This is a genomic window from Pseudomonas svalbardensis (assembly GCF_030053115.1).
GTDB lineage: Bacteria > Pseudomonadota > Gammaproteobacteria > Pseudomonadales > Pseudomonadaceae > Aquipseudomonas > Aquipseudomonas svalbardensis.
This window is the reverse complement of record NZ_CP125619.1, coordinates 4024428-4137985: the sequence shown is the minus strand read 5'-3', so window position 1 is coordinate 4137985 and position 113558 is coordinate 4024428. Positions and strand designations below refer to the sequence as shown.

The window sequence follows — 113558 nt, the reverse complement described above, 5'->3', positions numbered from 1 at the left end:
CCGACTTCTTCGTGATCGTTACAGACCAGCACGCAGGTTTCGTCGGTTTCGGTGGTCAGCAAGGCTTGAAGGCCGGCATAGCACGACAGCAGGTTGTCCAGGCGCGCCCCGGCAATGAAATCGCCATGCAGGCCGATGACCGCAGCGCTTTGGGTGTCGTAGAAGCTCAGCTCATAGTCGAGCACCACGTCGGCGTTCAAACCATGTTCGCGGGCGAGTTGATCGGTGAGCACGGCGCGGAAGTCCACGCGCTCGTCACCGGCAAATTGCGCAAGGATCGGCGGCAGTTCGGTCTGGGCGTTGATCGCCCAGCCCATGTTGGCTTCACGGTTCAGGTGAATGGCCAGGTTCGGGATGATGGCGATCGGCGCCTTGAAGTCGACCAGCTGGCTCTCGACCTTGCCGTCACGGCGGAAGGTCACGCGGCCGGCCAGGGACAGGTCGCGGTCGAACCATGGCGCCAGCAGTGCGCCGCCATAGACTTCGACACCCAGCTGCCAGAAGCCCTGACGTTGCAGTTCCGGCTGGGGTTTGACCCGCAGGCACGGGCTGTCGGTGTGCGCGCCAACCAGGCGAATGCCGCCGTGCAGGGGCGAATGACGGCCCATCTTGAGCGCGACGATCGAAGAGTCGTTACGGGTGACGTAGTAACGACCGTTGGCTTCGGTGGTCCATGGCTCGCGCTCGTCAAGGCGTTGATAGCCCGCCGCTTCCAGGCGCTGAACAAGGCTGGCGGTGGCATGGAATGGGGTAGGGGAGGCCTTGAGGAAATCGATCAGGCCTTGGTTCAACTCTTCGCGCATAAGTAGCTCCAGACAGCAATGGCGCAAGTTTAACGTATTGGTCGGGGGCTTTGGGCTTGACGTGATCCGCTCACGTCAGCTCGCAGCCTCGACCCGATTTTTCAGGTACTTCATGATGATCCGCTCATCCTCGGGCTTTTCGGGCCGGGGCAGTTGCACGGGCCAGCCCTGCTTCGTTTCCAGCAGCTTTTTCTGACGGCTGCGCTCCCAACGAAGAATCTCCCGCGAGGCACTTTCCCACCACTCGTGGCGGCAAGCTGTGTAGTACGGGTGATCGGGTGCCGCGCTGCCGTAAAGCAGATCGCGTCCGACCTTTCTCAGCGGGCCGCTCTGGTGACGCAGCTTCCATTTTATTTTCAGCCGCTGCCAGGCCGAAGGGAAGGGTTTCGTGCGCGGCACATCACGGCACAGTTCGACCAGGCTCTGACTGAACGCCTCGCCATGCCGAGAGAAGAAAAGCGCCTGCATCACGTGGAAAAAGCGTTTATCCGCAAAGTAGTGATAGATGTACTTTTTGGCTTCACCCACAGGCTTGCCGTGCAGGGCGAACGACAGGGCGATCTGCTCGATGGTGTGAATATCGAAGCCGTCGCGGGTCCATTCGTCGATGAATCGGATGGCCGCTTCGAACAGCGCCGTGTCGCGGTCAGTCACGCCGCACACGCCACTGTTGAACAGCTTGAAACCGTTATCCGCGGTGACGCCATGAGCGCGCAGGCAACCGCCGAGCTTCACATAGTCGGGGCGTTCGTGGACGTCTTTCCAGTCGTATTCGAACCGGTCCATCAGATAGTGCCCGGGTTCAATCCGATCAAAGATCTGCATCGGGTCGCGGGTGAACAAGGTGTCGGTGTCGACGAACAAGGTCTTTTGCGCCAGCGTCAGCCCATAGGCAATCGCGCAGGCCTTGCGACGATGGTGATAGCCGTTTTCGCCTTGCCACAGGGTCAGGGTTTGCTGGGGCAGGGTAACGGTTTCCACTGGCCAGCCGGCATAGTCCTGCGGGCGATCCGTAAGGATTCTGATGCTCGGCAGCTTGCCGTTCCTGGCGTGGGACAGCGCGGTCAAAATGCTGAACTTGGCTTCCCGCCGGTACACGTCATGGTCGCCGTAGATCAGGTAAAGCAGCTGGTGTCGGGTTTTTTCGACGGGTGTCGCCAGGAAATCAGTACAACTCATCCGGATTAATATCCTTTCTCTAAAGCGGCGTGCTTAAAACGGTGCCGGACACTCGAAGCGCAAGCGTTCGCCGCTTTGCGGGTGAGTGAAGCTGAGCATGCTCGCGTGCAGGCATAACCGTGGCCAGGCGGCCAGTGCTTGCTCGTGGGCATACAGCCCGTCACCCAGCAGTGGGTGGCCGATGGAAAGCATGTGCACGCGCAACTGATGGGAGCGGCCGGTGATCGGCGTCAATTCGACACGACACCAGTCGCCGCAACGCTCCAGTACGCGCCAGAAGGTCAGGGCGTGTTTGCCGAATTCATGGTCCACCACATGGCGTGGCTTGGTCGGCGGGTCGTAGCGCAAGGGCAGATCGATGCTGCCACTGTCCAGTTCCGGTTGTCCCCAGCACAGGGCGGTGTAGGCCTTTTCAGTTTCGCGGTCATGAAATTGCCGAGACAGCTCGCGATGAGTGTCCGGGTCACGGGCCAACAGAATAATGCCGGAGGTTTCCCAGTCCAGACGGTGGACGATTCGCGCTTCCGGGTAGCCGTTCTCTTGCAGGCGGGTAATCAGGCAGTCCTTGTTGTCATCGGCCCGCCCAGGGACGGAGAGCAGCAGGGTCGGTTTGTTCACCACCAGTACGGCGGCGTCCTGATGGATGATGCGGATGTTGGACAGCGGCATTGAAACAGCCTCGTAACAAACGCCAACGGCGGCTCAGGCCCCCACACTCTGTAGGAGCGAAGCTTGCTCGCGAACGCATCACCTCGATCTATCAGATACACCGAGTTGCCTGCTTCGCGAGCAAGCTTCGCTCCTACGAAGTGCCAGTAGGCCTGAGCCGCCGTGGCTCCTGTCTGATCGACTAGCGATCTGGCAGGGTGATATTGAGTTCCAGAATCGAGCAGCTGCCCTGGTTTTCCAGAGCGACGTGCACGTCATCGGACCCGATATTGACGTACTTGCGGATGACCTCGACCAATTCCTTCTGCAAGGCTGGCAGGTAGTCCGGTGTACTGCGTTGGCCGCGTTCGTGCGCCACGATGATCTGCAGACGCTCTTTCGCTACCGACGCGGTGCTGACCTTTTTGCTGGCACGAAAGAAGTCAAAAAGATTCATTATCTACCTCCAAACAGGCGCTCGAAGAATCCCTTCTTCGTTACATCGAGAAAACGATGCTCCACGTTTTTGCCCAGCAGACGATCGACCGCATCGCTGTATGCCTGACCGGCATCGCTCTGGTCGTCGAGAATCACCGGCACGCCCGAGTTGGAAGCTTTGAGTACCGCTTGGGATTCCGGAATGACACCCAGCAGGGCGACCGCCAGAATATCTTTGACGTCTTCGACGCCGAGCATCTCGCCGTCACTGACTCGTTGCGGGTTGTAGCGGGTCAGCAGCAGGTGTTCCTTGATCGGGTCTTCGCCCTTTTCCGCACGGCGCGATTTGCTGGCCAGCAGGCCGAGCATGCGGTCCGAGTCACGAACCGAGGACACTTCCGGGTTGGTCACGATAATCGCTTCGTCTGCGAAGTACATGGCCAGGTGGGCGCCTTTTTCGATGCCGGCCGGAGAGTCGCAGACCACGTACTCGAAGTCTTCTTTCAACGCCATCAACACTTTTTCCACGCCTTCCACAGTCAGCGCGTCTTTGTCGCGGGTCTGACTGGCGGCCAGTACGTAGAGGTTTTCCAGACGCTTGTCTTTGATCAGGGCTTGTTGCAGGTTGGCTTCGCCGTTCACTACGTTGACGAAGTCATACACCACGCGGCGCTCGCAACCCATGATCAGATCGAGGTTACGCAAACCGACGTCGAAGTCGACGATAACTGTTTTGTGACCGCGCAGTGCGAGGCCGGTACCGATAGCAGCACTGGTGGTGGTCTTACCCACACCACCCTTGCCGGATGTAACCACGAGAATCTTGGCCAAGGTGTTTCACCCCTAAGGAAAAAGGACATTTAGCCCCTGAAAAACATCTCTAGAAAAACTACTGCAGTCGGACAGCCTTGGCTGGAATTCGGTCCAGAACGGCGCTTACCTCGGGTAAACACTGCTTATGGCCTTTTTCCTACTTCGTTTGAGCCGTTTTCGCTACGTTTTAGAGATGTTTGGAAAATGCGGCAGTATCCGTTAAAGCCGAATGATGTTCAACACATCGCCCGACAGGCTGACCTGTACGCCCGCGCCCCACAAAGGGTCGCGACGCAGATCCTCCGAAACTTTGTAGTGGCCTGCGATGGAGACCAGTTCAGCGCTCATTTGCTGACAGAAAATCCTGGCTTTCGTGTCGCCTTTGACGCCGGCCAACACTCGACCACGCATCGGGCCGTATACATGGATGTTTCCGTCGGCGAGAAGTTCCGCCCCCGGGCTGACCGACGAGATCACCACCAGATCGCAGCCCTGGGCATAAATCTGCTGCCCACCACGTACTGGCGAGGTGATGATCTTCGTTGGCTTGATAGTCGGCTCCGGCGGTTTTTCCGGTTTTTTCTTGACCTGGCCTTCGAGCGGGTCCAACGGACGCTCACGGGCGCCGGACGGTGGCAACACCGGCAGGTCGACCGCAATGGCCGCGGCGATGTCTTCAATGCGGCTGGCACGGATCGCTAGGGTGCGCAGGCCATGCTGGCGGCAGACACGCATCAGGCCCGGCAGATCGACCGCGCCTTCGCTGGCCGGGAGTTTGTCCAGGGCCAGCACCAATGGCGCGTTACTGAAGAAGTTAGGCGCCTGGGCAACCTTGGCGGCCAGTTGACGATCGAGGTTATCGAGGTCGTTACGGGCCAGTTCCAGCACCGTAATGGCGAGCATGCTGCCTTTCAGCTGGAACACGGGATCTTGGTCTAGCGGTTCGGTTTGGCTCATGGTCGGCATACAACGACTTGTCACTAAAAGTGCCGAGACTTATAACGAGAACGCCCGCGAGCCGCAAGCCGGGTCGAACGATGTAGAATGCGCGGCCATTGTCTTTCCGGAACCTTTAATGGATCGCCCGCGTTTTCGAACAGCATTTCTTTCTCCGCGTTTCTGGCCGCTGTGGTGTGGCTTGGGGCTGTTGTGGCTGATTGTCCAGTTGCCGTATCCGGCGTTGCTGTCGATCGGTCGCGCCTTGGGTGCATTGATGTATCGAGTAGCGGGCGACAGACGGCGCATTGCCAAGCGCAATCTCGAACTGTGTTTCCCTGAAAAAACCGCTGCCGAACGCAAGCGCCTGCTCAAGGAAAACTTCGCCTCAACGGGCATCGCGTTTTTCGAAATGGCCATGAGCTGGTGGTGGTCGCGCGAGCGTCTGGCGAAGTTGGCCCATGTCGAAGGGTTGGAGCATCTGAAAAAAGCCCAGCGTGACGGCAAAGGCGTGATCCTGATGGCCGTTCATTTCACCACGCTGGAAATCGGCGCGGCGTTGCTCGGCCAGCAGCACACCATTGATGGCATGTACCGCGAACACAAGAACTCGCTGTTCGATTACATCCAGCGAAATGGTCGCGAGCGGCATAACCTCGACTCATTGGCCGTGGAGCGTGACGACGTGCGCGGCATGCTCAAATTGCTGCGCGCAGGCCGGGCAATCTGGTACGCACCGGATCAGGACTATGGCGCCAAGCAAAGTATCTTCGTGCCGCTGTTCGGGATTCAGGCCGCGACCGTCACCGCCACCAGCAAGTTTGCGCGGTTGGGCAAGGCGCTGGTGGTGCCGTTCACTCAGGAACGTCTGGCGGATGGCAGCGGTTATCGACTGGTGATTCATGCACCGCTCGAAGGTTTCCCCGGCGAAACCGAAGAAGCCGATTGCCTGCGGATCAACCAATGGATCGAAGGCGTCCTGCGCGAATGTCCGGAGCAATACCTTTGGGCTCATCGTCGCTTCAAGAGCCGTCCCCCGGGTGAGCCGAAGCTGTACGCAAAACGCGGTTGAACCACCGTCCTTATAAGCACCATGGAGTGTTGCGATGAGTCCTGCTGAACCGGTTACAGGGTTGATTCTTTCCGGCGGCGGGGCTCGGGCGGCTTATCAGGTCGGTGTACTGGCGGCGATTGCCGAGCTGTTGCCGGTCGGCGCGAGCAATCCGTTTCCGGTGATCGTCGGCACCTCGGCCGGCGCAATCAACGCGGTCAGCCTCGCCAGTGGGGCGACGGATTTCCGTGGTGCGATTCAACGTCTGACAGCCTTCTGGCAGGGCTTTCGCAGTCATCTGGTGCTGCGCAGCGACTGGCCGGGCGTGATCCACCAGGCCAGCCGTTTTGTCAGCCACAGTTTGCTCGGGATTGGCGCTCAGGTGCCGGTGGCTTTGCTCAACAGTTCGCCGCTGCGCGGTTTGCTCGACGACAAACTGCAGATGAGCGGGATTGCCGAGGCCATTGCACAGAAGCAGTTGCAGGCGGTTGCGGTGACCGCGTTCGGCTACGCGTCCGGTCAGGCGGTGACCTTTTATCAGGGTGGCGGCACGATCAATGCCTGGTTGCGCCATCGGCGAATCGGCGTTCCCACGCAATTGACCGTCGATCACTTGCTGGCCAGTTCAGCCATTCCGCTGTTGTTTGCGCCAGTGAAAATCGGTGAAGAGTATTTCGGCGACGGCGCGGTACGTCAGTCGGCACCGATCAGCCCGGCGCTGCACCTGGGCGCCAGCCGAGTGCTGGTGGTGGGCGTCAGCGGCAACCCTCGCGGCGTCGACCCGGAGCAACCGCTGCAACGCGCCTACACCGGCCAGCAGCCGAGCCTGGCACAGATCGGTGGGCACATGCTCAACAGCACGTTCATTGACAGCCTGGAAAGCGACATCGAGTTGCTGCAGCGGCTCAATCAGTTCAGTCATCTGCTGCCCGATGGCACGCCGACGCGCGCGCTGGGTGTGGCGCCGGTAGATGTGCTGGTGATTTCGCCGAGTCAGCCAATCGATGAGATTGCGGCGCGGCATCGGCAGGAGTTGCCGGCGGCGCTGCGTCTGTTTCTGCGCGGGCCGGGGGCGACCAAGACGAGCGGGGCGGGGGTGCTGAGTTATCTGCTGTTCGAGGCGGGGTATTGCAGCGAATTGATTGATTTGGGGCGGCGGGATGCGTTGGCCAAGCGCGGGGAGTTGTGCCGGTTTCTCGGGTTGGCGGAGCCTGTGGTTCCGGCTTGAGATCGACGGTGTGGCCATCGCGGGCAAGTCTTGCTCCTACAGGTTTCGTGTCGTTCACCTACTTTGTGAGCGATTCAAAATCTGCAGGAGCAAGGCTTGCCCGCGAAGGCGTCCTTACAGACGCCGCCGTATCAGAAGTGAACCTTGACCAGGAAGCTGGTTACGCTCTGATCGGTTTTGAAGCCCTGACTGTCTTCAATACCGTACTTGTTTTTCCAGTAGTCATACTCGACGCCGACGTACAACTGCTTTTCGCCAAGGTTCAGCGCCTTACCCAAGTCGTATTTGACCTGTGGGTTGAAGTGCAGGTTGGCGTGGTAGTCGCCTTTGGAGTTGGAGTCGTTGTCGACCACCCAATCCATGAAACCATCGATCAGGATGTTCGAATCGCCGACCGGGATGGTGTAGGACCAGGCCGGGGTGATTTGCCACACGTTGTCGCCCGCACGGCTGCCTTCGGTATGGCGCTGATAGAAGTTCAGCTGGAAGTAGTCGAAGCCCGGAATCGCCAGGTCGAAACCAGGACCGATCAGGTAGGACTCGGTATCGCCTTCACCGAACTCGTACGTCATGGCCAGCAACACGTCTTTGACCGGGCCGAATTCGATTTTCTGGTCGAGGACCTTGCCCAGGGAAATTCGTGGGCTGAACTCACCGTAATAGGTGTTCGGGCCGACGTTGAAATCCTTGTCGCCGTTGTAGAAGATTTTGTCGACGAAGAAGAAGTTATCCCCATATTTCCAGCCATCGGCGTGTTCGAAAGTCACGGTCTGCTGAATGCGCGGATTGACCTGGAAGTCCTTGCCATACAGGTAGGTCAGGCTGTTGTTCTGCCATTGCAGCAAGTCGCCGGCCATTGCCTGGCCCCCGGCCAGCAACGATCCCGCCAGCATCAGGCTAGTGCACGTACGTTTCATTCGGTTGCTCCCAAAAGTAGGTGGTTCCACGTTATTTTTTTATGGTCTGCGCTCTGGTGTGGCGCCTTTTCCTGCCGCTTTAAAAATCATCCAATCGGTCAGCTTCAGTGCTATTAGCAAGAGCTGCGCCAAGGCTTTCAAAAAGCCAAAAAACTCCCGTTCGGCGGCTCAAGAGCAGTCGATTGAGAGAGGTTTTGGAGTGCCTTGGTACCGTCCAGCGCCGGGATAAGTTGGCTTTCTGGTCAGGAATTAAATCCGGGCTTTTTTTTAGTCCAGATTCGGGCGGCCGCGGAGAATACTGACTCCTTGGCCAGGTCTCAAGTGCCCCGCAACAGCGCACCGACGACAGGTTTGGAGCACGGTTGCGGGCCATCTTAAAAGTGCACCTTCACCAGCAGGCTGGCGGTGTTTTGGTTAGTGTCCAGGTTCGAGCTGTTTTCGACCCCGTACTTGTTCTTCCAGTAGCTGTATTCGGTGCCGACGTAGACCTGTTTATGGCCCCAGCCCAGGGCTTTGCCGAGGTCATATTTGAGCTGCGGATTGATGTGCAGGTTGGCGTGGTAGGTACCGCGGGCGTTCTGATCGTTGTCGACCACCCAGTCCAGGTAGCCGTCGAGCAACAGGTCTGAATTGCCCAATGGAATGCTGTAGGACCAGGCCGGCGTTATCTGCCAGACACCATCGCCGGGGCGCGGGCCTTCGGTCTGGCGACGATAGAAGTTCAGGGTGAAATAGTTGAAGCCCGGGACCGCGAGGTCGAAACCCGGGCCGATCAGGTAGGCCTCGCTGTCGCCTTCGCCATACTCGTAAGTCATGGCCAGCAGCACATCCTTGACCGGGCCGTATTCGAAGCGGCGGTCGAGGATCTTGCCGAAGGAAAGGCGTGGACTGAACTCGCCGTAAAAGGCGTTGGGGCCTTTGTTGCGGTCTTCCTGGCCGTTGTAGAAAATCTTGTCGACGAACAGGAAGTTATCGCCGTACTTCCATTTGTCGGCGTGCTCGAACGTCACCGTCTGCTGGATCGACGGGTTGATCTCGAAATTCTTGCCGTACAAATAGCTCAGGCTGTTGGTCTGCCACAGCAGCAAATCGCCGGCCATGGCTTGGCTGGCGGCCAAAAGACCTCCGCCCAACAGCATGTTTGTCTGTGTCCGAATCATCTGTTGCTCCCTCTTGTTTTTATTGTTTGAGGCACAGGTGTGGCCACTGTGGGAGCAACTGCTCCCACAGGTTGCATGGCTTTTAGTGTGTCAACGCGGGTGCGCGTGGCAGTCGTTGATGGCCGTGCGTTCGGCGCCGCCGAGGATGTTGAACAACAGGTTCAGCGACAAAGCACTCAACGTCGCCATGGCAATACCGCTGTGAGTGATGGGACTCATCCACAGCGGAAGGTGGGCGAAGAACTCCGGACGTACCACCGGAATCAACCCCATGCCGATGCTCACCGCCACCAGCAACTGGTTGCGACGGTCACCGATGTCGGCTTCCTGAAGAATCTTGATGCCGGTGGCGGCGACCATGCCGAACATCGCAATGGCTGCGCCGCCCAGTACGGCGGGCGGAATCGAGGCCACCAGAAACGCTGCTTTCGGCAGCAAACTCAACACCACCAGCAAACCGCCGGCGACGATGGTCACCGAGCGGCAACGCACACCAGTCATCTGCACCAGACCGATGTTTTGCGCGAAAGAGGAGTGGGTGAAGGTATTGAAGAAACCGGCGAAGAACGAGGCGCCGGCATCACACAACAAGCCGCGACGCAGCATCCGTGGGCAGACTTCCTGGCCGGTGATCTTGCCCAGCGCCAGGAACATCCCGGTGGACTCGACGAAGATGATCACCACCACCAGGCACATGGAAAGGATCGGAGCGAGTTCGAACTTCGGCATGCCGAAATGCAGCGGGGTCACGAATTGCAGCCACGGCGCCTGGGCCATGCCGCTCAGGTCGACCATACCGATCAGGCCGCAGAGCACGTAACCCAGGCACATGCCGATCAGCACGGAAATGTTGACCCAGAAACCGCGCATGAAGCGGTGGACCAGCAGAATGGTGGCCAGCACCAGCGCGGCGATGGCCAGGTAAATCGGTGAGCCGAATTGCGCGGCACCTGCACCGCCGCCGGCCCAGTTCACGGCCACGGGGAACAGCGACAAACCGATCGAGGTGATGACCGTGCCGGTCACCAGGGGCGGGAAGAAGCGTACAACTTTGGACATGAATGGCGCGATGATCATGCCGAAGAATCCGGCGGCGATGGTCGCGCCGAAGATCCCTTGCAGACCGATTCCAGGCATACCAGCCATTGCCACCATGCTGCCGACTGCGGCAAAACTGGCGCCCATCATCACCGGCATACGGATGCCCATTGGGCCGATGCCCAGCGACTGCACGATGGTGGCGATCCCGGCCACCAGCAGGTCGGCGTTGATCAGGAAGGCGATTTCTTCACGACTCAGGCCAGCGGCCTGTCCGATGATCAGCGGCACCGCGATGGCTCCGCCGTACATCAGCAGAACGTGTTGCAGGCCTACCAGGATCAGTTGCAAAAGGGGTAAACGCTGAATGGCGGGTGCGTCGGGGATGCGCGCTTTGGATAGCTCGGACATGCAACACCTCGGATCTTTTTTATTCTTGTGGTTTTGTGCATCAGGGACCGCAGCGCGGCCAATCGCGGGCAAGCCTTGCTCCTACAGGAGCGAGGCTTGCCCGCGAAGCTTTTCAACGATTAGTTGGTTGGAGCTCCCTGAACAATCCAGGCGCCGATCAGGTCACGTTCCTGCTGGGTCATCTGGGTGATGTTGCCCAGTGGCATGATCTGGCTGGTGACGGCTTGCGCCTGGATGCGTGCCGCGTTCTGGCGGATCTGCTCGGGGGTGTCGAACATCACGCCGGCCGGTGCGGCACTGAACAGCGGGCTGGTCGGTTTGGCCGAATGGCAGACCGTGCAGCGTTCCTGGATCACGTCGTGAACCTTGTCGAAACCGGGGCCGGCGTTGGACGCCTGAGCCGGTGCAGCGGCAGGCGCAGCAGGTTTCGCAGCTTCAGGTTTGGCACCACCACCGAGGGCAGTTTCCGGCAGCGGCTGGTACTCGATGGTGCCAGGCGCCTTGGCCACTTCAGGAGCGCTCGGCATCTGCGCCGGGCCAGTCACGTAAGCCAGGCAGATCATGCCCACTGCCGCAGCGGGCAAGGTCCAGGCAAATTTGTGGCTGTCGTGACGGGTGTTGAAGTAGTGACGCACCAACACCGCCAGCACCGCGATCCCGGCCAGGATCAGCCAGTTGTATTGGCTGCCGTAGGTGCTCGGGAAGTGGTTGCTGATCATGATGAACAGCACCGGCAAGGTGAAGTAGTTGTTGTGACGCGAACGCAGCAGACCTTTGGCCGGCAGTGCCGGATCCGGCGTGCGGTTCTCGGCAATCGCGGCAACCAGTGCGCGCTGCGCCGGCATGATGATGCGGAACACGTTGCCGACCATGATGGTGCCGATGATCGCGCCGACGTGCAGGTATGCACCGCGACCGCTGAACACTTTGCTGAAGCCGTAAGCGGCGCCAATGATCAGCACGAACAGGATGAAGCCGAGCAGGGCAGGGCGTTTGCCCAGGGCCGAGTCGCAAAGGAAGGAGTAGACGAACCAGCCGACGAACAACGAGGCAATGCCCAGGGCAACCCCTTCAGGGCCGGTCAGGCTGCTGCCCGGTGCCAGCAGGTACAGCGTCGGGTTGGAGTAGAACACCACGCACAGCAGCGCGATCCCCGACAGCCAGGTGAAGTAGGCTTCCCATTTGAACCAGTGCAGGTTGTCCGGCATGGTCGGTGGAGCCAGTTTGTATTTTTCCAGGTGGTAGATACCGCCGCCGTGGATCGCCCACAAATCGCCCGCCAAGCCACTTTTCGGGTTGACCCGATTGAGGTTGTTTTCCAGCCAGACGAAATAGAACGACGCGCCGATCCAGGCCACGCCAGTAATCATGTGAACCCAGCGCACGCTCAGGTTCAGCCATTCCAACAGATGTGCTTCCACAGTCTTTACCTCTCGCCTGTCACTCTGTTGTCGAGTGATCAGACCTTCTCTTATTGGTGGGGGGCAAGGATCAAACGCTCATCCTCTTTGAAAAAATGCTCATCGCAGTTATTGCCTGTGCCACTGCGATCAACCACCAGGAAGTCATCCCGCTTTTCGATCGTCAGCACCGGATGGTGCCAAACGCCGCGATGGTAATTAATGCCCTGCCTGCCGTTGGTGACGAAGGCGCGGACCAAGCCTGATACAGGTTCATCGCCAAGTGGCGCGACCACGATCAGAAAAGGGTTGCCGAGCAGCGGAATGAAAGCCTGGCTGCCCAGCGGGTGACGCTCCAGCATGCTGACGGTCAGCGGCATGTCCTGCGCGTCGGCGCGGAAGATACTGATGATCGCGTTGTCCTCTGGCGTGGCGGTTTCAACCGTCGCCAGTTTGTGAAAGCGCATGGTCGAACCGTTGTTGATCATGAAGTGATCGCTACCGTCGGTTTCGATCACGTCACCGAAAGGGGCGAAGGCTTCTTTGGTCAGCGGTTCAATCGTCAATGTGCGCATGCTGGTCTTCTTACCTTGAATTCGTTGTTGTCTGTTCTATTGCCATCGCTAGCAGGCTAGCTCCCACATTTGGAGTGCATTCCCCTGTGGGAGCCAGCCTGCTGGCGATTGGAGACGACGCTTATTTTGCTACCTTGCCCAAAACTCGCAGGCGGCTAACACCACCATCCGGGAACACGTTCAGGCGGATGTGAGTGATCGGGCCCAGCGCCTTGATCTGCTCGGCGAAGGTGTGTTCGGCGTGCATTTCCAGTTTCTGCGCCGGCAGCAATTCGCGCCAGAACAGCGATTGGGTTTCGATCTGGCTGTCGGTGCCGCCCTTCACGAACGCGCCCTGGATCGAGCAGGTGTCCGGGTAGTTGCCCTTGAAATGCAGGGTGTCGACGATGACTTTCTCGATTTCGCCGGCATGACCCAGCGCGACAATGACCCAGTCATTGCCCGGCGTACGGCGACGTGCGGTTTCCCAGCCGTCGCCCATGTTGATGCCACGGCCCGGGTTGAGGATGTTGCTCATGCGACCGAAGTGTTCGTCGGAGCAGGCGAGGGCGCGGCCACCGTTCAGGGCTGCTGCCAGATCAACTTGCTCGTTGTCGCCCACAGCGGACCAGTCGCGGAACGGAACACCGTAAACACGCAGACGGGCCACGCCACCATCCGGGTAGATGTTGAAACGCAGGTGGCTGAACGCCTGGTCGTTGTTGATTTCGTGGTAGTGATGGCTGTTGCCTTGCAGCTCGACGGCCGACAGCACTTCAGTCCACAGGGTGTTTTCATCCGGCTCGCCCGAGGCCAGGAAGCAGGCTTCCAGAGAGGCCGATGGCGGGAAGTTGCCGGTGAAGAATGAAGTGTCGATGTCCACGCCTTTGATCGAACCCGGTACGCCCAGGCGGATCACGGCGCTGTCGTAGCCTTCGAAGCGCTTGCGGCGCGACTCCCAGCCGTCCATCCACTTGCCGTTGTCATCGAATACGCCCTCCTTCCACACAGCCGGGGTCGGCTGGAACAGGCGGTTGGCATCAGCGAACCAGTCATCGGTGACCGAGATGATTTTGGTGCCCAGGCGGGCGTCGGCCAGGTTGACGAACTTCTCGAAAGGTACGGCGTAAGCTTTCATTCTTCTTGTCTGCCTTTAATTAGTTGGCTTGGGATGCTTGCAGTGCCCTTGGGTCTTCGCGTTTTAAACGCCCGGGCTTTTCACAAGGGCTGCTCGCTATAGGGTCAGTAATCGGAACAACGCAATCTTGTTGATCTGCGCCAGCGCGCATTTGAACTCGGTGTCTTCCGGGTTGTGAATGCGCGTTTCGAACGCCGCGAGGATCTGATGCCGGTTGCTGCCTTTTACCGCCATGATGAAGGGAAACTTGAACTTGGCTTTGTAGGCGTCGTTCAGCTCGGTGAAGCGTTGAAACTCTTCGGCCGTGCATTGGTGAATACCCGCGCCAGACTGTTCTTCAGTGCTGGCTGCGGTAAGCTGGCCCTGGACGGCAGCTTTGCCGGCCAGGTCCGGGTGAGCGACGACCAGCTCAAGCTGGCTTGCGTGATCGGCGCTCAACAGGATGTCGCTCATGCGCTGGTGCAGGGTTTCGATCTCGTCGATCGAAGCGTCCTGGCCCAGGTCGAAGGCCTTTTCGGCCACCCATGGCGAATGTTCGTAGATGTCGGCGAAGGCAGCGACGAAGGCGTCGCGGCTCAGGGTCGAGGGCTTCAGGGTTTGGAAGTGGCTCATTTCGCGGTCCCTTGGTACGGGTGGGTTTCGTGCCAGTGGCGAGCGATGTCGACGCGACGGCTGAACCACACCTGTTCATGACTTTTAGCGTATTCGATAAAGCGTTTGAGCGAGGCCAGACGCGCCGGACGGCCAATCAGACGGCAGTGCAGGCCGATCGACAACATCTTCGGCGCTTCGGCGCCTTCGGCGTACAGCACGTCGAATGCGTCTTTGAGGTATTCAAAGAAATCGTCGCCCTTGTTGAAGCCCTGAACCTGGGTGAAGCGCATGTCGTTGGTGTCCAGCGTGTACGGAATCACCAGGTGCGGCTTGCCGGTCGGGTTGTTCGGCTCCCAGTAGGGCAGGTCGTCGTCGTAGGTGTCGCAGTCGTAGAGGAAACCGCCTTCTTCCATCACCAGTCGACGGGTGTTCGGGCCCGTGCGGCCGGTGTACCAGCCTAGTGGGCGCTCGCCGGTAATTTCGGTGAGGACGCGGATCGCTTCGAGCATGTGCTCACGTTCCTGAGCTTCATCCATGTACTGGTAGTCGATCCAGCGATAGCCGTGGCTGCAGATCTCGTGGCCGGCATCGACCATCGCGCGGATCACGTCCGGGTGACGCTGGGCGGCCATGGCCACGGCGAAGATGGTCAGCGGAATGTCGAATTCCTTGAACAGTTTCAGAATCCGCCAGACGCCGGCGCGGCTGCCATACTCGTAAAGGGATTCCATGCTCATGTTGCGAGCGCCTTGCAGCGGCTGCGCCGAGACCATTTCCGAAAGGAAGGCTTCGGATTCTTTATCGCCGTGCAGGATATTGCGCTCGCCGCCTTCTTCGTAATTGAGCACGAAGGACAAGGCGATGCGGGCATTGCCCGGCCAGTGTGGGTGAGGAGGGTTACTGCCGTAACCGATCAGGTCGCGTGGGTAGTCAGCGCTCACTGCAGTCTTCCTTCTTATTCGTTCGACTTGTTCAAGGTCAGGGTTGTGTGGCGGCCTGGCGGTTTGATGACAGGCTGGCGTCACAGCGATGGGCTGATTGTATACAACTTTATATCCACTTTGTAAGCCTGTTTTTTTGCATTTTTCACTGACTGTCATCTTCACATGTTATTGCAAAAAACCTGCCTGATTGGTCAGTTAATGGATGGAAGGTCCTCTGGCCCTGTGGCTCGGTGGCAGATTCGGCGGGAATCCCTGAATGACTGGGATAGCAGTAAATATGTTGTTTTTATTGTGTACAATTTTTGTTAAAAGTGTCTTAATCAGTCGCTCGCCGCAGCGTTTCGTGCTCCGAATCGGTGCGGTCTCCTTTTCAACTGACTTCGGGAGGCGCGAGGCCTGACTGCTCCATGCAGGCAGGCGCGCAGAATCAATGGGACGTTTGACTACTCACGTTTTAGACGCTGCACATGGTTGCCCGGGCAGCTCGATCAAGGTCGAGTTGTATCGCGTTGAAGGTTCGCAGCTGGAACTGGTGGCCACAGCAGTCACTAACAGTGACGGCCGGGTCGATGCACCGCTGCTGCAAGGCGATGACTACCGTTCCGGGGTCTATCAGGTTCAGTTTCATGCGGGCGATTACTACCGCGCCCGTGGCGTTCAGCTACCAGAACCCGCGTTCCTGGATGTGGTGGTGCTGCGTTTTGGCATCTCAGCAGAGCAGGATCACTACCACGTGCCGTTGCTGATTTCGCCGTACAGCTATTCGACCTACAGAGGAAGCTAGGACTTTCCCCCCAGAATCCTGCGCATATAGCTTCTTTGGTCTTTCGCCCGCTCACACTGCGGGCTTTTTTTTGTCCTGAGATATGTGGTGTTGCTGATGACGCCTTCGCGAGCAAGCCCGCTCCCACACTGGATCTTCTGCGAATACATTATTTGTGACCGGCAGAGATCCAATGTGTGTGCGGGCTTGCTCGCGAAGCTTTTGCTTTTAACGGCTCAACAACGAAGCCGCACCAGCCCCGCTAAACAACCCCGCACTCACCCGATTAAACCAGTTCTGACCCCTTCCACTGCGCAGATACCGCGCCGCCCCGTGTGCACCTAATCCATAAGCCAACTTGCACAGCAAATCCAGCACGGTCCAGGTCGCAATCATCACCAGCAACTGCGGCAGGAACGGCTTCTCGGCACTGAGGAACTGCGGCAGGAAAGCGGCAAAGAACAGAATGTCTTTCGGGTTGCTGGCGCCCAACATAAACGCGCGCCCGAACAGTGCGCGAAAGCGTGGAACCGGCGCAGCCTGGGGCACTTCAGCGCCATGGGAGGGCAGCCGCGATTGCTGCCAGCTCTGCCAAGCCAGATAGAACAGGTACAGCGCCCCGACGATCTTCAGGGTGCTGAACAACTGTTCCGATGCCAGCAGCAAGGCGCCCAAGCCCAGCGCCGACGCACTTAGCAAGCAGATCGACGCAATCACGCCACCCAGAAACGCCGGGTAAGAACGGCGCAAACCGTAATTCAGACTGTTGCTGATCATCAGCAAAGACAGTGGCCCCGGGATCAGGATTACCACCAGCGCAGCGCCGCTGAACAGTAGCCAGGTTTCCAGACTCATCACTTTCCTCCATTTGCACAAAAGCCTCACCCGACGGGGTGAGGCTGTTTTGAAACACTGTTTTTGAAACGTAGACGGCTTACAAGAAAATGAACTTGGCGATGAAGATCGCGCAGAGCACCCACAGACTGATGGAAATTTCCTTGTGCTTACCGGTACAGGCCTTCATTACCACGTAAGTGATAAAGCCCAGGGCAATGCCGTCGGCGACCGAGAAGGTCAGGGGCATCATGATCGCGGTAACGATCGCCGGAATGCTGTCGGTCGCTTCGTCCCATTCGATGTGCGCCATACCGCCCATCATCAGCATCGCCACATAAATCAGCGCACCGGCGGTTGCGTAAGCGGGGATCATGCCAGCCAGCGGTGCGAAAAACATTGCGGCAATAAATAGCACACCTACGGTCACAGCGGTAAGACCAGTCCGACCACCAGCGGCTACACCCGCAGCACTTTCTACGTAGCTGGTAACCGGCGGAACGCCGACCACCGCACCGAATACGCTGGACGCACTGTCGGCTTTCAGGGCGCGGGAGAGGTTTTCGATCTTGCCGTCAGCATTCACCAGACCGGCGCGCTGGGCGACGCCCATCAAGGTGCCGGCGGTGTCGAACATGTGCACGAAGAGGAAGGCCAGCACCACGCTGATCATGCTGATGTTGAACACGCCGGCGACATCCATGGCCATCCAGGTCGGAGCCAGGCTCGGCGGGGCCGACATGATCCCTTCGTAATGCACCAGGCCCAGGCCCCAACCGGCCAGGGTCACGGTGATGATGCTGATGAGGATCGCACCGAACACTTTGTGGTAACTGAGCACGGCGATCATCAGGAAGCAGATGGCGGCCAGCAGCGGGCCAGGTTCGCGCAGGGAGCCGAGCTTGATCAGGGTGGCCGGGCTGTCGACCACGATGCCCGCGGTTTTCAAGCCGATCAGCCCCAGGAACAAGCCCACGCCGGCGCCCATGGCAAAGCGCAAGCTCACCGGGATGCTATTGAGCAGCCATTCGCGGATTCGGGAAAAAGTCAGAAACATGAACAACACACCGGAAACAAACACCGCGCCAAGGGCGGTTTCCCAGTTGTAGCCCATGGTGCCGACCACGGTGTAGGTGAAGAAGGCGTTGAGGCCCATGCCCGGCGCCAGGCCGACCGGCCAGTTGGCATACAGACCCATCAACAGGCAACCCAGCGCAGCGGCGATGCAGGTGGCGACGAACGCGGCACCGTGATCGATCCCGGCGTCGGCCATGATGTTGGGGTTGACGAAGATGATGTAGGCCATGGTGATGAAGGTTGTCAGACCGGCAATCAACTCGGTCTTCACCGTGGTGCCATGCAAGCTGAGTTTGAAGATGCGCTCCAGCCAGCCATTGCGTAATGGCGGCGAGAGTTCCAGCGTCGGGGCTTCGGATTTGCGGCTTTCCACAGCGAATACTCCTCAAGAGTTTTATTGTTATTTCCAGGGCCGGACCCATGAGGGTGGCAGCGACCCTTTGAGGTGCTTGCGAATTTGTTGACTGCTTGGTCAGGAACTCGCACGAAGTGGATTATGCTTTTGTATACAAATAAAGCAAATAATGTTTTTGATTTTGTAGACGAAAAGTTTGTTGATCGGGATATATCGGCTATAGACGATGGTTCCCACGCAGAGCATTGGAACGATCAGTCTGCGAGGACTTGGTTTTTTCCTAAAGCCAGATTTACCGCCAGCCACCCATTCACCGCCGTCTCCCCAGCCTCGGCAAACACCCGCTCCAGCAATTTCACCTGTTCACGGCGTAATGACTGCTCGAAACGCGCGCCATCGTCGGTCAGCTCCAGCAACCGCTTACGCTTATCGGTCTGGGACGCGACACTGTTCACCAGATGCATTTCCACCAATTGACGCAGCGGAATGTTCAGCGCCTGCTTCGTCACCCCGAGCAATGCCAGCAGTTCCTTGACACTCAGGTTCGGGTAGCGGGCGATAAAAAACACAATGCGTTGATGCACCCGGCTCAAGCCACGACGCTCGAGCATTTCGTCGGCCTTCGCAGTGAAAGCCTGGTAACCGAAGAAAAACGCTTCCATCGCTTGTTGCTGAGTCGCGGGGTTTTTAAGGTCAAGCATATTGACGTATCCGTTCGGTCTGTCGTAATTTCGGTCAAGCAGTTTGACTCATTTTTCTCAGGCCTCGCTACCGGTGACTCCATGGCATTTTCCGAACGCATCTCGCGTCTTAAAAGTTCTTTGATCCGTGAAATCCTCGCCGCCGCCCAACGCCCGGAAGTGATGTCGTTCGCCGGCGGCTTGCCCGCTGAAGCCATGCTGCCGAAAGTAGAGTGGGCCGACATGCCGTTGTCCATGGGCCAATACGGCATGAGCGAAGGTGAGCCGGCGCTGCGTGAAGCGCTGGCAGCAGAGGCACGGGCGTTGGGCGTACCCTGCGAGGCGAGTCAGGTGTTGGTGGTCAGCGGTTCCCAGCAAACCCTCGATCTGGCGGCCAAGCTGTACATCGACAAAGGCACCGAAATTTTGATCGAAGCGCCGACTTATCTGGCGGCCTTGCAGATTTTTCAGCTGTTTGGCGCCGACTGCATCACTGTCCCGCTGGTGGCTGATGGCCCGAACCTGGCGCAGCTGCGTGCTCGTCTGGAAAAACACCGTCCGGCGTTCATCTATCTGATTCCGACTTTTCAGAATCCTTCAGCCGTGCGCTACAGCGAGGCCAAGCGCGATGCCGTGGCAGCCTTGCTGGATGAGTTCGGCGTGACCTTGATCGAAGACGAGCCTTACCGCGAGCTGACTTTCGACGGTGGCAGCGCCACGCCAATTGTCAGTCGCTTGAAAAAGGCCAGCTGGATCTACACCGGCACCGTGTCGAAAACCCTGTTGCCCGGACTGCGAGTCGGTTATCTGATCGCCAGTCCGGATCTCTTTCCGCACTTGCTGAAACTCAAGCAATCGGCCGACCTGCACACCAATCGCGTGGGCCAGTGGCAAGCGTTGCAGTGGATCGGCACTGAGAAATTCCAGCATCACTTGAGCGAGCTGCGGGACTTCTACCGGGTTCGTCGGGACGCGTTCCAGTCAGCTCTGGAAACGCATTTTGCTGATTTGGCGGACTGGAACGTGCCGCAGGGCGGGCTGTTTTTCTGGCTGACTCTCAAGCAGCCGCTGGACACGCGTACGTTGCTCAAGGCCGCACTGGCAGCGGATGTGGCGTTTATGCCGGGCGAGCCGTTCTTCCCCGAACCGGACAGCAATCCGGGGCATTTGCGCCTGAACTTCAGTCACATCGACCCGGCACGGCTGGACGAAGGGCTCAAAAGGCTGGCAGCGGTGCTGCGTCAGGCCCAGGCGGCAAAAGCGGCTTGAGGCTGCTGGTGCGAAGGGTGCAAAAACAAATAAACCGGCCAATGGGCCTAATGGCAATCAGTTAAGGAACAACACAATCCGTAGCAGCTGGCGAAGCCTGCGTTCGGCTGCGCAGCAGTCGTAAAACCTGAGTTTGCGGTCTTCCTGAAACACCGCATCGTCTGATTTCACGACTGCTGCGCAGCCGAACGCAGGCTTCGCCAGCTGCTACGGATCGCGTTTAGCTTAACTGATCGGCATTAGCCAATGGGCCGGTTTATTTTTTTCCGAGATATGTACGGCTTCAGGCTGCGGCAAACCGCTTGTCCAGATAATCGATGATCACCTTGGACTCATACATCCAGGTCGTCTGGCCATTCTCTTCGATGCGCAGGCACGGCACCTTGATCTTGCCGCCCTGTTCCAGCAGGGTCTGGCGATCCTGTTCATTGTTCTTCGCGTCGCGCAACGCCACCGGCACGTTCAAGCGGCGCAGGGTGCGGCGGGTTTTCACGCAGAACGGGCAGGCGTGGAACTGATACAGGGTAAGGTCTTTGGCGGCTGTTTCGACCTGAGCCTGAGCGGCGGCGGGGCGCTGCTTTTTGCCTGGGCGGGTAATGAAGTCGATGAAGATGATCAGTTGGCCAAGGCCGACACGAAGCGCTTTAACGAACACGGTATAAGCCTCACAGGGGCAAACAGAAGGCGCGCAGCTTACCTGATTTTTCACAGACGAAAAAAAACCGGCGATGAATGCCGGTTTTCTTCTGCCGCGAATTACTTGATCAGGCTGAGAAACTCGCTGCGGGTGGCCGCGTTTTCGCGGAACTCACCCAGCATCACCGAAGTGATCATCGACGAATTCTGTTTCTCCACACCGCGCATCATCATGCACATGTGCTTGGCCTCGATGACCACCGCAACGCCCAGGGCGCCGGTGACTTGCTGGACCGCATCGGCGATCTGGCGGCTGAGGTTTTCCTGGATCTGCAGGCGGCGGGCGTACATATCGACGATCCGCGCGACTTTCGACAGGCCCAATACCTTGCCGCTCGGGATGTAGGCGACGTGAGCCTTGCCGATAAACGGCAGCAGGTGGTGTTCGCACAACGAGTAGAGCTCGATGTCCTTCACCAGCACCATTTCGCTGTTGTCGGAGCTGAACAAGGCACCGTTGGTGACCTCTTCCAGTGTCTGTTCATAACCGCGGCAGAGGTACTGCATGGCTTTGGCGGCACGTTTTGGCGTGTCGAGCAGGCCCTCGCGGGAGACGTCCTCGCCCAATTGGCCGAGAATCGCGGTGTAATTCTGTTCCAGGGACATGAAACTACCTGTGGGATTTTACGCAAAGGGCAAGGGTACGGTGGCGGACACGACGCTGCAAGCGTGGCGCGTCGGCTTTACTCGTCGCGACCTTCCATCATGGTTCGTTTGAGCATCACATAAACCGCTCCGGCGCCGCCGTGTTTCGCTTGGCACGAGGTGAAGCCGAGTACCTGCGAATGTTGGCGCAGCCAAGTGTTGACGTGGCTTTTGATCATCGGCCGCTTGCCGTCCAGACGCACGGCCTTGCCGTGGGTGACGCGCACGCAACGGATTTCGAATTTGGTCGCTTCGGCCAGAAACGCCCAGAGGGTTTCCCGAGCCTTTTCCACGCTCATGCCATGGAGGTCGAGGCTGCCTTCGAACGGAATCTGTCCGATCTTGAGCTTGCGCATCTGGCTTTCCTGAACGCCGTCACGCGCCCACATCAGCTCGTCTTCCGGGCCAACATCGATGACGAACTGATCGGACAGCCCGTCAACGGTGGTGGCGTCGGTGCGCACGGTGGCGGCCTGACGCAACTTGGCGATTTGCGCGCGATCAGCTTTGGGTTTGCCGGTTTCGGCGCGATCGTGTTTGATCGGCTTGACGCCTTTGACGGCGCTTTTGAACAGGGAAAAATCGTCGTCTTGCATGTCAGCCTCCGCGAAGGGCGGCCAGTTTACCCAACTCGAGGCGAATGGGGCGCGAGAAAACGCGCAACGCTCGGCTCAGTCGTGCTTTTTCATCAAGTGCGGGGAGATGTTCAGCTCTTGCGACTGCCGCGAGCGGCGACGGCAGCGACGCCACAGCCACACGCCGAGGTACAGCACAAACAGGCCAATCGCCAGAATCACTGCCGAACCGACCCGGTTGGTATTCAACTCGCCTAAGGCGGGTGCGTGGCCAAGCAGGCTGGCTATGCCTGCCATCGCCAGCAACACACCGCACATCGACAGCAGGGCAGCAAATGCCGCGCCGATTCGAAAACGCCAGTTGCGTTGGCCTTTGGGCCGCAAGCGGCGAGCGTCAAAACCATCGGATAACTTCATTCCGACCTTCCTCAATGGGTATCGGCCCTTCGACCGGGAGTTGACCGGGATGTTCCTGAGGCTAAGGCAATTACAGCAAATGATAGGCTTTTGCGGATGAGCGGCGGCATGGACCGCTCATCGAGCGTCGATCAGATCAGTTCGTGAGTCAGCGCGAGGGTGGCAAAGTTGTCCGCCATGATCGCCATTTCGGTCTGCTGAACGTGGTCTGCGCTCAACACACCGCCCTTGTAAGGCAGGTCGCGAGTCGCGCAGGCGTCTTCTACCAGCGTGCAACGAAAGCCCAGGTTCTTCGCAGCGCGCACCGTGGTGCTGACGCTGGAGTGGCTCATGAAACCGCACACGATCAGGTCCAGCGAGCCGAGATTCTGCAGGCGTTCCAGCAGTTCGGTGCCGTGGAACGCACTCGGCAGCAATTTACCGATGATGGTTTCGTCGCCCTGTGGTTCCAGGCCCGGGATGAACTCACCGCGCTCACCTTGTGGATCGAACAGCCCACCGACGGTGCCGAGGTGGCGGACATGGACGATCGGCCGGCCGGCTGCACGGGCAGCGGCCACCAGTTGCTTGATGTTCGCGACGGCAGCATCCATGCCGCTCAGAGCCAACGGGCCGCTGAGGTATTCTTTCTGGGCATCGATGATGACAAGGGTCGCATGGCTCAGAACGGCAGCTGCATAACCGCGGCCGCTGAGTTGAAACATCGTTTTTGGAACGGACATTCTGGGGCTCCTTCGAGTGGGGCTTTTGCGACATTGTCCTCTGGCTGAGCGCTTCTGTGAATCGCTACCATCGTAGGCGCCGTCTTTGCTGGCTCGCAGCCTTGTCAATAGGCCCGTTTTGTTCAATAGCCGGCCGAAAAAATAGAATAGTCCTACATTCGTCCCGGTCGTTTTCCCGCGTCGTCGAGACGCGTTTTGGCTGTTAGAATCGCCAGTCGTTTTTTTTGGAGTTTGCCCCGTGATCACTTCCCGACTTCGTACCCTGCGTGACCATATCCGTTGGGCCGTCAGCCGCTTTCATGGGGAGGATCTGTTTTTCGGCCATGGGACCGACAACGCCTGGGACGAAGCGCGTCAGTTGGTGTTGGGTGCCTTGCACTTGCCGTGGGAAATCGCCGACAGCTACCTCGACTGCAATCTGGAAGAAGACGAGCTGGTCAACCTGCAACGCTTGCTCAAGCGCCGTATCGAAGAACGCATTCCTACCGCCTACCTGTTGGGTGAAGCGTGGTTTTGCGGCATGTCGTTCATTGTCGATGAGCGCGTATTGATCCCGCGTTCGCCGATTGGCGAGCTGATCGAAAAGCGTTTCGAGCCGTGGTTGGGTGCCGAACCTGCGCGGATTCTCGACCTGTGCACCGGTTCCGGCTGCATCGGTATCGCCTGTGCCTACGAGTTCCAGAACGCCGAAGTGGTGCTGGCCGACCTGTCGTTCGAAGCACTGGAAGTGGCGAACCAGAACATCGAGCGCCATGGCGTCGATGAGCGGGTGTACACGGTGCAGGGCGATGGATTTGATGGTTTACCGGGTCAGCGTTTCGACCTGATCGTGTCAAACCCGCCTTACGTCGATGCGGAAGATTTCGCCGACATGCCGGACGAATACCAGCACGAACCGGAGCTGGGCCTGGCCTGCGGTGATGATGGTTTGAACCTGGTGCGTCGCATGCTCGCCGAAGCGGCGGATCACCTGACCGAGAAGGGTTTGCTGATTGTCGAAGTGGGCAACAGCCAGGTTCACGTCTCGGCGCTGTACCCGGAAGTCGACTTCGCCTGGCTCGATTTCGAGCGCGGTGGGCATGGTGTATTCATGCTGACGGCGGAACAGTGCCGTGATCATCAGGCCTTGTTCGCTTCCCGCGTTTAACCCCGCAATGATCGTTCCCGCGCAGAGCGTGGGAACGATCAGTCAGCGGTGCGTAGCAATCCAGATCAACAACCCCGCCTGAAACACCGCAAGCGCCACCAGGCAGGTAATGGTAAAACGCAGCCCGGTGTCTTCGCGCTTGTACTTGCTGACCTTTTCTTCGTGTTTCTTGAGTTTGACTTCCTGCTCGGCCAGATTTTGCTCGGCTTGCTGGAGCATCTGCGCCGCCTCAAGAATTTCCACGACCTGCAATTTCCCCGTACTCCAGTCACCCAACAGGTCGCCGACCTGTACTTCTTTGACGCTGCCCTTCAAATGCTGGGCGTCGGCGTAGATCACGTCGAAACCATGCATCCGCAAAAAATGATCGCGGCGCAGGCGAGTGTCTTCGTTCAGCGCATCCTTGTTGTTCAGGTCTGTGCCGTCGACGGTGTAGCCGGGCCATCTCTTTTTCGCCCAGGTAATACCCTGAGCGGCCATGAAGCGACCGATGCCACGGTTCATCGGTTCGATCTGCAAACCGCTGTCAGGCCCGAAATGCACGCGCTTGGTGGCGTGATCGACCCACACGTCCAGATGATTCTGTTCCTTGCGCACACGCTGGCCGGGCAGCGAAATGCTCATGCGCATCAGGCTGTGTTCCTTGTTGTTGCGCTCGGCGTAACCGAATTCAACAAAGCGCAGCGGCCGTCCACCGGTGTTGCGGTCGGTTTGCAATGGCGCCAGACGGAGCATCTTGTGGTGCTCGGCGTGGACGTCCGCCCACGGCAGCTCGACCACTGGTGGTGCGTCTTTTTCAGCAGTGGTGTCGGGTGAAGTCTGGGTATCAGTCATAACGGCGAGATCCTGTGCAAGCTCTGCTTGCCGCCAGTCATAGCGCTGGCGACAAAGGCTTATCGGCCGTTTTTTTCAGGACTGGAGGGCAAACGCCGCTTAACTGGTGCGAAGTCCGTCAATAAACCCGAGGATTCGCGCCCCGAGTTCGGCCGCCAGTGGCAATTGCGGATCCTTGTAAGAGGCCAATTGCCGTTTTACATCGTTGGGCACGATGCGCATGACGTGGTTCATGCCTTCGATCAGCGCCAGCTCGGCGTCCGGTTTGGCGGCCTTCAACAGCCTGGCGTCACCGACGCCGACCTGGATGTCGTTGCTGCCCTGGATGATCAGCGCCGGCATCTTCAACTTGGCGAACGCCGCCGCCGGGTCCTGGCGGAACAATGAAATCAGATACGGCTGCACGCTCGGGCGGAAAATCACCTGCAACTGCGGCGGCACGTTGTCGTCGGTGTGGCCGGCCTTGAGGCTGTCGAGCAGTTCATTGCTGCGCAGCATCAGTGCTGGCGGCAGGCGATTGCTCAATTGTTGGCGCAGCACCTGATCGATCGGTCGGGCGCTGCCGGACATGGAGATGACCGCGGCGGCGTCCAGGCTCGGCGCCGCGAGGCTGGCGATCAAGGCGCCTTCGCTGTGGCCCAGCAGGATCAGTTGGCCAAAACGCGGGTCGGTTTTGAGCTTTTGGCCCCAGGCCTCGGCGTCGGCCACGTAGGCTTCCACCGACAGATTGCGTTCATCCGGGGTCGCTGCAAGGCTCGCCGCCACGCCGCGTTTGTCATAACGCACGCTGGCGATGTTGTGTTTGGCCAGTACCCAAGCGAGACGCTTGAGGCTGTCGTTGCGTCCGCCGTCGGGGTTGTTTCCGTCACGATCCGTAGGACCGGAGCCGGAAATGATCAGGACAACCGGTACCGGCGTGTCGGACTTGGGCAACAATAACGAGCCGAAAAGCTCTCCGGTGCCGGTGTCCAACGTGATCGGGCGTTGCAGGACAGTGGCCTGTACAAAGCCGGTAAAGAGGGTAAGGCTCAAGGCTATAACTCGCAGCATCATCACGCCATCATCAACAAGATGCCGGTTGGACTCGCAGGCACCCATAAGGTTCGAGGATGAACTAGTTGGGTAGCCTGCGTATACTGGCGCGCATTACGTATTTGGTTCGATTTCACGGAGCGTCCTGCATGTCCGGCAATACCTACGGCAAGCTGTTCACTGTCACCACCGCGGGCGAAAGCCATGGTCCGGCGTTGGTCGCCATTGTCGACGGCTGCCCGCCGGGCCTGGAGATCTCTCTGGAGGATCTGCAGCGTGACCTGGATCGCCGCAAACCCGGCACCAGCCGCCACACCACCCAGCGCCAGGAAGCCGACGAAGTCGAAATTCTCTCCGGCGTGTTCGAAGGACGCACCACCGGTTGCGCCATCGGCCTGTTGATCCGCAACACCGACCAGAAGTCCAAGGATTACTCGGCGATCAAGGACCTGTTCCGCCCGGCCCACGCCGACTACACCTATCACCACAAATACGGCGAGCGCGATTACCGTGGCGGCGGTCGCAGTTCTGCCCGCGAAACGGCCATGCGCGTGGCCGCCGGTGCGATTGCGAAAAAATACCTGGCCACTCAGGGCATCGTCATTCGTGGCTACATGAGCCAGCTCGGCCCGATCGAAATCCCGTTCAAGACCTGGGATTCGGTGGAAGAGAACGCCTTCTTCAGCCCTGATCCGGACAAGGTCCCGGAGCTGGAGGCCTACATGGACCAGTTGCGTCGCGACCAGGATTCGGTTGGCGCGAAGATCACCGTAGTCGCTGAAGGCGTAATGCCGGGCCTTGGCGAGCCGATCTTCGACCGTCTCGATGCCGAACTCGCTCACGCGCTAATGAGCATCAACGCGGTCAAAGGCGTGGAAATCGGCGCCGGTTTCGCCAGCGTTGCCCAGCGTGGCACCGAACACCGCGATGAAATGACCCCGCATGGTTTCCTCAGCAACAACGCGGGCGGCATTTTAGGTGGCATTTCGTCGGGTCAGCCAATCGTCGCGCACCTGGCGCTCAAGCCAACCTCGAGCATCACCACGCCGGGTCGTTCCATCGACATCCATGGCAACCCGGTGGAAGTCGTCACCAAGGGTCGCCACGACCCGTGCGTCGGCATCCGCGCCACACCGATCGCCGAAGCGATGATGGCCATCGTGCTGATGGATCACCTGTTGCGTCACCGTGGGCAGAACCTGGACGTGCGCGTGAGCACGCCGGTGCTGGGTCAGCTTTAATGGCTGACCTTGGGTCTGTACGAAAACTCGCCGAGCGGCGATCAGGCAAGGCAAAAACAGGCGAGCAAGCGGAGTGTAGGGACCTACATGAGCATTGCGAGCCTGTTTTTAACGCAGCATGATCGTCGCGCAGGCAGTTCTCGTACAGAGCCTCACAGCCGCTGCGGTCTGACGGCTTTGACGGCGCTCCCGTACTGGCGGCTCTCCAGTTTCTATCTGTTCTATTTCGCCTTGCTCGGTTCGACAGCGCCGTTTCTGGCGCTGTACTTCGATCACCTGGGCTTTTCCAGCGCGCGCATCGGCGAGCTGGTGGCGATCCCGATGCTGATGCGCTGCGTGGCGCCGAACATCTGGGGCTGGCTCGGTGATTACACCGGCCGACGCCTAGCCATCGTGCGCTTCGGTGCGGTCTGCACGCTGCTGACGTTTTCGCTGATCTTCGTCAGCAAGACCTACGCCTGGCTGGCGATGGTCATGGCCTTGCACGCGTTTTTCTGGCACGCGGTGTTGCCGCAGTTCGAAGTCATCACGTTGGCGCACTTGCAAGGCCAGACTAACCGTTACAGTCAGATCCGCTTGTGGGGTTCCATCGGTTTTATCATCACCGTGGTCGCGCTTGGCCGGTTGTTCGAAGGGTTGAGCCTGGATATCTATCCGCTGACGCTGGTGCTGATCATGGCCGGCATCGTGGTCAGCAGTTTGTGGGTGCCGAACGCCCAACCGGCTCAGGGCAATCGAATTGCGGGAGATGGGTTTCTCAAGCAATTGCGCAATCCCGGCGTATTGGCTTTTTACGGTTGCGTGGCACTGATGCAGATGAGCCACGGTCCTTATTACACCTTTCTGACCTTGCACCTGGAGCGACTCGGGTACAGCCGTGGGCTGATCGGCGTGCTATGGGCGGTCGGTGTGGTCGCCGAAGTCTTGATGTTTCTGGCCATGAGCAAGATCCTCGCGCGTTTCTCCGTGCGACGGGTGTTGCTGGCGAGTTTTCTGCTGGCTGCCTTGCGTTGGTTGTTGCTCGGTTCGTTCGCGGAGTTCCTTTGGGTGCTGTTGTTCGCCCAGGTGCTGCACGCGGCGACATTTGGCAGCTTTCACGCAGCTGCCATCCAGTTCGTGCAACGTAGCTTTGGCGCGCGCCAACAAGGGCAGGGCCAGGCGTTATACGCCGCACTGGCCGGCACCGGCGGCGCACTGGGCGCGTTGTATTCCGGTTACAGCTGGAATGCCCTCGGCCCTGCATTGACCTTTAGTATTGCCAGCCTCGCAGCCTTCGCGGCGGCCGTTATCATTGCCACACGTATGCAAGAGGACAGGCCATGAGCCTTACCCGTGAGCACCTCGCCCAGGAAATCATCGATGCCGGGCGTTTTCTCTATGGCCGCGGCTGGTCGCCGGCCACCAGCAGCAACTACTCGACGCGCCTGTCGCCGACTGAAGCGCTGCTGACGGTGTCCGGCAAGCACAAAGGCCAACTCGGCCTCGACGATGTGCTGGTCACCGATCTGTCCGGCAACAGCCTGGAACCGGGCAAAAAACCGTCCGCCGAAACCCTGCTGCACACCCAGCTCTACTGCTGGCGCCCGGAGATCGGCGCGGTGTTGCACACGCATTCGGTGAACGCCACGGTGTTGTCGCGCCTGACGCCGCAAGACTTCATCGAGTTCGAAGACTACGAGCTGCAAAAAGCCTTCAGTGGTGTGTCGACCCACGAATCCCGGGTACGTGTGCCGATTTTCGATAACGACCAGGACATTGCGCGCCTCGCCGCCAAGGTGCAGCCTTGGCTCCAGGCCCATCCCGATTGCGTCGGCTACCTGATCCGCGGCCACGGTCTCTACACCTGGGGCGCGCGAATGAGCGATGCACTGCGACAGATCGAAGCCTTTGAATTTTTGTTCGAGTGCGAGTTGAAGATGCGCTCACTCTTGAACCATAAAAAGCTGAACCGTCACGCATGAACCGCCAAGCATGAACCGTTAAGGAGTTGCCCTGATGAGCAGCCTGTCCGTTTACCACGTCTCAAGCCCTGACTTGCCAAACAAGGTGCTGACGCATTTCGAAGACATCGCCTCGACCCTGGCCGAGCAGGGCGTGCGTTTCGACCGCTGGCAAGCCGCGGCGAAAATCCAGCCCGGCGCCAGTCAGGAAGAAGTGATCGCCGCGTATCAGGAGCAAATCGACAAGCTGATGACTGAACGCGGTTACATCACCGTCGATGTGATCAGCCTGACCAGCGATCACCCGCAAAAAGCCGAATTGCGCGCCAGGTTTCTCGACGAACATCGCCATGGCGAAGACGAAGTACGATTTTTCGTCGCCGGCCGTGGCTTGTTCACCCTGCACATCGACGATTACGTCTACGCGGTGCTCTGCGAGAAAAACGACCTGATCTCGGTGCCGGCCGGCACCCCGCACTGGTTCGACATGGGCGAGCATCCGCATTTCGTCGCGATCCGTCTGTTCAACAACGCTGAAGGTTGGGTGGCCAATTTCACCGGTGACGACATCGCCAGTCGCTTCCCGAGTCTTGAGGACTGAGGCGATGCCGATCAAAGCGATTCTCACCGACATCGAAGGCACCACCAGCGCGGTGAGTTTTGTGTTCGACGTGCTGTTTCCCTACGCGGCCAAACACTTGCCGGATTTTGTTCGCCATAACGCCGCGCGTGCGGATGTTGCCGAGCAACTGGACGCCGTTCGCCGGGATACCAACGAGCCGAACGCCGACGTCGAGCGGGTGATCGACATTCTTCTGGACTGGATTGCCGAAGACCGCAAAGCCACGCCGCTCAAGGCGTTGCAAGGCATGGTCTGGAAACAGGGCTATCAGGCCGGAGAGTTGAAAGGCCACGTTTTCCCGGACGCCATTGAAGCGCTCAAACGCTGGCATCAGGGCGGCTACAAATTATTTGTTTATTCGTCCGGTTCGATCCAGGCCCAAAAGCTGATCTTCGGCTGCTCGGAAGCGGGGGATCTTTCACCACTGTTCAGTGGCTATTTCGACACCACCTCGGGGCCCAAGCGTGAAGCGCAGTCCTACGAGCGCATTACCCAGGCCATTGGCCTGGACGCTTCGCAGATCCTTTTTCTGTCCGACATCGTCGAGGAACTGGACGCGGCGCGCACGGCGGGAATGGCTACGTGCGGGCTGGCCCGTGAAGGCGGGGAGCTGGCGGGGCATGTGACCGTCGACAGTTTTGCGCGGATCGATCCTTCCACGTTCTAAGCGTCGAAGACCAACCCACATGGATCGGCGTACCGTCAGAAACAACTCAGGCCGTGAAGCGAAAGCTCTCACGGCCTGTTTGTTTACAGCTCTGGAACGGTTTAAACCGAGTGATACGTCGGCAGGGCAAACCGCTGCTGGCTTTGCAGCATGGAAATCTGCGGCAGTTCGCTGGCCTGTTCGGCGATGTCACGGCGAATGGCACTGATCACCCAGGACAACTGATCACCGGCATGCAATTGCTGGTAGGAAATCGAACGTTTGAAGACTTTGCCGTCGGTGCTGCTCAAGGTCAGCAGAATGCCGCCGTCCGGACGTGGCTGGGTGGTCACTTCGAAGTTGGAGAACAGGGACGAAAATTTTTCTTGGATCAGGTTCATGTCTATCAGCTCCGTTAGCTCTTGAATGGCAAGCATGCAGAGGTAGTTGCAGTGATTGTGCCAGCACGTGATTTTTTAAAAATCCTTATATATCAATTAGTTAGTTTTAAGGTGTTTTTGCACTTTCGTGCAATCTGCATGAAGGGCCATCGTGCATCCTGCATTTTGCGTGGTCGACATCGATTCGATGGAACCAATTGCCCGGCGCAAGCTCCCGATTTCGAATGCCGCAGACGTGGATACAAATCATTTCAAAAACCGCGTGTACAGCTCAGGAACCGCTGACGTATTTTCGGCCTCAATCAACGCCGCCCGAACAATAAAAAGATCGACCGGGAGCAACCATGAGCCGCACGCCGAACGACACGATTACCTGGGGCATGATGCTCCGCAAGCTGCCTTCCATTGCCAAAGCCATTCCTCGCGTGGTGAAAGGCATGAAAGCCGCCAACGTCAAGGACCCGACCCAACCGTGCGGCCTGGGCTGGAGCTTCGAGCAAGCGACGTTGCGCAATCCCGATGGCCCGGCATTGCTGCAGGGCGAGGTGGCGCTGACGTATGCTCAGGTCAACCAATGGGCCAATCGCATTGCCCATCATCTGATTGCCCAAGGCATCCGCAAGAGCGATGTGGTGGCGGTCTTTATCGAGAATCGCCCGGAACTGCTGGTGACGATTCTGGCGGTGGCCAAGGTCGGCGCAATCAGTGCCTTGCTCAATACTTCGCAGACCCGCGATACCCTGGCTCACAGCCTGAACCTGGTGGCGCCCGCGGCGATCATCGTCGGAGAAGAGCTGGTCCCGGCGTTTTCGGCGGTCCGCGAGCGGGTGTCGATCGAGGCGGCGCGCACCTGGTTCGTCGCTGATCAAGACACCTTCAGCCATCCGGGCATTGCGCCCGACGGGTTCATCAACCTGATGACCGCCAGTGCCGACAGCTCCAGCGCCAACCCCGCCAGCAGCCAGCAGGTTTTTTTCGACGACCCTTGTTTCTATATCTACACCTCGGGCACCACCGGCTTGCCCAAGGCCGGGGTGTTCAAACACGGCCGCTGGATGCGCAGCTCCGCAAGCTTCGGGCTGATCGCCTTGGATATGCGCCCGGAGGATGTCGTCTATTGCACCTTGCCGCTCTATCACGCTACCGGGCTGTGCGTGTGCTGGGGCTCGGCGATCAGTGGCGCCTCGGGTTTTGCCATTCGCCGCAAGTTCAGCGCCAGTCAATTCTGGAACGATGTGCGCAAGTACCGCGCGACCACCCTCGGTTATGTCGGCGAATTGTGCCGCTACCTGGTGGATCAACCGCCCAGCGTCGACGACAGCAAGCACAGCGTGACGAAGATGATCGGCAATGGCCTGCGCCCCGGCGCGTGGGGCGAGTTCAAGACACGTTTTGCGGTGAATCACATCTGCGAGTTGTACGCCGCCAGCGACGGCAACATCGGCTTCACCAACATCCTCAACTTTGATAACACCGTCGGTTTTTCCCTGATGTCATGGGAGTTGGCGGCGTACGACCACGACAGCGGTGCGCCGATTCGGGATGCCAAGGGCTTCATGCGCAAGGTTGCCAAAGGCGAGCAGGGGCTGTTGCTGGCGAAGATCGACGACAAGGCACCGCTCGACGGCTACACCGATCCGCAGAAGACCGAAAAGGTTGTGCTGCACGACGTGTTCGAGAAGGGCGACCGTTACTTCAATACCGGTGACCTGCTGCGCAACATCGGTTTTGGTCACGCGCAGTTTGTCGACCGCCTGGGAGATACATTCCGCTGGAAGGGTGAAAACGTCTCGACCACCGAGGTCGAAAACATCCTTCTGCAACATCCGAATATTTCCGAAGCCGTGGCCTACGGCGTGGAAATCCGCAACACCAACGGGCGTGCGGGGATGGCGGCGATTACGCCAGCCGAGTCCCTGGCGACCCTGGACTTCAGCGAACTGCTGGCCTTCGCCCGCGAGCAAATGCCCGCCTATGCGGTGCCGTTGTTCCTGCGGGTGAAAGTGAAAATGGAGACCACCGGCACGTTCAAATATCAGAAGACCCGCCTCAAGGACGAAGCCTTCGACCCCGGCAAAACCGGCGATGACCCGATCTACGCCTGGTTACCGGGAACCCAGACTTACGTGCAGGTCACTCCGCAGTTGCTGGCGGATATTCACGGCGGCGCTTTTCGTTATTGAATGCAGCGCTATTGAATGTGGCTATGGCTTTCCATGAGAAAAAAGAAGTGACAGCCTCGGGGCTGCTCGGGAAACTGTCGGCTTTGCGAATAACCGAACGTGGAGTGCCCAATGTCAGACCAAAGCCGCCAGATGACCCCCGAAGAAGCCGCTGAATTTGCCGAACAGGTATTCAACAAAGCGCGCGAGGGCGATGCGGCCATGATGGCTGCACTGTTGACCAAGGGCCTGCCGCCGAATCTGCGTAACCACAAGGGCGACACCTTGCTGATGCTGGCCGCTTACCACGGCCATGTGGAGACGGTAAAAGTCCTGCTCGAACACAAGGCCGACCCGGAAATCCGCAACGACAACGGCCAGAGCCCGATTGCCGGCGCGGCGTTCAAGGGTGACCTGGCGGTGGTCAAGGCACTGGTTGAAGGCGGCGCGCAAGTGGAGGGTTCGTCCTTCGACGGTCGCACTGCGCTGATGATGGCGGCGATGTTCAATCGCGTCGAAATCGTGGACTACCTGATCAGCAAAGGCGCCGACCCGAAAGCCAAAGACGCCAATGGCGTCTCTGCGCTGGATGCCGCCAAGACGATGGGCGCGGTGGACACCACGGCGCAGTTGCAGAAGCTGCTCGGCTGATCTCCGCCGTGTAGCAGCTCTCGAGCTTGCGAGGCTGCGTTCGGCTCGGGCCGCGTTCGGACGCAGCAGTCGTCAAACCTGTATGTGCGGTCTCCCTGAAACACCGCATCGTCTGATTTCACGACTGCTGCGTCCGAACGCAGCCTCGCAAGCTCGACAGCTGCTACACACACACACACACCGTCAATACACCCACACCTCAACCCGCCGATTCTTGATCCGCCCCTCATCCGCGCTATTGGCCGCCACCGGCATTTCAGCGCCAAAACCACGAATCTCGCGAAACACCACGCCGCGTTTCACCAGTTCCCGTCGCACAGCCATCGCGCGCAGTTTCGACAACAGATCGGCGCGGGCCGGATCACTTTTGGCGTCGCCAAACCCCACCAGCGTCACCTGCCGATTGGTCTTGTCACGCTGCTTTATATAGTCGAGCACCCGCCACAGGTCCTGCCGGGCCTTATTGTCCAGCGTCGCACTGCCTTCTTCGAAACGGAAATTCACTGTCAGTCGCTGGGCGTGACGGCTGAGCGCCTGATAACCCTCTGGCATCAATGCATTCGGTGTGACGCTCATGGCCTGGACGGTCTGGGCGATAAAACCATTGGCCGCGACAATCGCCTGACCCTTGCTGCTTTGGGCGAACGCCACCAGTGCTTCGACCCAAGGGTTTTTCCCATTGGGCGGCAAGTAAAAGAACAGCCGACGTGACAACGGATAGTCTTCCGTGGCAATCAGGCTGTTGAGCGGCAGCATGGCTTGGGATTGGCCATCGGCAATCGCCACGGCTTTAGCCTGACGCACGTAAGGCAGGCCGATGAAGCCGATCCCTTGCGGGTCGAGGCTGACTGCGTCGGACAATTGCTCGCTGGATTCGAAACGTTTCGCAGCGCTGCTCAGCGTTTTCCCACGGCGGCTGAGGACCAATTCCTTGAACGTGTCATAGGTGCCCGATTGGTCATCCCGCGCATAGAGATGAATCGTCCCACCGGTGCCGCCGAGTTCTTCCCAGGTTTTTGCCTCGCCGCTGAAGATTCGCGCCAGTTGTTCGGTGTTCAGTTCACTCAACGGATTTTGCGGATGAAGGATGATCGCCAGGCCATCGATGGCGATGACCTGCTCGGCGCCGGGGCTTTTAAAGTCGCCCAAGCGCGCAAGATCTGCCCGTTCGCTGTCCTTGATCGGGCGCGAAGAGGCGGCGAGGTCGGCGGTGGCGCTTTTCAGGGCGGTGAAACCGGTGCTGGAACCGTGGGCCGCAATGTCCACCGCGACCCGGCGGCCCTGAACGGTTTCGCCGATGACGCGCAGTTCGTTGGCTTTGTCCGGGGTCTCGCTGTGAACCTTGAGCAGGCCCTGTTCGCGCATCAACCCCTCAACCAGCGCCGGGCCCAATGCCGCGCCAATGGTGTTGGAACCCTGGATGCGCAGCACCGGGCCAGACTCGGGCGTCGCCAACGCGCCAGCCGACGCCGTCAGCGGCAGCCAGGCGCACAGCATCAACAGGAACAACACGCGCAGCGTCATGCCGGCACCTTATAAGCCAAAGGAAGTGCCGGGAGAATAAGTCAGTAAGGTTTCTGAAAGATGACAGTCTTTAATGTGCAAGCGGGCTTGCTCGCGAATACGGTGTGTCAGTCGACATCAATATCGAATGACACACCGTATTCGCGAGCAGGCTCGCTCCCACAGTTGATCTGTGTCGACAGGTAGGGATCAGTTCAGTTCAAGCCAGATCGGCGCGTGATCCGATGGTTTTTCCATCCCGCGCAGTTCGTAATCCACACCCGCATCCTTCACGCGTGGCAACAACCCATGGGACGCCATGATCAGGTCAATCCGCAGCCCACGCTTGGGCTCATCCTCAAAACCGCGGCTACGGTAGTCGAACCAGCTGAAACGGTCGGCCACCTCAGGGTTCAAGTGACGGAAGCTGTCCACCAGGCCCCAGTTCTTCAAACGGGCCATCCACTCGCGCTCTTCTGGCAAGAAGCTGCATTTACCGGTCTTCAGCCAGCGTTTCATGTTGTCCGGGCCGATACCGATGTCGCAGTCTTCCGGGGAAATGTTCACGTCGCCCATCACCACCACCGGCTGATCGTTGCTGAACTGGCTTTCCAGCAATTGCTGCAGGTCGCTGTAAAAGCGTTCCTTGGCCGGGAACTTGGTCGGGTGATCGCGGCTTTCGCCCTGTGGGAAATAGCCGTTCATGATGGTCACCGGCACGCCATTGGCGTCGGCGAACGTGCCCCAGATGAAGCGGCGCTGAGCGTCTTCTTCATCGGTGGCGAAACCTTTGTGCAGCGCGATAGGTTCCTGACGCGAGAGCAGGGCCACGCCGTAGTGACCTTTTTGACCGTGGAAATACACGTGATAGCCCAGTGCCTGAACCTCGGCCAGCGGGAATTGGTCGTCGTGAACCTTGGTTTCCTGCAGTCCGATCACATCTGGCTGATGCTTTTCGATCAGCGCCGCCAGCTGATGGGGGCGAGCGCGCAGCCCGTTGATGTTGAAGGAGACGATCTTCATGGTCGGCAGTCCTGGCAAAAGCGCGATGCTAGCTGACATGTAGGATCGGGGCCAGCGTGGCAGTAGTCCAAATGCGCTGCTAATGTCTGGGGGCGTGGGAACGATCACGACTGCGCAAGGCTCGTACCAATAAGAACGAGGCCTTTTTGAGCCTCGCCCAGGGGAGATCTACCGTTATGCCCGAAACCTCGACCGCCATCGCCGATATTCACATGCTCGACAACGGCTATTCCCGCGAAGCACGTTCGTTGCTGTACCAGGCTTACCGGCATGAGCCGACGTTCGGCTACCTGTTCGAAGCGGAGCGTCCCGGTTATGAACAGCGGGTCCGCGCTACCGTGCGCGAGCTGGTCAAACAACACTTTCTTCAGGACTTGCCGGCCATCGGCCTGTTAGTCAACGACCGGTTGATCGGCATTGCGTTGATCGCGCCGCCGCAACGTCGCCTTGGCATCACAGAGAGTTGGGCCTGGCGTCTGCGCATGGTGCTCAGCACCGGGTTTCGCTGCACCCGACGCTATCTCGAGTATCACGATGCCGTGATGGCTTGCGTGCCGTCCGATTCGGTACACCTGCTGCCGTTGCTGGGGGTTCATCCGCAATTTCAGGGCCAACACTTTGGCGAACAATTGCTGCAAGCGGTGCACAACTGGTGCGCGGTGGATGAGCACTCCGAGGGCGTAATCCTCGATACCGGGAATCCTCGTTATCTGGAGTTCTATAAGCGTCAGGGCTATGAGGAAATAGGAGAAGTCGCCGTAGGACCGATTCGCGAGCACGTGTTTTTCCACGCCAATCCGCAGGTGTTACAAACAGCAACGGCATAAAGGTAGAACTTTCACCGCACGCCAGGCTCTATCACGCTCCCAAGCTCGTGATAGCATCCGCGCCTATGAAGTTTCCAGGAAGAATTACCAGCGGCGTGCTGATGCTGATTACCAGCTGCGCGGCGCTGGCGCAAAGTGAATTGGATGTTCGGATCAAACCGTCCAACGATGAACTGAAAGCCAATATAGAGGGCTATATCGGCAGCCTCGGCGATCGAGACGAAGAAGCCTTGCTGCGCTTCAGTCGTGGCGCCGAAGAACAGGCACGCAAGGCCGCCCAGGCCTTGGGTTATTACCAGCCGCAGATCGACACGGATGTGAAGGGCGGCAAGACACCGCGTCTGGTGCTGAATATCGATCCCGGCGAGCCGGTGCATTTGCGCAACGTCACTGTTCGCATCGACGGCCCGGCTGCCACCCTCAAATCCTTTCGTGTACCCAAAAGCGATTTGCTGAAAACCGGCGCAGTGCTCAACCATGGCCATTACGAAGACGCCAAGCGCCTGATTCAGAATCAGGCCTCGCGCTACGGTTTTTTCAGCGGGCACTTCAGTAGCCAGAAATTGTCGGTCGACCCGCGAGCCGGCGTCGCCGACATCGAACTGATCTACAACAGCGGCCCGCGTTATTCGCTGGGTAAGGTCAGTTTCGAAGGTGACACGCCGTTCGACGAAGACCTGCTGCGGCGCATGGTGCCATTCAAGGCGGGCGCGCCTTATGACTCCGAACTGATCGCCGAGCTCAATCAAGCCATGCAATCGAGCGGCTATTTCGAAAGCGTGCGGGTGGATGCGGCGCCGACGGCGTCCAAGAACGACGTGATCCCGGTGGACGTCAAACTCGAAACGCGCAAACCACGGACCATGGGTCTGGGGCTGGGTTATTCCACCGACGTCGGCCCACGGGTCAAGGCCAACTGGACCCGACACTGGGTCAACCCTCAGGGGCACAGCTATGGCTGGGAGACCGAAGTTTCGGCGCCTCGGCAGAACGTCGGTGTGTTCTATGACATTCCCCTGGACCCGCCGCTGACCGACAAATTGCGGTTCGCCGGTGGCTATCAGAATGAAGAAATCGCCGACAAGGACTCCCTCAGCAAACTGCTGACCATCGGCCCCGAGTGGCACAGCAAGCTGCCCAGCGGTTGGCAGCGGGTGGTGTCGCTCAAGTGGCAGCGCGAGGAATACAGGCTCGGCGACGACTCGGGGCTCAGCACGTTGCTGATGCCTGGCGTCAGCTATTCCTACCTGAAAAGTGATAACCGCATCGACCCGCACAACGGTTATCGCCTGGAATTCGAGACCAAAGTGGCCAAGGAAGGTTTGGGCTCTGACACCAACCTGCTTTACGGCACCGCGTTGGTGAAAGGCTTGACCACGGTCTTCGACAAGCACCGCTTCCTCGGTCGGGTGCAGGTCGGTGGCAGCGCCACCAACGGCTACAAATCGGTGCCGCCGTCGTTGCGCTTCTTTGCCGGTGGCGATCAGAGCGTGCGTGGCTACGACTACCAGAGCCTGTCCCCGGAGAACTCCGAGGGCGACCGCATCGGTGGCCGCTACATGGTTGCCGGCAGCGTCGAGTATCAGTACTCCATTGCCGAAAAATGGCGGGTCGCGACCTTCATCGACCAAGGCAACTCTTTCAATACCCTCGAACTGCCGGACCTCAAGACCGGCGTCGGCATCGGTGTGCGCTGGGTTTCTCCGGTAGGGCCGATACGCCTCGACCTGGCCCATGCGATGGACGACGACGGCGGCATTCGATTGCACTTTTCCATGGGGCCTGAGCTGTGAATCGTGGTTTGAAAGTAACGTTGCTGGCGATTCTGGCGCTGCTGATGCTGGTCGTCCTGGCCGTGGCCACGATGCTTGGCACAGCAACGGGCAGCCGTTGGGCGCTCGGTTTTGTGCCGGGTTTGACCGTCGAGAATTTCCAGGGCCGTTTGGGCGGACAGTGGAGTGCCGACCATGCGCTGTGGCAGCAGGACAGCAGTCGGGTCGAGCTGAACAAGGTGATTTTCGCCTGGTCGCCGTTGTGCCTGACGCGCATGACCCTGTGCATCGAGCAAATGAAAACCGATCAGGTCAGCCTGCAATTTCCGACAGGTACGGAAGAAGAAAGCAGCGGGCCGATCAGTCTCCCGGATCTGAAGTTGCCCTTGGCCATCGAGCTGGGCGATGTCCAGGTCGGCAGCCTGCTGTTCAACGGCAGCGAAGAACTCAAGGGCCTGCAACTGGCGGCGCACTGGACGGCCAACGGCTTGCAGATCGATTCCGTTCATTTGCAAAGGGACGACCTGAGTCTGAAACTTTCAGGCCTGCTGCAACCCAGCGGTAACTGGCCGCTCAAGGCTGAAGGCAAACTGACCCTGCCAGCCCCCGGCACCGGGCCTTGGACGCTGGCCCTGAAGGTTGACGGCGATCTGCTGAAAACCCTCAACCTGAAAGCCGACAGCAGCGGCTACCTCAACGGGCAATTGACCGGTGAACTGCAACCGCTGGCGGAAAACCTGCCGGCCAAGGTGCGGATCACCGCTGACGGCTTCAAGGCCAGCGCCGATCTGCCGGACACCCTGCAACTCAACCAACTGGAACTCACCGGCGACGGCAACCTGAAAAGCGGTTACCAGTTGCTCGGCAAAGCCACGTTGCCCGCAGAACTTGGCCCGGTCGCGCTGCTGTTGCAAGGCAAGGTTGACGCCAACGGCGCTCAGATCGCCGGGTTGGACCTCACGGCCAACGACAAGCAAAGCCTGAAACTCACCGGCAACCTCGACTGGAGCAAAGGCCTGAGCGCCGATGCCAAAATCGACTGGCTGGATTTTCCGTGGCATCGCCTCTATCCGCTGATCGACGAGCCAGAAGTGGCGTTGCGTAGCTTCAACGGTGAAGTCTCCTACACCGACGGCATGTACATGGGGCACTTCAACGCCGCACTCGATGGCCCGGCCGGCGCGTTCAGCCTGACCAGCCCGTTCAGCGGTGATCTGACGAAAATCTACCTGCAACAAATTCAACTCGAAGCCGGGCAGGGCAAGGCCGAAGGGCACCTGAACCTGCAGTTCGCCGACGGCATTGCCTGGGACACCGCGCTGGACCTGTCGGCGATCAACCCGGCGTATTGGGTGGCGGAACTACCAGGTACGCTGGCCGGACCGTTACGCAGTAAAGGTGAGATGAAGAATGAAAAACTCAGCCTGACCGCCGACCTGGATTTGAAAGGCAAACTGCGCGGCCAACCGGCAGTGATCCAGGCCAAAGCCGATGGCGGCGGCGAGCAATGGAACCTCAGCGCGCTACAGATTCGTCTGGGCGACAACAGCATCAACGGCAAAGGCAGCCTGCAACAGAAGCTCGCCGGTCAGATCGATATCAAGCTGCCGCGCCTGGCTCAGCTGTGGCCGCAACTGCGCGGTCAGCTCAATGGTCGCGTCGATGTCGCCGGGACGCTCAAGGCGCCGCAAGGCAAGCTCGGGCTGCAAGGCACGCAACTGGCGTTCGAAGACAATCGCCTGCAAAGCCTGAACCTGGACGCCACCCTCGACAGCGCGCAACGGGCCAAAATCGACCTCAAAGGGAGCGGCATCCAGGCGGGTGACACGTCACTGGGAACGCTGACCGCCAGTGGTCAGGGCGATATCAAAAACCAGAAATTCACCCTCGACCTGCAAGGACCGAAGCTGAAACTCGCGCTCGGCCTCAACGGCAATCTGGACCAAGGCAATTGGCGTGGGCGCCTGGCCAGCGGCGATATCCAGGCCGGCGGTCAAGACTGGAAGCTGCAAGGCCCGGCGAAGCTTGAACGGCTCGCGGACGGCAAGATCAATTTTGGCGCCCACTGCTGGACGTCCGGCCCAGCCAGCCTGTGCGGTGAGGATCAGCGCCTGATGCCTGAGCCAAAGCTGCGTTATCACCTCAAACAGTTCCCGATCGATAGCCTGGCGCAGTGGTTGCCCAAGGATTTCGCCTGGAAGGGACGACTCAACGCCGACCTGCAACTGGACCTGCCGGCCAGCGGCCCGAACGGCCAGATCAGTATCGATGCCAGCGGCGGCACGTTGCGCATCAAGGAGAAGGACCAGTGGCTGGACTTCCCGTACCAGACCCTGAAACTGAACAGCAAACTCACGCCCAAGCGCATCGACACTGACCTCAATTTCGTCGGCGGCAAGCTCGGTGAGCTTATGCTCCAGGCGCAGATCAATCCTTTACCGAAGGACAAGCCACTGACCGGCTCATTCCGTTTGAATGGACTGGACCTGTCGGTAGCGCGGCCGTTTGTGCCGATGGTCGAGAAACTGACCGGACGCTTGAATGGCAGCGGCACGCTCGCAGGTACGCTGCTGGCGCCGCAGGTCAACGGCAATCTGCTGCTCAGCGATGGTGAGATTTCCGGGCCTGAACTGCCGATGGACCTTGAAGCGCTGCAACTTCAAGCCGTGATCGCTGGCGAAACCGTGCAATTGAACGGCGGCTGGAAAAGCGGCAAGACCGGGCAGGGCACCTTGAGCGGCAACATCGCCTGGGGTCAGGCATTGGTGGTGGATCTGGCGCTCAAAGGTACGCAATTGCCCGTCACCGTCGAGCCCTACGCCAAGCTGGAAATGGCGCCGGACCTGAAGATTTCGGTGAAGGACGACAAACTGGCGATTGCCGGCAAGGTGCTGGTGCCAAAAGGCGAGATCACCGTGCGCGAGTTGCCGCCGTCGACGGTCAAGGTGTCCGATGACACGGTGATCGTCGGCCAGCAGACCGAAGAGGGCAAACCCCCGATGGCCATGGCGATGGACATCGATGTGGTGGTCGGACAGGACAAACTCAGCTTTGCCGGGTTTGGCCTGACCGCCAACCTGCAAGGTCATGTGCACATCGGCGACAACATGGACACCCGCGGCGAGCTCTGGCTCAACGATGGGCGTTATCGCGCCTACGGTCAGCGATTGACCGTGCGCCGGGCGCGTTTGCTGTTTGCCGGCCCGATCGACCAGCCGTATCTGGACATCGAAGCGATTCGACAGACCGACGACGTTATCGCCGGCATTCGCCTGAGCGGTAGCGCCGAGCAGCCGACCACACAGATCTTCTCCGAGCCGGCGATGAGCCAGGAACAGGCATTGTCCTATCTGGTGCTGGGGCGTCCGCTGAGCACCAACGGTGAGGACAACAACATGCTCGCCCAAGCGGCCCTTGGATTGGGCTTGATGGGTAGTTCGGGGGTGACCAGCGGGTTGGCCAAGAACCTGGGCATTCAGGACTTCCAACTCGACACTCAAGGCAGCGGCAATGCAACCAGCGTGGTGGCCAGCGGCAATATCTCCGAGAAGCTCAGCCTGCGTTATGGCGTTGGCGTGTTCGAGCCGGCCAACACCATCGCCTTGCGTTACAAGCTGAGCAAGAAGGTCTACCTCGAAGCGGCGGGCGGCGTGGCCAGTTCGCTGGACATCTTCTACAAGCGGGACTTTTAGTCCCGCGTTCCCTCCGAAACCGAGTCGCTTTCTTCGCGAGCAGGCTGTCCGGTCACCGCAAGTCCGGCACCCCATTTATCAGTCAAATAGCAAGCAACCTAACTATTGCGTTGACATTCGCTGCCTAGGCAGTAACATCTCGCCACACATTCTCTGCCTAGGCAGCTAATCGGTGGTCAGATGAAACATTTCACCTCATACGATTTCCATAATTGCCATCTCGGCCTCCTGCTCGGGCGCGCCGCGCTGCTCAAGGACCGGATCATCGACACGCACATGGAACCCCACGGCATCACCGCCGCGCAGTTCAAAGTGCTGATCATCATGGCCCAGTTCGGCGTCGATACCCCGGCCGAGCTGTGCCGTCACCTGTCGCTGGACAGCGGTTCGATGACCCGCATGCTCGATCGTCTGGAACAGAAAGGCTTCCTCGCCCGCCAACGCTCCGAGGCAGACCGCCGTCAGGTTCAACTGGTGCTGACCGAGCAAGGCCAGCAGTTGACTGACCGTCTGCCGGAGATCGGCGCTGACGCCATGAATGAGCTGGCAGGTGCGATCACCCCTGAAGAATTGAAAACCCTGGAACAGATCCTGACGAAAATTTTGGTGGCAGCCGGTGACTCGATCACCCTGCTGCGGGTAGGTAAAAAATGAGCAGCAAAACCCTGCGTACCGGACTGAGCCTGGTGCTGTTGGCCATGAGCCTCGCCGGTTGCGCCAGCTACAGCGGCCTGACCACTGAAGGCGTCAGCCTCGATGCGAAAAACCTCAAGGCCGGGCAATCCCTCAGCGGTGTGACCCTGTCGCCCGCGGCCTGGCCGAAAAGCGACTGGTGGAAAAGCCTCGGCGACCCACAGCTCGACGGCTTGATCCGCGAAGCCCTGCACGACAGCCCCGACATGCAAATCGCCGATGCCCGCGCCCACCAGGCCAGTGCCGCCGCCTATGCAGCGGATGCGGCGCGGATGCCGACCCTCGATGCCAGCGCTGGCGTCAGCCGTTCGCGTCTGGCCCGGGATCAGGACCCGAGCGGGCAGGGTGGCACGTACTCCACCGTGCGTAACATCAGTGCCAGTTTCAATTACAACTTCGATCTCTGGGGCGGTCAGCGCGACGCCTGGGAAGCTGCGCTGGGCCAGGCCCGTGCTGCCGAAGTCGATCAACAAGCCGCTCAGCTGACGTTGTCCGCCGACGTGGCTCGCGCTTATAGCGATCTGGGTCAGGCGCATATCGTCTATGACCTGGCCAGTGAAGACCTCAAGCGCACCAAACAAATGCTCGACCTGAGCCAGCGTCGTCTGAGCTCGGGGATCGACAGTCAGTACCAGTTCCAGCAAACCGAGAGTCTGGAAGCCACGTCCGAAGCCAGCCTGATTGACGCCGAGAAACGCCTGCAAAGCGCAAAAATCGCCTTAGCCGTCTTGCTCGGTAAAGGCCCGGATCGCGGCAATGAAATCGCCCGGCCGAAAATCCTTCAAGCCAGCGCCGTAGCGTTGCCCTCGGTGCTGCCGGCCGAGTTGCTGGGTCGTCGTCCCGACCTGGTGGCCGCCCGTTGGCGGGTTGAGGCGGCGAGCAAGAACATCGACGCCGGCAAAACCCAGTTTTACCCCAACCTCAACCTGAGCGCTGCGGCCGGTGCCGAGTCGTTGCTGGGCGATGCGATGTTCGGTTCGGCCAGTCGTTTCTTCAACATCGCGCCGACGATCTCGGTGCCGATTTTCGACGGTGGCCGCCTGCGCGCCGACCTCGATTCCCGCGACGCCGATTACGACCTCGCCGTGGCGCAGTACAACAAAAGCCTGGTGAAAGCCCTGGGCGATGTCAGCGACACCATCAACCAGTTGCGCGATATCGGCCGGCAGATCGGGGCGCAGCAGCACGCCACCGACATTGCCCAGGATTCTTACAACACCGTGGTCCAGCGTTACGGTTCCGGCATCGGCAATTACCTGGACGTGCTCAGCATCGAGCAGCAATTGCTCCAGGCCCAGCGTCAGCTGGCCAACCTGAATGCCGAGCAGATCGACCTGTCGATCCAACTGATGCAGGCGCTGGGCGGCGGCTTCCAGGGCGAGACCCTGACCGCAGCCAACGCAACCCCAGCCACGCAGCACAACTAATTCAAGGTATTCGTCATGGCTACTGCCGATACAACAACACAAACCCCTGACAACACTCAAGACGCGAGCAATTCGCGCAAACGCAAAGTCATGCTAGTGGTGCTTGCGATCGTGGTGATCCTCGCCGGTGTCGGCGTCTGGGGTTATCACGAATTCTACGGGCGCTGGAACGAAAGCACCGACGACGCCTATGTAAACGGCAACGTGGTGGAAATCACTCCGCTGGTCACCGGCACCGTGGTCAGCATCGGTGCCGACGATGGCGACCTGGTTCACGAAGGCCAAGTGCTGATCAACTTCGACCCGAACGACGCCGAAGTCGGTCTGCAAAGTGCCCAGGCCAACCTGGCCCGAACCGTGCGTCAGGTGCGCGGCTTGTACAGTAACGTCGACGGCATGAAAGCCCAGGTCAACGCCCAACAGGCTGAAGTGCAGAAGGCTCAGGACAACTTCAATCGCCGGAAGAACCTCGCCGCTGGCGGCGCGATTTCCCAGGAAGAACTGTCCCATGCTCGCGACGACCTGACCTCGGCGCAAAACGCCTTGGCCAACGCCAAACAGCAACTCAAAACCACCAGTGCGCTGGTCGATGACACCGTGGTGTCGTCGCACCCGGACGTGATGTCCGCCGCCGCGCAACTGCGTCAGGCTTACTTGAACAACTCCCGCAGCACCTTGATCGCACCGGTCACCGGTTATGTCGCCAAGCGCTCCGTGCAACTGGGCCAACGCGTCCAGCCGGGCACGGCGCTGATGGCAGTCATCCCGCTGGATCAACTGTGGATCGACGCCAACTTCAAGGAAACCCAGCTGCGTGACATGCGTATCGGTCAGCCGGTGGACATCGAGGCCGACCTCTACGGCAGCGACGTGAAGTTCAGCGGCACCATCGACAGCCTCGGTGCCGGTACCGGCAGCGCGTTTGCCTTGCTGCCAGCACAGAACGCCACCGGTAACTGGATCAAGATCGTCCAGCGTGTGCCGGTGCGGATTCACATCAACGCCGAAGAACTGGCCAAGCACCCGTTGCGGGTCGGCCTGTCGACCCAGGTCGATGTGAACCTGCGTGACCAGAGCGGTCCGGTGCTGGCGCAACAGCCGCCGCAAAAGGCCTCGTTCAGCACCAACGTGTATGAGCGTCAGTTGGCCGAGGCCGACGCGATGATCACTCAGTTGATCCACGACAACAGCGCTGCGGTCAGTAAAACCGTTCAGCGCTGATTGGTCATCACACCGACCCTGTGGGAGCGAGTTTGCTCCGGGCGGCGTTCCGACGATGGCGGATTTACATTCAACATCTTTGTTGATTGATCCACCGCTATCGCGAGCAGGCTCGCTCCCACAGGGTCAGCGGCGCCCGTTAAAAGGCGTCGCGCCAGCCAAGTTCCAAAGGATTCGCGATGAGTAATAACGCGTCTTTCACGCCGCCAAGCCTAGTGCTCAGCACTATCGGCCTGTCGCTGGCGACCTTCATGCAAGTGCTCGACACCACCATCGCCAACGTGGCGCTGCCGACGATTTCCGGCAACTTGGGCGTGAGTTCGGAGCAGGGCACCTGGGTGATTACCTCATTCGCAGTGAGCAACGCTATCGCGCTGCCGCTGACCGGTTGGCTCAGCCGGCGGTTTGGTGAGGTGAAGCTGTTTCTTTGGGCGACGATTCTGTTCGTGGTGGCTTCGTTTCTGTGCGGGATCTCGACCTCGATGCCTGAGCTGATTGGCTTCCGGGTGCTGCAAGGTCTGGTGGCAGGTCCCCTGTACCCGATGACTCAAACGCTGCTGATTGCCATCTATCCGCCCGCCAGGCGCGGCATGGCCCTGGCATTGCTGGCGATGGTCACGGTGGTCGCACCAATTGCAGGTCCCATCCTCGGCGGCTGGATCACCGACAGTTACAGCTGGCCGTGGATCTTCTTCATCAACGTGCCGATCGGCATCTTTGCGGTGATGGTGGTGCGTTCGCAACTCAAGGCGCGGCCGGTGGAAACCAGTTACCAGCCGATGGATTACGTCGGTTTGATCACGCTGATCATTGGCGTCGGCGCGTTGCAGGTGATCCTCGACAAGGGTAACGACCTGGATTGGTTCGAGTCGAACTTCATCCTCATTGGCGCGGCCATTTCGGTGATAGCGCTGGCGGTGTTCGTGATCTGGGAAATGACTGACAAACACCCGGTGGTCAATCTGCGGCTGTTCGCTTACCGCAACTTCCGCATCGGCACGATTGTGCTGGTGTTGGGTTACGCCGGGTTCTTCGGGATCAACCTGATTCTGCCGCAATGGCTGCAAACCCAGATGGGTTACACGGCGACCTGGGCGGGGCTGGCGGTGGCGCCGATCGGCATTCTGCCGGTGCTGATGTCGCCGTTTGTCGGCAAATATGCACACAAATTCGACCTGCGGCTGCTGGCCGGCCTGGCGTTCCTGGCGATTGGCCTGAGCTGCTTCATGCGTGCCGGGTTTACCAACGAAGTGGACTTCCAGCACATCGCTCTGGTGCAGCTGTTCATGGGCATTGGCGTGGCGCTGTTCTTCATGCCGACCTTGAGCATTCTGATGTCGGACCTGCCACCGAGCCAGATCGCCGACGGCGCGGGCCTGGCGACGTTCCTGCGGACCTTGGGCGGTAGTTTTGCGGCGTCGTTGACGACCTGGATCTGGATTCGCCGGGCCGATCAGCACCACGCCTATATGAGCGAAAGCATCAGCACCTATGAGCCGGCTACCCGTGAGGCGCTGAACAGCCTGGGCGGGGCGAGCAATCCAGCGTATGCGCAACTGGATCATGTGCTGACCAGTCAGGCGTACATGCTCTCCACCGTGGATTACTTCACGTTGCTGGGGTGGGCATTCATGGGCTTGATCGTGATTGTGTGGCTGGCGAAACCGCCGTTTGCCGCTAAAGCAGGCCCGGCGGCGTCTGGGCATTAGCCCTCACCCTAACCCTCTCCCAGAGGGAGAGGGGACTGACCAAGTTGTTTGTTCGAGTTTCATCGACCTGAATGATCGAGTTGAACTCTGCAGTGGTCTAATTTCCCCGGACACCCCGATAGGTGGAAAATGCACCTATTGAGGAGTTCTCCATGACCGACAAACGTAAAGTATTCGACGACAGCTTCAAGCTGGAAGTTGTAAAGATGATCAAGGACCAGGGCCTGAGTGTTTCACAGGTTTGTCGTGATCTTGATATTGGTGATACGGCCGTTCGACGCTGGGTACAACAGTATGAGGCCGAGAAGTTGGGACAAGCCGGGATCGGCAAGCCGCTGACCTCTGAGCAACAGCGTATTCGTCAGTTGGAGCAAGAAAACCGTCAACTCAAGATGGATAACGATGTATTAAAAAAAGCCACCGCCTTCTTTGCCCGCGAGCTGAAGTAACGTACCGCTTGGTTCGGCAGCTGCAACAGAAGGCTTATTCGGTGGCGTATGTGTGTCGTTTGTTGGGGGTTAGTCGATCCGGCTTCTACGAGGCCAACAAGCGCGCTGAGGCTCCTGCATCGATCTGCCCCGTTGCTCTGCAACTCAAGGCGTCGTTTGCTGAAAGTGGCGGCTGCTATGGCAGTCGCCCATTGCGTAAAGCGTTACGTGCAAAGGGTATGGAAGTAGGCATTTACAAGATTCGCCGCATGATGCGCGTCAACGGCCTGCGTTCGGCCTGGAAGCGTAAATTTGTGCACACCACCGACAGCAAACATGACCTGCCGATTGCTGAAAATGTATTGAACCGCCAATTTGAACCCGAGGCGGCGAACAAGGCCTGGGTAGCAGACATTACCTACATCCGAACCCGCAGTGGCTGGTTGTATCTGGCTGTGGTGCTGGACTTGTTCTCACGCAAGGTAGTGGGCTGGTCAATGGCGCCGAACATGCCCGCTGAACTGGTGTGCAGTGCAATGCAGCTGGCGGTTGCTCAACGTCAACCGCCACCCGGCTTGATCGCCCACTCGGATCGCGGCAGCCAGTACGCGAGTGCGAGCTACAGAGCGCTGCTGGCAAGAAGTGACATGCAGCAAAGCATGAGCCGTAAAGGTAACTGCTGGGATAACGCAGTGATGGAGCGCTTCTTCCTGAGCTTGAAAATGGAGCGGGTATGGCGACGTGATTACGCCAACCATGGCGAGGCGATACGCGACATCACTGAGTACATCGTTGGGTTTTACAACAACGAACGGCTGCACTCGAAACTGGGATATCTGCCACCGACAGTTTATGAACGGGCGATGGCATCAAAATCACCTATCGAGGTGTCCGGAATTAGTTGACCACGACACTCAGGTTCTGAATTGCACTCGGTCGGCTCCCTTTCCCCCTCTCCCCTCTGGGGAGAGGGCTGGGGTGAGGGGTGGTTTTCAGCCGTTCGATAAACCCAGCGGCGGGGCGAAGTCGAACGGCGCCAACGCAAATCCTTGCTCATCCACCTGCAACGCCCACCCCTGACGATCCCAATCCCCCAACACAATGCGCTTGGCCGCTTGCTCGCCAATCTGCAACTTGTGGATGGCCGGACGATGGGTATGCCCATGGATCAAGGTCTTCACGCCAAAGGCCTGCATGATCCGCGGCACTTCTTCCGGCGTGACATCCACAATGTCATTGGCCTTCATCCGCGTTTGCGCACGGCTTTCACTGCGCAGCTTGCGCGCCAGTTTATGTCGCGTCCGCAAAGGCAAGTGCCGAAGGATGAACAGGGTGATCGGGTTACGCAAATAGCGACGCAGCTTCATATAGGCTTCGTCGCGGGTGCAGAGGCTGTCGCCGTGCATCAATAGCACCGGCTCGCCGTAAAACTGCACGACACTCGGGTCTTTCAGCAATGTACAGCCGGCCTGTTTGCAGAAGGCCTGGCCGAGCATGAAGTCGCGATTGCCGTGCATCAGAAAAATGGCCGTACCGCTGTCGCTAAGATCGCGCAGGGCCTGGCAGATGGAACGCTGGAACGGCGTCATGGCATCGTCGCCAATCCACGCCTCGAAAAAGTCGCCCAGGATGTACAACGTACTCGCCGAGCGGGCGCGTCCGGCGAGCAAATCCAGAAACGCCCGGCTGATGTCCGGGCGCTCCTCTTCCAGATGCAAGTCTGAAATCAGCAGTATCACTCAATGATCTCGGCTTTCTCGATGATCACGTCTTCTGCTGGTACGTCCTGGTGGCCGGACTTCATGGTGGTGGAAACACCTTTGATCTTGTCGACCACGTCGGTGCCTGCAACGACTTTGGCGAATACCGCGTAGCCCCAGCCCTGAGTGGTCTTGGCGCTGTGGTTCAGGAAGCTGTTGTCAGCCACGTTGATGAAGAACTGGGCGGAAGCCGAATGCGGCTCCATGGTGCGCGCCATGGCCACGGTGTACTTCTCGTTCGGCAGGCCGTTGTCGGCTTCGTTCTGGATGCTTGGGCGCTTGTCTTTCTTTTCTTTCATGCCTGGCTCGAAACCGCCGCCCTGGATCATGAAGTTACCGATGACGCGGTGGAAAACAGTGTTTTCGTAGTGACCGGCGTTGACGTACTCGATGAAGTTGGCAACTGTCAGCGGTGCCTTTTCAGCGTTCAGTTCCAGGACGATGTCGCCATGGTTGGTGGTCAGTTTGACTTGGGTCATGATCGGTACTCTTTATATGAATTCGTGGGTTTCGGGGCTTTGCAGCCCTCAACCGGTCCGGCCAATTTTGGCCAAGATGCGCAGTTTAGCGTGCCGGGCGCGAATTTCGAGGCTGTTTTTCATTTGCATCCGATTAAATGCAGCCGTTTTCGGGCCTGCTCTGTCAGCGACTTGGCGGCATCGGCTATGATAAGCCCCTTTGTTTTAACAGCCGCTTTGATTTGGCCAACTGGCCGCGCACTTGTACGTTCAAGGATCCTATGAGCAAGCCCACTGTCGACCCTACCTCGAATTCCAAGACCGGCCCTGCCGTGCCGGTCAATTTCCTGCGCCCGATCATCCAGGCGGACCTGGACTCGGGTAAGCACACGCAGATCGTCACCCGTTTCCCGCCTGAGCCCAACGGCTACCTGCACATTGGTCACGCCAAGTCGATTTGCGTGAACTTCGGCCTGGCCCAGGAATTTGGCGGCGTCACGCACCTGCGTTTCGACGACACCAACCCGGCCAAGGAAGACCAGGAATACATCGACGCGATCGAAAGCGACGTCAAATGGCTTGGCTTCGAATGGTCCGGTGAAGTGCGCTACGCCTCGCAGTATTTCGACCAGTTGCACGACTGGGCCGTTGAGCTGATCAAGGCCGGCAAGGCCTACGTCGATGACCTGAGCCCTGAACAGGCCAAGGAATACCGTGGCAGCCTGACCGAGCCGGGCAAGAACAGCCCGTTCCGCGATCGCTCCGTGGAAGAGAACCTGGATTGGTTCGCCCGCATGAAAGCCGGTGAATTCAAGGACGGCGCACGCGTGTTGCGGGCCAAGATCGACATGGCCTCGCCGAACATGAACCTGCGCGACCCGATCATGTATCGCATCCGCCACGCTCACCACCACCAGACCGGTGACAAGTGGTGCATCTACCCGAACTACGACTTCACTCACGGTCAGTCGGACGCCATCGAAGGCATCACCCACTCGATCTGCACCCTGGAGTTCGAAAGCCATCGCCCGCTGTACGAGTGGTTCCTCGAGAACCTGCCCGTGCCAGCGCAACCGCGTCAGTACGAATTCAGCCGTCTGAACCTGAACTACACGATCACCAGCAAGCGCAAGCTCAAGCAACTGGTCGATGAAAAGCACGTTCATGGCTGGGACGATCCGCGCATGTCCACGCTGTCCGGCTTCCGCCGCCGTGGTTACACGCCGAAATCGATCCGCAACTTCTGCGAAATGGTCGGCACCAACCGTTCCGACGGCGTGGTCGACTTCGGCATGCTGGAATTCAGCATCCGTGACGACCTCGACCACAGCGCCCCGCGTGCCATGTGCGTGTTGCGCCCGCTGAAAGTCGTGATCACCAACTACCCGGAAGGTCAGGTCGAGAACCTCGAACTGGCGTGCCACCCGAAAGAAGACATGGGCGTGCGCGTCCTGCCGTTCGCCCGTGAGATCTACATCGACCGTGAAGACTTCATGGAAGAGCCGCCAAAAGGCTACAAGCGCCTGGAACCGGCTGGCGAAGTGCGTCTGCGCGGCAGCTACGTGATTCGCGCCGACGAAGCGATCAAGGATGCCGATGGCAACATCGTCGAACTGCGTTGCTCCTACGACCCGGAAACCCTGGGCAAGAACCCTGAAGGCCGCAAGGTCAAAGGCGTGGTTCACTGGGTGCCGGCCGCGGCCAGCGTCGAGTGTGAAGTGCGTCTGTACGATCGCCTGTTCCGTTCGGCCAACCCTGAGAAGGCCGAAGACAGCGCCAGTTTCCTGGACAACATCAACCCTGATTCGCTGCAAGTTCTCACCGGTTGTCGTGCCGAGCCTTCGCTGGGCAATGCACAGCCGGAAGACCGTTTCCAGTTCGAGCGCGAAGGTTACTTCTGCGCGGATATCAAGGACTCGAAACCCGGTCATCCGGTGTTCAACCGTACCGTGACCTTGCGTGATTCGTGGGGCCAGTGATTCAAGGAACCTAAAGTGCTTACGATCTACAACACGCTCACCAAGAGCAAAGAAGTCTTCAAGCCGCTGGATGGCAACAAGGTGCGCATGTACGTCTGCGGGATGACCGTGTACGACTACTGCCACCTGGGCCACGGCCGCAGCATGGTCGCGTTCGACCTGGTAACCCGCTGGTTGCGGTTCAGCGGCTACGACCTGACTTACGTGCGCAACATCACCGACATCGACGACAAGATCATCAATCGGGCCAACGAGAACGGCGAGTCGTTCGAAGCCTTGACCGAGCGCATGATTGCGGCGATGCACGAAGACGAAGCGCGCCTGAACATCCAGAAGCCGGACATGGAACCGCGCGCCACCGGGCATATCCCCGGCATGCACGCGATGATCCAGACCCTGATTGACAAGGGCTACGCCTACGCTCCGGGCAATGGCGACGTGTATTACCGCGTCGCCAAGTTCATGGGCTACGGCAAGCTGTCGCGCAAGAAGATCGAAGACCTGCGCATCGGCGCGCGGATCGAAGTCGACGAGTCCAAGCAGGATCCGCTGGACTTTGTGCTGTGGAAAGGCGCCAAGCCGGGTGAGCCGAGCTGGCCATCGCCGTGGGGCGACGGTCGTCCGGGCTGGCACATCGAGTGCTCGGTGATGTCGACCTGCTGCCTCGGCGAGACCTTCGACATTCATGGCGGCGGCAGCGACCTCGAGTTCCCGCACCACGAAAACGAAATCGCCCAGAGCGAAGCGGCCACCGGCAAGACCTACGCCAACGCGTGGATGCATTGCGGCATGATTCGCATCAATGGCGAGAAGATGTCCAAGTCCTTGAACAACTTCTTCACCATTCGCGACGTGCTGGAAAAGTACCACCCGGAAGTCGTGCGTTACTTGCTGGTGTCGAGCCACTACCGCAGCGCGATCAACTATTCGGAAGACAACCTCAAGGACGCCAAAGGCGCACTCGAGCGTTTCTACCATGCGTTGAAAGGCCTGCCGAAGGTGGCACCGGCCGGTGGCGAAGCCTTTGTCGAGCGATTCACTCAGGTGATGAACGACGACTTTGGTACGCCGGAAGCCTGCGCGGTGCTGTTCGAGATGGTTCGCGAGATCAATCGTCTGCGCGAAAGTGATATTGATGCAGCGGCGGGTTTGGCGGCGCGCTTGAAGGAATTGGCGAGTGTGCTGGGTGTGTTGCAGCTCGAAGCTGATGACTTCCTGCAGGCCGGTGCCGAAGGGCGGGTTGATGCGGCTGAGGTTGATGCGCTGATTGCCGCGCGTCTGGCCGCTCGTGCTGGTAAAGACTGGGCCGAATCCGACCGTATCCGCGACCAGCTCACCGCCATGGGCGTGGTGCTGGAAGACGGGAAGGGTGGGACGACCTGGCGATTGGCTGACTGATTGCTGCGTTTGCTACAAACAAAACCCGCCTTGTGCGGGTTTTTGTTTATGGTTTGTCCGCGAGTGCAGCGGCATCCTGAGATTCCCCCCTCACCCTAACCCTCTCCCCTAGGAGAGGGGACTGATCGGGGGATGCTTTCGACATACATCGACCTGAACCTGGTGTGCCGATTCCATAATCAACCCGGTCGCTTAGGTCGATGCAGGACGCCAGACACCTCGGTCGGCCCCCTCTACCTCCGGGAGAGGGCTGGGGTGAGGGGTTGCTTTCGGTCTTCGCATACGTCTTGATGTCGGACGCAGCTAATCCTGACTGCGTCGCGTGCAGCCGGATGCTCATCAGCGGCGAATACAAAATGGAGAAATCATGGCTAATCCCTATCGCGAACTTCTGACGACCCCGGGCGCCACGGGGTTGGTACTCGCGAGCGCCATTGCCCGTCTGCCACAGGCAATGATCGGCATCGGCATCATCACCATGTTGGTGCAGCAGACCGGTGTTTATTGGCTGGCCGGCGCGGTCGCCGGTACGTTTACCTTGGCCAATGCGCTGTTCGGCCCGCACATATCGAAACTGGTTGATCAGCGTGGCCAGAGTCGAGTCCTGCCTGTCGTCACCGCTTTCAGCATTGGCATGTTGCTGGCGCTGATCATCGCTGTGTACCTGCGGGCGCCGGTCGCGCTGCTGTTCGTTCTGGCGGCACTCGCGGGGACGATGCCGAGCATGCCCTCGATGATCAGAGCACGCTGGTCGCAGCTGTTCCGTGGCAAACCGCAATTGCACACGGCGTTCTCTCTGGACACCGTGCTGACTGAACTCGCCTACATCATCGGCCCACCCCTGGCGATTGGTTTGAGCGTGAGTTTTTTCCCCGAAGCCGGGCCGCTGGTTGCCGTCGTGCTGCTGGCGGTCGGGATGACGACTTTTCTTATGCAGCGCCAGACAGAACCGAAAGTGGTCGTGGGCAACATCAGCCGCACCAGCTCCACATTGCTTATTCCCGGCGTACGCACCATCGTCCTCGCGTTGCTGGCGATGGGGGTGATTGGCGGATCGATCGACGTGGCAGTCGTGGCCTTCGCCAACGCACAAGGCTGGCCAGAGTCCGCCACATTCATCCTCGCAGCCTATGCGCTCGGCTCGATGGTTGCGGGTCTGACATTTGGTGCGTTGAAGATTTCTCTGCCGATAGAAAAACAGTTCTTTATCGGGATATTGGTCACGGCACTGACAGGTGTTTTACCGATTTTCTCAGCGGACGTTTTTATCCTTTCAGGGATGCTGTTTATCGCTGGCATTTCATTTGCGCCAACCATGGTGGTGGTGATGAATCTGGGTACGATCATCGTTCCGCCATCGAGGATTACCGAAGGCCTGACGTGGATGACCACCGGCATCAGCATCGGCGTAGCGCTCGGTGGCATGCTTTCGGGTCTGGTTATCGATGCATATGGCGCGCGGGCAGGGTTTGGGGTGGCCATTGGCGCCGGTGTCGTGATGGTAGTTGTGGTGCTGGTTGGTCTGCGCACATTGAGTGCGGTCTCAGCTGCGAATGTTGAGCCAGCCTTTCAATAATTGGCACTGTCCGGAATTTCGCCCTCACCCTAACCCTCTCCCCCAGGAGAGGGGACTGATTGGGGGATGTTCGGCATATTTTGCGACCTCAAAGTCTTGTAGTGAATCCATAATCGACTCGGTTTTTCAGGTCGATGTATGACGCCAGACACCTCGGTTGGCTCCCTCTCCCCCTGGGAGAGGGCTGGGGTGAGGGTAGTCTCGCTCACTCAATCTCCAAGTTGTCGCAACCGTTTATAAAGGGTATTTCGGCTAACCCCGAGCCTGCGGGCCAAGTGCGAGATATTGCCTCCCGCCGCCTGCAACTGCCGATTCAAGTCCTCGGCATCATTTAAATCCACCGCCAACGGCTCCGCCACCTCCACCGGCTCCAATTCCAAATCAACAAAGAAATCATCCGGCAAATGCTCCGGTCGCACCGGTTGTTCCTCGGCCATGGCCAGCGCTACCTGCATCACGCTGCTGACTTGGCGCAAATTCCCCGGCCACGGGTGGCGCCCGAACAACTCCAATACCTCTCTGCTCAAGCCGGCCCATTGGCTCGGCTCGCGGTGCTGTTCCCACAACCGTTTGAACAACGCCTCTTTATCACTGCGTTCTCTTAAGGGCGGCAGTTCCAGGGTCAAACCACCAATCCGGTAATACAAATCCTCGCGGAAGCGCCCCAACTGAACCTGCTCGCGCAATGAGCGGTTAGTTGCCGAAATAATCCGTATATCCACTTGGAACAACTCGCTGCTGCCCACCGGTTGCACGCAACGCTCCTGCAACACTCGCAGCAGTCGAGCCTGAGTCGGCAACGGCATATCGCCGATTTCATCAAGGAACAGGGTGCCTTTGTCAGCCTTGCGGATCAGCCCGATGCTGCCTTTCTGGTTGGCGCCGGTGAACGCGCCTCTCTCATAACCAAACAGCTCGGACTCCACCAGTTCGGCGGGGATCGCTGCACAGTTGACGGCAATGAAGGGTTTTTTGCTCCGGGAACTGGCCTGATGCAGGGCTTTGACGAAGACTTCCTTGCCGACCCCGGTTTCGCCGTGGATCAACAACGGAATGTCTTTTTCCAGTAACCGCTCGGCCTGGCGCACGGCTTTTTCCACGCGGATGTCACCGAAGTGCAGGGTATTGAGACTGATCGCTGCCGGTGCCGCGAGCGTGGGTTCTGCGCTCTTTGTCTCAGAAAACAGCCGCGCCTGAATCACTGTCTGTTTCGGCCGCTTCAACAGGCACTGGAAGCGGTTGCGTCCTGAGGTTTGCAAGGCGAAGGGCAGGCCGTCCGGCTGGTTCAACAACTCCAGCAGCGAGACCTTGAACAGGCTTTCGACACTGACCCGCGACAGGCTGATGCCCAGCAGATTGTCGGCCCGGCGGTTGGCGGACAGCACCTGACCGGTTTCATCAAAGATCAGCAGGCCCGCCCATTGGCTGTCGAGGTTGTTCAGCCCGGTGTTGAAGGTCAGTTGAAAATGCTGGCCATGGAATAGGTTAAGGATCAGCCGGTTTTCCACGGTCTGACTCATCATTTTGACCATGCCGAGCGTGTGAGACGGCGGCAAGTAGCTGTCGCTGGACACATCCAGCACCGCGATGACCTTGCGTTCGGCATCGAAAATCGGTGCGGCGGAACCGGTCATGAAACGGTTGGCCTTGAGGAAATGTTCGTCGTGCTCGATGTGCACCGCCTGCTCGCAGGCCAGCGCGGTGCCGATCGCATTGGTGCCGCTGCAACGCTCCATCCAGCTGGCGCCGGCGCTGAAACCGCGGGTCAGGTTCGGCTCGATAAAACGCTGGGTACCCCAGGACGTCAGCACCTGGCCCTGATTGTCGGCGAGCATGATCAGGCAGTTGGAGTTGCTGAGGATGTTCTCGTAGTACGGCAGGACTTCCTGGTGAGTGGTTTGCACCAGTGAGTGCTGGCTCTCCAGCAATTGCGCGATGCCCTCGGCCGGCAACTGATCAAACGCCGGTGCGCTCTGATGATTGAGGCCGAACGCGCGGCAACGGGACCAGGAGTCCTGGATGATGGCGTCGTGGGAGAGCGGCAAGGCGGGTGCGGCCATGGCAGTCGATCTCTGAGCATTATTATTTTTGTTATGAGTAACGCAATTCATGTAGCAGCTGGCGAAGCCTGCGTTCGGCGGCGAAGCCGTCGTGAAATCAGGCGGCGCGGTGTATCAGGATTACCGCGTATACAGGTTTTACGACGACTGCGTCGCCGAACGCAGGCTTCGCCAGCTGCTACACAGGATCGTGGTGAATTCGGATAATCGTGTCGCTAAAGCATCCGTAGAGTGTTGTTCACTATTGTTCATTGTCAACCGCCGGGTTGTTCAATTGTTCAGTCGCGGTTGTTCATTTCTGTTCAGCAACGAACGCTGTTTTTCTTCCATTTGCAGGATTCCCAAGCCGGATCAACGGCTTGCAATTTCTGGCACGAATGTCGCTCTGTTGGTCAGGTCGCTTGACTCCAATAATAAAAAGGCCGAGCCATGTCATTAACCCTGGAGCACGTCAGCCGCACCGTCGAGGGCCAGACCTGGATCGACGATGCGTGCCTTAGTTTCGAAGCCGGATCCTTCAACGTTTTGCTCGGACGTACGCTGTCCGGCAAAACCAGTCTCATGCGCTTGATGGCCGGTCTGGACAAGCCCGACAGCGGTCGCATCCTGATGAACGGCGTCGACGTTACCCAGCGCCCGGTGCGTTTGCGCAACGTGTCGATGGTCTATCAGCAGTTCATTAACTACCCGACCATGACGGTGTTCGAAAATATCGCCTCGCCCTTGCGCCAGGGCGGTGTGTCCAATGAGCTGATCCAGAGCAAGGTGCTGGAAACCGCGAAGATGCTGCGCATCGAGAAATTCCTCCAGCGCCATCCGCTTGAACTCTCCGGCGGTCAGCAACAGCGCACGGCGATGGCCCGGGCGCTGGTCAAGGATGCCGAACTGATCCTGTTCGATGAGCCGCTGGTGAACCTCGACTACAAACTGCGTGAAGAATTGCGTCAGGAAATGCGCGAGCTGTTCAAGGCTCACCACACCATCGCCATCTACGCCACCACTGAACCCAACGAAGCCCTGGCGCTGGGCGGCACCACCACCATTCTTCACGAAGGCCGAGTCATCCAGAGCGGCAAGTCTTCCGAGGTTTATCACCAGCCGCAAACCGTGTTGGCGGCGGAGCTGTTCTCCGAGCCGCCGATCAACCTGATGCCGGGGCGTATCGCCGGTAACGAAGTCAGCTTCGCCAATTTCGTGCACTTCCCGCTGAACGTCGATCTGCGGCCGGTGGGCGAGGGCGAGTTTCGTTTCGGCGTGCGACCGAGCCACATCTCATTGGTGCCGAGCAACGACGATGATCTGGAACTGGCGGTAACCGTCGAGGTAGCCGAGATCAGCGGGTCGGAAACCTTCCTGCACGTGCGCAACGAGCATTTCCTGTTGGTGCTGCACTTGCCCGGCGTTCACGAATACGACGTCGATGCGCCGATTCGTATCTATATCCCGACCCATAAACTGTTTGTCTTCGATACGCAGGGGCGGCTGGTCCAGGCGCCCGGTCGCCGTATCGCGAGGGTTGCCTGATGGCCGAAATCCGTTTGCAGCACCTCGCCCACAGTTACACCCGCACGCCGACCGGCCCCGAGGATTATGCGATTCGTGAGATGGACCACGTCTGGGAGCAGGGCGGTGCTTATGCCTTGCTCGGGCCTTCGGGCTGCGGCAAGTCGACCTTGCTCAACATCATTTCGGGGCTGCTCAGTCCGTCCCAGGGTCAGGTGCTGTTCGACAGCAAAGTGGTCAACGACCTGACCCCCGAGAAGCGCAATATCGCCCAGGTTTTCCAGTTTCCGGTGGTCTACGACACCATGACGGTGTTCGACAACCTGGCCTTTCCGCTGCGCAATCAGGGCATGGCCGAGGCGAAAATTCACAGCAAGGTGCAGGAAATCGCCGAAGTCCTCGACCTCCAGACGCTGCTGAGCAAGAAGGCGCGCAACCTCACCGCCGATGAAAAGCAGAAAGTCTCCATGGGCCGTGGGTTGGTGCGTGATGACGTCTCGGCGATCCTGTTCGATGAACCGCTGACGGTGATCGACCCACACCTGAAGTGGAAGCTGCGGCGCAAGCTCAAGCAGATCCACGAGCAGTTCAACATCACCATGGTCTACGTCACCCACGATCAGCTCGAAGCCTCGACCTTCGCCGACAAGATCGCGGTGATGTACGGCGGGCAGATTGTGCAATTCGGTACGCCGAGAGAACTGTTCGAGCGGCCGAGCCACACCTTTGTCGGCTATTTCATCGGCAGTCCGGGGATGAACCTGATCGAGGTGAAGCCGCAGCCCGGCGGTGTCGGTTTCGCCTCGACTCATTTGCCGCTGTCCGATGCTCAGCAGAAACGCGTTGCCGAGTCCGAGTGGAAAACCCTGAAGGTCGGCATCCGTCCGGAGTTCGTGCACGTGTGGGACGAGCCGTTTGATGAGGCGATGCAGGCACAGGTCGTACACGTCGAAGACCTTGGTACCTACAAGATCATGACCCTGAACCTCGACGGCGCCCCTTTGAAAGTTCGCCTGGCCGAAGACAAGCCAGTGCCTGAGGGAACCGCCTACATCAGCTTTCCGGCGCAATGGTTGATGGTGTATGCCGACGAATATCTCTTGGAGACGTAGCCATGAACAAGGTGCAGAACAACAAGGCCTGGTGGCTGGTGTTGCCGGTGTTTTTGCTGGTGGCGTTCAGTGCGGTGATCCCGATGATGACGGTGGTCAACTACTCGGTGCAGGACATCTTCGACCAGTCCAGCCGCTACTTCGTCGGCGCCGACTGGTACAGGCAAGTGCTGCTCGATCCGCGCCTGCATGACTCGTTGCTGCGCCAGTTCATTTACTCCGGCTGTGTGTTGCTGATCGAAATCCCGCTGGGCATTGCCATCGCCCTGACCATGCCGACCAAGGGTCGCTGGTCGTCGCTGGTGCTGATCATTCTGGCGATTCCATTGCTGATTCCATGGAACGTGGTCGGCACCATCTGGCAGATCTTCGGTCGGGCGGACATTGGTCTGCTCGGCGCCAGCCTCAAGGCCATGGGCCTGAACTACAACTACGCGGCCAACACCATGGACGCCTGGGTCACGGTGCTGGTGATGGACGTCTGGCACTGGACGTCGTTGGTGGCGCTGTTGTGTTTCTCGGGGCTGCGGGCGATTCCGGACGTGTACTATCAGGCGGCGCGAATTGATCGGGCATCGGCCTGGGCGGTTTTCCGACATATCCAGTTGCCCAAGCTCAAGAGCGTGCTGTTGATCGCGGTGATGTTGCGGTTCATGGACAGTTTCATGATCTACACCGAGCCGTTTGTGCTGACCGGTGGCGGTCCGGGGAATGCCACGACGTTCTTGAGTCAGACCCTGACGCAAATGGCGATCGGGCAGTTCGACCTCGGCCCGGCGGCGGCTTTCTCACTGGTGTACTTCCTGATCATCCTGTTGGTGTCCTGGCTGTTCTATACGGCCATGACTCACTCTGACGCCAACCGCTGAGGTCTGCCATGAGTAAAAGAAAGCTGATTCCGCTGCTGATCTACATCCTGTTCCTGCTGGTGCCGATCTACTGGTTGCTGAACATGTCCTTCAAGAGCAACACCGAAATCCTCAGTGGCCTGACGTTGTTTCCGCAGGATTTCACCTTCGCCAACTACAAGGTGATCTTCACCGATCCGGCCTGGTACACCGGTTACCTCAACTCGTTGTACTACGTGAGCCTGAACACGGTGATTTCGCTGAGCGTGGCGTTGCCGGCGGCGTATGCGTTCTCGCGCTATCGGTTCCTCGGTGACAAGCACCTGTTCTTCTGGCTCCTGACCAACCGCATGGCGCCGCCGGCGGTGTTTTTGCTGCCGTTCTTCCAGTTGTATTCCTCGATTGGTTTGTTCGATACGCACATCGCCGTCGCGTTGGCGCATTGCCTGTTTAACGTGCCGTTGGCGGTGTGGATCCTTGAGGGTTTCATGTCCGGCGTGCCGAAGGAGATCGACGAAACCGCCTACATCGACGGCTACAGTTTCCCCAAGTTCTTTGTGAAGATATTCGTTCCGCTGATTGGCTCCGGGATCGGTGTGACGGCGTTTTTCTGCTTCATGTTTTCCTGGGTCGAACTGCTGCTGGCTCGAACGCTGACGTCGGTCAACGCCAAACCGATTGCGGCGGTGATGACGCGCACGGTCTCGGCGTCCGGCATCGACTGGGGCGTGCTGGCGGCGGCGGGGGTGTTGACTATCCTGCCAGGCATGCTGGTGATCTGGTTTGTTCGCAACCACGTGGCCAAGGGCTTTGCCCTGGGCCGGGTCTGAGGAGCTGATGATGGAATGGATGAGTTGGACCGGCCCTACGGCGGCGTTCTTCAGTGTCATTGCCTTGATCCTGGTGGGCATGACGACCTGGGAACTGCGTTCGCCGAGCATTCTTCGGCGTGGTTTGTTGCCGATTGCCACCACCCGTGGCGATCGGTTGTTTATCGGCCTTCTCGGCAGCGCCTACCTGCATTTGCTGGTAATCGGCGTCACCGACTGGAGCATCTGGGTTGCGTTCGCGTTGTCCCTGGTGTGGCTGTTGGCTGTGATGCGTTGGGGCTAGTCGAATCGCTCGGCAATGTTGCTCCGAAACCCAATAAGGAGGTCTCTATGTTCGACAAAAACAATAAGCTGCGACATAGCATTTCATTGGCAGCCATGCTGGCACTCAGCGGTTTGAGCGCTTCGGCCTGGGCCGATGCCTACGAAGACGCCGCGAAGAAATGGATCGGCAGTGAATTCAAGCCGTCCACGCTGACGGCCGAACAACAACTCGAAGAGTTGAAGTGGTTCATCAAGGCGTCCGAGCCGTTTCGCGGGATGAGCATCAAGGTGGTCTCGGAAACCATCGCGACCCACGAATATGAATCCAAAGTGCTGGCCAAAGCCTTTACCGAGATCACCGGGATCAAGCTGACCCACGACTTGCTGCAAGAAGGCGACGTGGTGGAAAAGCTGCAGACCCAGATGCAATCGGACAAGAATATCTATGACGGCTGGGTCAACGACTCGGACCTGATCGGCACGCACTTTCGCTACGGCAAAACCGAATCGATCACCGACCTGATGGCCAACGAAGGCAAGGCCTACACCTCGCCGACCCTGGACATCAAAGACTTCATCGGCATCTCGTTCACCACCGCGCCGGACGGCAAGATCTATCAGCTGCCCGACCAGCAGTTCGCCAACCTCTACTGGTTCCGCGCCGACTGGTTCGAGCGGGCGGATCTGAAAGCAAAATTCAAAGAAAAATACGGTTATGAACTGGGCGTGCCGGTGAACTGGTCGGCCTATGAAGACATCGCCAAATTCTTCAGCGAAGACGTCAAGGAAATCGACGGCAAGCGCGTCTACGGTCACATGGACTACGGCAAGAAAGATCCGTCCCTGGGCTGGCGCTTCACCGATGCCTGGTTCTCCATGGCCGGCGCTGGCGACAAAGGCATTCCCAACGGCTTGCCAGTGGACGAGTGGGGCATCCGCGTCGAGGACTGCCATCCGGTTGGTTCCAGCGTGACCCGCGGCGGCGACACCAACGGCCCGGCGGCGGTCTATGCAACCACCAAATACGTCGACTGGCTGAAGAAATATGCGCCACCGGAAGCGGCGGGCATGACCTTCTCCGAATCCGGTCCGGTGCCGTCCCAGGGCAACATCGCGCAGCAGATCTTCTGGTACACCGCGTTTACCGCCGACATGACCAAACCGGGCTTGCCGGTGATGAACGCCGACGGCACGCCGAAATGGCGCATGGCACCGTCGCCGAAAGGTCCGTATTGGGAAGAGGGCATGAAACTCGGTTATCAGGACGCCGGTTCCTGGACCTTCCTCAAGTCCACGCCAGAGAAGCAAAGACTGGCGGCCTGGTTGTACGCGCAGTTCGTGACCTCGAAAACCGTATCCCTGAAGAAAACCATCGTCGGCCTGACGCCGATCCGCGAGTCGGACATCAACTCGCAAGCCATGACCGACCTGGCACCGAAACTTGGTGGCCTGGTCGAGTTCTATCGCAGCCCGGCCCGTGTGCAATGGACCCCGACCGGGACCAACGTGCCGGACTATCCGCGTTTGGCGCAACTGTGGTGGAGCCACATCGCCGAAGCCGCCAGCGGCGAGAAAACCCCGCAACAGGCGCTGGATGGTTTGGCCAAGGATCAGGACGCGATCATGACCCGTCTGGAACGCTCGAAGGCGCAAGCCACCTGCGCACCGAAAATGAACCCCGAGCGCGACGCGCAGTACTGGTTGGACCAACCGGGGGCACCGAAGCCTAAACTGGCGAACGAGAAGCCTAAAGGTGAAACCGTGAGCTATGCCGAACTGCTGAAATCGTGGGAGGCGGCGCGAAAGTAAACAGCTGGACTTTGAAATGCGAACGGCACCGAGAGGTGCCGTTTTTTATCCGCTTGGTTAAACCAGAACAGCCAATTCTGTGTACCTGGCAACCAATGGATCGGCGGTGAGGAGTTTCATCGGTTCTATCATGGCAGTTGCAACAATAAGGCGGTCGAACGGGTCGCGATGGTGATGTTCGAGGTCTTTCCCGGCGATGGCATGTTCTGAAGTAACCGGCAGTTCGATGAACCCGCTTTCGAGGCAGTATTGCCGGATTTCCTCCAAGTCAACGTTCAGCTTTCCCAGCCCGACCTTGATCGCCATCTCCCAGAATGTCGCTGCGCTGATGTAAATGTCGGCAGCACTCTCAATGAGCTTTCTGGCTTTGCCGGATAGCCTGGGGTCATCGCTGAGCGTCCAGAGCAATATATGCGTGTCGAGCAGAAGCCTCATTCTTGAGTGCCTTCAAAAGCATCGAGCATGTCGTCTGGCAGTGAGGCGTCAAAGTCTTCGGGAAGCACCAGTTTGCCTTTCATCGCACCGATACGCTGGCCGCGGGGTTTTCCTACCGGAACCAGACGCGCAAGGGCCCGACCATGTTTGGCAATCGTGATGATCTGCCCGGCGGCTGCGTCATCGACGAGTTTGGACAGATTGTTTTTTGCTTCGGCCAACGGAACGACGATCATGGTATCTCTCCCATATTCTGGACAAATATAGCCAGAATATTGGGGGGGCGGTAAAGATGCGCGATTCTTCAAGTGGGACGGGAGGAGATTTGGAGCGTTTCATTCGATAGGTCAGCAGCGTGACATTACCTTGACGCTCAGCGGCCAAGGCGTCGAGGCCGTCTACCAGTTCGGAAAAGATGTCACGGTTCATTGTTCGCTCTCCCGTTGATTTATCGATACTCCAGTCATTCAAGATAGAGACAAGTGCTCAATGCTGGATGTAGGACGAGGCGGGTATTACCGCTAGAGCTTTCGGGAATTTTGGGGAGAGGAGAGTGCAGCGGTAACAAATCGTACAGACGCAAAAACGGCACCCGAAGGTGCCGTTTCTGTTTTTACCAAGTACCGCTAAGCGATCAACCCGCCAACCCCGCCTGCTGAACCAGGATCAGCAACGGCTGCGGATACAGCCCAAGGAAGAACGCCAGTGCAGCGATCGCCAGCAGCATCACGCCGCCTGCACGTTGTTCCCAGTGCAGTTGCGCGTCGTGGCGACGCAGGTTCGGTTCGATCAGGTACAGGGTGACCATCACACGCAGGTAGTAGAAGACGCCGATGGCGCTGCCCAGTACCAGGGAACCGACCAGCCACCATTGGTGCGACTCGACACCGGTAGCGATGATGTAGAACTTGCCGATGAAGCCCGCGGTCAGCGGGATACCGGCCAGGGACAGCATCATCACGGTCAGCACGGCGGTCAGGTACGGACGGCGCCAGAACAGGCCGCGGTATTCGTACAGGGCATCTGCGTCACGGCCGTTGTACGGCGAGGACATCAGGGTGATCACGCCGAACGCGCCGAGGCTGGTGATGACGTAGGTAACCAGGTACACGCCGATGGCTTCCACGGCCAGACCCTTGCTCGCCACCAGGGCGATCAGCAGGTAACCGAAGTGAGCGATGGACGAGTAACCCAGCAGACGCTTGAGGTTGCTCTGGGTCAGTGCCAGCAGGTTGCCGAACAGGATCGACGCGATGGCGATGATGGTCAGCACGTCGCTCAGTACACCGCTGCTCGCCGCGGGCGAGATCTGGAACAGACGGACCATCACTGCGAACACAGCGACTTTCGAAGCGGTGGCCAGGAACGCGGCCACCGGTGCCGGAGCACCTTCGTAAACGTCCGGGGTCCAGAGGTGGAACGGTACCAGCGACAGCTTGAACGCCAGACCGATCAGCATCATGCCCAGGCCCAGTTGCGCCAGCGAGCTTGGCAGGCCGGTGGCCGCGAGGGCCTGGCCGATACCGACGAAGCTCAGGCTGCCGGAGTCGGCATACAGCAGGGCCATACCGAACAACAGGAACGCGGAACCGGCGGCCGACAGCACCATGTACTTGATACCGGCTTCCAGCGAACGTTTGTTGAAGAAGGCATAAGCCACCAGGCCGTAGACCGGTACCGAGAGCAGTTCCAGACCGATGAACAACCCGGCGAGGTGCTGCGCGCTGACCAGTACCAGTCCACCGGCGGCGGCCATCAGGATCAGAAGGTAAAGTTCTTCACGGTTGCCCGGGTAACCCGAACCGCCATCGCCGAGGTAGGCGTGGGCGAGGGTTACACAAGCGAGGGTGGCGACCAGGATCAGCGCCATGTACAAGCAAGCGAAGGTGTCGATCTGCAGCAGTGGAGTCACGGCTAGAGGCGCGACTTTCAGGGCTGGCAGGATCGACAGCAACGCTAGGTTCAGACCCGCCACGGAAATCAGGAAGGTCTGCGAGTGGTTGCGGCGCCAGGCGATTGCCAGCATCACCACGATGATCGTGGCGCTGGTGATCAACAACGGCGCAAGCGCGATAAAGTGTTGAGTCGTGAATTCCATAGCGCTCTTACCGGGCCGAAGCGAGTTGAGTGAAGGCGGTGCCGAGCCATTGCTGCACGCCATGCATCGTCGCAGCAGAGGTATCGAGGAACGGTTGCGGGTACACGCCGATGTAAATCAGCAACGCTGCCAGACCGACCACCATGATCAGTTCGCGACCATCCATGCCATGCAGCACCACGTCCGATTTGGACGGGCCGAAGTAGGCACGGTGAATCATGATCAGCGAGTAGACCGAACCGAACACCAGACCGGACGTCGCGATGATAGTGATCCATGGGGCGGCAGGGAACGTGCCGATCAGGATCAGGAATTCGCCGACGAAGTTACCGGTCGCCGGCAAGCCCAGGGAGGCCGCCGCGAAGAACAGGCTGACGCCTGGCAGGTAGGCGATCTTCGACCACAGGCCACCCATTTCACGCATGTCGCGAGTGTGAGTGCGCTCGTAGAGTTGGCCACACAAGATAAAGAGTGCCGCCGCCGACAGGCCGTGCGCGAGCATCAGCATCACCGCGCCCTGCAGCGCCAGTTGGCTGCCGGAGTAGATGCCGATCAGCACGAAGCCCATGTGCGAAACGCTGGAGTACGCGACCAGACGCTTGATGTCGGTTTGCGCGAACGCCAGGAACGCACCGTAGAAGATCCCGATCAGACCCAGGGTCATGGCGAACGGCGCGAACTCGGCCGAGGCATTCGGGAACAGCGGCAGGGCGAAACGCAGCAGACCGTAAGCAGCCGTCTTCAACAAGATACCGGCCAGGTCGACCGAACCCGCGGTCGGCGCCTGGGCGTGAGCGTCAGGCAACCAGGAGTGGAACGGCACCACTGGCAGCTTCACCGCGAAGGCGATAAAGAAGCCGAGCATCAGGATGTACTCGGTGGTCAGCGACATCTTGGTCTTCAACAGGTCGGCGTAGTTGAAGGTAATCACGCCGGTGTCGTCGAAGTTGACCAGGACCAGACCCAGGATCGCCACCAACATGATCAGGCCGGAAGCCTGAGTGAAGATGAAGAACTTGGTCGCGGCGTAGATCCGGGTTTTCTTGCCGTCCGAAGAACTGTGACCCCAGAGCGCGATGAGGAAGTACATCGGCACCAGCATCATTTCCCAGAAGAAGAAGAACATGAACAGGTCGAGGGCGAGGAACACACCGACGACACCGCCCAGGATCCACATCAGGTTCAAGTGGAAGAAGCCAACGTGACGCTGGATCTCTTTCCACGAGCAGAGTACCGAGAGGATACCCAGCAGACCGGTCAGCATGATCATCAACAGCGACAGGCCGTCGAGGGCCAGGTGCACGCTGATGCCGAAGCGCTCGATCCAGATGTGCTTGAACTCAAGCACCCAGCTCGGATCGGCGCCAGGCGCCGGGGCAAGTGAATAGTCACCGTTGGCCCACAGCCAGAGGCCGAGGGAGAGCAACAGGGACATGGTGATCAGCGCAATCCAGCGGGGGAGGGTAGCGCCGAAGCGCTCACCCATCCAGCACAGCAGGCCGCCGATGAAGGGGATCAGGATTAGCCAAGGCAGAATCATGACGGGCTCAATTCCTTTCGCAAGTTCGCAAGGTTCATATCAGACCGCTACCAGCACGATGGCGCCGATGACCAGCACGGAGCCGGCTGCCATCGATGCCGCGTACCAACGCAGTTGACCGGTTTCGGTACGGCTCAGGGCGGTGTGACCACCTTTTGCCATACGCGGGATCAGACCGATGGTCTGGTCGAGCGGGTCTCTGCGCAGTGCGTGGCTGATCGCAAGGTATGGCTTGACGAACAGTTTGTCGTAAATCCAGTCGAAGCCCCAGGCAGCGAACCACCAGGCCGAAAGGAAGCGGCCGATGCCGCTGTTGGCGATTGCAGTGACGAAACGACGCTTGCCCAGGAACAGCAGCGCGGCCAGCAGGATACCGGCCAGGGCGATGGCGCCCGACGCGATTTCCAGACTGTGCTTGGCTTCGCCGCCGGCATGGCCGACGCTTTCCGGCAGCACGCCGTGCAGTGGTGGAACGATCATCGCGCCAATGGCGGTGGACAATACGATCAGCACCGACAGTGGCAGCCAGTGAGCGATGCCGTGACCGGCGTGCGCTTCGGTCTTCACTTCACCGTGGAACGCGATGAAGATCAGGCGGAAGGTGTACAGCGACGTCATGAACGCACCGACCAGACCTGCATACAGCAGACCGTGGTTGCCGCTGGCGAACGCTTCCCAGAGGATTTCGTCCTTGGAGTAGAAGCCTGCGGTCACCAGTGGCAAGGCTGCCAGAGCGGCACCACCGACGATGAAGCTGGCGTAGGCCAGTGGCAGTTTCTTCCACAGGCCGCCCATCTTGAAGATGTTCTGCTCGTGGTGGCAGGCAACGATCACCGCACCGGACGCAAGGAACAGCAGCGCCTTGAAGAAGGCGTGGGTCATCAGGTGGAAGATCGCGCCATCCCACGCACCCACGCCCAGCGCCAGGAACATGTAGCCGATCTGGCTCATGGTCGAGTAGGCGAGGATACGTTTGATGTCGGTCTGAACCAGTGCGGCAAAACCGGCGAGTACCAGGGTCACACCGCCGACGACGCCAACCAGGTGCAGGATATCCGGCGCCAGGGAAAACAGGCCGTGGGTACGGGCGATCAGGTAAACACCGGCGGTCACCATGGTTGCGGCGTGGATCAGTGCCGAAACCGGAGTAGGACCGGCCATCGCGTCCGCCAGCCAGGTTTGCAGCGGCAGTTGCGCGGATTTACCGACAGCGCCGCCCAGCAGCATCAGGGTCGCCATGACCATCCAGAAGTCACCGGCCTGGAATTTCTGTGGCGCCAGCACCAGCAGTTCCTGGATGTTCAGCGTGCCCAGTTGCGCGAACAGGATGAACAGGCCGATGGCCATGAACACGTCGCCGATCCGGGTCACGATGAAGGCTTTCAGTGCCGCGTTACCGTTGTTGCGGTTGCTGTAGTAGAAACCGATCAACAGGTACGAGCACAGGCCCACGCCTTCCCAACCGAAGTACAGGAACAACAGGTTATCGCCCAGGACCAGGAACAGCATGCTCGCGATAAACAGGTTGGTGTAGGCGAAAAAGCGCGAGTAACCGGCTTCACCACGCATGTACCAGGACGCGAACAGGTGGATCAGGAAGCCGACGCCGACCACCACACCGAGCATGGTCAGGGACAGACCATCCAGGTACAGCGCGAAGTTAGGCGTAAAGCCTTCCACCGCCATCCACTGCCACAACACTTGCGTGTAGTGACCGCCTTCAGGTGGCGCAACGTTGAACTGCCAGATCACATAAGCCGTGACGATGGCCGACAGACCAATGGAGCCGACGCCGATCAGCGCCGACAGGTTTTCCGAGAGGCGGCCGCGTGAGAACGCCAGCAGCAGGAAACCTATGAGAGGGAATACGAAAGTCAGATAGAGAAGATTCATCCGCGCATCTCGCTGGCAGCGTCGATATCGAGAGTGTGGAAGCGGCGATACAGCTGCAACAGAATCGCCAGGCCAATACTGGCCTCGGCGGCTGCCAGGCTGATCACCAGGATGAACATGATCTGTCCATCCGGCTGACCCCAGCGGCTACCGGCGACGATGAAGGCCAAAGCGGAGGCATTCATCATGACCTCCAGGCTCATCAGCACGAAAAGAATGTTGCGGCGGACCATCAGGCCAACCAGACCGAGGCAGAACAGGATGCCGGCGACCGCCAGACCATGCTCCAAAGGGATAGCAGGCATCGTCATTGCTCCTTGGCTTCGTTGCGGCCCAAGTGGAACGCCGTGACGGCTGCGGCGAGCAGCAACATCGAGGCGAGTTCGACCACCAGCAGGTAAGGACCGAACAGGCTGATGCCCACGGCCTTGGCGTCTACGGTGGTGTGGCCGATGGCCTGACCGCTGGCGTCGCTGAACAGCACGTACAGCAGCTCAACCAGCAGCAGGGTGCCGAGTGCGACCGGGCCGAGCCAGATGCCGGGCTTGAGCCAGACGCGCTCTTGCTGAACCGAGGCCGGGCCCAGGTTCAGCATCATCACCACGAACACGAACAGCACCATGATGGCGCCAGCGTAGGCGATCACTTCCAGCACACCGGCGAACGGCGCGCCGAGGGCGAAAAACGTCATCGCCACGGCAATCAGCGAAATGATCAGGTAGAGCAGGGCGTGCACAGGGTTGGTGTTGGTGATCACGCGAAGCGTGGACACCACAGCGATACCCGATGCGAAATAGAAAGCGAATTCCATCTTTCTTCCTTAAGGCAGCAAGCTCTTCACGTTGATCGGTTCGGCTTCATTCTGCGCGGCGCCTTTCGGCTTACCGGCAATCGCCATACCTGCAACACGATAGAAGTTGTAATCAGGGTTTTTGCCGGGGCCGGAGATCAACAGATCTTCTTTCTCGTACACCAGGTCCTGACGTTTGAACTCGGCCATCTCGAAATCCGGTGTCAGCTGGATCGCGGTGGTCGGGCAGGCTTCCTCGCAGAGGCCGCAGAAAATGCAGCGCGAGAAGTTGATGCGGAAAAACTCCGGGTACCAGCGACCGTCATCGGTTTCAGCTTTCTGCAGCGAGATGCAGCCAACCGGGCACGCCACGGCGCACAGGTTGCAGGCTACACAGCGCTCTTCGCCGTCGGGGTCGCGGGTCAGCACGATACGGCCACGGAAGCGCGGCGGCAGGTACACCGCCTCTTCCGGGTATTGCAGCGTGTCGCGCTTGCGGAAGGCGTGGCCAAAAATCATCACCAGGCTGCGAAGCTGGGTGAAGAAGCCATGCACGATGTCAAATATGTACTTCATGATTCTCTATCCTCACTGAGCCGCGACGGCGGGCGTGTTGAGCAACACGATCGCAGCGGTCACCAGCATGTTGACGAGGGTCAGCGGCAGGCAGAACTTCCAGCTGAAATCCATCACTTGGTCATACCGTGGGCGCGGAATCGAGGCGCGCAACAGGATGAAGAACATGATGAAGAACGCGGTTTTCAGTGCGAACCAGATGAACGGGATCTGCGGCAGGATGCCGAACGGACCGTGCCAGCCACCGAAGAACAGGGTCACCAGCAGCGCCGAAATCAACACAATGCCGATGTACTCGCCGACGAAGAACATGCCCCATTTCATGCCGGCGTATTCAATGTGGTAACCGTCGGCCAGTTCCTGCTCCGCTTCCGGCTGGTCGAACGGGTGACGGTGAGTCACGGCGACGCCGGCAATGAAGAAGGTCAGGAAACCGAAGATCTGCGGGATGACGAACCACAGGTTCTGCGCCTGGTATTCAACGATGTCGCGCATGTTGAACGAGCCAACCTGGATCACGATGCCCATCAGCGACAGGCCCATGAACACTTCGTACGACACGGTTTGCGCCGAGGCCCGCAAGCTGCCCAGCAGGGCGAACTTGTTGTTACTCGACCAGCCGGCGAACAGCACCGCGTAGACCGACAGACCGGCCATGGCGAAGAAGAACAGGATGCCGATGTTGATGTCCGCCACACCCCAGGTCGGGGTGATCGGGATGATCGCAAAGGCAATCAGCAAGGCGCTCATGGCCACGACCGGCGCCAGGGTGAAGATCACTTTGTCGGCGAACGGCGGGGTCCAGTCTTCCTTGAAGAACATCTTGATCATGTCGGCCGCAATCTGGAACGCGCCGAACGGGCCGACGCGATTCGGACCGTAACGGTCCTGCCAGAGGGCGAGCAAACGACGCTCGACCCAGCTCAGCAGCGCGCCGCACACCACGACGGCGAGCAGAATCACGATGGCCTTGAGGACCGCGATGATCACGTCAATCACTTCAGGCGTGAACCAGGTCATTGAGCTGCCTCCTGCAGACCGTCAACGGATTTGCCAAAGATCGCTGGCGGAATGCCGGCGATACCGGCCGGCAATGCGACCAGACCGGCACCCAGCTCTTCGTTGATGCGCAGCGGCAGACGCAGGGTCTGGCCAGCAACGCTCAAGCTCAGCAGGGCGCCGTCATTGACACCCAAACGGTCGGCTTCGGATTTGGCCAGCGACACGTAAGCGGCCGGGATGCGTTCCTGAACCGGCGCGGCTTTGGAAGAGTTCTCTTCGCTGCCGAATAGGTGGAAGAACGGCACAACTTGCCAAGTGCCCGGAGCCGGGTTGAACGCACGCGGAACACTGGCGAACCAGTTCAGCGAGTCACCGGTGCTTTCGATCAGGCGGGTGCCCGGGTCGCCAGCGCGGATATGACCACCGACTTCGTCCTGGAACTTGTTCCAGGCTTGCGGCGAGTTCCAGCCCGGAGACCAGGCGAATGGCACTTGCTGACGCGGTTCGACCGAGCCCGAGTAACCTTCCATGGAGAACGAGAACGCGGTGTCGTTGTCCTGGGAAGTACGCGGTTCGTGCACGCTGATGTCGGCGCGCATGGCGGTACGACCGGAGTAACGCAGCGGTTCACGAGCCAGTTTCAGGCCTTTGATGCGGAACGCGGCGGACGGTGCGGCGGTGACAATGCCGGCCAGTTGCGGAGTGCTTGCGGCACAGGCAGCAGTGACGTGGTCCAGTTGGGTCCAGTCGATCGGCTGGTTCAACAGGGTGGCGCGCAGGGCATGCAGCCAGCGCCAGCCTTCGTGAACCATGATGCTCGCATCCAGGTAAGTCGGGTCGAAGACCTGGAAGAAACGCTGGGCGCGGCCTTCCTGGCTGACCAGCGTACCGTCGCCTTCAGCGAAGCTGGCGGCTGGCAGAACCAGGTGCGCGCGATCGCTGGTGGCGGTCTTCTGATGGTCCGCGACGATCAGCACTTTCGCGGCGTTCAGGGCTGCATCGACACGGGCTTTGTCGGTACGGGTGTACAGATCGTTTTCCAGCACGACGATGGCGTCAGCTTTACCGTCGATCACGGCTTGCAGCGCGGCATCGACCGAGTCGCCACCGAGCATGGCCAGGCCGAGGCTGTTGGCCTCTGGCACGATCAGGCTGATGGAACCGTTTTTCTCGCGCAGCTTCAGCGCTTTGGCGATGTTCGCCGCGGCTTCGATCAGCGCCTTGGAACCCAACGAGGTACCGGCAATGATCAGTGGGCGCTTGGCAGCGAGCAGGGCATCGGCGATACGCTTGGCCAGCTCCAGAGCTTCAGCGTCCAGACCTTCAACGGCAGGCGCGCTGGCGTCGAGGGCGTGAGCCACGGCGAAACCGATGCGGGCCAGGTCGTCTGGCGCGGCGTGAACGCATTCTTCAGCGATGTCGTCGAGCTTGGTTTCGGCCAGGCTGGCGATGAACAGCGGGTTCAGCGCGTTCTGACCGATGTTCTTCACGGCGGCGTCGAGCCAAGGCTGAACGCGCATGGCGTCGGCCATGTCTTCGGCTTTGCCTTTAACCGATTGACGCAGGGACAGGGCCATGCGCGCAGCAGTCTGGGTCAGGTCTTCACCGAGGACGAAGATCGCGTCGTGGTCTTCGATGTCGCGCATGTTCGGGATCGGCAGCGGGCTGTCTTTGAGCACCTGCATGACCAGACGAATGCGTTCCAGCTCGGCAGCTTCGATACCAGAGTAGAAGTGCTCGGCGCCGACCAGTTCGCGCAACGCGTAGTTGCTTTCGAGGCTGGCGCGTGGCGAACCGATACCGACGATGTTACGACCGCGCAGCAGATCGGCGGCTTTATCCAGCGCTTCGTCGAGGGTCAGCTTGGCGCCGTTGGCCAGCAATGCCTGACGCGGGCGATCCTTGCGGTTGACGTAGCCATAGCCGAAACGGCCACGGTCGCACAGGAAGTACTGGTTTACCGAACCGTTGAAACGGTTTTCGATACGACGCAGTTCACCGTAACGCTCGCCCGGGGAGATGTTGCAACCGCTGGAGCAGCCATGGCAGATGCTCGGCGAGAACTGCATGTCCCACTTGCGGTTGTAGCGCTCGGAGTGAGTCTTGTCGGTGAACACACCGGTCGGGCAGACCTCGGTGAGGTTGCCGGAGAACTCGCTTTCCAGGGTGCCGTCTTCAACGCGACCGAAGTACACGTTGTCGTGGGCGCCGAATACACCGAGGTCGGTGCCGCCGGCGTAGTCTTTATAGAAGCGCACGCAACGGTAGCAAGCGATGCAGCGGTTCATTTCGTGGGAAATGAACGGGCCCAGTTGCTGGTTCTGGTGGGTACGCTTGGTGAAGCGATAACGGCGCTCGTTGTGGCCGGTCATCACCGTCATGTCTTGCAGGTGACAGTGACCGCCTTCCTCACAGACCGGGCAGTCGTGAGGGTGGTTGGTCATCAGCCATTCAACGACGCTGGCGCGAAACACTTTCGCTTCTTCGTCGTCGATGGAGATCCAGCTGCCGTCGGTAGCTGGCGTCATGCACGACATGACGATCCGACCACGCTTGTCGTTTTCGTCGGTGTACTGCTTGACCGCGCACTGGCGGCAAGCGCCAACGCTGCCGAGGGCTGGGTGCCAGCAGAAATAAGGGATATCGAGGCCTAGCGACAGACATGCCTGTAACAGGTTGTCTGCCCCATCGACTTCGAGCTCTTTGCCGTCTACGTGGATAGTGGCCATGGTTCAAAGTTCTTCGTTGGCCCGGTGTCAGCGGGCGTGGCTAATGGAATCTTGTTATTCGCGTGAATCAACACAGCCGCTTGCGGCGTCATCACACGACAAAGCGAAGGGCACGGACCCTTCGCTTTTTTAAGCGTTTACGCGCCGACTACGATCGGCCTTGCCAGAGGCGGGACGACGGCGCTGGTAGGCGCGATGCCGGCTTCGAACTCATGGCGGAAGTATTTGATTGCGCTGCCCAACGGCTCCACGGCGCCCGGTGCGTGAGCACAGAAGGTCTTGCCTGGGCCGAGGAAACCGACCAGACCCAGCAGGGTCTCGATATCGCCGGCTTGCCCTTCACCGTTCTCGATGGCGCGCAGAAGCTTGACGCTCCACGGCAAACCGTCACGGCACGGGGTGCAGAAGCCGCAGGATTCGCGGGAGAAGAACTCTTCCATGTTGCGCAGCAGGGAAACCATGTTGACGCTGTCGTCCACCGCCATGGCCAGGCCGGTACCCATACGGGTGCCCACTTTGGCGATGCCGCCGGCGTACATTTGTGCGTCCAGGTGTTCCGGCAACAGGAAACCGGTACCGGCGCCGCCTGGCTGCCAGCACTTGAGCTTGTAACCGTCGCGCATGCCGCCGGCGTAGTCTTCGAACAACTCGCGACCGGTGACGCCGAACGGCAATTCCCACAGGCCCGGGTTCTTGACCTTGCCGGAGAAGCCCATGAGCTTGGTGCCCATGTCTTCACTGCCTTCACGTGCCAACGATTTGTACCACTCCACGCCGTCGGCAATGATCGCCGGCACGTTGCACAGGGTTTCAACGTTGTTCACGCAGGTCGGCTTGCCCCACACGCCAACGGCGGCCGGGAAGGGCGGCTTGGAGCGCGGGTTGGCGCGGCGGCCTTCGAGGGAGTTGATCAGTGCGGTCTCTTCACCGCAGATGTAACGCCCGGCGCCGGTGTGGACGAACAGCTCGAAATCGAAGCCACTGCCCAGAATGTTTTTACCCAGCAGGCCCGCTGCCTTGGCTTCTTCCACGGCACGGTTCAGGTGCTTGGCGGCGGTGGTGTATTCGCCACGCAGGAAGATGTAGCCACGGTAGGTTTTCAGCGCGCGAGCACTGATCAGCATGCCTTCGATCAGCAGATGGGGCAGTTGCTCCATCAGCATGCGGTCTTTCCAGGTGTTCGGTTCCATCTCGTCCGCGTTGCACAGCAGGTAGCGGATGTTGATGGATTCGTCTTTGGGCATCAGGCCCCACTTAACGCCCGTGGGGAAGCCTGCACCGCCGCGACCTTTAAGACCCGAGTCTTTCACGGTCTGGACGATGTCGTCCTGAGCCATGTCGGCGAAGGCCTTGCGCGCAGCCGCGTAACCGTTCTTGGCCTGGTACTCGTCGAGCCAGACAGCTTCGCCGTCGTCACGCAGACGCCAGGTGAGCGGGTGAGTCTCGGCCGAACGCTTGATGCGGTTGGCTGGACCGAAGGAAGTCAGGGTCATACGTAGCCCTCGAGCAATTTGGCAACGCCGGCAGGCTGCACATCACCGAAAGTGTCGTCGTCGATCATCAACGCCGGCGCCTTGTCGCAGTTGCCGAGGCAGCAGACCGGCAGCAGGGTGAAACGACCGTCGGCGGTGGTCTGACCCAGGCCGATGCCCAGATTGCTCTGGATTTCGCTGACTACCGATTCATGGCCGCCGATGTAGCAGACCATGCTGTCGCAGACGCGAATGATGTGACGGCCGACCGGCTGACGGAAGATCTGGCTATAGAACGTCGCCACGCCCTCAACGTCGCTGGCCGGGATGCCGAGGATCTCGCCGATGGCGTAGAGCGCGCCGTCAGGCACCCAGCCACGTTCCTTCTGGACGATCTTCAGGGCTTCGATCGACGCCGCGCGCGGGTCTTCGTAGTGATGCAGCTCGTGCTCAATGGCCGAGCGCTCGGTTTCGCTCAGGGCGAAACGGTCTGTCTGGATAAGCGTGCTGTTCATGCTTAGCGGTCCACGTCGGCCATAACGAAATCGATACTACCCAGGTACGCGATCAAGTCCGCGACCATGCTGCCTTTGATCACCGAAGGGATCTGCTGCAGGTGCGGGAAGCTTGGGGTGCGAATCCGGGTGCGGTAGCTCATGGTGCCGCCATCGCTCGTCAGGTAATAACTGTTGATGCCCTTGGTCGCTTCGATCATCTGGAAGGATTCGTTGGCCGGCATGACCGGGCCCCACGAAACTTGCAGGAAGTGCGTGATCAGGGTCTCGATGTGCTGCAGGGTGCGCTCTTTCGGTGGCGGTGTGGTCAGCGGGTGATCCGCCTTGTAAGGGCCTTCCGGCATGTTGCGCATGCACTGCTCGATGATCTTCAGGCTCTGGCGCATTTCTTCGACGCGCACGATGCAACGGTCGTAGGCATCGCCATTGGCCGCCAGCGGCACTTCGAATTCGAAGTTCTCGTAACCAGAGTACGGACGAGCCTTGCGCAGGTCGAAATCGCAACCGGTCGAACGCAGGCCGGAACCGGTGACGCCCCATTCCAGGGCTTCTTTGGTGTTGTAGGCGGCGACGCCGATGGTCCGGCCACGCAGGATGCTGTTGTCCAGTGCGGCTTTCTGGTATTCGTCCAGACGCTTTGGCATCCACTCGATGAAGTCTTTCACCAGTTTTTCCCAGCCGCGCGGCAGGTCGTGAGCGACGCCACCGATGCGGTACCAGGCCGGGTGCAGACGGAAGCCGGTAATGGCTTCGATCACCGTGTACGCCTTTTGACGGTCGGTGAACGTGAAGAACACCGGGGTCATTGCACCGACGTCCTGGATGTAAGTCCCCAGGAACAGCAGGTGGCTGGTAATCCGGAAGAACTCGGCCATCATGATGCGGATGACGTCGACCTTCTCGGGCACCTTGATGCCGGCCAGCTTCTCGACCGAGAGCACGTACGGCAGGTTGTTCATCACGCCGCCGAGGTAGTCGATACGGTCGGTGTACGGAATGAAGCTGTGCCAGGACTGACGCTCGGCCATCTTCTCGGCACCACGGTGGTGGTACCCGACGTCCGGTACGCAATCGACGATCTCTTCACCGTCCAGCTGCAGAATGATGCGGAACGCACCGTGCGCGGAAGGGTGGTTAGGACCGAGGTTGAGGAACATGTAGTCCTCGTTCGCACCGGAACGCTTCATGCCCCAGTCTTCAGGCTTGAAGCGCGCGGCTTCTTCCTCAAGCTGTTGCTTGGCCAGGGTCAGGCTGAACGGGTCGAACTCGGTGGCACGGGCCGGGAAGTCCTTGCGCAGCGGGTGACCTTCCCAGGTCGGCGGCATCATGATGCGGGTCAGGTGCGGGTGACCGGCAAAGTTGATGCCGTACATGTCCCACACTTCACGCTCGTACCAGTTGGCGTTCGGCCAGATGCCGGTCACGGTCGGCACGCTGAGGTCGCTCTCGGACAAGGCGACCTTGATCATTACGTCACTATTACGTTCGATCGACATCAAGTGATAGAACACAGTGAAGTCGGCGCCGCTAGGCAGCCCTTGACGCTTGGTGCGCAGACGCTCATCCACGCCGTGCAGGTCATAGAGCATGACGTACGGCTTGGGCAGGTTGCGCAGGAAGGTCAGGACTTCGACGAGTTTGGCGCGGGCAACCCAAAGCACCGGCATGCCGGTGCGGGTAGGCTGGGCGGTGAACGCCTCGGGGCCAAAACGATTGTTCAGTTCGACGACCACATCCTGGTCGTCTGCCTTATAAGGCGGGATGTACAGAGCACTGCCTGTAGTCATGGTTATTTATCGCTTTCGGTCAACGTAAAGAATGAAGCCAGTGTCTCGTTCTATAAAAGAAGCAGATCTGGATCAGACTTCGTCGGGGCTGCGCAGGTTGGTGACTGCGATTCGCTGTTCGCGGCGCTGTTCCTTTTGCGAAGGCATCTCGGCGCGGTACACGCCTTGATCGCCGACGACCCAGGAAAGTGGGCGACGCTCCTGTCCAATCGACTCCTGCAAAAGCATCAAGCCTTGCAGAAAAGCTTCAGGGCGGGGCGGGCAGCCAGGCACGTAGACGTCCACGGGCAGGAACTTGTCCACCCCTTGAACGACGGAGTAGATGTCGTACATGCCACCGGAGTTGGCGCACGAACCCATGGAGATAACCCATTTAGGTTCGAGCATTTGCTCGTAGAGACGCTGAATGATCGGCGCCATCTTGATGAAGCAGGTACCGGCGATAACCATGAAATCCGCCTGACGCGGCGATGCCCGGATAACCTCGGCGCCAAAGCGCGCGATGTCGTGGGGCGCCGTGAAGGCGGTGGTCATTTCCACGTAGCAGCACGAAAGACCGAAGTTGTACGGCCACAGGGAGTTCTTGCGCCCCCAGTTGATCGTGCCGTTAAGCACGTCTTCGAGCTTGCCCATGAAAATGTTTTTGTGGACTTGATCTTCTAACGGATCGGAAACGGTTTCCCGTTCGCCAATCGGATACTGCTCGTTAGGAGCATCGGGGTCGATCCTGGTGAGATTGTATTGCATTGCCAAAGCCTCATTGTTTCAGCTTCGCTTGCCGCTTACGACGAGCTTCAGGAGCCCAGTCAAGGGCGCCCACTCGGAATAGGTAGACAAGGCCTGCCAACAGAATTGCTATGAAAACGAGAGCTTCGACGAATCCGGTCCAGCCGCTTTCGCGGACGGACACAGACCAGGCAAAGAGAAAAAGGGCTTCGATATCGAAGATCACGAAGAGCATCGCGACCAGATAGAATTTTGCAGAGAGCCGCAGACGGGCGCCACCTGTAGGCAGCATGCCGGATTCGAACGGTTCGTTTTTGCTGCGGCCCCAGGCTTTTGACCCGAGGAGGCTGGAGACGCCGAGCATGAAGGCACAAAGGCCGACGACGCCCAGAAGGAAAATGGCAAAGCCCCAGTTGTGGGCCATGAGTCCTGTCGCTTCGGGCATGCTGGTAATCCTTAACAGAGAGCAAAGGTCTCTGAGCTTGAAAAGAAACAAAGCAGTGACGATATGTCGCAGCAATCAATCCCGCTGATTTTATGGCACATCACCGTGCAAGTAAAATTCAGATAGCGAAATTATTTAATAGAATAAGGACATAGCGCACCTCCAAGGCCCCGCAGCCCATGCGCTGCGGGCATTAGCCGGGATTTCATCAATATTGTTTTGTAGGGAATGTAACGAACATAGTTGCGGCTAAATGATAATCAATATTGTTTGGGTCTGTTTTTAAACTGTTTAACGGGTGGGTGGCTGGGAAGTTGTCATATAGGCGCGTTACTACAAGTAGCGCTCGGGGTAGTTTTACCTTCTTTTCGTGCTCGAAAAACTGCTCTGGATCAATGATTTTCAGCGCTTTTTGTGGGAGCGTGCGAGTGAAATCGCGGGCAAAAAAAACGCCCCGAACCAGTCGGGGCGTCAGATGTGCGACGTTGCGGTTAGCTTTCTATTCGGTCCGCAACGGCCGTTTGCTCAGGTGAAGCAGATCAGTGGAACTGTTCTTCTTCAGTCGAACCGGTCAGCGCGGTCACCGAAGACGAGCCACCTTGAATAACGGTGGTCATGTCGTCGAAGTAGCCGGTGCCCACTTCCTGCTGGTGAGCCACGAAGGTGTAACCCTTGGCAGCGTCAGCGAACTCTTGCTCTTGCAGCTTCACGTAGGCAGTCATGTCGTTACGGGCGTAGTCGTGCGCCAGGTTGAACATGCTGTGCCACATGTTGTGAATGCCGGCCAGGGTGATGAACTGATGCTTGTAGCCCATGGCGGACAGTTCGCGCTGGAACTTGGCGATGGTCGCGTCGTCCAGGTTTTTCTTCCAGTTGAAGGAAGGCGAGCAGTTGTACGACAGCAGTTGGTCCGGGTATTCCTTTTTGATCGCTTCAGCGAAGCGACGAGCCTCGTCCAAATCCGGCTTGGCGGTTTCGCACCAGATCAGATCGGCGTACGGCGCGTAGGCCAGGCCGCGGGAGATCGCCTGGTCAAGACCAGCTCGCACTTTGTAGAAACCTTCCTGAGTACGTTCGCCAGTCACGAACTCTTTGTCGTACGGGTCGCAATCGGAAGTCAGCAGGTCAGCCGCGTTAGCGTCGGTACGGGCCAGAATGATGGTCGGAGTACCGGCAACGTCAGCCGCCAGACGGGCAGCGGTCAGCTTCTGTACAGCTTCCTGGGTAGGAACCAGTACCTTGCCGCCCATGTGGCCGCATTTTTTCACGGAAGCCAGTTGGTCTTCGAAGTGAACGCCGGCGGCGCCTGCTTCGATCATGCTCTTCATCAACTCGTAAGCGTTCAGTACGCCGCCGAAACCGGCTTCAGCATCAGCCACGATCGGAGCGAAGTAGTCGATGTAGCCTTCATCGCCCGGGCCTTTGCCGGCTTTCCACTGGATCTGGTCAGCACGACGGAACGAGTTGTTGATGCGCTTGACCACGGTTGGAACCGAATCCACCGGGTACAGCGACTGGTCCGGGTACATCGATTCGGCGGAGTTGTTGTCCGCAGCGACTTGCCAGCCCGACAGGTAGATCGCCTGGATACCGGCTTTAACTTGTTGTACAGCCTGGCCGCCGGTCAGGGCGCCCATGCAGTTGACGAAATCTTTCTCAGGACGGAAGGACGGCTTGGCGCCCTGGGTTACCAGGTTCCAAAGCTTCTCGGCGCCCAATTTTGCAAAGGTGTGCTCAGGTTGAACCGAGCCACGCAGGCGGACGACGTCAGCAGCGGAGTAAGCGCGTGTCACGCCTTTCCAGCGTGGGTTTTCAGCCCAATCTTTTTCGAGGGCTGCAATTTGCTGTTCGCGTGTCAGTGCCATGGAGATAAACCTCGTCGCGTCTTTTACGGAAAGTTGTTCTGCGGTGGAAAATTCATGCGCTCGCTGACCAGAAGCTTAGTTGGTCAAGTCGGATTCGGCGGGGATGGCGACGGGATGAACGATGGGCTCGAGGGGAAGTGAGCAGGTAAGGGCGAACTGGCGAGCGCATTCGGGCGTCGTGGGCCTTGGTACGAACTTCAGTGTGGAGCCGGGTTACCTAATTACGCTTCCGTCCCTCGGGACAACTTCGTTCCAGTCGGCAACCTCGTCAAACACACCTTGTGGGCGGTACAGACACGAAGCGGCTCGCGGGGTAGGTGCGAACGGCGCCTCGAAGGCCCTTGCCAGGGCCCCTGATTAGCGGGAGCGAGGCCATCATGCCTTCGCTTTTTTGTATCGTCAAACGTTTTGTAGTGCTTTTTTTATGGCACTACATCTTTGGTCTAATACGACTAATCAGTCAGTTTTCGGTGGTTTAGTCCAAAGTATCGACTTTCACCCGCAGGGTCATGTCATCTCGGCCCTGAGTCGAGTAGCTGCGGGTCTGGCCCTGTTTGTCGGCCTGAGTCTGGCGGTTCACGCCGGCCAGGGTGATCCATTCACCCAGTCGTCCAGTGACAGTTGTGTCGGTACTTTGCACATTCACTACATCGGGACGTTCTTGGCTCATGCGGTCACGATTGGTGCTGATCGCCAGGTGAACGATGTCGCCGGTGACGCTGGCGGTGACGTAGAAACCCTGGGTGACGTTGCGGTATTCGGTCTGGCTTCGCAGATCGCCGTAGGAATCAGTCTGAGTGCTGGTGAGCGGAACGCTCTGGCCGACCTGGATCAGTGCCGGCGCCCCTTCGCTGGCCTGGACCTGCTGAATCCCGCCGTCACGGCTGTCGGTGCTGCGATTGATGATGCGGGTCTGACTCGGTTTCGCGCCGTTTACCGAGTAACCCTGATCGCCCTGGAAGTTGTTTTCGTTGGTGTCGACAGTGATCAGCAGACGTTTGGCGGCCACATCGAGTTGCGTGATCAAGGCTTTAAGTTCGTCGATCTTGCGCTGATCGGCATTAACGATCAGTTGGTTGCCGTAAGCACTGACCTGGCCATCCTTACCGATGAAATCCTGGGCCATCGGCAGCATGTCGGCACTGGTGCGGTAGTTCAGTGGCACGATCTCGGTGGCGGCCATGACCGAAAAACTGCAGGTCAGCAGCAGCGTGGTGAGCAGGGTGCGTAGGGACATATCCGTTATCTCCGACATCTTGAAGTGTTGATATTGCCAGTTTGTCGGCCTGGCGTGGGGCAAGTTGAATCGTAGACAGCAAAACGCCCCGGCATCCGAAGATGGCGGGGCGTTTTGTGGTGTTCCCTGTGGTGAGGGGGCTTGCCCCCTCACCACAAAGTCTCAAGCGGAGTGCCGCACCATGTCCACATGCGGAATGCCTGCTTCCAGGAATTCCTCACTGACCAGGCTGAAGCCCAGGCGCTCATAGAACGCCGTGGCCTGTACCTGTGCGCTCAACATCTGCTGCTTGAGCCCGCGCTTCTCGGCTTCACCGATCACCGCTTGCATCAGCGCATCGCCGACTTTCAATCCGCGCCAGTCTTTCAGTACCGATACCCGGCCGACGTGGCCGTCGGGCAGCAAGCGAGCGGTGCCAATCGGAAAGTCGCCTTCGAAGGCCAGAAAATGCACCGCCGTTGCGTCATCAGCATCCCATTCCAGTTCAGGCGGAACGGATTGCTCGGCGATGAACACCGTCTCACGAATGCGCCGGATCTCGGCGATGTCCTTCTGCCAGTCTGCGACACGTACGTGAATTTTATTCATCAGCAAACCCCAGGCTGCCTTGCTTGACCAGTTCACACAGCAGGCCGCGACCGTCTTCGTCGTTCAGCCACTGGCCAAGGTTGTCGGTGTGCAGGGCGTCGGCGGCGCAAATCATTTTCAGCAGCTCGCGCAGTTTGCCCGGCAGGTAACGGCTCTGGCCGCTGGCGAACAGCAGCAGGTCGTCATCGACTTCGGACCAGGCCATGCGCGCGCTCGGGTTGCGGATCAGCACAGCGCCTTGTTCCAGGCTGGCGAGGAAGTCTTCTTCTTCGACTTCTTCCGGGCCGACCACCAGTTCCGGGTAGCGCGGTTCGGTCATGTATTGGCCGAACCAGGTCAGCAGCAGGCGCTCGTCGCTCATGTGCTCGGCCAGCAAAGCCTTCAAGCGATCAAGGGCGTCGTGCTGAATCTGGTGTGGATCGACCGCCGGCAGGGCGTCGGCGTCGGTGTAGCGCTCTTCGTCAGTCAGGAACTGGCTGAGGAAGTCGGTGAAGTGAGTCAGCACTTCAGAGGCGCTCGGGGCGCGGAAGCCGACCGAGTAGGTCATGCAGTCATCCACCGCAACGCCGCAATGGGCCAGGCGCGGCGGCAGGTAGAGCATGTCGCCCGGTTCCAGGACCCACTCGTCGGTGGCTTCGAAGTCGGCGAGGATGCGCAGGTCTGCGTGGGGCAGCAGCTTGCTCTCGGAGTCGCACATCTGGCCGATCTTCCAGTTACGCTTGCCGTGACCTTGCAGCAGGAACACATCGTAGTTATCAAAGTGTGGACCGACGCTGCCACCCGGGGCGGCGAAGCTGATCATCACGTCGTCGACGCGCCAGCTCGGCAGGAAGCGGAAGTTCTCCAGCAGTTCGCTGACTTCCGGCACGAATTGGTCGACCGCTTGCACCAGCAGGGTCCACTCGGTTTCCGGCAACTTGCTGAATTCGTCTTCGGCGAACGGGCCGCGACGCATTTCCCAAGGACGCTCGCCGTGCTCGATCACCAGGCGCGATTCGACTTCTTCTTCCAGCGCCAGGCCGGCCAGTTCGTCGGCGTCGATCGGGCTTTCGAATTCAGGAATCGCCTGACGGATCAGCAGGGGTTTTTTCTGCCAGTAGTCGCGCAGGAATTCGCGCGCCGTGATGCCGCCCAGAAGTTGAAGAGGAATATCAGGATTCATGTGTAACCTATTGAAAAAATGCACTTTTCAGACGGGAATAAAAACGCCCGGCGCTGCCGGGCGTCTCAAAAGGGTAAAGCGGTCGATCAGATGCGTTTGGCTTGCTCTACAGCGTTACCGATGTAGTTCGCCGGGGTGAGCAGTTTCAGCTCGGCCTTGGCGGCGGCTGGCATGTCCAGACCGTCGATGAAAGTTTGCAGTGCTTCAGGGCTGATGCCCTTGCCACGGGTCAACTCTTTCAGTTTTTCGTACGGGTTTTCGATGTTGTAGCGACGCATCACGGTCTGGATTGGCTCGGCCAATACTTCCCAGCACGCGTCCAGGTCAGCAGCAATTTTCTGAGCGTTGAGCTCCAGTTTGCTGATGCCTTTGAGGCTGGCTTCGTACGCGATCACGCTGTGGGCGAAGCCGACACCGAGGTTGCGCAGTACGGTGGAGTCGGTCAGGTCGCGCTGCCAGCGGGAAATCGGCAGCTTGCTCGCCAGGTGCTGGAACAGTGCGTTGGCGATGCCCAGGTTGCCTTCGGAGTTCTCGAAGTCGATCGGGTTGACCTTGTGCGGCATGGTCGACGAACCGATTTCGCCAGCGATGGTGCGCTGCTTGAAATAACCCAGGGAGATGTAGCCCCAGATGTCGCGGTCGAAGTCGATCAGGATGGTGTTGAAGCGCGCGATCGCGTCGAACAGCTCGGCGATGTAGTCGTGCGGTTCGATTTGTGTGGTGTACGGGTTGAAGCCCAGGCCCAGCTCGTCTTCGATGAAGGCGCGGGCGTTCTCTTCCCAATCGATCTCAGGGTAGGCCGACAGGTGAGCGTTGTAGTTGCCCACAGCGCCGTTGATCTTGCCCAGCAGCGGAACGGCCGCGACTTGAGCGATTTGACGCTCCAGACGGTACACCACGTTCGCCAGCTCTTTGCCCAGGGTGGTCGGCGAAGCCGGTTGACCGTGGGTGCGCGACAGCATCGGCACGTCAGCGAAACGGATGGCCAGTTCGCGGATGGCTTCGGCGGTTTGGCGCATCAGCGGCAGCATCACGTCATCACGGCCTTCGCGCAGCATCAGGGCGTGGGACAGGTTGTTGATGTCCTCGCTGGTGCAGGCGAAGTGGATGAATTCGCTGACCTTGGCCAGTTCCGGCAGCTTGGCCGCTTGCTCTTTGAGCAGGTATTCGATGGCTTTTACGTCGTGGTTGGTGGTGCGCTCGATCTCTTTGACACGCTCGGCGTGCTCCAGAGCGAAGTTTTCCGCCAGGGTGTTCAGCACAGCGTTGGCTTCGGCGGAGAACGCCGGCACTTCGTTGATACCAGGATGAGCGGCCAGGCGCTGGAGCCAGCGCACTTCAACCAGAACGCGAGCACGGATCAGGCCGTATTCGCTGAAAATTGGGCGCAGGGCCTGGGTTTTGCCGGCGTAGCGGCCGTCAACAGGGGAAACCGCAGTGAGCGAAGAAAGCTGCATGGGGTGTTCTCGGACAGTCGGGCAACGAAATGGGGCGCGTATCATACATGAAAAAATCCGCCGGTCCGTTGCCAACTGACCAGCGTCTTACGCGTTACAAATTACAAACGGTCTTGCGGGCGCGGTTCAGTTGCTGCGCATCAGCGGGTAAAGCTCTTTCAGCAACTTGCGACGGCTGATCACCAGCTGCCAGCGGTGACCGCCCAACTGCCGCCACAGGCGCGCCGAACGAATTCCGGCCAGCAACAGGGCGCGGATTTTCGAAGCGTTGCTTGGTTGCTGCAGATTGCGCATGTCGCCGTGGACCTGAATTCGTTGGCGCAGGGTACTCAGGGTGTCCTGGTACAGCGCACCGCAGGCAGCAATCACGTTTTCGTGCGCCGGACCGAAGTGCTCGACCTGGGACTGAATCTGCGGCAAGCGTTTGCCGATCTCGTCCAGCATGTCGTTGCGCTTGGCCAGTTGACGCTCCAGGCCGAGCATCGCCAGCGCATAACGCAGCGGTTCGCGCTGCAGGGTGCTTGGGTCGCGCTCAAGGGCGCCGATCAACGCGCGATAGCCTTCACGCAGGTTGATGTCGTCGCCGCCGTAGACCTCAAGCGTGTCCTTTGGGTCGCGAATCAGCAGGCTGCCGAGCATGCAGGTCAGGCCTGCTTCGGTGGTCTGGCCGGTCTTGGCGATCTTGTCGACCAGCACGGCGGCGAGGAATACGCCGCCCAGTGCCGTCAGTTGCTCCTGAGTGGGGTTCATGCCTTGCTGCTCCATGGCTCGGCCACTTCGATCACGCCGCCGCCGAGGCAGATCTCACCGTCGTAGAACACCACGGACTGGCCCGGGGTGACCGCGCGTTGCGGGTCATCGAAGGTGGCGCGGTAGCCAGTGGCGGTCTTTTCCAGCGTGCAAGGCTGGTCGCTTTGGCGATAGCGGACTTTAGCGGTCAACCGGCGCGGTTCGCTCAGATCGATCGGGTTGACCCAATAGATGTCAGAAGCGAGCAGGGCGCGGGAGAACAGATACGGGTGGTCATTGCCCTGGCCAACGATCAGCTCGTTGTGTTCCAGGTCCTTGATCAGCACGTACCACGGCTCGTCACTAGCATCTTTCAAGCCGCCGATGCCCAGGCCCTGACGCTGGCCAATGGTGTGATACATCAAGCCGTGGTGACGGCCGATGACTTCGCCTTCGGTGGTCTTGATCTCGCCTGGCTGGGCCGGCAGGTACTGCTTGAGGAAGTCGCTGAAGCGGCGCTCGCCGATAAAGCAGATCCCGGTGGAATCCTTTTTCTTTGCGGTGGCGAGTTCGTGTTTCTCGGCAATCGCGCGGACTTCGGGTTTTTCCAGCTCGCCGACCGGGAACAGGGTCTTGGCGATCTGTTCACCGCCGACGGCGTGCAGGAAGTAACTCTGGTCCTTGTTCGGGTCCAGGCCCTTGAGCAGTTCGGTACGGCCATCGATGTCGCGGCGGCGCACGTAGTGACCGGTGGCGATCAGGTCGGCGCCGAGCATCATGGCGTAGTCGAGGAACGCCTTGAACTTGATCTCGCGGTTGCAGAGGATGTCCGGGTTTGGCGTGCGACCGGCCTTGTATTCGGCCAGGAAGTGCTCGAACACGTTGTCCCAGTACTCGGCGGCGAAGTTGGCGGTGTGCAGCTTGATGCCAATCTTGTCGCACACGGCCTGGGCGTCCGCCAGGTCATCCATGGCGGTGCAGTATTCCGTTCCATCGTCTTCTTCCCAGTTCTTCATGAACAGGCCTTCCACCTCATAACCCTGCTCGATCAGCAAGAGAGCGGAAACGGAAGAGTCCACGCCGCCGGACATGCCGACAATGACGCGCTTCTTTTGTGTGTCAGAAGGGGCTGGATCACGCATAGGGATTCAATGAGTGTCTTGAAAAAGGACGCGATTCTAACAGGCCGAAGCCCGCAAGGCTAAAGAGAAGGGCGGATCAGTTCGAGGCCGAAGAGTTTGCCGTCCAGATAATCATCAATACAACGGATGATCAGCTCACTGCGCCAGTTTGCGCGCTGTGCCAGCAGTTCGTCACGCGTCAGCCATTTTGCGCCGACGATGCCGTCGTCCAACTGATAGTCGGGGTGATGTTTGAGCGGTTTTGCGGTGAAGCAGACCCGCTGATAAGTCACGCCATTGCTCGGGGCGGTGTAGAGGTAAATGCCTACCACGCCGGTCGGCTCGACATCCCAGCCGGTTTCTTCGAGGGTTTCGCGTACGGCGGCCTCGATCAGGGTTTCGTCCGGGTCCAGATGGCCGGCGGGCTGGTTGAGCACCGTTCGTCCGCCCTTGGATTCTTCGACCATCAGGAAGCGGCCGTTGTCTTCGACGATGGTCGCGACGGTGATGTGGGGTAGCCAATCCATGAGACTTCCTCAATTTTTTATGTTGGAACAAAGATCAATGTGGGAGCGAGCCTGCTCGCGAAAGCGGTGGGCCAGTCAATATTGATTTTGAATGATAAACCGCATTCGCGAGCAGGCTCTCTCCCACATTTGATCCGGTTTCCACAGGTAAAAATGTGTAAACGCTACAAACAGAAACCCCGGCGCAGGGCCGGGGCTTCTTTGCATCCTTACAACCTTAAACCAACGCAGCGATCGCGGCGTTGAAAGTGTTGCTTGGGCGCATGGCCTTGCTGATCAGCTCGGCATTGGCATGGTAGTAACCGCCGATGTCCACTGGCTTGCCCTGAACGGCGTTGAGCTCGGCAACGATGGTTGCTTCGTTCTCGGTCAGGGTTTTGGCCAGTTCGCCGAACTGCGCTTGCAGTGCAGCGTCTACGGTCTGGGCAGCCAGGGCTTGTGCCCAGTACAGCGCCAGGTAGAAGTGGCTGCCGCGGTTGTCGATGTTGCCGACTTTGCGCGATGGCGACTTGTTGTTGTCCAGGAACTGGCCAGTGGCCTGATCCAGGGTCTTGGCCAGAACCAGCGCCTTAGGGTTGTTGTACGTCACACCCAGGTGCTCCAGGGACGCGGCCAGGGCCAGGAACTCGCCCAGGGAATCCCAGCGCAGGAAGTTTTCTTCCAGCAGCTGCTGAACGTGCTTCGGTGCCGAACCGCCGGCGCCGGTTTCGAACAGACCGCCGCCGTTCATCAGTGGAACAATCGACAGCATCTTGGCGCTGGTGCCCAGTTCCATGATCGGGAACAGGTCCGTCAGGTAGTCGCGCAGTACGTTGCCGGTCACCGAGATGGTGTCCTTGCCTTCGCGGGTACGACCCAGAGTGAAGGCCATCGCGTCGACTGGCGACATGATGCGGATGTCCAGCCCTGAGGTGTCGTGATCCTTCAGGTAAGCCTGAACTTTCTCGATCACAACGCCGTCGTGAGCGCGCATTGGGTCCAGCCAGAAAATGGCTGGAGTCGCGCTTGCGCGAGCACGGTTGACGGCCAGTTTGACCCAATCCTGAATCGGCGCGTCTTTGGTCTGGCACATGCGGAAGATGTCGCCGGCTTCAACCGACTGTTCCAGCAGAGTGCGACCGGCACCGTCGGAAACCCGAACTACGCCGTTGGCCTTGATCTGGAAAGTCTTGTCGTGCGAGCCGTACTCTTCGGCTTTTTTCGCCATCAGGCCAACGTTTGGCACGCTGCCCATGGTGGTTGGATCGAAAGCACCGTTAGCCTTGCAGTCTTCGATTACCGCCTGGTAGATGGTGGCGTAGCAGCGATCCGGGATCACAGCCTTGGTGTCGTGCAACTGACCGTCAGTGCCCCACATTTTGCCGGAGTCACGGATCATCGCTGGCATCGAGGCGTCGACGATAACGTCGCTCGGCACGTGCAGGTTAGTGATGCCTTTGTCGGAGTTGACCATGGCCAACGACGGACGAGCGGCGTAGACCGCCTGGATATCCGCTTCGATCTGCGCTTGTTGCTCTGCTGGCAAAGCCTTGATGCGAGCGTACAGGTCGCCGATGCCGTTGTTCAGGTTGAAGCCGATCTGTGCCAGCACGTCAGCGTGCTTGGCCAGTGCGTCTTTATAGAACTCGGCAACGATCTGGCCGAACATGATCGGGTCGGAGACCTTCATCATGGTGGCTTTCAAGTGAACCGACAGCAGCACGCCTTTTTGCTTGGCGTCTTCGATCTCGGCAGCGATGAAGCTGCGCAGAGCGTTTTTGCTCATGACCGCGCAATCGAGGATCTCACCGGCTTGTACGGTGGTTTTTTCTTTCAGGACGGTGGTGGTGCCGTCTTGAGCGATCAGTTCGATTTTGACGGCGTCAGCGGCGTCGATCAGGGCAGCTTTTTCGCTGCCGTAGAAATCGCCGGTGCTCATGTGTGCGACGTGGGACTTGGAGTCCGCAGCCCAGGCGCCCATTTTGTGCGGGTGCTTGCGTGCGTAATTCTTGACCGATAGCGGTGCACGACGATCGGAGTTACCTTCACGCAGAACCGGGTTCACGGCGCTGCCCTTGATCTTGTCGTAACGCGACTTGGCGAGCTTGTCGGCGTCGCTGGTCACGGTTTCCGGGTAGTCAGGCAGTGCGAAGCCCTGGGCTTGCAGTTCCTTGATCGCGGCTTGCAGTTGCGGAACCGACGCGCTGATGTTCGGCAACTTGATGATGTTGGCTTCAGGCGTAACGGCCAGGTCGCCCAGTTCGGCGAGGTGGTCGGCTACGGCTTTGTCACCCAGTTGCTCGGGGAAGCTGGCCAGGATGCGCCCTGCAAGAGAGATATCGCGGGTTTCCACGGCGATATCAGCGGAGGCGGTGAAGGCCTCTACGATAGGCAACAGTGAATAGGTGGCGAGGGCGGGAGCTTCGTCGGTGAAGGTATAGATGATCTTCGAGCGGGTGGGCATATTCGGATTAACTCTCTCTTCTTTGCTAAAGCGTGCGCAGAAAAACTCGAGGGCGCCGGGTAAGCGCGTTCGTTCAAAGTCATCCATGAGCCGAATGTCGAGATTTCTTCGCGGTGATGTTGGGTGCATCAGTCGAGCGTCAAGCGGGTGGACTGCGGTAGCGGTCCCGCTTTTTCGGGCCCAAAGTCTCGTCGTAGAGAGATCGGCCGTCGTGACTCTGTGGTCAGCGGGCGGCATTATACATAGGTAGCTGGCAATCTGCCGATGGTTCATGCGCAACGATTTTCGTCCATTGGTCTAAAGGTCGCAGGGGCGAGGGGGGCGTAGAGTCTTGCACCGTGCTTGAGTTTGGCGCTTTTCCCTTTGCTTTCAGGCTTGTACACCGCGAACTGTGCAGCTTTGCGGTAGATGGATAGAACAGAGGGTTTGCGTGCCGATTTAACTGGGGTACGCTCGAACGAAGCCAGATGTTCAATCCAAACAATGGAGTTCAGCATGGGATACAAGAAGATTCAGGTTCCAGCAGTCGGCGACAAAATCACCGTCAACGCGGACCATTCTCTCAATGTTCCTAACAACCCGATCATCCCCTTCATCGAAGGTGATGGTATTGGCGTTGATATCAGCCCGGTCATGATCAAGGTTGTCGATGCTGCTGTTAAGAAGGCTTACGGCGGCGAGCGCAAAATTTCCTGGATGGAAGTCTACGCCGGGGAAAAAGCGACTCAGGTTTACGATCAGGACACCTGGCTACCCCAGGAAACCCTGGACGCGGTCAAGGATTACGTGGTTTCCATCAAGGGCCCTCTGACCACCCCGGTCGGTGGCGGCATCCGTTCCCTGAACGTGGCCCTGCGTCAACAACTCGACCTTTATGTGTGCCTGCGCCCGGTGCGCTGGTTCGAAGGCGTACCTAGCCCGGTCAAGAAGCCAGGCGACGTCGACATGACGATCTTCCGTGAGAATTCGGAAGACATCTACGCCGGTATCGAATGGAAAGCCGGTTCGCCGGAAGCGACCAAGGTCATCAAGTTCCTCAAAGAAGAAATGGGCGTTACCAAGATCCGTTTCGACGAGAACTGCGGTATCGGCATCAAGCCGGTTTCCCTGCAAGGCACCAAGCGTCTGGCGCGAAAAGCGCTGCAGTATGTGGTCGACAACGACCGCGACTCGCTGACCATCGTGCACAAAGGCAACATCATGAAGTTCACCGAAGGTGCCTTCAAGGAATGGGCCTACGAAGTGGCGGCTGAAGAGTTCGGCGCGACCCTGCTCGATGGCGGTCCGTGGATGCAGTTCAAAAACCCGAAAACCGGCAAGAACGTCATCGTCAAAGACGCCATCGCCGACGCCATGCTCCAGCAGATCCTGCTGCGCCCGGCCGAATACGATGTGATCGCGACCCTGAACCTGAACGGCGACTACCTCTCCGACGCTCTGGCGGCAGAAGTGGGCGGTATCGGTATCGCACCGGGTGCCAACCTGTCTGACACCATTGCGATGTTCGAAGCGACCCACGGTACTGCGCCGAAGTACGCTGGCAAGGACCAGGTCAACCCGGGCTCCCTGATCCTGTCCGCTGAGATGATGCTGCGCCACATGGGCTGGACCGAAGCTGCCGATCTGATCATCAAGGGCACCAACGGCGCGATTTCCGCCAAGACCGTGACCTATGACTTCGAACGTCTGATGGAAGGCGCGAAACTGCTGTCTTCGTCCGCGTTCGGTGATGCGCTGATTTCGCATATGTAAGCGAGTCGGCACAAAAAAACCGCCTTTGGGCGGTTTTTTTATGACTGGATGACGGGTTCGAACTTATGCCTTAACAGTCTGCTGGTCGGTGGGCGCAGTGACGGGTTGCGTCTCTTTGGGGGCGCTGATATTTTTGGCGTGCAGGCCTTTTGGGGCCTGCTCAATTTCAAAACTTATCACCTGCCCAGCCTTGAGCGTCTTATAACCGTCCATTTCAATGGCCGAATAATGAGCAAAAAAATCAATCTGGTGGCCATCCTCGTCGAAACCTTCTTTGGCTTCGGTATTGATGAAGCCAAATCCCTTGGCATTGTTGAACCATTTGACCTTGCCGCTGACCTTGACGCCTGACATACCCATATCCCTCTGCAACAGACTCCATCACTGGAGTATCATCCAGTACATCCGCAGTCATTTCCTGGAAATAAGATTGACTCCGCGGACCTTTTTTACCCACTGTGGGCTCTATTGGTTGTAACACCGTTTTCCCGATAGTCAAGGTGACCGGGCAGTCGGAGTTGAAATCGCCCATAGCCGCCCCCACCACTGTATTTGCACAACTGACGAACCTTTCTTTCCATGCATGCAATCAGCCAGATTCGACTAACATTCAATCAGGATCACCCTGATTCACACGACGACGATTCCGCAGGCATTGCTGTTCAGGAGGCAAAGCCTGCTTTACAGGCGCCGCCGATGTACAAGGTGGTTTTGTTTAATGATGACTACACACCGATGGATTTCGTCGTCGAAGTGCTCGAGGTGTTTTTTAACCTGAATCGCGAGCTGGCGACCAAGGTCATGCTGGCCGTCCACACAGAAGGACGGGCAGTATGTGGAGTGTTTACCCGCGACATCGCCGAGACTAAGGCCATGCAGGTCAACCAGTACGCCAGGGAAAGCCAGCATCCGCTACTCTGTGAAATCGAGAAGGACGGTTAATCGCCGACCACTTGGGTATGAGGTGAAGCTATGTTAAACCGCGAGCTCGAAGTCACCCTCAATCTTGCCTTCAAGGAGGCCCGTTCGAAGCGTCATGAATTCATGACCGTCGAGCACCTCCTGCTGGCCCTATTGGACAATGAGGCTGCCGCCACCGTTTTGCGTGCCTGCGGCGCAAACCTCGACAAACTCAAGCACGATCTGCAGGAGTTCATCGACTCCACCACGCCATTGATCCCCGTTCATGACGAGGATCGTGAGACCCAGCCAACCTTGGGCTTTCAGCGTGTTCTGCAACGTGCTGTCTTTCACGTACAGAGCTCGGGCAAGCGCGAAGTGACTGGCGCCAACGTACTGGTCGCGATCTTCAGTGAGCAAGAGAGTCAGGCGGTGTTCCTGCTGAAACAGCAGAGCGTTGCGCGCATCGATGTCGTCAACTACATCGCACACGGCATTTCCAAAGTGCCGGGGCATGGCGATCACTCTGAAGGTGAACAAGATATGCAGGACGACGAGGGCGGTGAGTCTTCTTCTTCAGGCAATCCTCTGGATGCTTATGCCAGCAACCTCAACGAACTCGCGCGCCAGGGTCGAATCGATCCATTGGTAGGCCGTGAGCTGGAAGTCGAGCGCGTTGCGCAGATCCTGGCGCGTCGTCGCAAAAACAATCCGTTGCTGGTGGGCGAGGCGGGCGTGGGTAAAACCGCGATTGCCGAAGGCCTGGCCAAACGCATTGTCGACAACCAGGTGCCGGACCTGCTGGCTAACAGCGTGGTGTATTCCCTCGATCTGGGGGCCTTGCTGGCCGGGACCAAATACCGCGGCGATTTCGAGAAGCGCTTCAAGGCGCTGCTCAATGAGCTGAAAAAACGTCCGCAAGCGATCCTGTTCATCGACGAAATCCACACCATCATTGGTGCGGGTGCCGCGTCCGGTGGCGTCATGGATGCCTCGAACCTGCTCAAGCCGCTGCTGTCGTCGGGTGATATCCGTTGCATCGGTTCGACCACGTTCCAGGAATTTCGCGGGATCTTCGAGAAGGACCGTGCCTTGGCACGACGCTTCCAGAAGGTCGATGTGTCGGAGCCTTCGGTAGAAGACACCATCAGCATCCTGCGCGGCCTGAAAGGGCGTTTCGAAGCGCACCACGGCATTGAATACAGCGATGAAGCCCTGCGTGCGGCGGCTGAGCTGGCCTCACGCTACATCAATGACCGGCACATGCCGGACAAGGCCATCGACGTCATCGACGAGGCGGGTGCCTACCAGCGTCTGCAACCGATCGAGAAGCGTGTAAAACGTATCGAAGTGCCTCAGGTCGAGGACATCGTTGCGAAAATCGCGCGGATTCCACCTAAGCACGTCAACAGCTCCGACAGAGAGCTGCTGCGTAACCTTGAGCGTGACCTGAAACTGACAGTGTTTGGCCAGGATGCCGCGATCGACTCACTGTCGACTGCGATCAAACTGTCCCGTGCCGGCCTCAAGTCGCCTGACAAGCCAGTCGGTTCGTTCCTGTTCGCAGGGCCTACCGGTGTCGGTAAAACCGAAGCGGCGCGTCAGCTGGCCAAGGCGTTGGGCATCGAGCTGGTTCGCTTCGACATGTCCGAGTACATGGAGCGCCACACCGTATCGCGTCTGATCGGTGCACCTCCAGGTTATGTTGGGTTCGACCAGGGCGGTCTGCTGACCGAAGCCATCACCAAGCAGCCTCACTGCGTGCTGTTGCTCGATGAAATCGAGAAGGCGCATCCGGAAGTCTTCAACCTGCTGCTGCAGGTGATGGACCACGGTACGCTGACCGATAACAACGGGCGCAAGGCGGATTTCCGTAACGTGATCGTCATCATGACGACCAACGCCGGTGCCGAAACGGCAGCTCGCGCTTCGATCGGTTTCACCCATCAGGACCACTCGTCCGATGCGATGGAAGTGATCAAGAAGAGCTTCACGCCAGAGTTCCGCAACCGTCTGGACACCATTATCCAGTTTGGTCGCCTCAGCCATGAGGTCATCAAAAGCGTGGTGGACAAGTTCCTTACCGAGCTTCAGGCGCAGCTGGAAGACAAGCGCGTGCAGCTGGAAGTGACGGACGCGGCGCGCAGTTGGCTGGCAGCCGGCGGCTACGACTCGGCAATGGGGGCTCGGCCGATGGCGCGTTTGATCCAGGACAAGATCAAGCGTCCGCTGGCGGAAGAGATTCTCTTTGGCGAACTGGCCGACCATGGTGGTGTGGTTCACATCGATCTCAAGGACGGCGAGCTGACCTTCGACTTCGAGACCACGGCTGAAATGGCCTGACAGTTATCGCAAGAAAGCAAAAGGCGCCGAAAGGCGCCTTTTTGCTGTCCACCGGATCTACACCGATCCCCTGTGGGTTTCCGACGGCAGCTGTTAAACCCCGGACACACAAAAACGCCCGGCATAAACCGGGCGTTTTGTATTGACTTGATTAGCGAGCGCGGTAAGTGATGCGCCCTTTGCTCAAGTCATAGGGCGTCAGCTCGACGCGCACTTTGTCGCCGGTAAGAATACGAATGTAGTTCTTGCGCATCTTGCCGGAGATATGCGCGGTTACGACGTGCCCATTTTCCAACTCCACACGAAACATGGTGTTGGGCAGGGTGTCGACGACAGTGCCTTCCATTTCGAAGCTGTCTTCTTTCGACATGCAGTAAAGCCCTCGGTGTCCAATGAATGGCCCGGTGCAACTGCGCCAGGCAAAAGCGGCGTGCATTGTGCCCGAAAAATGGGGTTTAAGCCAAGGGGTTTACGGCTTGCTTTAGTTCAGGATGACCCAGCGCTGATTAATCAGCAGTTCGATAGGGCGATATTGAGTCTTGTAGCTCATCTTTTTGCAGTTTTTGATCCAATAGCCCAGATAGACGGCTTCCAGCCCCAGACGCTGAGCCTCGGTGATTTGCCAGAGAATCGCATAGCGCCCCAGGCTGCGGCGTTCTTCAGCGGGCTCGTAGAAGGTATAAACCGCCGACAGACCGTTCGGCAGTAAGTCGGTGACGGCCACTGCCACCAATCGTCCTTCGAGGCGAAATTCGTAGAACCGGGAAAACGGCAAGTCACGTACCAGGAACGTCGCAAACTGATCGCGACTCGGCGGGTACATATCGCCATCGGCGTGACGCTGTTCGATATAGCGCTGATAAAGGTCGAAATACTCTTCGCTGAACCCTGGCCTGGCGGGACGTATCTGCAAGTCGGCATTGCGCTTGAAGATGCGTTTCTGCTGGCGGTTGGGCGAAAATTGCGGCACCGGGATGCGCGCCGGCACGCACGCGTTGCAATTCTGGCAATGGGGCCGGTAAAGATGATCGCCGCTGCGACGGAAACCCATTTCAGACAGGTCTGCGTAGACATGCACATCCATGGGCTGACTAGGGTCGAGAAACAGGGTTGTGGCCTGTTCCTCGGGCAGATAACTGCAAGAGTGGGGCTGAGTGGCATAGAACTTCAAGCGCGCCAACTCGGTCATGATCAACCCTCGGGATAGCTTTTGAATTAAGTGTAAGCCACGCGCGCAAAAGTCGCTCAGCAAACCCAGGTTGCACGGCTGGGTTGATCCAGATGCTGCGCAAGGTAGTCGGCAAACTCGCTGCGTGGAATCGCTCGGGCGCCGAGGCTGTGCAGATGATCGGTAGGCATCTGGCAGTCGATCAGCACAAAGCCTGAGTCTTTCAGATGTCGGACCAGTGCGGCAAAGCCATATTTCGAGGCGTTGTCGGCGCGGCTGAACATGGATTCGCCGAAAAACAGCTGCCCCATTGCCAGGCCATAGAGCCCGCCGACCAATTCGCCCTGGTCCCAGACTTCCACCGAATGCGCGTAGCCACGCCTGTGCAGCTCGAGGTAGGCGTTCTGCATGGCTTCTGTGATCCAGGTGCCGTCGGCGTAATCCCGAGGCGCGGCGCAAGCGCGGATGACCGCGGCAAAATCCTGATCAAAGGTCACTTGATAGCGTTGCTGGCGCAGCAGTTTGTTCAGGCTGCGCGAGACATGCAGTTCGTCGGGAAACAGTACGGTGCGCGGATCCGGCGACCACCAGAGAATCGGCTGGCCTTCCGAGAACCACGGAAAACAGCCGTGGCGATAGGCCTGAATCAGACGATCGGCGGACAGATCCCCGCCCGCGGCCAACAGCCCGTTGGGATCGCGCATGGCTTTTTCCAGGGGCGGGAAGGTCAGGGTATTGCGTTGTAACCAAGTCAGCATGGCATCCGGGCTTGCAGAAGGGGAGGGCAGTGGCGGGCTGATGGGCCCGCCGTAAAGTGTGCCGTCAAACGACTGGAATGTCGTCGAGATACTTCTCGGCGTCCAGCGCGGCCATGCAGCCGGCCCCGGCAGACGTCACGGCCTGGCGGTAAACGTGATCGGCCACGTCACCGGCGGCAAACACGCCTGCGATTTCGGTGCTGGTAGCATCGCCTTCGCTGCCACCCTTGACCAGCAGATAGCCGTCACGCATTTTCAACTGGCCCTCGAACAGGTCGGTGTTGGGTTTGTGGCCAATAGCGATGAACACACCGGTCAGCGGCAATTCACTGGTTTCGCCAGTGTGGCTGTCCCGCAGGCGGGCGCCGGTCACACCGCTGGCATCACCCAGCACTTCATCCAGATTCTGGTTCCAGTGCAGGCGGATATTACCTTTGGCGGCTTTTTCGAAGAGCTTGTCCTGAAGAATCTTCTCCGATCGCAACTTGTCGCGCCGGTGAATCAGGTGAACTTCCTTGGCAATGTTTGACAGGTACAGCGCCTCTTCAACTGCCGTGTTGCCGCCGCCAACGACTGCGACCACCTGATTGCGGTAGAAGAAACCATCGCACGTCGCGCAGGCCGACACCCCTTTGCCAGCAAAAGTCTCTTCCGATGGAAGCCCCAGGTATTGCGCCGAGGCACCGGTGGCAATAATCAGCGCATCACAGGTGTAAGTGCCGCTGTCGCCGATGAGTTCGAACGGGCGCTGTTGCAACTTGGCAGTGTGGATGTGGTCGTAAACGATCTCTGTGTGAAAGCGCTCGGCGTGTTTTTGCATGCGTTCCATCAGTACCGGTCCGGTGAGGCCTTCGACATCACCGGGCCAGTTATCGACTTCGACGGTGGTGGTGAGCTGGCCACCTGCCTGTATGCCGGTAATGACAACGGGATTGAGGTTGGCGCGGGCGGCATAAACGGCTGCGCTGTAACCGGCAGGGCCGGAACCCAGAATGATCAGGCGGGAATGCTTCGCTTCGCTCATAAAAACACCTCATAAGCCTTTGTCACAAAAGAGAATGCATGCTCAAATTGAACCGCGCGTTATGTGCTGTTGGCTATGCTACACCTTGGGTTTCAAGCATGGCATCGGACGAACAAACCCGTACAATGCCTGCCTGTTACAGTGTTTGTAATAAAATAAGCGCCGCGCGCCGTGTTTATAAAAACCGGAGCGTAGTGTTAAAAGTAGTCCCGGTTGCGCCTGTTAACTTTTTTACCTGCCTGGATTGGGCAGTTTTTATAGTCATTCAACAGATGGACGCGCCATAGGCGCAGGAAAAGAAGCGTTTTGAAGAAATCCACCGCAGCACCAAAAACAGTCGTTCCGCTCTGGCGCCAGCAATTGCACTACCGACTCAAGGAAGGTGCATTGATCGCCATCGGCGGCTTGTGCCTGTTCCTGATGATGGCCTTGTTGACCTACGGCAAGGACGATCCGGGCTGGAGCCATAACAGCAAGATCGACGATGTGCAGAACTTCGGCGGACCGGTCGGCTCCTACAGCGCCGATATCCTGTTCATGGTGCTGGGTTACTTCGCCTACATCTTCCCGCTGTTGCTGGCGATCAAGGCTTTTCAAATCTTCCGTCAACGCCACGAGCAGTGGGAGTGGAGTGGCTGGCTGTTCTCCTGGCGCCTGATCGGCCTGGTGTTTCTGGTGCTGTCGGGCGCGGCCCTGGCCCATATTCACTTCCACGCCGCGACCGGTCTGCCGGCCGGCGCTGGCGGCGCTTTGGGCGAAAGCCTCGGTGATCTGGCCAGGAACGCCCTGAATATCCAGGGCAGTACGCTGTTGTTCATTGCATTGTTCCTGTTCGGCCTGACGGTGTTCACCGACCTGTCGTGGTTCAAAGTGATGGACCTCACCGGCAAGATCACCCTCGACCTGTTCGAATTGTTCCAGGGCGCGGCCAACCGCTGGTGGGCCGCCCGTACCGAACGCAAACAACTGGTCGCCCAATTGCGTGAAGTCGACGACCGCGTCCATGACGTGGTGGCGCCGACCGTCACCGACAAACGCGAGCAGGCCAAGGTCAAGGAGCGTCTGATCGAACGTGAGCAGGCCCTGAGCAAACACATGTCGGACCGCGAGAAGCAGGTGCCACCGGTGATTGCCCCAGCGCCGCCCAAACCATCGGCGCCCAGCAAGCGCGTGGAAAAAGAGAAACAGGCGCCGTTGTTCGTCGACAGCGCCGTCGAAGGCACCTTGCCGCCGATCTCGATTCTCGACCCGGCAGAGAAGAAACAACTCAATTATTCCCCAGAGTCGCTGGCAGCCGTCGGCCACTTGCTGGAAATCAAGCTCAAGGAATTCGGCGTCGAAGTCTCGGTGGATTCGATTCACCCGGGCCCGGTGATTACCCGTTACGAAATCCAGCCGGCGGCCGGCGTCAAGGTCAGCCGCATCTCCAATCTGGCGAAAGACCTGGCACGTTCCCTGGCCGTGACCAGCGTGCGTGTGGTGGAAGTGATTCCGGGCAAGACCACCGTCGGTATCGAGATTCCTAACGAAGACCGGCAGATCGTGCGTTTCTCCGAAGTGCTGTCGACCCCTGAGTACGACAACTTCAAGTCGCCGGTTACTTTGGCCCTGGGTCACGACATTGGTGGCAAGCCGGTCATCACCGACCTGGCGAAAATGCCTCACTTGCTGGTAGCCGGTACGACCGGTTCCGGTAAATCGGTGGGCGTGAACGCGATGATCCTGTCGATCCTGTTCAAGTCCGGCCCGGAAGACGCCAAGCTGATCATGATCGACCCGAAAATGCTTGAGCTGTCGATCTACGAAGGCATTCCGCACCTGTTGTGCCCGGTCGTGACCGACATGAAGGATGCCGCCAACGCCCTGCGCTGGAGCGTGGCGGAGATGGAGCGTCGCTACAAACTGATGGCGAAAATGGGCGTGCGTAACCTGTCGGGCTTCAATGCCAAGGTCAAGGAAGCCCAGGACGCCGGTACGCCGCTGACCGACCCGTTGTACAAGCGCGAAAGCATTCACGACGAAGCGCCGCTGCTGACCAAGCTGCCGACGATTGTCGTGGTGGTGGACGAATTTGCCGACATGATGATGATCGTCGGCAAGAAGGTGGAAGAACTGATCGCCCGTATCGCCCAGAAGGCGCGTGCTGCCGGTATCCACTTGATCCTTGCGACGCAGCGGCCGTCGGTTGATGTGATCACCGGTCTGATCAAGGCCAACATTCCGACCCGTATGGCGTTCCAGGTGTCGAGCAAGATCGACTCGCGAACCATCATCGATCAGGGCGGTGCCGAACAACTGCTGGGCCACGGTGACATGCTTTACATGCCGCCGGGCACCAGTCTGCCGATTCGTGTCCACGGTGCCTTTGTGTCCGATGACGAAGTTCACCGGGTGGTCGAAGCCTGGAAACTGCGCGGCGCACCGGAATACAACGACGAGATTCTCGCCGGTGTCGAAGAGCCGGGTAGTGGCTTTGAAGGCGGCAGTGGTGGCGACGAAGACAGTGAATCCGACGCGCTCTACGACGAAGCGGTGCAGTTCGTACTGGAAAGCCGTCGAGCGTCCATCTCTGCGGTTCAGCGCAAGCTGAAAATCGGCTACAACCGCGCCGCACGCATGATCGAAGCCATGGAAATGGCCGGGGTCGTGACGTCCATGAACACCAACGGTTCGCGTGAAGTCCTGGCTCCGGGCCCGGTACGCGACTGAATTGATTGAAACGCGGTGGCGTAATGACGCGCCATCGCACCCCACGAATGTTATGAGGACTCCCATGCGTCTTATCCGCATGCTGTTGCTGCCTGTTTTGGCTTTGACCACACTCTCGGCCCACGCCGATGACAAGGACGTGGCGCGTCTGACCCAATTGCTGGAAAAATCCCAGACCCTGACCGCGCGTTTCTCCCAGCTGACCCTCGACGGCAGCGGCACCCAATTGCAGGAAACAGCGGGGGAAATGTCCTTGCAGCGTCCTGGCTTGTTTTACTGGCACACCAACGCGCCGGCCGAACAAACGATGGTCTCCGACGGCAAGAAGGTGACGTTGTGGGATCCGGACCTGGAGCAGGCCACCATCAAGAACCTCGATCAGCGCCTGACCCAGACCCCGGCGTTGCTGCTGTCCGGTGACGTGTCCAAGATCAGCCAGAGCTTCGACATCAGCGCCAAGGAAGCCGGTGGCGTGATCGACTTCACCTTGAAGCCGAAAACCAAGGACACCCTGTTCGACAGCCTGCGCCTGTCGTTCCGTAACGGCCTGGTCAATGACATGCAGATGATCGACAGCGTCGGTCAGCGCACCAACATCCTGTTCACCGGCGTGAAAGCCAACGAACCGATCCCGGCGTCCAGGTTCAAGTTCGACATCCCCAAGGGTGCCGATGTGATCCAGGAATAAAACGCCGTACCTGTGGGAGCGGGCTTGCTCGCGAATGAGGGCGTGTCAGTCGCCATCAATGTTGTCGGACACACCGCATTCGTCGGAACGCCGCCCGGAGCAAGCCCGCTCCCGCAGGAGCCGCGCTGTTCAATCCTTGACTGATCGGCATCAGGACCCAGTGAGGTTTCATAAGTAGTGATGGACCTGTTTCGCAGTGCCCCGATTGCTCAGCCCTTGGCCGCCCGTTTGCGGGCAGCCAATCTGGACGAGTATGTCGGTCAGGAACACCTGCTCGCTCGCGGCAAGCCTTTGCGCGAAGCCCTGGAGCAGGGTGCCCTGCACTCGATGATCTTCTGGGGGCCGCCGGGCGTGGGAAAAACCACCCTGGCGCGGCTGCTGGCGGAAGTCTCGGACGCGCACTTCGAAACGGTCTCTGCGGTACTGGCCGGCGTGAAGGAAATCCGCCAGGCGGTGGAAATCGCCAAGCAGCAGGCCGGGCAGTACGGCAAGCGGACCATCCTGTTTGTCGATGAAGTGCACCGTTTCAACAAGTCCCAGCAGGATGCGTTCCTGCCGTACGTTGAAGACGGCACGCTGATTTTCATCGGCGCGACCACTGAAAACCCCTCGTTTGAACTCAACAACGCGTTGCTCTCACGGGCCCGCGTCTACGTGCTCAAAAGCCTCGACGAAGCGGCCCTGCGTAAGCTGGTGCATCGAGCCCTCACCGAAGAGCGTGGTTTGGGAGCGCGGCAACTGACCCTCAGCGATGAAGGCTTCCAGATGCTGCTGTCGGCTGCCGATGGCGATGGCCGGCGTCTGCTGAACTTGCTGGAAAACGCCTCGGACCTGGCTGAAGACAACAGCGAGATCGGCGTCGACCTGCTGCAAAGTCTGCTCGGTGATACCCGTCGGCGTTTCGACAAGGGCGGCGAAGCGTTCTACGACCAGATCTCTGCGCTGCATAAGTCGGTGCGCGGCTCTAATCCCGACGGCGCGCTGTACTGGTTTGCGCGGATGATCGACGGCGGTTGCGATCCGCTGTACCTGGCCCGGCGCGTGGTGCGCATGGCCAGCGAAGACATTGGCAACGCCGACCCGCGCGCCTTGAGCCTGTGCCTGGCGGCGTGGGAAGTGCAGGAACGCCTCGGCAGCCCCGAAGGCGAGTTGGCAGTGGCCCAGGCCATTACCTATCTGGCTTGCGCGCCGAAAAGCAACGCGGTGTACATGGGTTTCAAAGCCGCGATGCGCAGCGCCACCGAACACGGTTCGCTGGAAGTGCCGCTGCACCTGCGCAACGCGCCGACCAAATTGATGAAGCAACTGGGTTATGGAGACGAATACCGTTACGCGCACGATGAACCGGACGCTTACGCCGCTGGCGAAGACTACTTCCCGGAAGAACTCGAGCCACAACCGTTCTATCAGCCGGTGCCGCGTGGCCTGGAGCTGAAGATCGGCGAGAAGCTCAATCACCTCGCGCAACTTGACCGTCTCAGCCCCCGGCAGCGGAGAAAATAGTGATCCCTTTGATCGTTGCCGTTTCTGTGGGCGGTATCGCCGGAACGCTTTTACGCTTTGCCACCGGTAACTGGATCAACGCTAATTGGCCGCGGCACTTCTATACCGCGACGCTGGCCGTTAATATCGTCGGCTGTTTGCTGATCGGCGTTCTATACGGTCTGTTTTTAGTACGCCCGGAGGTGCCGATTGAGGTGCGCGCCGGGTTGATGGTCGGCTTCCTCGGGGGGCTGACGACTTTTTCATCTTTTTCACTGGATACGGTGCGTCTGCTGGAAACCGGGCAAATACCGCTGGCTTTTGTCTATGCTGCCATCAGCGTATTCGGCGGGCTGCTCGCTACCTGGGCTGGCCTGTCCTTGACCAAACTTTGATAACGAGAGACCGACATGCTCGATTCCAAACTGTTACGTAGCAACCTTCAGGACGTAGCGGACCGCCTGGCATCCCGTGGCTACACGCTGGATGTTGCGCGCATCGAAGCGCTGGAAGAACAGCGCAAGACCGTCCAGACCCGCACCGAAGCACTGCAGGCTGACCGTAATGCGCGCTCCAAATCCATCGGCCAGGCCAAGCAGCGCGGCGAAGACATCGCGCCGCTGATGGCCGACGTCGAGCGCATGGCGAACGAGTTGAGTGACGGTAAAGTCGAGCTGGACGGGATCCAGACCGATCTGGACTCGATCCTGCTCGGCATCCCGAACCTGCCGCACGAATCCGTGCCGATCGGTGATGACGAAGACGGCAACGTCGAAGTGCGCCGTTGGGGCACCCCGACCGCGTTCGATTTCCCGGTTCAGGATCACGTCGCCTTGGGCGAGAAATTCGGCTGGCTGGACTTCGAAACTGCCGCCAAGTTGTCCGGTGCCCGTTTCGCCCTGTTGCGTGGTCCGATTGCTCGTATGCACCGCGCCCTGGCGCAGTTCATGATCAACCTGCACACCAGCGAACACGGTTACGAAGAGGCCTACACGCCTTATCTGGTTCAAGCGCCGGCGCTGCAAGGTACGGGTCAACTGCCGAAGTTCGAAGAAGACCTGTTCAAGATCAGCCGCGAAGGCGAAGCCGATCTGTACCTGATCCCGACTGCTGAAGTGTCGCTCACCAACATCGTCGCGGGCGAAATCGTCGATTCGAAACTGCTGCCAATCAAGTTCGTTGCGCACACGCCGTGCTTCCGCAGCGAAGCCGGTGCGTCGGGTCGCGATACTCGCGGCATGATTCGTCAACACCAATTCGACAAGGTTGAAATGGTCCAGATCGTTGAGCCATCAACTTCGATGGACGCGCTCGAAGGCCTGACTGCCAACGCCGAGAAAGTCCTGCAATTGCTCGAGCTGCCGTATCGCACTATTGCACTGTGCACCGGCGACATGGGCTTCAGCGCGGTCAAGACCTACGACCTGGAAGTGTGGATCCCGAGCCAGGACAAGTACCGTGAGATTTCGTCGTGCTCCAACTGCGGCGACTTCCAGGCCCGTCGTATGCAAGCGCGTTTCCGCAACCCGGAAACCGGCAAGCCTGAACTGGTTCACACCCTGAACGGTTCCGGCCTTGCGGTCGGTCGTACCTTGGTCGCGGTGCTGGAAAACTATCAGCAGGCCGACGGTTCGATCCGAGTGCCGGACGTGCTGAAACCTTACATGGGTGGCCTTGAGGTCATCGGCTAAATGGACTATCTGCCGCTGTTCCATAACCTTCGCGGCAGTCGTGTCTTGGTCGTCGGCGGAGGGGAGATTGCCTTGCGCAAATCCCGCCTGCTGGCCGAAGCCGGTGCGCTGCTGCGGGTGGTCGCACCTGAAATCGAGCCGCAACTGCGTGAGCTGGTTGCCGGCAGCGGTGGCGAATGTCTGGTGCGTGGCTATGTCGAAGCGGACCTGGACGGTTGCGGGCTGATCATTGCCGCCACCGACGACGAACCGCTGAACGCGCAAGTCTCCGCCGATGCCCATCGGCGTTGCGTGCCGGTCAACGTGGTGGATGCGCCGGCCTTGTGCAGCGTGATCTTCCCGGCGATCGTCGACCGTTCCCCTTTGATCATTGCGGTATCGAGTGGCGGCGACGCGCCGGTGCTGGCGCGGTTGATCCGCGCCAAACTGGAGACCTGGATTCCTTCCACCTACGGTCAATTGGCCGGTCTGGCGGCGCGTTTCCGCAGCCAGGTCAAACGCCTGTTCCCGGATGTGCAGCAGCGTCGGGCGTTCTGGGAAGACGTGTTCCAGGGCCCGATTGCCGATCGACAACTGGCCGGGCAGGGCGCCGAAGCCGAGCGCTTGATGCTGGCGAAGATCAATGGTGAAGCACCTGTAGCCACCGGCGAAGTTTATCTGGTGGGCGCAGGGCCGGGTGATCCGGACTTGCTGACCTTCCGCGCGTTGCGTTTGATGCAGCAAGCTGATGTGGTGCTGTATGACCGCTTGGTGGCGCCCGCGATTCTGGATTTGTGCCGTCGCGATGCCGAACGGGTTTACGTCGGCAAGCGTCGCGCCGATCACGCCGTGCCCCAGGATCAGATCAACCAGCTATTGGTGGATTTGGCCAAGCAAGGCAAGCGGGTCGTGCGGTTGAAGGGCGGTGATCCGTTCATCTTCGGTCGTGGCGGTGAAGAGATCGAAGAACTGGCGGCCCATGGCATCCCGTTTCAGGTGGTGCCGGGTATCACGGCGGCCAGCGGTTGCGCGGCGTATGCCGGGATTCCGCTGACGCACCGCGATTACGCGCAGTCGGTGCGTTTTGTCACCGGGCACCTGAAGGACGGTTCCACCGATTTGCCGTGGGCCGACCTGGTTGCACCGGCACAAACCCTGGTGTTTTACATGGGGTTGGTGGGCTTGCCGATCATCTGCGAGCAATTGATCAAGCATGGTCGCGCAGCGGATACGCCGGCGGCGTTGATCCAGCAGGGCACCACCGTCAATCAGCGGGTGTTTACCGGAACCTTGGCGGACCTTCCACGGCTGGTGGCGGAGCATGAAGTGCATGCGCCGACGCTGGTGATCGTTGGGGAAGTGGTGCAATTGCGCGAGAAACTGGCGTGGTTCGAGGGCGCGCAGGCGCAGGTCTGAAGACCGAGTCGCCTCCTTCGCGAGCAGGCTCGCTCCCACAGGGGATTTGTGAACGACACAAATCAAATGTGGGAGCGAGCCTGCTCGCGAAGGGGCCTTGAGACCTGAATAAATCTTAAGCTCTGCGCCAAACCCCTTTCCCGCTCAACCGCTCGCGATCATGTGGTGCCGTGAAATCCTGCGCCGGCCCTTTAGGCACGATCCCGGTCGGATTGATGGTCTTGTGGCTGCCGTAGTAATGATTCTTGATGTGCTCGAAATCCACCGTCTCGGCAATCCCCGGCCACTGATAAATCTCCCGCAGCCAGTTCGACAGGTTCGGGTAATCGGCAATCCGACGCAGGTTGCACTTGAAGTGCCCGTGATACACGGCATCAAAGCGAATCAACGTTGTGAACAACCGAATATCAGCTTCAGTCAGGTATTCGCCGGTCAGGTAACGATTGGCGCCCAATAGCTGTTCCAGCCGATCAAGCTCCTCGAACAACCCGTCGAACGCCTCTTCATAAGCCTGCTGCGACGTGGCAAACCCTGCGCGATATACGCCATTGTTCACCGCCGGATAAATCCGTTCGTTCAGTGCATCGATCTCGCCCCGCAGCGGCGCCGGGTAGAAATCCAGGTCATTACCCGTCAAATCATCAAAGGCGCCATTGAACATGCGGATGATCTCCGCCGATTCATTGTTGACGATGCGATTTTGCTGTTTGTCCCAGAGCACCGGCACCGTGACGCGGCCGGTGTAGTCGGCGGTATCGGCGGTGTAGCGCTGGTGCATGAAATTGAAATGATCGAGCTTGTCGCCGGTCGATCCGAGGTTCTGGTCGAAGGTCCAGCCGTTTTCCAGCATCAACCAACTGACCACCGAGACGTCGATGAGGCTTTCGAGGCCTTTGAGTTTGCGCAGGATCAGCGTGCGATGCGCCCATGGACAGGCGAGGGACACGTAGAGGTGATAACGACCGGCCTCGGCCGCAAAGCCACCGACACCTGTCGGGCCGGGTTTGCCGTCAGCGGTCAGCCAGTTACGGCGTTGCGCTTGTTCACGCTGGAACGCGCCGTCCTTGCCGCTTTCGTACCACTGGTCATGCCAGCGACCTTCAACTAACAATCCCATGTTCAAGACTCCTCAATCAATAAGCGTTGGAGAGGAGTCTATTCGCATAGGTTCGATAAAAAAGCGCAAAGGGTGGGCGCTTATGATCGGTTAAATCGATCTGTCCCGAGCATCCCAGTACTGCTGGGCGGTTTCGAAGGCGTGTTCGCGGGTTTGGCCGAGGCCGCGCAAGGCCAGGGCCATGGTCGAGATCAGCGCCATTTGCGGGTAGCTGTCGACCACGTCGCCACACCACACGGCTTTCAAATGCTCGGGATCGAGGGTGGCCGGTTTGACGTGGCGTTGTGCCGACAACTGCGGCCATTCCTCGTCCCAGCTTTCGCCGCCAGTGGTGCCGTACAAGTGACTGTCGGCGTCCGGGTTGATCTCGATTTCGCCGCCGTCGCCTTTCACCACGATCGCGGTATCACCGATCAAACCGCTGGCATCGCGATGCACCGCCTGATAGCCGGGGTGGAAAATGCTTTGCAGGCCACAGCGAGCACCCAACGGATTGAGAATCCGCGTCAGGGAATGGATCGGCGAGCGCAGGCCAAGCGTATTGCGCAGGTCGATCATTCGTTGCAGCTGCGGTGCCCAATCCACCAGCGGCATGAAGGCCAGACCGCCGTTATCCAGTGCGTCGCCGACCTGCTGCCAGTCGCGGCACAACGGAATCTTCAACTCATCCAGCAATTGTTCGCTATAGAGCCGACCCGCCGTGTGCGCGCCGCCGCCATGCATGAAAATGCGCAGACCATTTTGCGCCAGGCATTTGGCCGCCAGCAGATACCACGGCAGATGACGCTTCTTGCCGGCGTAGGTTGGCCAGTCCAGATCCACATTCAACGTGGGTGCCTGTAAACGTTCGCGCAACGCTTCGGTAAAACCCGCCATCTCCTCGGCGCTTTCTTCCTTGTGCCGCAACAGCATCAGGAACGCGCCGAGCTGGGTGTCCTCGACCTTGTGGTCGAGCACCATGCCCATGGCTTCGCGAGCTTCCTCGCGGGTCAAGTCGCGGGCGCCGCGTTTGCCCTTGCCGAGAATGCGCACGAACTGGGCGAACGGGTGTTCGGCGGGTGTTTCGAGGGTCAGCGCTGGGTAGTCGGTCATAAGCAATTCGTCGGTTTGGGCAGGCCCGCCAGTTTCGCGGCGAGTTTGGCAGGGGTGCCTTTGAACAGTCGGTTCAGGTGCAGGCTATTGCCCTTGTCCGGGCCCAGCTTCAGCGCGGTGTACTTGATCAGCGGACGAGTGGCCGGCGACAACTGGAATTCGGCGTAGAAACTGCGCAGCAGTTCGAGGATTTCCCAGTGTTCGGGGCTCAACTCGATGTCTTCGGCGGCGGCCAGGGCGCTGGCCACGTCAGTGGACCAGTCGCTCAGTTCGACCAGGAAACCGTCCTTGTCCAACTCGATGGCGCGTGCGCCGACCGTCAGGGAGTTCATAGCCAACTGTTGACCTTGTCGTAGTGAATCGACAGCTCGACGAAGGCCGGGTAATCGATGGCCTTGGCCGTGTCAGGAATCTCCAGCGCGCGAGCCTGGGCGTCTTCGGCCAGTACGAACAGTTTCAGATTGCGGGCGTTCAGCGCATTGAACGGCGCGGTGCCTGGTTGCAACGCATAAACCGCGTCACCGGTCAGCAGCAACGCATCGTCAGCGCCAATCAAGCGCAGGCAACTGGTCAGGCGATCGTCGCCGAACGGGGAATGAGACAACACATGCAAAGTCGACATCAGAGGGTGATCACCTGGTCGTAACGGTCAATAAGTGCAGTGATTTCGTGGGCTGCCAGCACCTGAGCTTCTTCCAGCGACAAACCAGCCGGGTCCAGACCCCGTTCTGCAGCACTGTCGCCACAGACGAAAAGGTCTTCGACACCGAACATCGGCAAGGCTTGCAGGTTGGCGCTCAGGTCCTTCTGCTGGAGGGCCTTGGCGTCCTGTTTCGCGGCGAGCTGGAACACCCCGTCATCGAGAAACAGCAGGCCGATCGGCAGATCAAAGGCACCGCCGGCCAGCACGATGTCCAGCGCTTCGCGCGCACTCGGCCCGGACCAAGGCGCCTGACGGCTGATTATCAGCAAGGATTTAGCCATCTCACGCGCCTCCGAAACAGATCAGTCGGTCAGCGTCCTGCACCGCGTCATGCAACTGGCCGAGTCCGGACAATTCCCACGGCGCGCCTACAGCAACGGCTTCACGCTGATAGCGTCCGGCTTCTTCTTCGTTCAACACACCACGGCGCAGGGCCGCGGCGATGCACACGACACCGTCCAGTTGATGCTCGGAGACGAAGTTGCGCCATTGCTTGGGCAAATCCAGCTCATCCTGCGGCGTGACCACGCTTGCGGAGGCGTTGTAGACGCCGTCCTGATAGAAAAACAACCGGACAATCTCATGCCCGCCGGCCAGCGCGGCCTGAGCGAACAGCAAGGCGCGGCGCGAGGAGGGCGCATGGGCGGCGGAAAACAGCGCGATGGCGAACTTCATGACGGACTCGATCAGCAAAACTGCGGCCATGATAATGCTTTATCGCCGGGGCGGCGAAGGGCGTTTCAGCGCGGCATATACCCCAACTGCCAACGCCGCGGAATTTTCAGCGACAGCAGCCCGATGGCGCCGGCCAGCAGACCGCTGACAAACAGGGCCCTGAGCCCCAGGTGATGTTCCAGCACGGCACCGATGACCGCGCCAGCAAACATTCCGGTCCAGGGAATCAGTTGCACGCGCCAACCGTTGCGCCGTTCGCCGAGCATCCAGCGTCCCAGCCCACGGCCGAAGCGCGACAGGGCGCCGGTGACGTAGGTCAGGCCGACCGGCAGTCCGTTCACTTCTTCCACGGCGGCATTGAGCATGCCCATGGCGATGATCGCCGCCAGTAGCGCTGGTAATTGTTCGTCGTAGGGCCAGGCAGCGGCGCCGCAGAGCAGCGTGGCGATGCACAGCAGCAAGGGCAGCGCGCGGCGCCCGCCCAGGCGACTGACGACAATACCCAAGGCGTTGCCGACGATGAAGGTGCCCACGAGGATCACCAGGCGCAAGGTCAGGCCCAGGTCGCCGTCGCTGATGGCGACGGCGAGGCGGGTGGTGTTGCCGCTCATGAACGAGACGAAATCACCGCTGGCCATGAAGCCGATGGCGTCGGTCATGCCCGCGAGCACCGACAGGCTGGCCACCAGCGACATGCCAATGCGTCCGCGCCATTTGCGGGTATGCAGATGGCCTGGACTGGCGCGATCAGTTGAGAGGGATGGCAACATCAGCGGAGGTCGTCCTCAGGCAGTGATCGAAATGGTCACTTACTTAATCCATATAACTCGCAATACTCCAGCCAGTCCATGCCGGCCATCTCGGCCACTTCCTTGTGCACTTCCAGGCGCTGTGCCTGATAGTCCTCGGGCGTCGTGGCGGTCAGTTGCAGCGTCAGCTCCCAGGCAAACAATCCCAGACGCTCGGCCTCGGCTTCGAAGGCTTCATGCAAGCGGTCCTCGCGGTACTGCGCCGTGGTCTCGCCCTTGGCCTGAGCCAACAGCGGGTTGAGGTTGTCGAGTTCGACGCGCAGTTCAGGGCGCTCATCGAGAAACTTCTTCAGCGCTTGCTCGTGTTGCTGTTCGGTTGCCGCCATGGTCGCTCCTTGAGGCTGGATTACGAAGACTGCTTCTTGCTGGCCTTGGCCGCTGCTGCCAGGCACTCGAGGGCAAACTGCTCGGGATACGTCATTTGAATCGGCGTGGTTTCACCTTTGACGGTTCTTTCGCCGTCGAGGATGTAACGAATCCGCTTGTCGGTGACGCCAATTCGCTTGGCAATCCAGGACGGCGTCTGACCGATCTGGCTGATCAGCTTGTCGGCATATTCAGCGGTCGGTTTGTAATATTCGGCGTTGGGTGTCATGACCTTTCCAGAAAATAAGCCCGGAAAAACGGGCGATGCGGTGTTAATGGCGCGACAGGGTGCGCGAATCGTCACTCGGTGTCGCGGTATAAATGAAGTAAAGCAGAACGATACGCCGTGCCGCGGTGATACAGTCCGCTTTTTCTTGATGAGCGAACGCAATGCGAATTCTGATGGTGGCGCTGGCCGTAACGTTGCTGGCGGGATGCGCCGGCTCGGCGATGAACGATGCCCGCACTGGAACCCCGTACAAAACCCTGACGTCGGACAAGCCGGAAAAAGTCGTCGCCCAGTGTGTGCAGTTTTCCTGGCAGGATGAGGCGGTATTTGGTGTCGATGCTGGCGCGTATTTGCAGCCCGGCGAGAAGGGCGGCACTACCGTTTACACGCGCTCGGCGGAGTCCTTTGTGGACGTGAAGACTGACGCTTCCGCCACCGTGCTGAATTATTACGCGCAGCATGACGACTTTGTGGCCAAGCGCCGACTCGCGGCGTTGGCGACCTGCCTGTAAGCAATATTAAAAGATCGCAGCCTCGTTTCACTCGACAGCTCCTACATGGACCGCATGCTTCTGTAGGAGCTGTCGAGTGAAACGAGGCTGCGATCTTTTGGCGGTACCGGTACCAGCGATCAAACGTTTGTCAGGCGCTTCTGGAAAAAGAAGCGCTTGTGGCCAGGCGGGTAGTCGGCGATCTGGCCTAACTCGCTGTAGCCGAGCTTCCTGTAGAACCCCGGCGCCTGGAAGTCGAAGGTGTCGAGCCAGATTCCGATGCATTCCTTTTCCCGTGCCAGGTCTTCAGCCATCTGCATCAGCTTCGTGCCCATGCCCTGTCCCCGGGCCTGTTCAGGCACCGAAAGCAATTCGATGAATAACCACCGGTAAAACACCCGTCCATAGAGCCCGCCGAGAATCTCGTCGTTGTCATCGCGCACCAGCAAGGCAATCGGCTGCGAGTTCGCCTCCCCAGCCTGCGAAGCGTTATAGGCGCGCAAGGGCGCGAGGATCGCCTCACGGTCTTCATTCGTGGGGTTTTTCGACAACTCGATTCGCAGGGTCATGGCTATATCCTTATGGCGGTGAAGTGGCAGCCTATCTCGGTTGCAAGCCTTGTTCTATCCCCTGATAACAAGTGGAACCGTCGTCATCGCGCAGATGTCTAGCCTAAACAGCGTCATTCCAGAACGCGGCCTATGAGGACACTCCATGAATATTTTCGAAGCCTTGCGCGAAAGCCACGACCGCCAACGCACTTACGCCGATGCACTGATCCAGACCAGCGGCGACACCCCTGAGCGGGTCGAGGCTTACAAGCAGCTCAAGTCCGAACTTCAGGCCCACGAAACCGCTGAAGAGCGGCATTTCTATATCCCGCTGATGGAGTTCGATAATGGCGTCGACCTCAGCCGCCATGCGATTGCCGAACACCACGAGATGGACGAAATGATGGAAACGCTGGACGAGACCGAGATGTCCAGCCCGGCTTGGCTGGCCGCCGCGAAGAAGCTCGCCGAGAAGGTCAATCACCACATGGAAGAGGAAGAGCAGAAGTTCTTCCAAATGGCCGGCAAGCTACTCGACGACAAACAGAAAGAGACGCTGGCGGGGCAATATGTGAAGGAATACAAGGCCCAGCTTTCTTAGCGCCAGGCTTTCGTTTTCGCCTAA

Annotated in this window: 109 protein-coding genes (1 of these 109 only partly in view); 40 read left to right on the top strand and 69 right to left on the bottom strand. The window is 59.2% G+C overall.

The features are described from left to right. The 6 genes from QFX16_RS19105 to minC all read right to left on the bottom strand — a co-directional run. Positions 1-803, bottom strand: the 5' portion of a protein-coding gene (locus QFX16_RS19105) for a M18 family aminopeptidase (protein WP_283180916.1). 487 nt of this gene lie to the left of the window's left edge; only the first 803 of its 1290 coding nucleotides appear in the window; the start codon lies at positions 801-803; the stop codon falls past the left edge of the window. Between the two features lie 75 nt (positions 804-878). Further along, positions 879-1982 (bottom strand): hypothetical protein, encoded by a 1104-nt coding sequence (locus QFX16_RS19100; RefSeq protein ID WP_283180915.1) that lies wholly within the window; start codon positions 1980-1982, stop codon positions 879-881. 33 nt (positions 1983-2015) lie between these two features. Next, the gene (locus tag QFX16_RS19095; RefSeq protein ID WP_008146175.1) at positions 2016-2651 is read right to left on the bottom strand and encodes an RluA family pseudouridine synthase; all 636 of its coding nucleotides are present in this window, start codon (positions 2649-2651) and stop codon (positions 2016-2018) included. Positions 2652-2832: 181 nt separating this feature from the next. Next, complete coding sequence (minE, locus tag QFX16_RS19090) at positions 2833-3087, bottom strand: cell division topological specificity factor MinE (RefSeq protein ID WP_007898843.1); 255 nt, start codon at positions 3085-3087, stop codon at positions 2833-2835. Continuing rightward, positions 3087-3899: a septum site-determining protein MinD gene (gene minD / locus QFX16_RS19085; RefSeq protein WP_283180914.1), complete on the bottom strand. Its 813-nt coding sequence runs from the start codon at positions 3897-3899 to the stop codon at positions 3087-3089. The genes minE and minD overlap by 1 nt, the downstream gene beginning before the upstream one ends. A gap of 201 nt (positions 3900-4100) precedes the next feature. Continuing rightward, positions 4101-4838, bottom strand: coding sequence for a septum site-determining protein MinC (gene minC / locus QFX16_RS19080; RefSeq protein ID WP_283180913.1), 738 nt, complete (start codon positions 4836-4838; stop codon positions 4101-4103). A gap of 118 nt (positions 4839-4956) precedes the next feature. Here minC and QFX16_RS19075 point away from each other — a divergent pair, with 118 nt between their 5' ends. Together QFX16_RS19075 and QFX16_RS19070 are read left to right on the top strand one after the other, a co-directional pair. After that, the gene (locus QFX16_RS19075) at positions 4957-5889 is read left to right on the top strand and encodes a lipid A biosynthesis lauroyl acyltransferase (RefSeq protein WP_283180912.1); all 933 of its coding nucleotides are present in this window, start codon (positions 4957-4959) and stop codon (positions 5887-5889) included. A 34-nt stretch (positions 5890-5923) separates the two neighbouring features. Further along, on the top strand, positions 5924-7096 hold the full coding sequence (locus tag QFX16_RS19070) for a patatin-like phospholipase family protein (RefSeq protein WP_283180911.1): 1173 nt from the start codon (positions 5924-5926) through the stop codon (positions 7094-7096). Positions 7097-7227: 131 nt separating this feature from the next. Here QFX16_RS19070 and QFX16_RS19065 read toward each other — a convergent pair whose 3' ends face one another. From QFX16_RS19065 to puuE, 8 genes are all read right to left on the bottom strand, one after another. Continuing rightward, positions 7228-8013 carry an outer membrane protein OmpK gene (locus tag QFX16_RS19065; protein ID WP_283180910.1) on the bottom strand — a complete coding sequence of 262 codons (786 nt, stop codon included), beginning with the start codon at positions 8011-8013 and terminating at the stop codon, positions 7228-7230. A gap of 374 nt (positions 8014-8387) precedes the next feature. After that, positions 8388-9173 carry an outer membrane protein OmpK gene (locus tag QFX16_RS19060; protein ID WP_283180909.1) on the bottom strand — a complete coding sequence of 262 codons (786 nt, stop codon included), beginning with the start codon at positions 9171-9173 and terminating at the stop codon, positions 8388-8390. 90 nt (positions 9174-9263) lie between these two features. Continuing rightward, the gene (locus tag QFX16_RS19055) at positions 9264-10622 is read right to left on the bottom strand and encodes a nucleobase:cation symporter-2 family protein (RefSeq protein WP_283180908.1); all 1359 of its coding nucleotides are present in this window, start codon (positions 10620-10622) and stop codon (positions 9264-9266) included. Between the two features lie 119 nt (positions 10623-10741). Beyond that, positions 10742-12043 (bottom strand): urate hydroxylase PuuD, encoded by a 1302-nt coding sequence (locus QFX16_RS19050; RefSeq protein WP_283180907.1) that lies wholly within the window; start codon positions 12041-12043, stop codon positions 10742-10744. 50 nt (positions 12044-12093) lie between these two features. Continuing rightward, complete coding sequence (locus QFX16_RS19045) at positions 12094-12597, bottom strand: ureidoglycolate lyase (protein ID WP_007960046.1); 504 nt, start codon at positions 12595-12597, stop codon at positions 12094-12096. 121 nt (positions 12598-12718) lie between these two features. Next, positions 12719-13714 carry an allantoicase gene (alc, locus tag QFX16_RS19040; RefSeq protein WP_283180906.1) on the bottom strand — a complete coding sequence of 332 codons (996 nt, stop codon included), beginning with the start codon at positions 13712-13714 and terminating at the stop codon, positions 12719-12721. Between the two features lie 96 nt (positions 13715-13810). Beyond that, a complete protein-coding gene (gene uraD, locus QFX16_RS19035; RefSeq protein ID WP_283180905.1) occupies positions 13811-14326 on the bottom strand; it encodes a 2-oxo-4-hydroxy-4-carboxy-5-ureidoimidazoline decarboxylase in 516 nt (171 codons plus the stop codon). After that, positions 14323-15249: an allantoinase PuuE gene (gene puuE / locus QFX16_RS19030; protein WP_149629406.1), complete on the bottom strand. Its 927-nt coding sequence runs from the start codon at positions 15247-15249 to the stop codon at positions 14323-14325. The genes uraD and puuE overlap by 4 nt, the downstream gene beginning before the upstream one ends. 433 nt (positions 15250-15682) lie before the next feature. On the opposite strand from puuE, the gene uraH reads away from it, so the two are divergent. Next, entirely contained in the window at positions 15683-16036 is a 354-nt protein-coding gene (uraH, locus tag QFX16_RS19025; RefSeq protein WP_111449004.1) for a hydroxyisourate hydrolase, read from the top strand. A gap of 207 nt (positions 16037-16243) precedes the next feature. Here uraH and QFX16_RS19020 read toward each other — a convergent pair whose 3' ends face one another. From QFX16_RS19020 to QFX16_RS19010, 3 genes are all read right to left on the bottom strand, one after another. Further along, on the bottom strand, positions 16244-16870 hold the full coding sequence (locus QFX16_RS19020; RefSeq protein ID WP_283180904.1) for a LysE family translocator: 627 nt from the start codon (positions 16868-16870) through the stop codon (positions 16244-16246). 79 nt (positions 16871-16949) lie between these two features. Next, positions 16950-18299, bottom strand: coding sequence for an NCS2 family permease (locus QFX16_RS19015; RefSeq protein WP_439900091.1), 1350 nt, complete (start codon positions 18297-18299; stop codon positions 16950-16952). Positions 18300-18535: 236 nt separating this feature from the next. Next, a complete protein-coding gene (locus QFX16_RS19010) occupies positions 18536-18982 on the bottom strand; it encodes a MarR family winged helix-turn-helix transcriptional regulator (RefSeq protein ID WP_283180903.1) in 447 nt (148 codons plus the stop codon). Between the two features lie 81 nt (positions 18983-19063). Here QFX16_RS19010 and QFX16_RS19005 point away from each other — a divergent pair, with 81 nt between their 5' ends. Next, positions 19064-20230, top strand: a complete 1167-nt coding sequence (locus tag QFX16_RS19005; RefSeq protein WP_283180902.1) for an aminotransferase-like domain-containing protein — start codon at positions 19064-19066, stop codon at positions 20228-20230. Between the two features lie 283 nt (positions 20231-20513). Here the strand turns inward: QFX16_RS19005 and QFX16_RS19000 are convergent, their stop codons facing one another. The 5 genes from QFX16_RS19000 to QFX16_RS18980 form a co-directional block, all read right to left on the bottom strand. Next, a complete protein-coding gene (locus QFX16_RS19000) occupies positions 20514-20885 on the bottom strand; it encodes a glutathione S-transferase N-terminal domain-containing protein (RefSeq protein ID WP_046047502.1) in 372 nt (123 codons plus the stop codon). A gap of 101 nt (positions 20886-20986) precedes the next feature. Continuing rightward, positions 20987-21532, bottom strand: coding sequence for a GTP cyclohydrolase I FolE (folE, locus tag QFX16_RS18995; protein WP_003204506.1), 546 nt, complete (start codon positions 21530-21532; stop codon positions 20987-20989). Positions 21533-21609: 77 nt separating this feature from the next. Then, positions 21610-22167: a Smr/MutS family protein gene (locus tag QFX16_RS18990; protein WP_283180901.1), complete on the bottom strand. Its 558-nt coding sequence runs from the start codon at positions 22165-22167 to the stop codon at positions 21610-21612. A gap of 75 nt (positions 22168-22242) precedes the next feature. After that, on the bottom strand, positions 22243-22563 hold the full coding sequence (locus tag QFX16_RS18985; RefSeq protein ID WP_033057147.1) for a hypothetical protein: 321 nt from the start codon (positions 22561-22563) through the stop codon (positions 22243-22245). 131 nt (positions 22564-22694) lie between these two features. Then, a complete protein-coding gene (locus QFX16_RS18980) occupies positions 22695-23285 on the bottom strand; it encodes a cysteine hydrolase family protein (RefSeq protein ID WP_008146122.1) in 591 nt (196 codons plus the stop codon). A 238-nt stretch (positions 23286-23523) separates the two neighbouring features. Between QFX16_RS18980 and prmB the strand changes: the two genes are divergently transcribed. Continuing rightward, positions 23524-24432, top strand: a complete 909-nt coding sequence (gene prmB / locus QFX16_RS18975) for a 50S ribosomal protein L3 N(5)-glutamine methyltransferase (protein WP_283180900.1) — start codon at positions 23524-23526, stop codon at positions 24430-24432. Between the two features lie 42 nt (positions 24433-24474). On the opposite strand, the gene QFX16_RS18970 is transcribed toward prmB, so the two are convergent. Together QFX16_RS18970 and QFX16_RS18965 are read right to left on the bottom strand one after the other, a co-directional pair. Next, positions 24475-25266, bottom strand: a complete 792-nt coding sequence (locus QFX16_RS18970) for a hypothetical protein (RefSeq protein WP_283180899.1) — start codon at positions 25264-25266, stop codon at positions 24475-24477. A gap of 99 nt (positions 25267-25365) precedes the next feature. After that, on the bottom strand, positions 25366-26364 hold the full coding sequence (locus QFX16_RS18965) for an alpha/beta hydrolase (RefSeq protein ID WP_283180898.1): 999 nt from the start codon (positions 26362-26364) through the stop codon (positions 25366-25368). A gap of 83 nt (positions 26365-26447) precedes the next feature. Between QFX16_RS18965 and aroC the strand changes: the two genes are divergently transcribed. From aroC to mtnC, 5 genes are all read left to right on the top strand, one after another. Next, entirely contained in the window at positions 26448-27539 is a 1092-nt protein-coding gene (gene aroC, locus QFX16_RS18960; RefSeq protein WP_283180897.1) for a chorismate synthase, read from the top strand. A gap of 177 nt (positions 27540-27716) precedes the next feature. Next, positions 27717-28862 (top strand): MFS transporter, encoded by a 1146-nt coding sequence (locus tag QFX16_RS18955; protein WP_283184602.1) that lies wholly within the window; start codon positions 27717-27719, stop codon positions 28860-28862. Further along, complete coding sequence (locus QFX16_RS18950; RefSeq protein WP_283180896.1) at positions 28859-29500, top strand: methylthioribulose 1-phosphate dehydratase; 642 nt, start codon at positions 28859-28861, stop codon at positions 29498-29500. Before QFX16_RS18955 ends, QFX16_RS18950 begins: the two co-directional genes overlap by 4 nt. A gap of 34 nt (positions 29501-29534) precedes the next feature. Then, entirely contained in the window at positions 29535-30080 is a 546-nt protein-coding gene (locus QFX16_RS18945; RefSeq protein ID WP_283180895.1) for a 1,2-dihydroxy-3-keto-5-methylthiopentene dioxygenase, read from the top strand. Positions 30081-30084: 4 nt separating this feature from the next. Next, entirely contained in the window at positions 30085-30768 is a 684-nt protein-coding gene (gene mtnC / locus QFX16_RS18940; protein WP_283180894.1) for an acireductone synthase, read from the top strand. 101 nt (positions 30769-30869) lie between these two features. On the opposite strand, the gene QFX16_RS18935 is transcribed toward mtnC, so the two are convergent. After that, the gene (locus tag QFX16_RS18935; protein WP_008146103.1) at positions 30870-31148 is read right to left on the bottom strand and encodes a DUF3509 domain-containing protein; all 279 of its coding nucleotides are present in this window, start codon (positions 31146-31148) and stop codon (positions 30870-30872) included. A 344-nt stretch (positions 31149-31492) separates the two neighbouring features. On the opposite strand from QFX16_RS18935, the gene QFX16_RS18930 reads away from it, so the two are divergent. Together QFX16_RS18930 and QFX16_RS18925 are read left to right on the top strand one after the other, a co-directional pair. Continuing rightward, positions 31493-33331, top strand: coding sequence for a long-chain-acyl-CoA synthetase (locus tag QFX16_RS18930; RefSeq protein ID WP_283180893.1), 1839 nt, complete (start codon positions 31493-31495; stop codon positions 33329-33331). A gap of 111 nt (positions 33332-33442) precedes the next feature. Continuing rightward, complete coding sequence (locus QFX16_RS18925; RefSeq protein WP_123366263.1) at positions 33443-33961, top strand: ankyrin repeat domain-containing protein; 519 nt, start codon at positions 33443-33445, stop codon at positions 33959-33961. Positions 33962-34144: 183 nt separating this feature from the next. Here QFX16_RS18925 and QFX16_RS18920 read toward each other — a convergent pair whose 3' ends face one another. Both QFX16_RS18920 and xthA read right to left on the bottom strand, forming a co-directional pair. Continuing rightward, complete coding sequence (locus tag QFX16_RS18920) at positions 34145-35485, bottom strand: substrate-binding domain-containing protein (RefSeq protein ID WP_283180892.1); 1341 nt, start codon at positions 35483-35485, stop codon at positions 34145-34147. Between the two features lie 189 nt (positions 35486-35674). Next, positions 35675-36487, bottom strand: coding sequence for an exodeoxyribonuclease III (xthA, locus tag QFX16_RS18915; RefSeq protein ID WP_283180891.1), 813 nt, complete (start codon positions 36485-36487; stop codon positions 35675-35677). A gap of 176 nt (positions 36488-36663) precedes the next feature. Here xthA and QFX16_RS18910 point away from each other — a divergent pair, with 176 nt between their 5' ends. The 8 genes from QFX16_RS18910 to QFX16_RS18875 all read left to right on the top strand — a co-directional run bounded on the left by QFX16_RS18910 (position 36664) and on the right by QFX16_RS18875 (position 49161). Next, positions 36664-37314, top strand: a complete 651-nt coding sequence (locus QFX16_RS18910) for a GNAT family N-acetyltransferase (protein ID WP_283180890.1) — start codon at positions 36664-36666, stop codon at positions 37312-37314. A gap of 65 nt (positions 37315-37379) precedes the next feature. Next, a complete protein-coding gene (locus tag QFX16_RS18905) occupies positions 37380-39107 on the top strand; it encodes an autotransporter assembly complex protein TamA (protein WP_283180889.1) in 1728 nt (575 codons plus the stop codon). Then, positions 39104-42778 (top strand): translocation/assembly module TamB domain-containing protein, encoded by a 3675-nt coding sequence (locus tag QFX16_RS18900; protein ID WP_283180888.1) that lies wholly within the window; start codon positions 39104-39106, stop codon positions 42776-42778. Before QFX16_RS18905 ends, QFX16_RS18900 begins: the two co-directional genes overlap by 4 nt. 180 nt (positions 42779-42958) lie before the next feature. After that, positions 42959-43432 carry a MarR family winged helix-turn-helix transcriptional regulator gene (locus tag QFX16_RS18895; protein WP_283180887.1) on the top strand — a complete coding sequence of 158 codons (474 nt, stop codon included), beginning with the start codon at positions 42959-42961 and terminating at the stop codon, positions 43430-43432. Continuing rightward, a complete protein-coding gene (locus tag QFX16_RS18890; RefSeq protein WP_283180886.1) occupies positions 43429-44898 on the top strand; it encodes an efflux transporter outer membrane subunit in 1470 nt (489 codons plus the stop codon). Before QFX16_RS18895 ends, QFX16_RS18890 begins: the two co-directional genes overlap by 4 nt. Positions 44899-44913: 15 nt before the next feature. Continuing rightward, positions 44914-46119, top strand: coding sequence for an HlyD family secretion protein (locus QFX16_RS18885; RefSeq protein WP_283180885.1), 1206 nt, complete (start codon positions 44914-44916; stop codon positions 46117-46119). 179 nt (positions 46120-46298) lie between these two features. Then, on the top strand, positions 46299-47828 hold the full coding sequence (locus QFX16_RS18880) for a DHA2 family efflux MFS transporter permease subunit (RefSeq protein ID WP_283180884.1): 1530 nt from the start codon (positions 46299-46301) through the stop codon (positions 47826-47828). Positions 47829-47980: 152 nt separating this feature from the next. Continuing rightward, positions 47981-49161 (top strand): IS3 family transposase gene (locus QFX16_RS18875; protein WP_283180883.1). Its coding sequence is split into 2 segments (ribosomal slippage): positions 47981-48236 and positions 48236-49161, totalling 1182 coding nucleotides; the frame shifts between segments, so codons are not numbered across the junction. An 87-nt stretch (positions 49162-49248) separates the two neighbouring features. Here QFX16_RS18875 and lpxH read toward each other — a convergent pair. Together lpxH and QFX16_RS18865 are read right to left on the bottom strand one after the other, a co-directional pair. Next, on the bottom strand, positions 49249-49995 hold the full coding sequence (lpxH, locus tag QFX16_RS18870) for a UDP-2,3-diacylglucosamine diphosphatase (protein ID WP_283180882.1): 747 nt from the start codon (positions 49993-49995) through the stop codon (positions 49249-49251). Further along, positions 49992-50495: a peptidylprolyl isomerase gene (locus QFX16_RS18865; RefSeq protein ID WP_131062340.1), complete on the bottom strand. Its 504-nt coding sequence runs from the start codon at positions 50493-50495 to the stop codon at positions 49992-49994. The genes lpxH and QFX16_RS18865 overlap by 4 nt, the downstream gene beginning before the upstream one ends. 260 nt (positions 50496-50755) lie before the next feature. Here QFX16_RS18865 and QFX16_RS18860 point away from each other — a divergent pair, with 260 nt between their 5' ends. From QFX16_RS18860 to QFX16_RS18850, 3 genes are all read left to right on the top strand, one after another. After that, complete coding sequence (locus QFX16_RS18860; RefSeq protein WP_283180881.1) at positions 50756-52453, top strand: glutamine--tRNA ligase/YqeY domain fusion protein; 1698 nt, start codon at positions 50756-50758, stop codon at positions 52451-52453. A gap of 15 nt (positions 52454-52468) precedes the next feature. Then, on the top strand, positions 52469-53851 hold the full coding sequence (gene cysS / locus QFX16_RS18855) for a cysteine--tRNA ligase (protein ID WP_283180880.1): 1383 nt from the start codon (positions 52469-52471) through the stop codon (positions 53849-53851). A 367-nt stretch (positions 53852-54218) separates the two neighbouring features. After that, the gene (locus QFX16_RS18850) at positions 54219-55427 is read left to right on the top strand and encodes an MFS transporter (RefSeq protein ID WP_283180879.1); all 1209 of its coding nucleotides are present in this window, start codon (positions 54219-54221) and stop codon (positions 55425-55427) included. A gap of 209 nt (positions 55428-55636) precedes the next feature. Here the strand turns inward: QFX16_RS18850 and QFX16_RS18845 are convergent, their stop codons facing one another. Continuing rightward, positions 55637-57487, bottom strand: coding sequence for a sigma-54-dependent Fis family transcriptional regulator (locus tag QFX16_RS18845; RefSeq protein ID WP_283180878.1), 1851 nt, complete (start codon positions 57485-57487; stop codon positions 55637-55639). A 429-nt stretch (positions 57488-57916) separates the two neighbouring features. Here QFX16_RS18845 and QFX16_RS18840 point away from each other — a divergent pair, with 429 nt between their 5' ends. From QFX16_RS18840 to QFX16_RS18815, 6 genes are read left to right on the top strand one after another with little or no spacing between them, the layout of a single operon-like run. Then, positions 57917-59011 carry an ABC transporter ATP-binding protein gene (locus QFX16_RS18840; protein ID WP_008146067.1) on the top strand — a complete coding sequence of 365 codons (1095 nt, stop codon included), beginning with the start codon at positions 57917-57919 and terminating at the stop codon, positions 59009-59011. Continuing rightward, positions 59011-60102 (top strand): ABC transporter ATP-binding protein, encoded by a 1092-nt coding sequence (locus QFX16_RS18835; protein ID WP_283180877.1) that lies wholly within the window; start codon positions 59011-59013, stop codon positions 60100-60102. The genes QFX16_RS18840 and QFX16_RS18835 overlap by 1 nt, the downstream gene beginning before the upstream one ends. A 2-nt stretch (positions 60103-60104) precedes the next feature. Further along, positions 60105-60971 carry a carbohydrate ABC transporter permease gene (locus QFX16_RS18830; protein ID WP_283180876.1) on the top strand — a complete coding sequence of 289 codons (867 nt, stop codon included), beginning with the start codon at positions 60105-60107 and terminating at the stop codon, positions 60969-60971. Positions 60972-60979: 8 nt separating this feature from the next. Further along, entirely contained in the window at positions 60980-61780 is an 801-nt protein-coding gene (locus QFX16_RS18825; RefSeq protein WP_017339615.1) for a carbohydrate ABC transporter permease, read from the top strand. Between the two features lie 10 nt (positions 61781-61790). Continuing rightward, positions 61791-62063, top strand: coding sequence for a DUF2160 domain-containing protein (locus QFX16_RS18820; RefSeq protein WP_008146061.1), 273 nt, complete (start codon positions 61791-61793; stop codon positions 62061-62063). Positions 62064-62110: 47 nt separating this feature from the next. After that, a complete protein-coding gene (locus QFX16_RS18815) occupies positions 62111-63853 on the top strand; it encodes an ABC transporter substrate-binding protein (RefSeq protein ID WP_283180875.1) in 1743 nt (580 codons plus the stop codon). A 57-nt stretch (positions 63854-63910) separates the two neighbouring features. On the opposite strand, the gene QFX16_RS18810 is transcribed toward QFX16_RS18815, so the two are convergent. The 24 genes from QFX16_RS18810 to QFX16_RS18695 all read right to left on the bottom strand — a co-directional run bounded on the left by QFX16_RS18810 (position 63911) and on the right by QFX16_RS18695 (position 90990). Beyond that, positions 63911-64288 carry a type II toxin-antitoxin system VapC family toxin gene (locus QFX16_RS18810; RefSeq protein ID WP_283180874.1) on the bottom strand — a complete coding sequence of 126 codons (378 nt, stop codon included), beginning with the start codon at positions 64286-64288 and terminating at the stop codon, positions 63911-63913. Further along, complete coding sequence (locus QFX16_RS18805) at positions 64285-64524, bottom strand: type II toxin-antitoxin system Phd/YefM family antitoxin (RefSeq protein WP_026286363.1); 240 nt, start codon at positions 64522-64524, stop codon at positions 64285-64287. The genes QFX16_RS18810 and QFX16_RS18805 overlap by 4 nt, the downstream gene beginning before the upstream one ends. A gap of 398 nt (positions 64525-64922) precedes the next feature. Next, positions 64923-66386 carry an NADH-quinone oxidoreductase subunit NuoN gene (gene nuoN, locus QFX16_RS18800; protein WP_283180873.1) on the bottom strand — a complete coding sequence of 488 codons (1464 nt, stop codon included), beginning with the start codon at positions 66384-66386 and terminating at the stop codon, positions 64923-64925. A gap of 7 nt (positions 66387-66393) precedes the next feature. After that, positions 66394-67926 (bottom strand): NADH-quinone oxidoreductase subunit M, encoded by a 1533-nt coding sequence (gene nuoM / locus QFX16_RS18795; RefSeq protein WP_283180872.1) that lies wholly within the window; start codon positions 67924-67926, stop codon positions 66394-66396. A gap of 39 nt (positions 67927-67965) precedes the next feature. After that, the gene (nuoL, locus tag QFX16_RS18790) at positions 67966-69819 is read right to left on the bottom strand and encodes an NADH-quinone oxidoreductase subunit L (protein WP_283180871.1); all 1854 of its coding nucleotides are present in this window, start codon (positions 69817-69819) and stop codon (positions 67966-67968) included. Beyond that, positions 69816-70124 carry an NADH-quinone oxidoreductase subunit NuoK gene (gene nuoK / locus QFX16_RS18785; protein WP_007905077.1) on the bottom strand — a complete coding sequence of 103 codons (309 nt, stop codon included), beginning with the start codon at positions 70122-70124 and terminating at the stop codon, positions 69816-69818. Before nuoK ends, nuoL begins: the two co-directional genes overlap by 4 nt. A gap of 2 nt (positions 70125-70126) precedes the next feature. Next, positions 70127-70630, bottom strand: coding sequence for an NADH-quinone oxidoreductase subunit J (gene nuoJ / locus QFX16_RS18780; RefSeq protein ID WP_007905076.1), 504 nt, complete (start codon positions 70628-70630; stop codon positions 70127-70129). Positions 70631-70639: 9 nt separating this feature from the next. Continuing rightward, positions 70640-71185, bottom strand: a complete 546-nt coding sequence (gene nuoI, locus QFX16_RS18775) for an NADH-quinone oxidoreductase subunit NuoI (RefSeq protein ID WP_019648466.1) — start codon at positions 71183-71185, stop codon at positions 70640-70642. A 12-nt stretch (positions 71186-71197) separates the two neighbouring features. Further along, a complete protein-coding gene (gene nuoH, locus QFX16_RS18770) occupies positions 71198-72205 on the bottom strand; it encodes an NADH-quinone oxidoreductase subunit NuoH (protein ID WP_008146046.1) in 1008 nt (335 codons plus the stop codon). Continuing rightward, the gene (nuoG, locus tag QFX16_RS18765) at positions 72202-74916 is read right to left on the bottom strand and encodes an NADH-quinone oxidoreductase subunit NuoG (protein WP_283180870.1); all 2715 of its coding nucleotides are present in this window, start codon (positions 74914-74916) and stop codon (positions 72202-72204) included. The genes nuoH and nuoG overlap by 4 nt, the downstream gene beginning before the upstream one ends. A gap of 137 nt (positions 74917-75053) precedes the next feature. Continuing rightward, positions 75054-76409 carry an NADH-quinone oxidoreductase subunit NuoF gene (nuoF, locus tag QFX16_RS18760; RefSeq protein WP_283180869.1) on the bottom strand — a complete coding sequence of 452 codons (1356 nt, stop codon included), beginning with the start codon at positions 76407-76409 and terminating at the stop codon, positions 75054-75056. Further along, entirely contained in the window at positions 76406-76903 is a 498-nt protein-coding gene (nuoE, locus tag QFX16_RS18755; RefSeq protein ID WP_008146039.1) for an NADH-quinone oxidoreductase subunit NuoE, read from the bottom strand. Before nuoE ends, nuoF begins: the two co-directional genes overlap by 4 nt. A gap of 2 nt (positions 76904-76905) precedes the next feature. After that, positions 76906-78690 (bottom strand): NADH-quinone oxidoreductase subunit C/D, encoded by a 1785-nt coding sequence (nuoC, locus tag QFX16_RS18750; RefSeq protein WP_008146037.1) that lies wholly within the window; start codon positions 78688-78690, stop codon positions 76906-76908. 72 nt (positions 78691-78762) lie between these two features. Next, positions 78763-79437: a NuoB/complex I 20 kDa subunit family protein gene (locus tag QFX16_RS18745; RefSeq protein WP_008146035.1), complete on the bottom strand. Its 675-nt coding sequence runs from the start codon at positions 79435-79437 to the stop codon at positions 78763-78765. Between the two features lie 10 nt (positions 79438-79447). Further along, on the bottom strand, positions 79448-79861 hold the full coding sequence (locus tag QFX16_RS18740; protein WP_003223812.1) for an NADH-quinone oxidoreductase subunit A: 414 nt from the start codon (positions 79859-79861) through the stop codon (positions 79448-79450). Positions 79862-80400: 539 nt separating this feature from the next. Further along, positions 80401-81726 (bottom strand): isocitrate lyase, encoded by a 1326-nt coding sequence (aceA, locus tag QFX16_RS18735; protein ID WP_282377694.1) that lies wholly within the window; start codon positions 81724-81726, stop codon positions 80401-80403. A gap of 475 nt (positions 81727-82201) precedes the next feature. Further along, positions 82202-82963 carry a secretin N-terminal domain-containing protein gene (locus QFX16_RS18730; protein WP_283180868.1) on the bottom strand — a complete coding sequence of 254 codons (762 nt, stop codon included), beginning with the start codon at positions 82961-82963 and terminating at the stop codon, positions 82202-82204. 162 nt (positions 82964-83125) lie between these two features. Next, positions 83126-83551, bottom strand: a complete 426-nt coding sequence (locus QFX16_RS18725) for a GNAT family N-acetyltransferase (RefSeq protein WP_123366301.1) — start codon at positions 83549-83551, stop codon at positions 83126-83128. Next, on the bottom strand, positions 83544-84713 hold the full coding sequence (locus QFX16_RS18720) for a ribosomal protein uL16 3-hydroxylase (RefSeq protein WP_283180867.1): 1170 nt from the start codon (positions 84711-84713) through the stop codon (positions 83544-83546). The genes QFX16_RS18725 and QFX16_RS18720 overlap by 8 nt, the downstream gene beginning before the upstream one ends. Before the next feature lie 86 nt (positions 84714-84799). Continuing rightward, positions 84800-86170 (bottom strand): adenylosuccinate lyase, encoded by a 1371-nt coding sequence (purB, locus tag QFX16_RS18715; protein ID WP_283180866.1) that lies wholly within the window; start codon positions 86168-86170, stop codon positions 84800-84802. 126 nt (positions 86171-86296) lie between these two features. Continuing rightward, entirely contained in the window at positions 86297-86920 is a 624-nt protein-coding gene (gene hflD / locus QFX16_RS18710) for a high frequency lysogenization protein HflD (RefSeq protein ID WP_283180865.1), read from the bottom strand. Continuing rightward, entirely contained in the window at positions 86917-88041 is a 1125-nt protein-coding gene (mnmA, locus tag QFX16_RS18705; RefSeq protein ID WP_283180864.1) for a tRNA 2-thiouridine(34) synthase MnmA, read from the bottom strand. Before mnmA ends, hflD begins: the two co-directional genes overlap by 4 nt. Positions 88042-88100: 59 nt before the next feature. Continuing rightward, on the bottom strand, positions 88101-88547 hold the full coding sequence (locus QFX16_RS18700) for an NUDIX hydrolase (RefSeq protein WP_149630301.1): 447 nt from the start codon (positions 88545-88547) through the stop codon (positions 88101-88103). Between the two features lie 217 nt (positions 88548-88764). Beyond that, positions 88765-90990, bottom strand: coding sequence for an NADP-dependent isocitrate dehydrogenase (locus tag QFX16_RS18695; RefSeq protein ID WP_283180863.1), 2226 nt, complete (start codon positions 90988-90990; stop codon positions 88765-88767). 495 nt (positions 90991-91485) lie between these two features. On the opposite strand from QFX16_RS18695, the gene icd reads away from it, so the two are divergent. Beyond that, complete coding sequence (icd, locus tag QFX16_RS18690) at positions 91486-92742, top strand: NADP-dependent isocitrate dehydrogenase (protein ID WP_283180862.1); 1257 nt, start codon at positions 91486-91488, stop codon at positions 92740-92742. 63 nt (positions 92743-92805) lie between these two features. On the opposite strand, the gene QFX16_RS18685 is transcribed toward icd, so the two are convergent. Then, positions 92806-93096: a cold shock domain-containing protein gene (locus tag QFX16_RS18685; protein ID WP_283180861.1), complete on the bottom strand. Its 291-nt coding sequence runs from the start codon at positions 93094-93096 to the stop codon at positions 92806-92808. A gap of 225 nt (positions 93097-93321) precedes the next feature. Between QFX16_RS18685 and clpS the strand changes: the two genes are divergently transcribed. Both clpS and clpA read left to right on the top strand, forming a co-directional pair. Next, positions 93322-93684, top strand: coding sequence for an ATP-dependent Clp protease adapter ClpS (clpS, locus tag QFX16_RS18680; protein WP_027925124.1), 363 nt, complete (start codon positions 93322-93324; stop codon positions 93682-93684). Between the two features lie 30 nt (positions 93685-93714). Then, positions 93715-95985, top strand: coding sequence for an ATP-dependent Clp protease ATP-binding subunit ClpA (clpA, locus tag QFX16_RS18675; RefSeq protein ID WP_283180860.1), 2271 nt, complete (start codon positions 93715-93717; stop codon positions 95983-95985). 151 nt (positions 95986-96136) lie between these two features. On the opposite strand, the gene infA is transcribed toward clpA, so the two are convergent. The 4 genes from infA to trxB form a co-directional block, all read right to left on the bottom strand. After that, positions 96137-96355: a translation initiation factor IF-1 gene (gene infA / locus QFX16_RS18670; protein WP_002553999.1), complete on the bottom strand. Its 219-nt coding sequence runs from the start codon at positions 96353-96355 to the stop codon at positions 96137-96139. A 111-nt stretch (positions 96356-96466) separates the two neighbouring features. After that, positions 96467-97174 (bottom strand): arginyltransferase, encoded by a 708-nt coding sequence (locus QFX16_RS18665; protein WP_283180859.1) that lies wholly within the window; start codon positions 97172-97174, stop codon positions 96467-96469. Between the two features lie 56 nt (positions 97175-97230). Continuing rightward, a complete protein-coding gene (aat, locus tag QFX16_RS18660) occupies positions 97231-97911 on the bottom strand; it encodes a leucyl/phenylalanyl-tRNA--protein transferase (protein WP_283180858.1) in 681 nt (226 codons plus the stop codon). A 64-nt stretch (positions 97912-97975) separates the two neighbouring features. After that, positions 97976-98935 (bottom strand): thioredoxin-disulfide reductase, encoded by a 960-nt coding sequence (gene trxB / locus QFX16_RS18655; protein WP_283180857.1) that lies wholly within the window; start codon positions 98933-98935, stop codon positions 97976-97978. 306 nt (positions 98936-99241) lie between these two features. On the opposite strand from trxB, the gene QFX16_RS18650 reads away from it, so the two are divergent. The 6 genes from QFX16_RS18650 (at position 99242) to cysG (ending at position 106900) form a co-directional block, all read left to right on the top strand. After that, positions 99242-101644: a DNA translocase FtsK gene (locus tag QFX16_RS18650; RefSeq protein ID WP_283180856.1), complete on the top strand. Its 2403-nt coding sequence runs from the start codon at positions 99242-99244 to the stop codon at positions 101642-101644. Positions 101645-101708: 64 nt separating this feature from the next. Further along, a complete protein-coding gene (gene lolA / locus QFX16_RS18645) occupies positions 101709-102332 on the top strand; it encodes an outer membrane lipoprotein periplasmic chaperone LolA (protein WP_150656273.1) in 624 nt (207 codons plus the stop codon). Positions 102333-102512: 180 nt separating this feature from the next. Then, positions 102513-103835, top strand: coding sequence for a replication-associated recombination protein A (locus QFX16_RS18640; protein WP_282377712.1), 1323 nt, complete (start codon positions 102513-102515; stop codon positions 103833-103835). After that, entirely contained in the window at positions 103835-104209 is a 375-nt protein-coding gene (gene crcB / locus QFX16_RS18635; protein WP_008154847.1) for a fluoride efflux transporter CrcB, read from the top strand. Before QFX16_RS18640 ends, crcB begins: the two co-directional genes overlap by 1 nt. Positions 104210-104224: 15 nt before the next feature. Continuing rightward, positions 104225-105505 carry a serine--tRNA ligase gene (gene serS / locus QFX16_RS18630; protein ID WP_283180855.1) on the top strand — a complete coding sequence of 427 codons (1281 nt, stop codon included), beginning with the start codon at positions 104225-104227 and terminating at the stop codon, positions 105503-105505. After that, positions 105506-106900: a siroheme synthase CysG gene (cysG, locus tag QFX16_RS18625; protein ID WP_283180854.1), complete on the top strand. Its 1395-nt coding sequence runs from the start codon at positions 105506-105508 to the stop codon at positions 106898-106900. A gap of 115 nt (positions 106901-107015) precedes the next feature. Here the strand turns inward: cysG and QFX16_RS18620 are convergent, their stop codons facing one another. The 9 genes from QFX16_RS18620 to QFX16_RS18580 all read right to left on the bottom strand — a co-directional run bounded on the left by QFX16_RS18620 (position 107016) and on the right by QFX16_RS18580 (position 111891). Next, entirely contained in the window at positions 107016-108017 is a 1002-nt protein-coding gene (locus QFX16_RS18620) for a glutathione S-transferase family protein (protein ID WP_283180853.1), read from the bottom strand. 90 nt (positions 108018-108107) lie between these two features. Further along, on the bottom strand, positions 108108-109109 hold the full coding sequence (locus QFX16_RS18615) for a glycosyl transferase family protein (RefSeq protein WP_283180852.1): 1002 nt from the start codon (positions 109107-109109) through the stop codon (positions 108108-108110). Beyond that, positions 109106-109441: a TusE/DsrC/DsvC family sulfur relay protein gene (locus QFX16_RS18610; protein WP_046049415.1), complete on the bottom strand. Its 336-nt coding sequence runs from the start codon at positions 109439-109441 to the stop codon at positions 109106-109108. Before QFX16_RS18610 ends, QFX16_RS18615 begins: the two co-directional genes overlap by 4 nt. After that, positions 109438-109731, bottom strand: coding sequence for a sulfurtransferase complex subunit TusB (gene tusB / locus QFX16_RS18605; RefSeq protein ID WP_283180851.1), 294 nt, complete (start codon positions 109729-109731; stop codon positions 109438-109440). Before tusB ends, QFX16_RS18610 begins: the two co-directional genes overlap by 4 nt. After that, on the bottom strand, positions 109731-110093 hold the full coding sequence (tusC, locus tag QFX16_RS18600; RefSeq protein WP_283180850.1) for a sulfurtransferase complex subunit TusC: 363 nt from the start codon (positions 110091-110093) through the stop codon (positions 109731-109733). Before tusC ends, tusB begins: the two co-directional genes overlap by 1 nt. 1 nt (position 110094) lies before the next feature. Continuing rightward, complete coding sequence (tusD, locus tag QFX16_RS18595; protein ID WP_283184601.1) at positions 110095-110487, bottom strand: sulfurtransferase complex subunit TusD; 393 nt, start codon at positions 110485-110487, stop codon at positions 110095-110097. 65 nt (positions 110488-110552) lie between these two features. Next, positions 110553-111257 carry a YoaK family protein gene (locus QFX16_RS18590; protein ID WP_283180849.1) on the bottom strand — a complete coding sequence of 235 codons (705 nt, stop codon included), beginning with the start codon at positions 111255-111257 and terminating at the stop codon, positions 110553-110555. Between the two features lie 35 nt (positions 111258-111292). Next, positions 111293-111622, bottom strand: coding sequence for a DUF6388 family protein (locus tag QFX16_RS18585; RefSeq protein WP_283180848.1), 330 nt, complete (start codon positions 111620-111622; stop codon positions 111293-111295). 20 nt (positions 111623-111642) lie between these two features. Continuing rightward, the gene (locus QFX16_RS18580; protein ID WP_008154823.1) at positions 111643-111891 is read right to left on the bottom strand and encodes a hypothetical protein; all 249 of its coding nucleotides are present in this window, start codon (positions 111889-111891) and stop codon (positions 111643-111645) included. A 161-nt stretch (positions 111892-112052) separates the two neighbouring features. On the opposite strand from QFX16_RS18580, the gene QFX16_RS18575 reads away from it, so the two are divergent. Next, entirely contained in the window at positions 112053-112403 is a 351-nt protein-coding gene (locus QFX16_RS18575) for a hypothetical protein (RefSeq protein ID WP_008154821.1), read from the top strand. Between the two features lie 119 nt (positions 112404-112522). On the opposite strand, the gene QFX16_RS18570 is transcribed toward QFX16_RS18575, so the two are convergent. Beyond that, positions 112523-112951, bottom strand: a complete 429-nt coding sequence (locus QFX16_RS18570) for a GNAT family N-acetyltransferase (protein ID WP_283180847.1) — start codon at positions 112949-112951, stop codon at positions 112523-112525. A gap of 145 nt (positions 112952-113096) precedes the next feature. On the opposite strand from QFX16_RS18570, the gene QFX16_RS18565 reads away from it, so the two are divergent. After that, positions 113097-113534 carry a hemerythrin domain-containing protein gene (locus tag QFX16_RS18565; RefSeq protein WP_283180846.1) on the top strand — a complete coding sequence of 146 codons (438 nt, stop codon included), beginning with the start codon at positions 113097-113099 and terminating at the stop codon, positions 113532-113534. The last annotated feature ends 24 nt before the right edge of the window (positions 113535-113558 follow it).

Coding starts and splice junctions, on each gene's coding strand:
- QFX16_RS18920 (WP_283180892.1), bottom strand. CDS start 35,485: ATGACGCTGCGCGTGTTGTTCCTGTTGATGCTGTGCGCCTGGCTGCCG.
- QFX16_RS18840 (WP_008146067.1), top strand. CDS start 57,917: ATGTCATTAACCCTGGAGCACGTCAGCCGCACCGTCGAGGGCCAGACC.
- QFX16_RS18740 (WP_003223812.1), bottom strand. CDS start 79,861: ATGCCCGAAGCGACAGGACTCATGGCCCACAACTGGGGCTTTGCCATT.
- nuoK (WP_007905077.1), bottom strand. CDS start 70,124: ATGCCTGCTATCCCTTTGGAGCATGGTCTGGCGGTCGCCGGCATCCTG.
- trxB (WP_283180857.1), bottom strand. CDS start 98,935: ATGAGCGAAGCGAAGCATTCCCGCCTGATCATTCTGGGTTCCGGCCCT.
- xthA (WP_283180891.1), bottom strand. CDS start 36,487: ATGAAGATCGTCTCCTTCAACATCAACGGGCTGCGCGCTCGCCCCCAT.
- nuoM (WP_283180872.1), bottom strand. CDS start 67,926: ATGATTCTGCCTTGGCTAATCCTGATCCCCTTCATCGGCGGCCTGCTG.
- QFX16_RS19075 (WP_283180912.1), top strand. CDS start 4,957: ATGGATCGCCCGCGTTTTCGAACAGCATTTCTTTCTCCGCGTTTCTGG.
- tusD (WP_283184601.1), bottom strand. CDS start 110,487: ATGAAGTTCGCCATCGCGCTGTTTTCCGCCGCCCATGCGCCCTCCTCG.
- uraH (WP_111449004.1), top strand. CDS start 15,683: ATGGGACGTTTGACTACTCACGTTTTAGACGCTGCACATGGTTGCCCG.
- QFX16_RS18640 (WP_282377712.1), top strand. CDS start 102,513: ATGGACCTGTTTCGCAGTGCCCCGATTGCTCAGCCCTTGGCCGCCCGT.
- QFX16_RS18615 (WP_283180852.1), bottom strand. CDS start 109,109: ATGACCGACTACCCAGCGCTGACCCTCGAAACACCCGCCGAACACCCG.
- QFX16_RS18700 (WP_149630301.1), bottom strand. CDS start 88,547: ATGGATTGGCTACCCCACATCACCGTCGCGACCATCGTCGAAGACAAC.
- QFX16_RS18985 (WP_033057147.1), bottom strand. CDS start 22,563: ATGAAGTTATCCGATGGTTTTGACGCTCGCCGCTTGCGGCCCAAAGGC.
- QFX16_RS18720 (WP_283180867.1), bottom strand. CDS start 84,713: ATGAATCCTGATATTCCTCTTCAACTTCTGGGCGGCATCACGGCGCGC.
- icd (WP_283180862.1), top strand. CDS start 91,486: ATGGGATACAAGAAGATTCAGGTTCCAGCAGTCGGCGACAAAATCACC.
- mtnC (WP_283180894.1), top strand. CDS start 30,085: ATGCCGATCAAAGCGATTCTCACCGACATCGAAGGCACCACCAGCGCG.
- QFX16_RS18925 (WP_123366263.1), top strand. CDS start 33,443: ATGTCAGACCAAAGCCGCCAGATGACCCCCGAAGAAGCCGCTGAATTT.
- QFX16_RS18585 (WP_283180848.1), bottom strand. CDS start 111,622: ATGGCGGCAACCGAACAGCAACACGAGCAAGCGCTGAAGAAGTTTCTC.
- QFX16_RS18730 (WP_283180868.1), bottom strand. CDS start 82,963: ATGTCCCTACGCACCCTGCTCACCACGCTGCTGCTGACCTGCAGTTTT.
- QFX16_RS18865 (WP_131062340.1), bottom strand. CDS start 50,495: ATGACCCAAGTCAAACTGACCACCAACCATGGCGACATCGTCCTGGAA.
- QFX16_RS19055 (WP_283180908.1), bottom strand. CDS start 10,622: ATGTCCGAGCTATCCAAAGCGCGCATCCCCGACGCACCCGCCATTCAG.
- QFX16_RS19070 (WP_283180911.1), top strand. CDS start 5,924: ATGAGTCCTGCTGAACCGGTTACAGGGTTGATTCTTTCCGGCGGCGGG.
- hflD (WP_283180865.1), bottom strand. CDS start 86,920: ATGAACCCCACTCAGGAGCAACTGACGGCACTGGGCGGCGTATTCCTC.
- QFX16_RS18980 (WP_008146122.1), bottom strand. CDS start 23,285: ATGTCCGTTCCAAAAACGATGTTTCAACTCAGCGGCCGCGGTTATGCA.
- infA (WP_002553999.1), bottom strand. CDS start 96,355: ATGTCGAAAGAAGACAGCTTCGAAATGGAAGGCACTGTCGTCGACACC.
- nuoL (WP_283180871.1), bottom strand. CDS start 69,819: ATGAATCTTCTCTATCTGACTTTCGTATTCCCTCTCATAGGTTTCCTG.
- QFX16_RS18895 (WP_283180887.1), top strand. CDS start 42,959: ATGAAACATTTCACCTCATACGATTTCCATAATTGCCATCTCGGCCTC.
- QFX16_RS18890 (WP_283180886.1), top strand. CDS start 43,429: ATGAGCAGCAAAACCCTGCGTACCGGACTGAGCCTGGTGCTGTTGGCC.
- minC (WP_283180913.1), bottom strand. CDS start 4,838: ATGAGCCAAACCGAACCGCTAGACCAAGATCCCGTGTTCCAGCTGAAA.
- QFX16_RS18930 (WP_283180893.1), top strand. CDS start 31,493: ATGAGCCGCACGCCGAACGACACGATTACCTGGGGCATGATGCTCCGC.
- QFX16_RS18845 (WP_283180878.1), bottom strand. CDS start 57,487: ATGGCCGCACCCGCCTTGCCGCTCTCCCACGACGCCATCATCCAGGAC.
- nuoE (WP_008146039.1), bottom strand. CDS start 76,903: ATGAACAGCACGCTTATCCAGACAGACCGTTTCGCCCTGAGCGAAACC.
- tusB (WP_283180851.1), bottom strand. CDS start 109,731: ATGTCGACTTTGCATGTGTTGTCTCATTCCCCGTTCGGCGACGATCGC.
- QFX16_RS18665 (WP_283180859.1), bottom strand. CDS start 97,174: ATGACCGAGTTGGCGCGCTTGAAGTTCTATGCCACTCAGCCCCACTCT.
- QFX16_RS18565 (WP_283180846.1), top strand. CDS start 113,097: ATGAATATTTTCGAAGCCTTGCGCGAAAGCCACGACCGCCAACGCACT.
- aceA (WP_282377694.1), bottom strand. CDS start 81,726: ATGGCACTGACACGCGAACAGCAAATTGCAGCCCTCGAAAAAGATTGG.
- clpS (WP_027925124.1), top strand. CDS start 93,322: ATGCATGCAATCAGCCAGATTCGACTAACATTCAATCAGGATCACCCT.
- purB (WP_283180866.1), bottom strand. CDS start 86,170: ATGCAGCTTTCTTCGCTCACTGCGGTTTCCCCTGTTGACGGCCGCTAC.
- QFX16_RS18810 (WP_283180874.1), bottom strand. CDS start 64,288: ATGAGGCTTCTGCTCGACACGCATATATTGCTCTGGACGCTCAGCGAT.
- nuoG (WP_283180870.1), bottom strand. CDS start 74,916: ATGGCCACTATCCACGTAGACGGCAAAGAGCTCGAAGTCGATGGGGCA.
- aroC (WP_283180897.1), top strand. CDS start 26,448: ATGTCCGGCAATACCTACGGCAAGCTGTTCACTGTCACCACCGCGGGC.
- nuoC (WP_008146037.1), bottom strand. CDS start 78,690: ATGACTACAGGCAGTGCTCTGTACATCCCGCCTTATAAGGCAGACGAC.
- aat (WP_283180858.1), bottom strand. CDS start 97,911: ATGCTGACTTGGTTACAACGCAATACCCTGACCTTCCCGCCCCTGGAA.
- QFX16_RS19100 (WP_283180915.1), bottom strand. CDS start 1,982: ATGAGTTGTACTGATTTCCTGGCGACACCCGTCGAAAAAACCCGACAC.
- QFX16_RS18820 (WP_008146061.1), top strand. CDS start 61,791: ATGGAATGGATGAGTTGGACCGGCCCTACGGCGGCGTTCTTCAGTGTC.
- nuoH (WP_008146046.1), bottom strand. CDS start 72,205: ATGACCTGGTTCACGCCTGAAGTGATTGACGTGATCATCGCGGTCCTC.
- QFX16_RS19065 (WP_283180910.1), bottom strand. CDS start 8,013: ATGAAACGTACGTGCACTAGCCTGATGCTGGCGGGATCGTTGCTGGCC.
- QFX16_RS18965 (WP_283180898.1), bottom strand. CDS start 26,364: ATGGGTGCCTGCGAGTCCAACCGGCATCTTGTTGATGATGGCGTGATG.
- QFX16_RS18860 (WP_283180881.1), top strand. CDS start 50,756: ATGAGCAAGCCCACTGTCGACCCTACCTCGAATTCCAAGACCGGCCCT.
- QFX16_RS18935 (WP_008146103.1), bottom strand. CDS start 31,148: ATGAACCTGATCCAAGAAAAATTTTCGTCCCTGTTCTCCAACTTCGAA.
- QFX16_RS18830 (WP_283180876.1), top strand. CDS start 60,105: ATGAACAAGGTGCAGAACAACAAGGCCTGGTGGCTGGTGTTGCCGGTG.
- QFX16_RS18805 (WP_026286363.1), bottom strand. CDS start 64,524: ATGATCGTCGTTCCGTTGGCCGAAGCAAAAAACAATCTGTCCAAACTC.
- nuoF (WP_283180869.1), bottom strand. CDS start 76,409: ATGACCCTGACTTCCTTCGGTCCAGCCAACCGCATCAAGCGTTCGGCC.
- QFX16_RS19060 (WP_283180909.1), bottom strand. CDS start 9,173: ATGATTCGGACACAGACAAACATGCTGTTGGGCGGAGGTCTTTTGGCC.
- nuoI (WP_019648466.1), bottom strand. CDS start 71,185: ATGAAGTACATATTTGACATCGTGCATGGCTTCTTCACCCAGCTTCGC.
- serS (WP_283180855.1), top strand. CDS start 104,225: ATGCTCGATTCCAAACTGTTACGTAGCAACCTTCAGGACGTAGCGGAC.
- QFX16_RS18610 (WP_046049415.1), bottom strand. CDS start 109,441: ATGAACTCCCTGACGGTCGGCGCACGCGCCATCGAGTTGGACAAGGAC.
- QFX16_RS19010 (WP_283180903.1), bottom strand. CDS start 18,982: ATGCTTGACCTTAAAAACCCCGCGACTCAGCAACAAGCGATGGAAGCG.
- alc (WP_283180906.1), bottom strand. CDS start 13,714: ATGAAAGCTTACGCCGTACCTTTCGAGAAGTTCGTCAACCTGGCCGAC.
- QFX16_RS19005 (WP_283180902.1), top strand. CDS start 19,064: ATGGCATTTTCCGAACGCATCTCGCGTCTTAAAAGTTCTTTGATCCGT.
- QFX16_RS18850 (WP_283180879.1), top strand. CDS start 54,219: ATGGCTAATCCCTATCGCGAACTTCTGACGACCCCGGGCGCCACGGGG.
- cysG (WP_283180854.1), top strand. CDS start 105,506: ATGGACTATCTGCCGCTGTTCCATAACCTTCGCGGCAGTCGTGTCTTG.
- QFX16_RS18695 (WP_283180863.1), bottom strand. CDS start 90,990: ATGCCCACCCGCTCGAAGATCATCTATACCTTCACCGACGAAGCTCCC.
- QFX16_RS18570 (WP_283180847.1), bottom strand. CDS start 112,951: ATGACCCTGCGAATCGAGTTGTCGAAAAACCCCACGAATGAAGACCGT.
- QFX16_RS19095 (WP_008146175.1), bottom strand. CDS start 2,651: ATGCCGCTGTCCAACATCCGCATCATCCATCAGGACGCCGCCGTACTG.
- tusC (WP_283180850.1), bottom strand. CDS start 110,093: ATGGCTAAATCCTTGCTGATAATCAGCCGTCAGGCGCCTTGGTCCGGG.
- nuoN (WP_283180873.1), bottom strand. CDS start 66,386: ATGGAATTCACGACTCAACACTTTATCGCGCTTGCGCCGTTGTTGATC.
- clpA (WP_283180860.1), top strand. CDS start 93,715: ATGTTAAACCGCGAGCTCGAAGTCACCCTCAATCTTGCCTTCAAGGAG.
- QFX16_RS18580 (WP_008154823.1), bottom strand. CDS start 111,891: ATGACACCCAACGCCGAATATTACAAACCGACCGCTGAATATGCCGAC.
- QFX16_RS18970 (WP_283180899.1), bottom strand. CDS start 25,266: ATGACTGATACCCAGACTTCACCCGACACCACTGCTGAAAAAGACGCA.
- QFX16_RS18590 (WP_283180849.1), bottom strand. CDS start 111,257: ATGTTGCCATCCCTCTCAACTGATCGCGCCAGTCCAGGCCATCTGCAT.
- mnmA (WP_283180864.1), bottom strand. CDS start 88,041: ATGCGTGATCCAGCCCCTTCTGACACACAAAAGAAGCGCGTCATTGTC.
- QFX16_RS18905 (WP_283180889.1), top strand. CDS start 37,380: ATGAAGTTTCCAGGAAGAATTACCAGCGGCGTGCTGATGCTGATTACC.
- QFX16_RS18725 (WP_123366301.1), bottom strand. CDS start 83,551: ATGAATAAAATTCACGTACGTGTCGCAGACTGGCAGAAGGACATCGCC.
- QFX16_RS18575 (WP_008154821.1), top strand. CDS start 112,053: ATGCGAATTCTGATGGTGGCGCTGGCCGTAACGTTGCTGGCGGGATGC.
- QFX16_RS18815 (WP_283180875.1), top strand. CDS start 62,111: ATGTTCGACAAAAACAATAAGCTGCGACATAGCATTTCATTGGCAGCC.
- lolA (WP_150656273.1), top strand. CDS start 101,709: ATGCGTCTTATCCGCATGCTGTTGCTGCCTGTTTTGGCTTTGACCACA.
- QFX16_RS18950 (WP_283180896.1), top strand. CDS start 28,859: ATGAGCCTTACCCGTGAGCACCTCGCCCAGGAAATCATCGATGCCGGG.
- QFX16_RS18885 (WP_283180885.1), top strand. CDS start 44,914: ATGGCTACTGCCGATACAACAACACAAACCCCTGACAACACTCAAGAC.
- QFX16_RS18945 (WP_283180895.1), top strand. CDS start 29,535: ATGAGCAGCCTGTCCGTTTACCACGTCTCAAGCCCTGACTTGCCAAAC.
- QFX16_RS18825 (WP_017339615.1), top strand. CDS start 60,980: ATGAGTAAAAGAAAGCTGATTCCGCTGCTGATCTACATCCTGTTCCTG.
- QFX16_RS19020 (WP_283180904.1), bottom strand. CDS start 16,870: ATGAGTCTGGAAACCTGGCTACTGTTCAGCGGCGCTGCGCTGGTGGTA.
- QFX16_RS18990 (WP_283180901.1), bottom strand. CDS start 22,167: ATGCAAGACGACGATTTTTCCCTGTTCAAAAGCGCCGTCAAAGGCGTC.
- QFX16_RS19045 (WP_007960046.1), bottom strand. CDS start 12,597: ATGCGCACATTGACGATTGAACCGCTGACCAAAGAAGCCTTCGCCCCT.
- QFX16_RS18880 (WP_283180884.1), top strand. CDS start 46,299: ATGAGTAATAACGCGTCTTTCACGCCGCCAAGCCTAGTGCTCAGCACT.
- QFX16_RS18745 (WP_008146035.1), bottom strand. CDS start 79,437: ATGCAATACAATCTCACCAGGATCGACCCCGATGCTCCTAACGAGCAG.
- QFX16_RS18835 (WP_283180877.1), top strand. CDS start 59,011: ATGGCCGAAATCCGTTTGCAGCACCTCGCCCACAGTTACACCCGCACG.
- uraD (WP_283180905.1), bottom strand. CDS start 14,326: ATGAGCCACTTCCAAACCCTGAAGCCCTCGACCCTGAGCCGCGACGCC.
- QFX16_RS18685 (WP_283180861.1), bottom strand. CDS start 93,096: ATGTCAGGCGTCAAGGTCAGCGGCAAGGTCAAATGGTTCAACAATGCC.
- QFX16_RS18910 (WP_283180890.1), top strand. CDS start 36,664: ATGCCCGAAACCTCGACCGCCATCGCCGATATTCACATGCTCGACAAC.
- nuoJ (WP_007905076.1), bottom strand. CDS start 70,630: ATGGAATTCGCTTTCTATTTCGCATCGGGTATCGCTGTGGTGTCCACG.
- QFX16_RS18620 (WP_283180853.1), bottom strand. CDS start 108,017: ATGGGATTGTTAGTTGAAGGTCGCTGGCATGACCAGTGGTACGAAAGC.
- folE (WP_003204506.1), bottom strand. CDS start 21,532: ATGTCCCTGGAACAGAATTACACCGCGATTCTCGGCCAATTGGGCGAG.
- minE (WP_007898843.1), bottom strand. CDS start 3,087: ATGAATCTTTTTGACTTCTTTCGTGCCAGCAAAAAGGTCAGCACCGCG.